Here is a 115,343-nt window from a genome sequence, read left to right as displayed (position 1 = left end):
TTCGTGCAGCATAAACAACCGTTTATTATCAGCGGCGGCGCGGGCGGACAGAAAAATCCGGCTTTAATCCAAACCGCCGATTTGAGCCGCGTTACCCACGACCCTCTACTTTCCAATTTGCGCTATACCTTGCGCAAACGCTACGGCTTCAGCCGCGATACCAAAGAAAAAATGCGCGTGCCTTGCGTTTATTCAATCGAGAATATTACGCCGCCGCAATCCGGCGAAGCGTGTTCGAGCGATGCCGCACCGCAAGGTTTGTCCTGCGCGGGCTACGGCGCGAGTATGCTGGTAACGGCTTCGTTTGGATTGTATTGTGCACAGGCTGCGGTGGAGCATATCGCGGGGCGGAAGTGAGGGGTAGAGGAAGATGGTTAAGAACCGATTTTTTAAAGCCTACTTTATCGCCAGCCTGATTTATGCGGTATGGTTCGGCGTATTGATGTATGCTGTCGATCCGATGTTTCTCGATGTGATGGAATGCAATACGCTGCCGGGCGATTATTTGTGTGTGCAAAGCGGTTATAACCGCCCGTTCACCACTTTTCTTTATCCGTTTCTGTCCGTCGTGATATTCAGCCTTTTACACGCCGGTATCATGAAATGGCGCAAACGCCGTTCGGTTAAAATGATTTGGCTTTTGGTCGGCTGCGAAAGTTTGCTGTTGTTGGCTTTGATGGTGGCGATGCTTGCGAGGGATGGTTTTGTGTTTTCTCGCGATATTGGCTCGGTACTGACGGGTACGGTTTTCGCCAGCCTGCCGCTGTTGGGTATGGCCTTGGCCCAGACCTTTGCCGTCGCCATTGTTTCTTTGCAAATCAATCGTAAAAACCGCTGATTTTTATATTAAAAACGGGTTGTCCTTGTTTCAGACGGCCTTTTGTTGATGAAACTTCTTACTAAACTTAAAAAGAAAAAGACCCTTTAACCATGCCTTCAGAACACCTTATTTCTTCCACTGCCGCAACGCCGTCTGAACATACCGTTGCGTGGGTGTTCGGTCAGCCTGTTACCGATGTGCCGCAGGATTTGTTTATTCCGCCTGATGCGTTGAAGGTGGTATTGAGCAGCTTCCAAGGGCCGTTGGATTTGCTGCTGTACCTTATCCGCAAGCAAAATATCGATGTCCTCGATATTCCGATGGTGAAGATTACTGAGCAGTATCTGCACTATATTGCCCAAATGGAAGCGTATCAGTTTGATTTGGCGGCAGAATACCTGCTGATGGCGGCGATGTTGATTGAAATTAAATCGCGCCTGCTGTTGCCGCGTCCTGAAGAAGTTGAGGATGAAGAGGCGGATCCGCGTGCCGAGCTGGTGCGCCGTCTGTTGGCTTACGAACAAATGAAACTGGCGGCTCAGGGCTTGGACGCATTACCGCGTGCCGGACGTGATTTTGCTTGGGCGTATTTGCCGCTGGAAATTGCGGTCGAAGCGAAGTTGCCGGAAGTATATGTTGCCGATTTGACGCAGGCTTGGTTGGGTATTTTGTCGCGTTCCAAGCATACGCGCAGTCATGAAGTAGTGCGGGAAACCATTTCCGTGCGCGCGCAGATGACGGCGATTTTGCGTCGCTTGAACGAAAGCGGTATCAGCAAGTTCAGCGATTTGTTTAAGCCTGAGCAGGGTGCGACATATGTGGTGGTCAATTTTATTGCATTGCTGGAATTGGCTAAAGAAGGCTTGGTGCGTATCGTACAGCCGGAAAATTATGGTGAAATCGAAATCAGCCTGAAAGACGGTTTGGAAATAAACGAAGCCGAAATGCTTTCAGACGGCCTTGAAGCCGATGAAAACGATAACGAAAATTTGAAAAAAGAGAACTAAAATGAATTCGACGACGAGTCATACCAAAGCTTCTTTATGGGCGGTGGGCTTAATGCTGTTTGCCCTGTTTTTTGGGGCGGGAAACCTGATTTTTCCTGCTTTTTTGGGACAGCAGGCCGGCGAAAACTGGCTTTCGGCAATGTTCGGCTTTTTGTTGACCGGGGCGGGGTTGCCATTACTGGGTGTGATTGCCGTCGGCTATTCCGGCTCGCGCGATGTGGAAGCGCTGGCTTCCCGTGTTGCGCCTTGGTACGGCGTGACTTTTGCCGCCGCGCTTTATCTGGCAATCGGCCCCTTGTTTGCCATGCCGCGTACAGCAACGGTATCTTTTGAAACTGCAATTTCTCCTTTCATTGATGAATCTTGGAAAAATATCGCATTGGCCGTATTCAGCCTGGTGTTTTTCGGCATGACTTATTGGCTGTCGATTTCTCCGGGGAAGCTGGTTGACCGTATCGGTAAAATCCTCACGCCTGTTTTGTTGCTGTCAATTGCGATATTGGTCGGCTATGCCGCCATTAATCCGATGGGTATGCCGCAGGCAGCGCAAGGCGATTTTGCCACTCATCCGTTGGTTAAAGGTATTTTGGAAGGCTACGGCACCATGGACGCGCTGGCTTCGCTGGTGTTTGCCATTATCGTCATCGATGCCGTTCGCGCCATGGGCGTGGACAACCGCGCGGACTTGCTGAAGACAACGACGATTTCCGGTGTGTTGGCGGCTTCTTGTTTGGCAGTGGTTTACCTGTTTATCGGCTATATGGGCGCGACAGGTGTGGCCGGTATCGGCTTGCAGGAAAACGGCGCGTCGGTTTTGTCTAAAACCGCACAGCACTATTTCGGTACGGCCGGTATTGTGTTGCTTGGCGTCATGGTGCTGCTTGCCTGTCTGAGTACGGCGGTTGGCTTGATTACTTCATGCGCCGAATATTTCAACCGTCTTTGCCCGGGTATTTCTTATAAAATCTTTGTGATACTGAATACGGTGGTGTCTATCCTGTTGGCCAACAAAGGCCTGTCAGCGATTTTGCAGTTTTCCATCCCTATGTTGATGCTGTTGTATCCGCTGACCATCGTTATTATTCTGCTGGCCTTGACAGATAAACTGTTTGGCGGCGGCCGTATTGTCTATTTTTGCACCATGATGGCGGCCCTTATGGTCGGTTTGCTCGATGCCTATAAGGCCGCGTTTGGATTGGATGCCGATACCGCTGCCGCCATCGAGCGCGCATTGCCGTTTTACAATATCGGTTTGGGGTGGGTTGTTCCTTCTTTAGCCTGCTTTATACTCGGCTGCATTTTGAATGCGGCGTTGAAGAAAAAAGCATGATGACAAACAGGCCGTCTGAAATGTTCAGACGGCCTGTTTATTTCGCCGACCTCGCAAACGACAGATGATTTTTTTGAAGAAATCCGTTATAATTGAAAAGTTAAGGCTTTGCGAGATACCGTTTCGCAGATGCAACATATTGAGAAGGTTTATTTCCACAAATTCCGTTTTTTCAGTAAACGACTTGAACTGAAGGCGGATTTCGTGGTATAAATCGCGTTTTACTATTTTAGAAGTTTGGAGACTAACCATGGCACGAGTTTGCAAAGTGACCGGTAAGCGCCCGATGTCTGGCAATAACGTATCACACGCCAACAACAAAACCAAACGTCGTTTTTTGCCTAACTTGCAATCACGTCGTTTCTGGGTAGAAAGTGAAAACCGCTGGGTTCGCCTGCGCGTTTCTAACGCTGCATTGCGCACCATCGATAAAGTAGGCATTGATGTCGTATTGGCTGATTTGCGTGCTCGCGGCGAAGCTTAATTTAAACACCATTAATTAAGGATTACTGCAATGCGCGATAAAATCAAACTGGAGTCCAGCGCTGGTACTGGTCACTTCTACACAACTACTAAAAACAAACGTACTATGCCTGGCAAACTGGAAATCAAAAAATTTGACCCAGTAGCCCGTAAACACGTTATTTACAAAGAAACTAAATTGAAATAATCCGGTTTCTTCCAAGAAAAAGCTCCTGTTTTGCAGGAGCTTTTCTTTTTGTTTCATGATTGGTTTTGGAGGGCTTGTTTCAAATGTGTATGCAAGATATTTTTGGATTGCTTTGGAAGAGGCAAAACAAAAGAGCGTGTATCCATAGGGTTCACGCTCTTTTGTTTTTCAGACGGCCTGATGGGGGATAAACAGCCTTGAGTTATGAATAAACATTCAACAAAGACTTAATGATCGACCTTGATGCCTTGATTGTCGGAATGTTGTTTTTTATCCAGCTCTTTTTGCAAAGTATCGCATGGCGTGTCGCAATCGCACATTTTCTTCATGCCGAGAGAGGAAATGCCGCCGCAGCTGCCTTTGATGGTGCGTTTGGAGAAGATATAGCCGACTGCCATGCCGAGGATGACAATGATAAAGATGCCGAAAGTCAGAAGGAGGGTTTTCATGTGTGTATTCCTGAAGGTTAGTTTAATAATTTCTTGAATGCGCTAGACATTTTAGTATGGTAGCCGCCTTGCGGGGTTCGGATGATAAGGAAAACGGCGAGATTTTCTTGCTCGGCAAGTTTAAGCGCTTCGGTTTCTCCGAGAACGAACAATCCGGTGGAAAGGCCGTCTGCAAGTGTGGCGTTTTCTGCTACTACGCTGATGGAAGCAAGGTTGTGGCTGATGGGTTGTTTGGTTTTGGGGTTGATGATATGGGAAAGGCGACGGCCTGACTTATCGACATGGAAAATGCGGTAGTCGCCGGACGTGGCCAGTGATTTATTGTCCAATGGAATGGTAATTTGAGTGGCACCGCCTTGAACGATATTGGGTTGCTCGATGCCGATACGCCAAGGGTTGCCTTGCGCATTGCGGCCTTTGCCATGCAACTCGCCGCCGATTTCTACCAAATAATTGCCGATATTGAGTTTTTCAAGTTCGGCGGCGGTTTTATCCACACCAAAGCCTTTGGCGATGGAGGATAGGTCTAAATAGACTTCGGGATGGGTTTTGGCGAGTGTAGGCTGCTGTCCGTCTTGGGAAAGTTTGAGTTTGTCCGTACCGACCATTTCTGAAGCATGTTGGATTTCTTGTGCAGTCGGTTCGTGCGTGATTTCTTTTTGCGGGCCGAATCCCCAGAGGTTGACCAAAGGGCCGACGGTTACGTCCAGTGCGCCGTGTGTCAGTTTGTTTAAACGCAAGGCTTCTCCGGTCACATAGGCAAAGTCTTGGGAAATGGGCATGGCCTGATTGACGGTGCGCAGCTGGTTGAATTGGCTGATTTCGGAATCGGTCTGGTAGGTAGACATTTGCCGATTGACTTCTTTAAGCGCGTCATCAATGCGTTTTTGTATTTCGGCAGGGGAGGGGAGTTTATCTTGGCCGTCTGAAAGATATTTGACGGTATAGGTCGTGCCCATGGTCTCGCCTTGCAGGGTAATGGTTTGTTGTTTTTCAGGTTGGCAGGCAGAGAGTGTGAGTGAGGAAAGGATGGCAACGGTGCAACCGATTATCGGACGGTAAAACGAATTGGAAAGAAACGGCATAGGGGATTTGCGGATTATTTTTTGAAGCCTTTATTGTATCGTAAAAGAAAGGTTCAGGCCGTCTGAAAGTATGGTTTTCAGACGGCCTGGCAATAAAAAAGGAAGAAACCGAAGTTTCTTCCTTTTTGTCTGTTAACCGCCGAAATCGTCCAAGAGGATGTTTTCGTCTTCCACGCCCAAATCTTTGAGCATTTTGATCACGGACTGGTTCATGATCGGAGGGCCGCACATATAGAATTCGCAGTCTTCCGGTGCTTCATGGTTTTTCAGGTGGTTTTCGTAAACCACGTTGTGAATGAAGCCTGTGTAACCGTCCCAGTTGTCTTCAGGCAATGGGTCGGACAGGGCGACGTGCCATGTGAAGTTCGGGAATTCTGCTGCGAGTTGGTCGAAGTCTTCGACATAGAACATCTCGCGTTTAGAACGGGCACCATACCAGAAGGTAATCTTACGTTTGGAGTTCAAACGTTTCAGTTGGTCGAAAATGTGGGAACGCATCGGTGCCATACCTGCACCGCCGCCGATGAATACCATTTCGGCATCGGTATCTTTGGCGAAGAATTCGCCGAACGGACCGGAAATCGTTACTTTGTCACCGGCTTTGAGCGACCAGATGTAAGACGACATTTGTCCCGGAGGCGCGTCAGGTACGCGCGGAGGAGGCGTAGCGATACGCACGTTCAGCATAATGATGCCTTTTTCTTCAGGGTATGAAGCCATAGAGTAGGCACGCAAAATCGGCTCATCCACTTTGGAAACGTATTGCCACAGATTGTATTTGTCCCAGTCTTCGTGGTATTCCTTAGGAATGTCGAAGTCTTTGTAGGCAACGGTGTGAGGAGGAGCTTCAATTTGGATGTAGCCGCCGGCGCGGAAAGGAACTTCTTCGCCTTCTGGAATGGCAAGCTTGAGTTCTTTAATGAACGTGGCTTTGTTGTCATTGGAGATGACGGTGCATTCCCATTTTTTTACGCCGAATACTTCTTCCGGTACTTCGATGTCCATATCAGTTTTAACGTTGACCTGACAAGACAGACGGCAGCCTTCGCGCGCTTCGCGTTTGCTGATGTGGGATAGCTCGGTCGGCAGAATGTCGCCGCCGCCACTTTTCACGACAACGCGGCACTGACCGCATGAGCCGCCGCCACCGCAGGCGGAAGGAACGAAGATGCCTTGGCTGGCAAGCGCACCCAGCAGTTTGCCGCCGGCAGGCATCGTCAGCTCTTTTTCGTTATTGACTTTGATGGTGATGTCGCCCTCGCTCACCAACTTGGATTTGGCAAACAGAATCATCAGTGCCAAAACCAAGACGATGAGGGTAAACATCACGATACCTAAAATAATCTCCATGCCGATTCCTTTCTTATAACTGGATGCCGGAGAACGACATAAACGCCATTGCCATCAGGCCAGCGGCGATAAAGGTAATGCCCAAGCCTTTGAGACCTTTAGGGACGTCCGAATATTTCATTTTTTCGGTAATGCCCGCCAAAGCGACAATAGCCAAAAGCCAGCCCAAACCTGCACCGAAACCATATACAACGGACTCGCCGAAGTTGTATTCGCGTTGCGCCATAAACGATACGGCACCGAAAATCGCGCAGTTTACGGTAATCAGAGGCAGGTAGATACCCAATGCGTTGTAGAGGGCAGGGACGAATTTGTCCAAGAACATTTCCAAAATCTGCACCAAAGCGGCAATCACACCGATGAAGGTGATGAATTTCAGGAAGGTCAGGTCCACGCCTTCAACCAGCGCGCCGTCTTTCAACAGCGAGTAAACAAGTTGGTTGGCTGGGACGGACAGGCCGAGTACGAAAGTTACAGCCACGCCCAAACCGAATGCAGTGGATACTTTTTTAGATACCGCCAAAAACGTACACATCCCCAAGAAGAAGGAAAGTGCCATGTTTTCCAGAAAGACGGATTTTACAAAGAGGCTTAAGTAATGTTCCATGTGTTATTTCTCCGCCTGTTCAGGTTTCCAAGTGCGCAGACCCCATACCAAGAAGCCGATGATGAAGAACGCGCTAGGGGCGAGCAGGAACAAGCCGTTGGTTTGATACCAGCCGCCATCTTGTACGGTTTGGAAAATGGTGTAGCCAAAGAGCTTGCCAGAGCCGATCAGTTCGCGGATGGTGGCGATGATGATCAACATCATGCCGTAACCTGCGCCGTTGCCGATACCGTCAACCAAGCTCTCCAAAGGAGGCTCTTTCATGGCGAATGCTTCGGCACGGCCCATCACGATACAGTTGGTAATAATCAGGCCGACGAATACGGACAGCTGTTTGGACAGCTCATAAGCAAAGGCTTGAAGCAGTTGGTCAACCAGCGTTACCAAGGAAGCAACAATCGCCATTTGCACGATAATACGGATGCTGTTGGGGATGTAGTTGCGTACTAGCGAGATGAAGAAGCTGGAAAAACCGGTTACCAAAGCTACGGAAATACCCATTACGATGGCCGTCTGAAGTTTGGTGGTAACCGCCAAAGCCGAACAAATACCCAAAACCTGCAAGGCAATCGGGTTGTTGTCGATAAAGGGTGAAAACATCAAATGTTTCAAGCGTTTCATGTCAGCCATTATTGTGCTCCTGCTGATTTCAATTTGTTCAGGTAGGGGATATAGCCGTTTTCGCCGAACCAGTAGTCGAACGAACCTTGCACACCTTTAGACGTCAGCGATGCGCCGGAGAGGGCATCTACGCCGTGTTCTTTGTCTGAGCTTGCGCCTTTGCCGACGTGCAGGGCAAATTTGCCTTGTTCGTCAAACAGTTTTTTGCCGACGAATTTTTGTTGCCACAGAGGGTTGCCGATTTCGCCGCCCAAGCCCGGGGTTTCGCCTTGGTCGTAATAGGTAATGCCGTTGATGGTGTTGCCGTCAGGTTGAATGGCGACAAAACCGTACATGACAGACCACAAACCGTTGCCGTGCATAGGCAGGATGATTTGGCTGACTTTGCCGTCTTCGCCTTTTACCAAGTAAACCTCAGTGTATTTAGCACGGCTTTTGATGCCTGCTAAATCGTCTTCAGGTTTGATTTGGATGCTTTGGGCAGGGTCTTTGCCGGCAACACGTGCGCTGAAGTCTTTAGGCGCATCGGCGACGTATTCGCCGGTTGCCAAGTCCACGACACGTTGCTCGATACGCTCGGCAAAGGTTTTGCTGATGTCGGTATTTTTATCCATCAAACCGGCTACGCTCAAGATATAGCCTTGTTTGTCTTGGAGTTTTTGTTTCTCTTGGATTGGTTTCAAGCCGACGACCGCACCAGCAACGATGATGGAACAAATCAGGCTGACAACCAATACCACAATCAGCGTGCCGCTGAAGCTGTCTTTATCGAATTTCTTAGCCATTGCTGCGCGCCTTTCTGCGTTTGATGTTCGCTTGTGCGACGAAATAGTCGAAAATCGGGGCAAACAGGTTGGCAAACAGAATCGCCAACATCATGCCTTCGGGGTAAGCAGGGTTGACCACGCGGATCAATACGCACATCACACCGATAAGTGCGCCGTACCACCATTTGCCGACATTAGTAAAGGAAGCGGAAACAGGGTCGGTCGCCATAAACAGCATACCGATGGCGAAGCCGCCTACCACCAAGTGCCAGTACCAAGGCATGGAGAACATGGCGTTGGTGTCCGAACCGATGAAGTTAAACAGCGAAGACATGGCAATCATACCGATCATCACGCCGGCAATAATGCGCCATGAGGCAATACGGGTGAACACGATAAACGCGCCGCCGATTAAGAGCGCCAAAGTGGATACTTCGCCGATTGAGCCGGGCACATTACCGATAAACGCATCCATCCAAGAGATGTTTTGACCGGTTACAGCATTTTTCAGGCCGTCTGCACCGTGTGCCGCCCATTGCGCCAAAGCAGTGGCACCGGAATAGCCGTCAACCGCAGTCCAAATGGTATCGCCGGTAATGTTGGCAGGGTAGGCAAAGAACAGGAACGCACGGCCTGCAAGAGCAGGGTTCATGAAGTTTTTACCTGTACCGCCGAATACTTCTTTTGCAACCACAACGCCGAAAGAAATACCCAAAGCCGCTTGCCACAAAGGCAGGGTAGGGGGAACGATCAAAGCAAACAGAATCGAAGTTACGAAGAAACCTTCGTTGATTTCGTGTTTGCGTACAGTGGCGAACAAGACTTCCCAGAAGCCGCCCACAATAAATACAGTCGCGTAAATCGGCAGGAAGAAAATCGCGCCGAACAGCATTTTGCCCAGCACGCCCGCTTCAGACGACATATTGATGCCCAAAGCGTTGGCAAGGGCGTAATGCCAGTCGTTGGCGATATTTTGTTGCAACAAATCGGGCGTTAACGCACCGAATGCCTGCGCGCCGACGTTGTACATACCGTAGAACATGGCGGGGAACAAAGCCAGCCACACCAAAATCATCATGCGCTTGGAGTCGAGCGCATCGCGGACGTGGGCCGCTTTGCGCGTTACCGCGCCGGATGTATAGAAAATCGTCGCCGCAGCTTCGTAGAGGGCATACCATTTTTCATGTTTGCCGCCCGGCAGGAAGTGCGGTTCGATTTTTTCAAGAAAATGTTTCAAGCCCATAATCAGCCTTCCTTCTCAATGGTTTCCAGCACCTTGCGCAACAGCGGGCCGTATTCGTATTTGCCCGGGCAGACGAAGCTGCACAAAGCGAGGTCTTCTTCGTCCAATTCCAAGCAACCCAATGCCTGAGCGCTGTCGGTATCGCCGACGATTAAATCGCGCAAGAGCAGGGTAGGCAGGATGTCCAAGGGCATCACGCGTTCGTAAGTGCCGATCGGTACCATGGCGCGGTCGCCGCCGTTGACGGCTGTGTTGAACTTGAAGAGTTTGTTTTTCAGGAAATGGCCGAGGGTTGTGCGCGTGATGGAGTATTTGTCCGGCTGCGGCGCAACCCAGCCGAACAGCTCTTTGCTGCGGCCTTCTTCGATAACCGAAATCTGATTGTGGTAGCGGCCGAGGTAATCGTGCGCGCCTTGTGCAATCGCGCCGTTCAATACCGAGCCGGAAATCACGCGGTTGTCTGCATCAACTAATTCGCCCGCAGTAATTTGCGATACTTTCGCACCCAAAACGGTACGCAAGAGGCGTGGTTTGTTGACTTGAGAGCCACCCAAGGCAATCACGCGCTCGGTGTTCAGACGGCCTGTTGCAAACAAACGGCCAATGGCAATCACATCTTGATAATTGATGGTCCAAACGGTTTTGTTCGCACCGACTGGCTCGATGAAATGAATGTGCGTGCCACTCAAACCGGCAGGATGCGGACCGCCAAATTCATGTGTTTCGATGTTGGCAGCGTTTTCAGACGGCACGTCTGCGCCTGCTGCTTTACATACATGGATTTTACGTTCGGTCAGGCGGCTCAATACCAGCAGGCCGCGTTTGAAGTCTTCGGCGGCTTCTTTGATGATGACCGTAGGATCGGCAGCCAGCGGATTGGTGTCCATCGCATTGACGAAGATGGCGAACGGTTCGGCATCAACGGCAGGAATTTTGCTGAACGGACGGGTGCGCAGCGCAGTCCACAAACCGGATTGGATCAGGTTGCGGCGTACTTCTTCGCTGCTCAATTTTGCCAGCGCTTCAGGTGCGTAGCGTTCGAACTCGATTTCGTCGTTGCCTTCAACGGCAATCACGACTGACTGAAGTACGCGCTTTTCGCCACGGTGAATAGCGGCGATTTTGCCTGAAGCCGGAGCAGTAAATACTACGCCCGGATTCTTTTTGTCTTCAAACAGCACTTGGCCTTTTTTGACGGCTTCGCCTTCCTTGATTTTCATCGAGGGGCGCATGCCGACATATTCTTCGCCAAGCAACGCGACTTCGGTAATGGCCGGGCCGTCATAAATGACTTGCTCCGGTCTGCCTGCGATAGGCAGGTCTAAGCCTTTTTTTATCTTAATCATAAGGATGCGTTACTTTTTGGTGGGTTGAGATTCGGATGTCGGATTGTTTTTTCAGACGGCATGTAATGCTTTGAAACAAAGGATGGGCCGTCTGGAAAAAGCAGAGGTTTGCTATAAAAACAACGAATAAACGCAAACAACAAGGCTTTAGATTTTATCAGGTATAGGCTGCTTTATGTCAGTTTTACGCTTATTTTTACGGGAAAAGTGGGAAAAAAGTAGGAGTATGTAATCGAGTGTTAAGAGAAATAATTTTTAACTGATTGATATTTAAACGCTATGTTTGATGATATAGCTGAAAATAAAAGGCCATCTGAGTTTCAGACGGCCTCTAAGTTTAAAAGAGCTGCCAAACGAAGAAAATCATCGTATGCAGGGCAAACAGCGGTACCAATACAATCACCGACCATGCCATATAGCCGAAGAAGGAAGGCATCGGTACGCCGCGCTGCTCGGCAATGGCTTTGACCATGAAGTTCGGCGCATTACCGATATAAGTGAGCGCACCCATAAATACGGAACCCATGGATACTGCCAACAGCGAATGGAACAGATGGCCTGTCATCAAAGCTTGGGCATCGCCCCCTGCCATATTGAAGAACACCAAATAAGTCGGCGCGTTATCCAAGAATGCTGACAAAATGCCACTCATCCAGAAATACATCACATTAATCGGATTGCCTGCCGCGTCGTGAACCAAAGAAACAACGGAAGCCAATGCGCCTGTTTCGCCGGCTTTCAAAATCGCTAAAACAGGCGAAATGGTAATGAAAATACCCAAAAACAGTTTGCCCACTTCGGCAATCGGCTCAAAGTTGAACTCATTGCCTGCGCGTACCTGTTTGGGCGTAATAATCCAAGATATGGCGGTCAAAGCCAGCAAAATGCCATCGCGCATCAGGTTTTGCAAGGCATAATGGCTGCCCAAGATTTCAAAGCCCGGATGATTTGGTTTCCACAAACCGGACAGCAAAACCGCGCCGACTACACCGGCCAGTAACAGAAAATTCCATTTGCCGTAAATTTTGACTTTTTCTTCTTTATCGGAAGGAGCAGGAGCAAGGTGCTCGCTTTGTTCACGGTTGAAGTGTCGGCTGTCGATGATGTAGAAAACGGCCAGCAAAACCACAGAACTGATCAATACAGGCATCAGCATGTGTTTGACCGTCCACATGAAATCTACGCCTTTCAGGAAACCCAAAAACAACGGAGGATCGCCTAAAGGAGTCAAACCGCCGCCGATATTCGCTACCAAGAAAATGAAGAAAATCACGATGTGAACGCGGTAGTGGCGTTTATGGTTGGCTTTCAAAAGTGGACGAATCATCAACATCGCCGCGCCTGTCGTGCCCATGATGGAAGACAAAGCCGTGCCGACTGCCAACAGGATTGTGTTCAATTTGGGCGAGCCGTGCAAATCGCCGCTAACAAAAATACCGCCTGAAATGGTATATAGCGCCAAAAGCAGCAGGATAAAGGGAATATATTCTTCAACCAACGCATGGGCAACGGTATGTACGCCGGCACCGAAACCAAAGGTTAGGATAAACGGCGTTAAAAACAGCAGTGTCCAAAACGCTGTAATTTTGCCGAAGTGATGGTGCCAAATACGGGAGAAAAACAGAGGTCCGAGTGCAATGGACAAGAGAATCAGTGCAAACGGCAGACCCCAAAGCAGGCTTGCGGATGAGCCGTCAAAATCGGATGCCGCAGCAGGAAAGGCGGCAAGAAGCAGTAAAAATGAGAGATAGCGCATAGTATTTCCTTTTTATTCTGTGGCGCCGTGATGAACTTCGTTGAGAGAGCACGGCGGTGAAATATTCAGGCCGTCTGAAATATCCAGACGAACTGCGCGGTTGTGTCAGGGGAAAGTATAACGCAAAGCAAGTGTTAAGGGACGGTTTAGAATATTGGAATCAAAAGAAATGTTGATACAAATAAAGAAATAAAAGAGAGGGAAGTAGTCGAAAGTGGTAGAAAAGTGTTTTTGAAACAGGGGTTTGAATTTTTAATAATAATCCTATCAAAAAAACACTTTAGATTAATTTTAGCTAAAATTTACATTTGATTGAATAAATGGAGGCCGTCTGAAAAATGAGGATGAAATAAGGTGTTTTAGTTCTTACTGATTGTTTTCATGGAAAAATTGGATATGAAAATAAAAAACAGGTAAGCGAAAATGCCCACCTGCTTTATTTTATGCCTCCGGCCGTAACCACATCCACACAGCCACGCAGCTACAGAAGACTGATGATACGGCACCAATCCACCAGCGTTCTGGAAATTGCCAAAACATAAACAGGCAAGAAAGGGCCATCATGCCGATAGCGAAAAACTTTGCCTTGCGTGGAACGGATCCGTTATTTTCCCAGTTTTGTATGATCGGGCCGAAATGGCGGTGATGATAGAGCCAATTGTGAAAGCGCGGCGAAGCTTTTGCCCAGCAGGCGGCGGTCAATAAAATGAAAGGCGTAGTCGGCAGTAATGGCAGGAAAATGCCGATAATGCCCAAGACGAGCGACAATGCGCCGCAAAAAATCAACAAATAGCGAACCATATTCCCATCACCAATTATTTGTTTTCAGACAGCTTGTGATGTGGAAATGGACAACGCGGAATATCTAACTTATCCCAGCCCTCGTGCCCCATTTTTTCCAGCAGCGCGATATTGCGGTCGAAAATTGCCGAGGCGTCGGGAAATGCTTCAGCCGCTTTGGCAATACTGTCTTCACGAATCAGATGCAAGGTCGGGTAGGGTGAACGGTTGGTGTAGTTGCTGATGTCGTCGGCTTCTGTGCCTTCAAATTGGAAATCGGGATGGAACGGCGCAATTTGGAGAATACCTTCCAATTCGTTTTCTACAACGGCATCATCCGCAATTTCCAGCATTTGGTTGAAGGTTTCAAAATCAGGGAACAGCGTAGGATGAACCAGTAAAGTGGTTTCCAATTCCGAAGCGGGCGTATTGCCCAGAAGCTGCAATTCACGATCCAAGTCTTCAAGGAAACCGTCCAAATGACGGGCTTCGCTGACAACGATGCGAACCAGGTTTTTAACGTGAGGCGCTTTGGCGAACGGGCAAAGATTCAGCCCGATAACGGCTTTTTCCAGCCATTGTTTGGTATGTTCTGAAACAGTATTGGTATCGAGATGGGTGGTGTCTGTCATAGTAAAAGCTTATGTGAATTATTCTTAAAAAGTATACAAGTGTATGGGCGTGAAAGCAAACCATTGGAATTTAAAAGGCCGTCTGAACAACAGACGGCCTTTATCAGTTTCAAATCATTAATCCTGAACCAAATGAACCAAAGGCAGAGCGGTCGTGTTTTTAATTTCTTTCAACACAAAACTCGATTGCGCATCTTGCACGCCGTGGTGTGAAAGCAGCGTGTCCAAAACAAAATGGGAAAACGCGTTCATATCGGTAAAAAAGGCATGGAGCAGGTAGTCGGTTTCACCCGTTAACGCAAAGCAGCTCAATACTTCAGGCCAAGCGCGGACAGATTCGGAAAAATCCTCACGCGCATCTTTTGCTTTGCTAATCGATACACGGATAAAAGCCTGCAAGCCCAAGCCCAAAGATACGGGAGAAAGCTGGGCCGCGTATTTTTGAATAATGCCCGCATCTTCAAGCTGTTTGAGACGGCGCAGGCAGGGAGAAGGGGAGAGCGCCACTTTTTCAGAAAGCTCAACATTGCTCAACCGCCCGTTTTCCTGCAAAACCTGCAGAATCTTTAAATCCGTTTTATCCAAGTTTAGATGAGGCATGATGGTTCTCCCAATGTAGACAATGTATGTTTTAAAAATGAAAAATGCTTAAAAATAAAGACTTGTATGGTTAAATTATATATTGAGTTCAGATAGGCGACAAATTGTCTTATAAGGAGTGTTGCGAATTTGTTTTATGTAATTGTGAAAAGATAAAGGCCGTCTGCAAATAGATGTTTCAGACGGCCTTTCATTTATTCGCACTATATGGCATTAATCTCAAATATTTGCGCGTTCGACTTCTTTCCATGCGTCTAAAATCAGGCTACCGTCGTTGTCTTTCAGCAAGGTAGCATCTGAGAGCATACGGCGCCAAGTGCGGGCATTTTTTAGGCCGTGCATCAAGCCTAGTGCGTGGCGGACGATATGGCGTAGGATGGTGCCGCGTCCTAAGGCGATTTGTTCGCGGCTGTATGCGTATAGCCAAGCTGCTAAATCTGCGTATTGGATTGGTGCGTGTGTGTCGTTGTAAAACAGTACATCCCAATTGCGCATCAGCATTGGATTATGATAAGCCTCGCGCCCGATCATGACCCCATCGACAAATTTCAGATGTTCGGCGATTTCTTCGTTGGTGGTGATGCCGCCGTTAATCAAAATTTCCAAGTCGGGAAAATTTTGTTTTAAGCGATACACGTATTCATATTTGAGTGGCGGGACTTCGCGGTTTTCTTTCGGGGATAAACCGTCCAGCCAAGCATTGCGCGCATGGACGATAAATGTGCGGCAGGCTGTTTTTTTGTGTAATGTTCCCACAAAATCTGCTACGACTTGATATTCTGTTTGTCTGTCTACACCGATGCGGTGTTTGACCGTCACCGGAATTTCAACTGCATCCTGCATCGCATTCAAACAATCTGCCACTAAATCTACATCATTCATCAGGCAAGCTCCGAAAGCACCTTTTTGAACGCGTGGGCTGGGGCAGCCGCAATTTAGGTTGACTTCATTATAGCCATACGCTTCAGCCGCTTTGGCAGCGATTGCCAAGTCATGCGGATCTGAGCCACCAAGCTGTAAAGCTACCGGTTGCTCGCCTTCGTTGAAACTCAAAAAGCGGTCTTCATCTCCGTAAACCACCGCGCCTGAATTGACCATTTCGCTATAAAGCCAAGCATTGCGTGTAATTTGTCGCGCCATAAAGCGATAGTGTCGGTCTGTCCAATTGAGCATGGGGGCGACAGACAAGCGGCGGTAAGGTAGGGAAGAAGCAGACATTGAGATGACTTTCAAACAAAATAACGCATTATATAGTGTATTAAATTGACTTTCGATATCGGCCGGTAAATCAAAATTATATAAGGTATCACTGGGTGCAACCGTGTTGTACCTGAGGCTAAATCCATTCATGTTGATGGAAATCCAATATTCAGACGGCCAAATAAGTTTTAAAATGTCAAACAACAAACCATTAGAATGATAAGGAAAAAAAACATGGCACAATTTTTCGCCATCCATCCCGATAATCCTCAAGACCGCCTCATCAAACAAGCCGCCGATATTGTCCGCAGTGGCGGCGTTATCGTTTACCCTACGGATTCCTGCTATGCACTGGGTTGCAAACTTGGCGACAAAAACGCGATGGAGCGCATTCTCACGATTCGCAAAATCGATCAAAAACACCATCTGACCCTGATGTGTGCCGATTTGAGCGAATTGGGTACTTACGCCAAAGTGGATAATGCCCAATTCCGCCAGCTCAAAGCAGCTACGCCCGGAAGTTACACCTTTATCCTGCAGGCAACCAAAGAAGTACCCAATCGCACGCTTCATCCCAAACGCAAAACCATCGGCCTGCGTGTTCCCGATAACGCTACTGCCTTGGCACTTTTGCAAGAATTGGGCGAACCTATTTTAAGTTGCACCCTCATGCTGCCCGAAGATGACGAGCCATTAACCGATCCATACGAAATCCGAGATCGTCTTGAGCATGCTGTCGATTTGGTTATTGATGGCGGCTGGTGCGGTACTGAGCCGACGACGGTTATCGATATGACCGATGGCACCGAGCTGATTCGTCAAGGCAAGGGCGATATTGCCGTATTCGGTTTGTAAAACTATCCATATTTGTATAAGTAGGGATATGTATATTCTTTCTATGACGTATTAAAAGCATATTGCCGATTTTATTGATAACTTAAAAAACAAATTATTCAAACAAGTAGTTGTTCAATATCATTTCATTAAAGGCCGTCTGAAATATTTCAGACGGCCTTTCCCTTTCGTTTTTTCAATAAATAATTCATTTTAAATAATATTTCAAATAATTGGCATATGGTTTGCATGGTTACTGTGTTTACTTATGACTTGTCAAAGGAATACAACACACCGCTATTAATAAAAACATGGCTGGAGCCCTTTTAATAATTGGTTTTTCTGGTTGAAGGCTGTAATTTTGTTTAGAAATTAAAGATAATCGGTTGATATTTCAGACTAGCGGATATTTTGTAATTATGAAATACTATTCCTCTTCGAGATAGTAAAATACCTAAATTTCGTCTCAAAGTGACAATAAACGTCAGCTCGAAGCAAGTATTTGCTGGGAAATCTTCCGCAATGATTTTTTTAAGTCGCGTCATGCTCACGCCTACGCTTTTATCCATCATAAAAAGAGAAAGACACACTAATGAATAAGATATTTAAAGTTGTTTGGAACCGTACGATTCAATCTTTCGTCGTAACGTCCGAATTGGCCAAAGGCCGTGTGAAATCGTCTGCAGAACAAAACAGTACAGATGTATCTGCCGAATCCGGTAAAAATGGTATTGCGGCAGTTTTTAGATTGACAGTGATTTCGGCAGCTCTTTTGGGTGCAGGTAATTCGTATGCGGCAACTGCGGGACGTGGGCTAATTGCGGTTGATCCTCCAACCAGTGCTACTGCGGTCAGCGGTGCAACAGCGACCGGTATTGGTGCTCTGTCAGTAGGAGCATCAGCCAATGCCACGGCTAATGGTGCAGTTGCGGTAGGTACGAGTGCAAATGCAACACATAATAACAGTCTTGCTGTTGGTACAAATGCCAAGGCTACTCAAAATCATGCTGTTGCGATGGGTGCAGATACAAGTGCAAGTAGTTCACATGCAACAGCGATAGGTAAAAGTGCCAATGCTGTTTCTGCAGATTCAACAGCATTGGGTGCAGATTCCAAAGCAAATGGTACGCAAGCGACAGCGGTAGGTAAGAATGCTCTTGCCAATAATACGAACACAACAGCATTGGGTAATTCGGCGCAAGCATTTGGTATAGGCTCAATGGCTTTGGGCCAATCCAGCACATCAAGAGGTCAAGACGGCATTGCAATTGGCAGCGGCAGTCAGGCTGCAGCCAATGCGCAAAATGCCATTGCGATCGGTACCAATGCAGTGGGTTATCAAAGTGAGTCTATCGCTATAGGTAATTCAACCCAAGCTCAAACTGGAAATACCATTGCCATCGGTAAAAGTGCAGTGGCAAATTCTCCAAGTTCGGGTAGTGCGCCATCAAGTGCTATTGCACTTGGTACAGACGCGAATGCAACCGGCCTTGGTACGATTGCTATTGGACGTGCATCTGGGGTTCTTTCCCAAAACATTATGCACCCGGGTTTAACTCACAATAATATTGCTATTGGTAATACGGCTCGAGTAGGCGATTCAAGTAGTCCTAAGATAACTCAGGCTATTGCTATTGGTTCAGGTAACCGTGTCGATGCACAGGGCAGACCTGAGGGCGCGTGGGCAAAGGGTGACCAATCTATTGCGGTTGGTGGTAATGTTGTAGCTGAGGGTAATTCATCTATCTCGGTGGGTGGTGATGACCTTGATAGTGTTGGTGGTACCCAATATTCAGGCAGCGCAACGGACAAATTCATCAAATACAATGCCCAAGGTGCGAAAGTTGGTGAATATGCGCTACGTGGTAAAAATCTGCGGGATATCTATAAAGAAATGACCGGAGATACAATGAATAGCGGGGTTTATGGTAATACCATTGCCGGTCAAGGTTCTGTTGCATTAGGTGTGCAGTCTAATTCATCTGCCGATTTGTCTCTGGCTATTGGTACTAAATCTCAAGCCACTGCCTTTGGTGGTGTAGCTTTGGGTACAGGTGCAAAAGCAACTTTGCTGAACTCTGTGGCTTTGGGTACGGCTTCTAAAACCGATAAAGAAGGTCGGGCATACGTTCAACGCGAAATTATGGGTGTAACCTACACTTGGGCAGGCGGTCAAACTACCGATGCCGGTGATGTTGTGTCTGTCGGTTCTCAAGGTTACGAACGCCAAATCATTAATGTATCCCCTGGCGATATTTCTGCTACTTCTACTGATGCCATCAACGGCTCTCAACTTTATGGCGTATTGAATGCGCTTGAACGCGTTCGTTATTTTTCTGTTAAGTCAGAAGAAGGCAAAACTGACGGTACGAAAAACTGGAACAATGACGGCGCAAAAGCAACCAATTCGATTGCCATCGGACCGAATGCGGCAACAAGCACTGGTGCGACGGGCAGTATTTCCTTAGGGCATAATGCTAACGTACTTGGTTCATCTTCTGTTGCCGTTGGCCCAAATGCGACTGTAACTTCAAGAACTGTGGGTGCCGTGGCTTTAGGTTCTAATGCTAATTCCCGCGGTACTGGCTCTATTGCCATAGGTTTGAATACAGAAAATGATCGCAATTACTCTATAGTCGTCGGTGCACACAGTAGAGCCAACTACGAAAATGCAACTGTTGTCGGTGCGAGGGCATCTGCACAAAATAACGGTACGGCAATGGGCTATTTGTCAAATGCAGTCGGTGATGATTCTGTTGCAATTGGTCATCAGGCGCAGACTGCTCAATCTTATTCTATTGCCATTGGTAAACAGGCAAACAGTTCAGGCCTTTATTCCACCGCTATTGGTTCCTCAGCCCAAGCTGCCGGGCAGAATAGTTTTGCCGGCGGTAATAATGCAAAAGCAACTGGAAGCGATTCAGTTGCTTTGGGTAGTGGCGCGACGACTACGATCGGTAGCTCTGTTGCATTGGGTAATGGTGCTGTTGGTACCGCCAATAATTTTGATGCAACAGCTAAAAATGCAACATTCAAAAACGATAGCGGTGCGACGACTAATGTCAGCTATGCGGCTTCTTCATCCGCCAAAACAGGCGCGGTTTCTGTAGGCAGCGCAGGCAATGAACGCCAAATCCACAATGTCGCTGCAGGCCGTATTTCTGCCACTTCGACCGATGCGGTCAACGGTAGCCAACTGTACACAGTTATGAACAATGTTGGTCACAATATCCAACAAAACGGTACAGACAAATCCCGTATCAACAACAATGGTACAGTCAACTACGCCGATGGCAACTTGACGACCGTTGCGGTCACCGATGGCGAAAATGCGTCAAAAGTTCAAATTAATGTCACTCAAGGCACATTGTCTGTCGATAATAATGGCACAGTGTCCGCACCGACTGCCGGTGTGGCGACTGCCGGCGATGTAGCCAATGCCATCAATAATGCCAAAACCACAACCAAGGTGGCGGCAGGCAGCAACACGCATGTCAATAAGACAACTTCAGGCAAAGAAACCACTTATACCGTCAGCGCAGATAAAGCAACGGTACAAGTTTCCAATGCTTTGAATTTGACCTCCAATACTACAACTGTAGCCGATGGTGCAGTAACAACTGATTACAGTATCGATCTCGCTCAAAGTACTAAAGATAATATCCAAAAAGGCGTAGACGCCAAAACCACCGTTGACACCAAAGGCCTGACCTTCAACGGCGACAGCGGCAGCACCAATGTCGAAAAACTCGGTTCCACCGTGACCGTTGCCGGCGACGACAACATCACCACCGAAGCCCAAGACGATAAAGTGACCGTCAAGCTGAACAAAGACCTGGTGGTAGACAGCGTGAAAGCCGGCGACACCACCGTTAACAACGACGGTGTGAAAGTCGCAGGCGGTCCTAGCCTGACCAAGTCAGGCATCGATGCCGCCGGCAACAAAGTGACCAACGTAGCCGACGGCGACCTCAATGCCAACAGCAAAGACGCCGTTAACGGCAGCCAACTGTTTGCGACCAACCAAAACGTCGCCAACAACGCCGCCAACATCGCCAAAGGTCTGAACATTGCCGCCGATAACGGCAGCGACGACAACGTCCAACTGGGCGAAACCGTTGCCTACCGCAGCAGCGACCGCAACATCGTGACCACAGTGTCCGACAACCAGATTGACTTCAAACTGGCCAAAGACATTACTGTTGACAGCGTTACCGCAGGCGACAGCAAACTGAATTCAGACGGCCTCACCATCACAGGCGGCCCGAGTGTGACCAAGTCAGGCATCAATGCCGCCGGCAACAAGATCACCAACGTAGCCGCCGGTAGCGATGACACCGACGCCGTCAACTACAGCCAGCTGAAACAGCAAAGCGCCGCCGCCCGTACCGAAGTACGTGCCGGTACCAACATCAAAGACGTGGTTAAAACCGTCGACACCAACGGCCAAGACGTTTACACCGTCAACGCCAAAGGCACGACTGCGAGCGCCGGTTCGAGCAAATTGACTGTTACTGCCGCTGAAAAGGCCGACAACGTGACCGACTACAGCATCGACTTGGCTGATAACACCAAAGCCGAAATCCAAAAAGGCGTGGATGCCAAAACCACCGTTGACAGCAAAGGCCTGACCTTCAGCGGCGACAGCGGCAGCACCAATATCGAAAAACTCGGCTCCACCGTGACCGTTGCCGGCGACGACAACATCACCACCGAAGCCCAAGACGATAAAGTGACCGTTAAGCTGAAAAAAGACCTGGTAGTGAACAGCGTCGAAGCCGGCGACACCACCGTGAACAACGACGGTGTGAAAGTAGGCGACGATGTCGCATTGACCCAAGACGGTGTTAAAGCGGGTGATGTCAAACTGACCAAAGACGGTTTGAACAACGCCGGCAACAAAGTGACCAACGTAGCCGACGGCGACCTCAACGCCAACAGCAAAGATGCCGTTAACGGCAGCCAACTGTTTGCGACCAACCAAAACGTCGCGACCAACGCCGCCAATATTGCCAAAGGCATCAACTTCGGCGGTACCACCGGCAGCAACAACTACGCATTGGGCGACACCATCAATGTCAAAGGCGACAGCAACATCATCAGCGAAACCGTAGCCGGTGGCGCACAGCTGAAACTGGCCAAAGACATCACCGTTGACAGCGTCACCGCAGGCGACAGCAAACTGAATTCAGACGGCCTCACCATTACCGGTGGCCCGAGTGTGACCAAGTCAGGCATCAATGCCGCCGGCAACAAGATCACCAACGTTGCCGCCGGTACCGATGACAACGACGCCGTCAACTACAGCCAGCTGAAACAGCAAAGCGCCGCCGCCCGTACCGAAGTACGTGCCGGTACCAACATCAAAGACGTGGTTAAAACCGTCGACACCAACGGCCAAGACGTTTACACCGTCAACGCCAAAGGCACGACTGCGAGCGCCGGTTCGAGCAAATTGACTGTTACTGCCGCTGAAAAGGCCGACAACGTGACCGACTACAGCATCGACTTGGCTGATAACACCAAAGCCGAAATCCAAAAAGGCGTGGATGCCAAAACCACCGTTGACAGCAAAGGCCTGACCTTCAGCGGCGACAGCGGCAGCACCAATATCGAAAAACTCGGCTCCACCGTGACCGTTGCCGGCGACGACAACATCACCACCGAAGCCCAAGACGATAAAGTGACCGTTAAGCTGAAAAAAGACCTGGTAGTGAACAGCGTCGAAGCCGGCGACACCACCGTGAACAACGACGGTGTGAAAGTAGGCGACGATGTCGCATTGACCCAAGACGGTGTTAAAGCGGGTGATGTCAAACTGACCAAAGACGGTTTGAACAACGCCGGCAACAAAGTGACCAACGTAGCCGACGGCGACCTCAACGCCAACAGCAAAGATGCCGTTAACGGCAGCCAACTGTTTGCGACCAACCAAAACGTCGCGACCAACGCCGCCAATATTGCCAAAGGCATCAACTTCGGCGGTACCACCGGCAGCAACAACTACGCATTGGGCGACACCATCAATGTCAAAGGCGACAGCAACATCATCAGCGAAACCGTAGCCGGTGGCGCACAGCTGAAACTGGCCAAAGACATCACCGTTGACAGCGTCACCGCAGGCGACAGCAAACTGAATTCAGACGGCCTCACCATTACCGGTGGCCCGAGTGTGACCAAGTCAGGCATCAATGCCGCCGGCAACAAGATCACCAACGTTGCCGCCGGTACCGATGACAACGACGCCGTCAACTACAGCCAGCTGAAACAGCAAAGCGCCGCCGCCCGTACCGAAGTACGTGCCGGTACCAACATCAAAGACGTGGTTAAAACCGTCGACACCAACGGCCAAGACGTTTACACCGTCAACGCCAAAGGCACGACTGCGAGCGCCGGTTCGAGCAAATTGACTGTTACTGCCGCTGAAAAGGCCGACAACGTGACCGACTACAGCATCGACTTGGCTGATAACACCAAAGCCGAAATCCAAAAAGGCGTGGATGCCAAAACCACCGTTGACAGCAAAGGCCTGACCTTCAGCGGCGACAGCGGCAGCACCAATATCGAAAAACTCGGCTCCACCGTGACCGTTGCCGGCGACGACAACATCACCACCGAAGCCCAAGACGATAAAGTGACCGTTAAGCTGAAAAAAGACCTGGTAGTGAACAGCGTCGAAGCCGGCGACACCACCGTGAACAACGACGGTGTGAAAGTAGGCGACGATGTCGCATTGACCCAAGACGGTGTTAAAGCGGGTGATGTCAAACTGACCAAAGACGGTTTGAACAACGCCGGCAACAAAGTGACCAACGTAGCCGACGGCGACCTCAACGCCAACAGCAAAGATGCCGTTAACGGCAGCCAACTGTTTGCGACCAACCAAAACGTCGCGACCAACGCCGCCAATATTGCCAAAGGCATCAACTTCGGCGGTACCACCGGCAGCAACAACTACGCATTGGGCGACACCATCAATGTCAAAGGCGACAGCAACATCATCAGCGAAACCGTAGCCGGTGGCGCACAGCTGAAACTGGCCAAAGACATCACCGTTGACAGCGTCACCGCAGGCGACAGCAAACTGAATTCAGACGGCCTCACCATTACCGGTGGCCCGAGTGTGACCAAGTCAGGCATCGATGCCGCCGGCAACAAGATTACCAACGTTGCCCCGGGTACCGATGACGCCGACGCCGTCAACTACAGCCAGCTGAAACAGCAAAGCGCCGCCGCGCGTACCGAGGTACGTGCCGGTACCAACATCAAAGACGTGGTGAAAACGACCGGTGCCAACGGCCAAGACATCTACACCGTCAACGCCAAAGGCACGACTGCCAGCGCCGGTTCTGACAAAGTGACCGTTACTGCTGCCGCAGCAGACGCGAACAACGTGACCGACTACAGCATCGACTTGGCACAAAACACCAAAGACGACATCCAAAAAGGTGTGGATGCCAAAACCACCGTTGACACTAAAGGCCTGACCTTCAACGGCGACAGCGGCAGCACCAATGTCGAAAAACTGGGTTCCACCGTGACCGTTGCCGGCGACGACAACATCACCACCGAAGCCCAAGACGATAAAGTGACCGTCAAGCTGAACAAAAACCTGGTAGTAGACAGCGTCAAAGCCGGCGACGCCACCGTGAACAACGACGGTGTTAAGATCGCAGGCGGTCCTAGCCTGACCAAGTCCGGTATCGATGCCGCAGGCAACAAAGTGACCAACGTAGCCGATGGTGACCTCAATGCCAACAGCAAAGACGCCGTTAACGGCAGCCAACTGTTTGCGACCAACCAAAACGTAGCCAACAACGCCGCCAATATCGCCAAAGGCATCAACTTCGGCGGTACCACCGGCAGCAACAACTACGCATTGGGCGACACCATCAATGTCAAAGGCGACAGCAACATCATCAGCGAAACCGTAGCCGGTGGTGCACAGCTGAAACTGGCCAAAGACATCACCGTTGACAGCGTGACCGCAGGCGACAGCAAACTGAATACAGACGGCCTCACCATTACCGGTGGCCCAAGTGTGACCAAGTCAGGCATCGATGCCGCCGGCAACAAGATTACCAACGTTGCCCCGGGTACCGATGACGCCGACGCCGTCAACTACAGCCAGCTGAAACAGCAAAGCGCCGCCGCGCGTACCGAGGTACGTGCCGGTACCAACATCAAAGACGTGGTGAAAACGACCGGTGCCAACGGCCAAGACATCTACACCGTCAACGCCAAAGGCACGACTGCCAGCGCCGGTTCTGACAAAGTGACCGTTACTGCTGCCGCAGCAGACGCGAACAACGTGACCGACTACAGCATCGACTTGGCACAAAACACCAAAGACGACATCCAAAAAGGTGTGGATGCCAAAACCACCGTTGACACTAAAGGCCTGACCTTCAACGGCGACAGCGGCAGCACCAATGTCGAAAAACTGGGTTCCACCGTGACCGTTGCCGGCGACGACAACATCACCACCGAAGCCCAAGACGATAAAGTGACTGTTAAGCTGAACAAAGACCTGGTAGTAGACAGCGTCAAAGCCGGTGACACCACCGTGAACAACGACGGTGTGAAAGTAGGCGACGATGTCGCATTGACCCAAGACGGTGTTAAAGCGGGTGATGTCAAACTGACCAAAGACGGTTTGAACAACGCCGGCAACAAAGTGACCAACGTAGCCGACGGCGACCTCAACGCCAACAGCAAAGATGCCGTTAACGGCAGCCAACTGTTTGCGACCAACCAAAACGTCGCGACCAACGCCGCCAATATTGCCAAAGGCATCAACTTCGGCGGTACCACCGGCAGCAACAACTACGCATTGGGCGACACCATCAATGTCAAAGGCGACAGCAACATCATCAGCGAAACCGTAGCCGGTGGCGCACAGCTGAAACTGGCCAAAGACATCACCGTTGACAGCGTCACCGCAGGCGACAGCAAACTGAATTCAGACGGCCTCACCATTACCGGTGGCCCGAGTGTGACCAAGTCAGGCATCAATGCCGCCGGCAACAAGATCACCAACGTTGCCGCCGGTACCGATGACAACGACGCCGTCAACTACAGCCAGCTGAAACAGCAAAGCGCCGCCGCCCGTACCGAAGTACGTGCCGGTACCAACATCAAAGACGTGGTTAAAACCGTCGACACCAACGGCCAAGACGTTTACACCGTCAACGCCAAAGGCACGACTGCGAGCGCCGGTTCGAGCAAATTGACTGTTACTGCCGCTGAAAAGGCCGACAACGTGACCGACTACAGCATCGACTTGGCTGATAACACCAAAGCCGAAATCCAAAAAGGCGTGGATGCCAAAACCACCGTTGACAGCAAAGGCCTGACCTTCAGCGGCGACAGCGGCAGCACCAATATCGAAAAACTCGGCTCCACCGTGACCGTTGCCGGCGACGACAACATCACCACCGAAGCCCAAGACGATAAAGTGACCGTTAAGCTGAAAAAAGACCTGGTAGTGAACAGCGTCGAAGCCGGCGACACCACCGTGAACAACGACGGTGTGAAAGTAGGCGACGATGTCGCATTGACCCAAGACGGTGTTAAAGCGGGTGATGTCAAACTGACCAAAGACGGTTTGAACAACGCCGGCAACAAAGTGACCAACGTAGCCGACGGCGACCTCAACGCCAACAGCAAAGATGCCGTTAACGGCAGCCAACTGTTTGCGACCAACCAAAACGTCGCGACCAACGCCGCCAATATTGCCAAAGGCATCAACTTCGGCGGTACCACCGGCAGCAACAACTACGCATTGGGCGACACCATCAATGTCAAAGGCGACAGCAACATCATCAGCGAAACCGTAGCCGGTGGCGCACAGCTGAAACTGGCCAAAGACATCACCGTTGACAGCGTCACCGCAGGCGACAGCAAACTGAATTCAGACGGCCTCACCATTACCGGTGGCCCGAGTGTGACCAAGTCAGGCATCAATGCCGCCGGCAACAAGATCACCAACGTTGCCGCCGGTACCGATGACAACGACGCCGTCAACTACAGCCAGCTGAAACAGCAAAGCGCCGCCGCCCGTACCGAAGTACGTGCCGGTACCAACATCAAAGACGTGGTTAAAACCGTCGACACCAACGGCCAAGACGTTTACACCGTCAACGCCAAAGGCACGACTGCGAGCGCCGGTTCGAGCAAATTGACTGTTACTGCCGCTGAAAAGGCCGACAACGTGACCGACTACAGCATCGACTTGGCTGATAACACCAAAGCCGAAATCCAAAAAGGCGTGGATGCCAAAACCACCGTTGACAGCAAAGGCCTGACCTTCAGCGGCGACAGCGGCAGCACCAATATCGAAAAACTCGGCTCCACCGTGACCGTTGCCGGCGACGACAACATCACCACCGAAGCCCAAGACGATAAAGTGACCGTTAAGCTGAAAAAAGACCTGGTAGTGAACAGCGTCGAAGCCGGCGACACCACCGTGAACAACGACGGTGTGAAAGTAGGCGACGATGTCGCATTGACCCAAGACGGTGTTAAAGCGGGTGATGTCAAACTGACCAAAGACGGTTTGAACAACGCCGGCAACAAAGTGACCAACGTAGCCGACGGCGACCTCAACGCCAACAGCAAAGATGCCGTTAACGGCAGCCAACTGTTTGCGACCAACCAAAACGTCGCGACCAACGCCGCCAATATTGCCAAAGGCATCAACTTCGGCGGTACCACCGGCAGCAACAACTACGCATTGGGCGACACCATCAATGTCAAAGGCGACAGCAACATCATCAGCGAAACCGTAGCCGGTGGCGCACAGCTGAAACTGGCCAAAGACATCACCGTTGACAGCGTCACCGCAGGCGACAGCAAACTGAATTCAGACGGCCTCACCATTACCGGTGGCCCGAGTGTGACCAAGTCAGGCATCAATGCCGCCGGCAACAAGATCACCAACGTTGCCGCCGGTACCGATGACAACGACGCCGTCAACTACAGCCAGCTGAAACAGCAAAGCGCCGCCGCCCGTACCGAAGTACGTGCCGGTACCAACATCAAAGACGTGGTTAAAACCGTCGACACCAACGGCCAAGACGTTTACACCGTCAACGCCAAAGGCACGACTGCGAGCGCCGGTTCGAGCAAATTGACTGTTACTGCCGCTGAAAAGGCCGACAACGTGACCGACTACAGCATCGACTTGGCTGATAACACCAAAGCCGAAATCCAAAAAGGCGTGGATGCCAAAACCACCGTTGACAGCAAAGGCCTGACCTTCAGCGGCGACAGCGGCAGCACCAATATCGAAAAACTCGGCTCCACCGTGACCGTTGCCGGCGACGACAACATCACCACCGAAGCCCAAGACGATAAAGTGACCGTTAAGCTGAAAAAAGACCTGGTAGTGAACAGCGTCGAAGCCGGCGACACCACCGTGAACAACGACGGTGTGAAAGTAGGCGACGATGTCGCATTGACCCAAGACGGTGTTAAAGCGGGTGATGTCAAACTGACCAAAGACGGTTTGAACAACGCCGGCAACAAAGTGACCAACGTAGCCGACGGCGACCTCAACGCCAACAGCAAAGATGCCGTTAACGGCAGCCAACTGTTTGCGACCAACCAAAACGTCGCGACCAACGCCGCCAATATTGCCAAAGGCATCAACTTCGGCGGTACCACCGGCAGCAACAACTACGCATTGGGCGACACCATCAATGTCAAAGGCGACAGCAACATCATCAGCGAAACCGTAGCCGGTGGCGTACAGCTGAAACTGGCCAAAGACATCACCGTTGACAGCGTCACCGCAGGCGACAGCAAACTGAATTCAGACGGCCTCACCATTACCGGTGGCCCGAGTGTGACCAAGTCAGGCATCAATGCCGCCGGCAACAAGATCACCAACGTTGCCGCCGGTACCGATGACAACGACGCCGTCAACTACAGCCAGCTGAAACAGCAAAGCGCCGCCGCCCGTACCGAAGTACGTGCCGGTACCAACATCAAAGACGTGGTTAAAACCGTCGACACCAACGGCCAAGACGTTTACACCGTCAACGCCAAAGGCACGACTGCGAGCGCCGGTTCGAGCAAATTGACTGTTACTGCCGCTGAAAAGGCCGACAACGTGACCGACTACAGCATCGACTTGGCTGATAACACCAAAGCCGAAATCCAAAAAGGCGTGGATGCCAAAACCACCGTTGACAGCAAAGGCCTGACCTTCAGCGGCGACAGCGGCAGCACCAATATCGAAAAACTCGGCTCCACCGTGACCGTTGCCGGCGACGACAACATCACCACCGAAGCCCAAGACGATAAAGTGACCGTTAAGCTGAAAAAAGACCTGGTAGTGAACAGCGTCGAAGCCGGCGACACCACCGTGAACAACGACGGTGTGAAAGTAGGCGACGATGTCGCATTGACCCAAGACGGTGTTAAAGCGGGTGATGTCAAACTGACCAAAGACGGTTTGAACAACGCCGGCAACAAAGTGACCAACGTAGCCGACGGCGACCTCAACGCCAACAGCAAAGATGCCGTTAACGGCAGCCAACTGTTTGCGACCAACCAAAACGTCGCGACCAACGCCGCCAATATTGCCAAAGGCATCAACTTCGGCGGTACCACCGGCAGCAACAACTACGCATTGGGCGACACCATCAATGTCAAAGGCGACAGCAACATCATCAGCGAAACCGTAGCCGGTGGCGCACAGCTGAAACTGGCCGATGTATTGAATGTTGGTCAAGCGGCTCCGGTGAAAATCGATGGCGACAAAGGCGAAGTCAGCGGCTTGAGCAATACGACTTTGGGCGGCAGTGACTTTGCACAAGGCAAACGTGCAGCGACCGAAGAGCAGCTGAATGCAGCCCAAGATCAGTTGGTGAATGTATTGGGTGGCAATGCGGCCAATAATGGCGGCAACATCAGCATGACCGATATTGGCGGTACTGGTGAGAACAATATCCACGATGCAATCAAAGCCGTTAATGCAACTGCCAATCTGCCTTTGACTTTCGGCGGCGACAGTGGCAAAGACGTTGAACGCAAACCGGGTACGAAGCTGAATATTGTTGGCGGTCAAACCGATGCAGCCAAACTTTCAGACGGCAATATCGGCGTTGTAGCGAATGGCTCTGATAAGTTGGAAGTCAAATTGGCTAAAGACTTGGCAGTTGACAGCGTGAAAGCCGGCGATACCACAGTCAATACTGACGGCGTGAAAGTTGGCGATGTCAATCTGACTAAAGCCGGTTTGAACAATGGCAGCAACAAGATTACCAACGTTGCAGCCGGTACCGATGATACTGATGCGGTGAATGTTGCTCAGTTGAACAAAGCTGCGGCTGCGGCTAAGACTGAAGTTGTTCAAGGCGATAACATTGTTGTTACTCAGGATGTCGGAGCCAATGGCCAAACCATTTACAAAGTGGCTACCGATAAAAACTTGAAAGTAGACAGCGTTACCGCAGGCGATACCGTGATGAATAATGACGGTGTGAAAGTTGGCGATGATGTTGCATTGAACAAAGACGGCTTGAAAGTAGGCGATGTTAACCTGACCAAAGCTGGCTTGAACAACGGCGGCAATAAGATTACCAACATTGCAGACGGTACGGATGACACCGATGCAGTCAATGTTTCTCAACTGAAACAAGCTGCTGCTGCATCTAAGACTGAAGTCGTTCAAGGTAAGAACATCGTTGTCACTCAGAAAACAGGCGACAAGGGTCAAACTGTTTACGAGGTGGCAACTGATAAAGACTTGGATATTGACAGCGTGAAAGCTGGCAATACCGCAGTGAATACTGACGGTGTCAAAGTTGGTGACGATGTTGCATTGAACAAAGACGGCTTGAAAGCAGGCAAGGTAAACCTGACTAAAGACGGCTTGGACAATGCGGGTAACAAAGTAACCAACGTAGCTGATGGCGATCTCAATGCGAACAGCAAGGATGCCGTCAACGGCAGCCAGTTGTACGCAACCAACCAAAACGTAGCCAACAATGCTGCGACTATCGCCAAAGGCATCAACTTCGGCGGTACGACCGGCAGCAACAACTACGCGTTGGGTTCTACCATCAATGTTAAAGGCGACAGCAACATCATCAGCGAAACCGTTGCCGGTGGCGCTCAACTGAAGCTGGCTGACGAGATTAGCGTGAAGACAGTGAATGCCGATACATTCAAAGCAGGCGATACTGTGATGAATAACGACGGTGTGAAAGTCGGCGATAAAGTTGCGTTGAACAAAGACGGTCTGACCGCAGGCAATACCGTGGTCAACAACGATGGCGTAACCATCGCTGCACCGACTGAAAACAATCCGAACAACCAAGTCAAACTGTCTCCTGTCGGTCTGAACAACGGCGGCCAACGCATTACCAATGTGGCTCCGGGTAAAGACGGTACAGACGCGGCAAACGTGAATCAGTTGATTGGTTTGGGCAACGAATTGCAAAACAACATCAACCAAGTAGGTAAGAAAGCCTACGCAGGTGTGGCCGGTGCGATTGCCCAAGGCTCGATTCCGCAAGTAACCCGTCCGGGTGCGACCGGTATTGGTGTCGGTAGCGGCTACTACGGTGGTCAGTCTGCCATGGCCATCGGCGTGTCTGCGATGAGCGACGGTGGCAACTGGATTGTCAAAGGCAACTTCTCGGCCAATACCGACGGTCATGTCGGTGTCGGTGCCGGTGCGCTGTATCAGTGGTAAGTTGGCAATGACAGGCAACTAGATTTACTGCCTAAATAGGGAGGCCGTCTGAAATTTTAGGTTTCAGACGGCCTTTTTTTCTGAAAACACTTGAATTTAGGCTATCTGAAACGATATGCTTCATCTATTTACCGCATGACTCTGAAAGAGAACAAATGAGCAAAACCATCCATTATTTGAAAGACTACGCCGCGCCAGCGTACCGTATTCTGAAAACCGACCTGCATTTCGATATTTTAGAACCGCAAACCATCGTCAAATCCAGTCTGACCGTTCAACCTGAAAGAGCAGGGGAGACATTGGTATTGGATGGTTCGGCAAAACTGCTGTCTGTGAAAGTAAACGGCCGGGCCGTAGATTATGTGTTGGAAGACGAAAAACTGACGATTGCAGGCGCGCCGTCTGAAAACTTCACGTTGGAAGTGGAAACTGAAATTTTGCCTGCTGAGAACAAATCTCTGATGGGTCTGTATGCTTCCGGCGGCAACCTGTTTACCCAATGCGAACCGGAAGGTTTCCGCAAAATTACGTTCTATATTGACCGTCCGGATGTCATGTCTAAATTTACCACCACCATCGTTGCAGACAAAAAACGCTATCCGGTGTTGCTGTCTAACGGTAATAAAATCGATGGCGGCGAGTTTTCAGACGGCCGTCATTGGGTGAAATGGGAAGACCCGTTTGCCAAACCGAGCTATCTTTTTGCTTTGGTGGCAGGCGATTTGGCGGTAACGGAAGATTATTTTACGACCATGAGCGGCCGTAAGGTCAAAATCGAGTTCTACACCACGGAGATAGACAAACCTAAAGTCGGTTTTGCAGTGGAATCGTTGAAAAATGCGATGAAATGGGACGAGACACGCTTTGGCTTGGAATACGACTTGGATATTTTCATGGTCGTTGCCGTGGGCGATTTCAATATGGGCGCGATGGAAAACAAAGGTTTGAATATTTTCAATACCAAGTTCGTGCTGGCCAACAGCCGTACCGCGACCGATACCGACTTTGAAGGCATCGAATCTGTTGTCGGCCACGAATATTTCCACAACTGGACAGGCAACCGCGTGACCTGCCGCGATTGGTTCCAATTGTCGCTGAAAGAAGGTTTGACCGTTTTCCGCGATCAAGAGTTTTCCGGCGACCGGGCCAGCCGCGTGGTACGCCGTATCGACAATGTCCGTATGCTGCGCTTGTTCCAATTCCCTGAAGATGCAGGCCCGACTGCGCATCCTGTCCGCCCAGCCAGTTATGAAGAGATGAACAACTTCTACACCATGACCGTTTATGAAAAAGGTGCGGAAGTAGTGCGCATGTATCACACCTTGCTCGGAGAAGAGGGCTTCCAAAAAGGCATGAAGCTGTATTTCCAACGCCACGACGGACAGGCTGTGACTTGTGATGATTTCCGTGCCGCAATGGCAGACACAAACGGCATCAATCTTGATCAGTTTGCTTTGTGGTACAGCCAAGCCGGTACGCTGGTTTTAGATGCCCAAGGCCGTCTGAAAGATGGTGCGTTTGAATTAACCATCAAACAAACCATTCCGGCTACGCCCGATATGGCAGACAAACAGCCGATGATGATTCCGGTCAAAACCGGTTTGCTGAATGAAAAAGGCGAAGCGGTTGAGTTTGAATATCAAGGTGAACGGGTGAAAGAGGCAGTTTTGGTATTGACCGAAGCCGAGCAGACTTTTGTATTGGGCGGCGTCAATGAGCCGGTTATCCCGTCTCTGCTGCGAGATTTCTCTGCGCCGGTCACCCTGAACTATCCGTACAGCGAGCAAGAATTAGCAACTTTACTGGCGGCAGATGAAAATGAGTTTGCCCGTTGGGAGGCTGCCCAAACCTTGTATCATCGTGCCATTAACGCCAACCGTCAGGCATTGGCGGAAGGCCGTCCTTTGCCGGAACATAAAGCATTGATGGATGCTTTGGCTTTGGTGGTTTCTGGTGACTTTGATCCGGCATTCCGTGCCATTTTGCTGCAAATGCCGTCTGAAACCGATATATGGGCGGAAGAAGAAAATATTGACCCGATTCAGGTTCATCAAGCGCGAGAAGCCTTGCTCAATGCTGTTGCCGTCAAGTTCCTGCCTCAATGGCGCGAGCTGAACCGTCAAGCTGCCAAACAAGAAAACCAAGCCGATGCTGCTGTTCGTTATGAATACAGCCCGGAACTGGCCGGCTGGCGTACTTTGCGTAATGCTTGCAGGGCATTTATCCTTCGTGCTGACGCTGCGCATATCGAACACGTTGCGGAGAATTACGAAGCAATGGCGCAAAACATGACCCACGAATGGGGCATCTTATCTGCAATCAACAGCAATGAAAGCGAAATTCGCGATCGTTTGTTGACGAAATTTGCCGATAAATTCGCCGATGATGCCTTAGTAATGGACAAATACTTTGTCCTGATTGCTTCAAGCCGCCGCAAAGATACTTTACAGCAAGTTCAGACGGCCTTGAATCATCCTAAGTTCAGTATTGAAAATCCAAATAAAGCCCGTTCTTTATTGATGAGCTTCAGCCGCAATATTCCGCACTTCCATGCAGAAGACGGCAGCGGCTACCGCTTTGTAGCCGATAAAGTGATGGAAATCGACCGTTTTAATCCGCAAGTTGCCGCCCGACTGGTGCAGGCTTTTAACATCTGCAACAAATTGGAAGCCAACCGCAAAGCCGTCATGACCAAAGAATTGCAACGCATCAATGCACAAGAAGGTTTGTCCAAAGATGTGGGCGAGATTGTCGGTAAGATTCTGAATGAAAAATAAAGCTTGTCTGTTGACCTTATTGTCATTTGGCAATAGGGGTAGATAGACTAAAGGCCGTCTGAAACCGATTGGTTTCAGACGGCCTTTTTATATATCAACGCTTAAATTAATTTTCGTTGAGGGTAGGGAATATGAATAAAAAAAGAGCCTGCATAAAACAGGCTCTTTTTCATACTAATCCGAAGATTAGAATTTGTGACGCAGGCCAACCAAACCAGAGATAGTTTCAACTTTGTGAGGGCCAGACTCAGCACCACGCAACCAGCCGGCAGAAACCAGAGCAGTAGTGCGTTTAGAGAAGTCGTAGTCAGCACCAACGATAACTTGGTCGTATTGAGTGCCTTTCAGTTTTTCTCCGTCAACTTTAGCTTTGAAGCCGTGAGCGTAAGAAACGCGAGGAGTCACGTTACCAGCGCGGTAAGCGGCAGTAGCAGCAACTTCGATAGTTTCAGCAGGACGGCTGTCCAAGCCAGCAGCAGTACCAAATACTACGTTAGAAGCGTTAGTACCGGCAGCGCGCATAGCAGAAGTTACAACACCGTTAGATTGGGCTTCGGCGTAGTCACCCAAAGTTTCCCAGTTTTTAGCATATTGGCCGGCTACAGATACGAACAGGTTGTTAGCATCGTAACCACCTACCAAACGGTGTACGTGGCCGTCTTTTTCAGAAACGGCATTTTTACGGAAACCACCAGCATATTGGCCGAAGAAACCAGAGTTTTCGTAGTTCAGGCCAGCGTAGTAAGTGTCACGGGTAGCGTCGTTGTGAGTGTATTTGTCAGAAGGGTTAGCGTTGTCACGTGGAGTGTATTGTACGCTTGCGCTGAAGCCGGAGAATACAGGGCTGTCGTAACGTACAGATACTGCACGCTCGTCAACACGTTTGAACACACCCATGTGCAAGGCACCATTGTTGCCTTCCCAAGGATCAACGTTGTCGCTAGAGTCTTTAACAGTAGAGTTCAATTTACCGGCACGGACTTTACCGAAGCCGCCTTCCAAGCCGATGAAAGATTCGCGAGAAGCCCACTCTTTGTCGCCACCGGCGATAGAAGTGTTTTGTTCAACTTGCCAGATGGCATTCAGGTTGTTACCCAAGTGTTCGTGGCCTTTGAAGCCGATGCGTGAACCGAAGTCAGCGATTTCAGTAGCAGTTTTAGAGCTTTTCTCTTTACCCAGTTTAGCAGCAGTTTCTTCACCCAATTTTACTTTGGATACTTCAACGCCGGCTTTGATTTGACCGTACAGAGTCACGTCAGCCATAGCTGCAACAGGCAGAGCCGCCAGAGTCAGGGCAATCAGGGATTTTTTCATTGCTGTTTTCCTTTTTTAAGTGTGAAGAAGCGAGTATTCGTTCTTCTTATTACGATATCGTTCTATTTCAACGATTCCATGACCATAATATAAAGGTTATGGCTTAAGAAAACAAATTTTCCTCTTGTTTTAGGCGTATTCTTGTTGGGAAACGTTGTTTTTTACAGACAGAGTAGGTATGGGAAATAGTCGTTTATTTCGTAATATGTTTTTCTAAAAGGAAATTTTAGGAAAACCATAAAAGACGGCTTATTGAAGTTGGGGATTAAATGTCGTTTATATTGTTTTCAGACGGCCTTGCTGAGTGAGGTTTATAGTGTATTGGGTTTTAAAATTATAAAAAACCTGCCTGAGTGATCAGGCAGGTTTCATTTGCTTGAAAGACAGATTAGTTTTTATCTTGGTCAACCAGTTTGTTTTTAGCGATCCAAGGCATCATGGAACGCAGTTGCGCGCCGACTTTTTCGATTTGGTGGTCGGCAGTCAGGCGACGGCGAGCAGTCATGCTGGCGTAGTTGACGGCACCTTCTTGGATGAACATTTTGGCGTATTCGCCGGTTTGGATGCGTTTGAGGGCATTGCGCATGGCTTCGCGGGATTTGTCGTTGATGACTTCCACACCGGTAACGTATTCGCCGTACTCCGCGTTGTTGGAAATGGAGTAGTTCATGTTGGCAATGCCACCTTCGTAAATCAGGTCAACGATGAGCTTCATTTCATGCAGGCATTCGAAGTAGGCCATTTCGGGCGCATAGCCTGCTTCGGTCAGGGTTTCGAAGCCGGTTTTGATCAGTTCAACCACACCGCCGCACAATACGGCTTGTTCGCCGAACAGGTCGGTTTCGGTTTCTTCGCGGAAGTTGGTTTCGATTACGCCGCCTTTGGTGCCGCCGTTGGCTGCTGCGTAAGACAGGGCGATGTCGCGTGCTTTGCCGCTTTTATCTTGGTAAACGGCGATCAGGGAAGGTACGCCGCCGCCTTTCAGGAATTCGCTGCGTACGGTGTGGCCTGGGCCTTTAGGGGCAACCATGATAACGTCGAGGTCGGCACGGGGTACGATTTGGTTGTAGTGTACGTTGAAGCCGTGGGCAAACGCCAATACTGCGCCTTCTTTCAAGTTAGGCTCGATTTCGTTTTTGTATACGATAGGTTGGTTTTCGTCAGGCAACAGAATCATTACAACGTCGGCTGCTTTGGTTGCTTCGGCAACGGTGCGCACGTCGTGGCCGGCTGCTTCGGCTTTTTTCCAAGAGCCGCCTTGGCGCAGACCGATGACGACATTTACGCCGGAATCTTTCAGGTTTGCTGCGTGTGCGTGACCTTGTGAACCGTAACCGATGATGGCAACAGTTTTGCCTTTGATCAGAGAAAGGTCAGCGTCTTTATCGTAATAAACTTGCATTTTATTTCCTTAGTGTAAGAGGGTTCCGGATAATCCGGGTTGAGTTAAAAGTAATAGGGACTTAAGCGGGGACTTGGTTCATCAAGACGATTTCCAATGCTTCGGTTTTTCCTTCGATGGATTTGACGAAGTTTTGGAAATGTTCGCTGGCATTGTGTTCGTCAATAGCTGCTTGGGATTTCCAGCTTTCTACGAATACGAAACGGTTGGGTTTGCCGATTTCTTGGTGCAGGTCGTAGCTGATGTTGCCTTCTTCTGCACGGCTGGCTTTGACCAATTCTTTAAACTGGGCAGCCAGAGCCTCGGTGTATTCGGGTTTGACGGTAACTAATGCAACGATTTGGATGCTTGACATGTTTGTCTCCTACTGTTTTTCAGACGGCCTTTGTTGAAAGTAAAAGGCCGTCTGAACGATACAGCGTTAAATTTTCAAAATACGCTCGCCACGACCGATACCGGCTGCGCCTGTGCGTACGGTTTCCAAAATTTGGGCACGACCGACTGTTTCGAGGAAAGAGTCGAGTTTTTCGGTGGAGCCTGTGATTTCGATGGTGTAGCTGCGGTCTGTTACGTCAATGACGCTGCCACGGTAGATTTCGGTCAATCGCAGGAATTCGTCGCGGTCTTTGCCGACGGCGCGGACTTTTACCAACATCAGCTCGCGTTCGACAAAACGGCTTTCGTTCAAGTCAACCACTTTGACAACTTCAATCAGTTTGTTGAGTTGTTTGGTGATTTGCTCGATGACGTGCTCATCGCCGTGGGTAACAATGGTCATACGGGACAAGGTTTTGTCTTCGGTTGGGGCTACGGCAAGAGAGTCGATATTGTAATCGCGTGCGGAGAACAAACCTACCACACGGCTCATCGCACCTGATTCGTTTTCCATCAGAATAGATAAGATATGTCGCATTTTTCTCTCCTTACGCTGACAATGTTTCGCGCATATGTGGCGGCAGAACCATCTCGTCCAACCCTTTGCCGTTGCCGACCATAGGCAGTACGTTTTGTTTCTTGTCGGTCAAGAAATCGAGGAATACTAGACGGTCTTTTTGGTTTAATGCTTCCAGCAATGCGCCTTCTACATCGGATTTCTTGTCTACACGGATGCCGATATGGCCGTAGGCTTCAGCCAGTTTGACAAAATCAGGCAATGAGTCGAAATAGGTTTCTGATTCACGGTTGCCGTAATAAAGTTCTTGCCATTGGCGAACCATGCCGAGGTAGCCGTTGTTCAGGGTAACGACGTTAACCGGAACACGGTATTGGAAGCAGGTCGACAACTCTTGGATGTTCATCTGAATCGAGCCTTCGCCGGTGATACAGAATACATCTTGATCAGGAGCGGCCAGTTTCGCACCGATGGCATATGGCAAGCCGACGCCCATTGTGCCTAAACCGCCGGAATTGAGCCATTGGCGAGGACGCTCGAATGGGTAATATTGGGCGGTAAACATTTGGTGTTGACCGACGTCGGAAGTAATGATGGCAGAATTATTGGTGATTTCGGCCAGTTTTTGAATGACGTATTGCGGTTTGATAATTTCGCTTTCATTATCAAACCACAGGCAGTTGCGTGAACGCCATTCTTCAATGCTTTTCCACCATTTATCCAATGAATCGGCTGTAGGTGCAGACTCTTGCTTGCCCCACAATTGAATCATTTCGGACAATACGTTTTTCACGTCGCCGACAATCGGAATATCCACTTTGACGCGTTTGGCAATGCTGGACGGGTCAACGTCGATATGAATAATTTTTTTGGCTTTTTCAAAGAATTTGGACGGTACGGAAATCACGCGGTCATCGAAGCGCGCACCGATTGCCAGTACAACGTCTGCATTCTGCATGGCGAGGTTGGCTTCGTAAGTACCGTGCATACCCAGCATGCCCAAGAATTGGCGGTCGCTGGAAGGGTATGCACCCAAGCCCATCAATGTGCCGGTACAAGGAGCGCCGATCATGCGGACGAATTTGGTCATTTCCTCAGAGGCATTGCCCAAAACCACGCCGCCGCCGAAGTAAACAATAGGGCGTTTGGCGGAAGCCAGCATTTGTACGGCTTTTTTGATTTGACCGATGTGGCCTTGTACAACCGGTTGGTAAGAGCGGATGAAGATGTCTTCTTGAGGATAGCTGAATTTAGCCATTGCTTGGGTGACATCTTTAGGAACATCGACAACAACGGGACCTGGACGGCCGCTTGCGGCGATTTGGAAAGCTTTTTTGATGGTGTCTGCCAGCTCAGCGATATTGGTTACCAAGAAATTGTGTTTGACACAAGGGCGGGTAATGCCGACTGTGTCCACTTCTTGGAATGCGTCTGTCCCGATAAGGGAGTTGCCCACCTGGCCGCTGATGACTACCAACGGAATGGAGTCGCTGTAAGCGGTGGCGATGCCGGTCAGTGCATTGGTTACGCCTGGGCCGGAAGTTACCAAGGCAACGCCGACTTTGCCACTGACACGGGCATAGGCATCTGCCGCATGTACGGCTGCCTGCTCGTGGCGAACCAGGATGTGCTTGAATTTATTGAGTTGGAAAAGGGCATCGTAGATTTCGATAACCGCGCCGCCCGGATAGCCGAATACATACTCGACACCTTCGGCTTTGAGACTTTGCACGATGATTTGTGCGCCAGATAATTGCATATTGACCTCTTTTATATGGTCTCAAACCAATAGGAACAATCCGCCTCACCACAGCACCTGTAATGCAATTCCACCAAGCAGCGATTTAGGGTACGCGCATTGAGGGAATACGGCGACAGTCAGACTGTCCAAACAATTGGAAAGGAACACAGAGTTTGTGAAAAAGAGTAGAAACGATAACGCAATCCGACTGTACAAGCAAGACAAAATCTTTCATCTTTTAACATTTGAAACGGGAAAATAGATTGTCGTTTGATTTTAAAGAAATAAAAAATAGTTTTATTGAGCTTGATGTGGGGAGATTGTTGACAGTTTGAGTAAGGAGAAGGTTTTGCAAATGAAGAATAGCAAAAAACCTCTTGATCGAATCAAGAGGTTTTTTTAATTTGGTGCCCAGGGTCGGACTCGAACCGACACACCTTGCGGCGGGGGATTTTGAGTCCCCTGCGTCTACCAATTTCGCCACCTGGGCTAGCGAAGAAGTCGTCATTATAGCGGGTTCTTGAATCTTGTAAAGCAGTAATTGAAAAAAAATTGGATTATTTTTATATTTGTTTGATTTTTAATGAATTAAACTTTTTACGTTTGATGGCTATCTAAATGGAAGTCAGATTTTTAAAACAAAAAAAGCAGTATTTATATGCAAAAAGGGCTACATTTAATGTGTCAAACGCGTTAATATGAAGATGTTTTGTTTTTATATCGGCCGGGCAGTTATTTGGCCGCACTTATTTGAAACGGTTTTGGAGAAAATTTATGCTTTCCGTTACACGAACTTTCCTACTCAGTGCTTTTGCGTTGGCTGCTCTGGCTGCTTGTCAGCCTAAAGAGGAAGCCAAAGAGGCTTCTTCGGCGCCTGCAGCTTCTGCCGCACCGGCCGCTTCCGGTGAATCTACTGCCAAAGCGCAAGCGCGTGGTACCGATATGCGCAAAGAAGACATTGGCGGCGATTTTACGTTGACCGATGGCGACGGCAAACCTTTCAGCCTGAGCGACTTGAAAGGCAAAGTGGTTATCCTGTCTTTCGGTTATACCCACTGTCCTGACGTGTGCCCGACCGAGTTGCTGACTTACAGCGATACTTTGAAACAATTGGGCGATCAGGCTAAAGATGTGAAAGTAGTATTTGTCAGCATCGACCCGGAGCGCGATACGCCTGAAGTAATCGGCAAATACGCCAAACAGTTCAACCCTGATTTTATCGGCCTGACGGCAACCGGCGATCAAAGCCTGCCTGTCATCAAACAGCAATACCGTGTGGTATCGGCTAAAGTCAACCAAAAAGAAGACAGCGAAAACTATTTGGTCGACCACTCTTCAGGTGCATATTTGATTGATAAAAACGGCGAAGTGGCGATTTTCTCGCCTTATGGCAGCGAGCCGGAAACGATTGCGGCTGATGTGAAAACTTTATTGTAAAACCGTAGTTGGGGCCGTCTGAAATGGGTTGTAGATTTCAGACGGCCTTCTTGCTTTATGATACGGCAAAGGAGAATAAAAAAATGACCGACACACTTTTAACGATTGCTTTATCCAAGGGGCGAATTTTTGAGGAAACCCTGCCGCTGTTGGCCGTCGCCGGTATTGTGCCTGCAGAAGAGCCCGAAAAATCACGCAAGCTGATTATTGGTACCAATCATGACAATATCCGTTTGGTGATTGTGCGCGCGACCGATGTGCCGACTTATGTGCAATATGGTGCGGCGGATTTTGGTATTGCCGGTAAGGACGTGCTGATCGAGCATGGCGGAGATGGCCTGTATCAACCTTTAGATTTACACATCGCCTCATGCCGCATGATGGTTGCGGTTAAAAAAGGTTTTGATTATGCCGCTGCTTCCCAACCTGGCAGCCGCTTGCGGATTGCCACCAAATATCCCGACATCGCCGCCGAACATTTTGCTGGCAAAGGTGTGCATGTGGACATCATCAAACTGTACGGCTCGATGGAGCTTGCGCCTTTGGTTGGTTTGAGCGACGCGATTGTCGATTTGGTTTCCAGCGGCAATACATTGAAGGCCAATGGTTTGGAAGCTGTGGAACATGTGGCTGATATTTCCAGCCGCTTGGTGGTCAACAAAGCTGCTTTGAAAACCAAATATGCGCTGTTGAATCCGATTATTCAGGCATTTGAAAATGCCGCTAAGGCCGTCTGAAAAGTTTTTGGTAAAACCTGTTTGCCAACCCAGTTTGAAAGCCCCGTCATGATGCAAAGCAAATCGACACTCGATACGATTCTTTCCCATCGCTCCATCCGCAGGTTTACTTCCGAACCGATTACCGATGAAATCCTCGATACGCTGGTGCGCGCCGGGCAGCAGGCTTCGACTTCCAACAACCTGCAATGCGTTTCCATCATCCGCGTATCCGACCTTGCGCTGAGACAAGGAATACATGAAGCGGCAGGAAGCGCACCTTATATTGTCCATTGTGCGGAATTTTTATTGTTTTGCATCGATTTTTCCAAACACAAGGCAATGTTTCCCGATGCGCAAATTGATTGGGCGGAAGTAACTCTGATTGGTGCGGTCGATGCGGGCATTATGGCGCAAAATGTATTGCTTGCCGCCGAATCGCTTGGGCTGGGTGGCGTGTATATCGGCGCGTTGCGCAATAATGCGCAAAAAGTATCGGATGTGTTGAACCTGCCGGATTATTGCGTGCCTTTGGTGGGGTTGTGCCTCGGTTATCCCGATCAAGACCCACCGCTCAAACCGCGCCTACCTAAGGAAATGTTATATGCCGAAAACGTCTGTCCGAGCCTGAATGCCGATGCCGTTGAAGCCTATAATCAGGCAGTAGCGGATTATTATGAGTTACGCAAGGGCAGTCCGATACCTTGGAAGGAGTCGCTGGCCAAAACCTTGGGCAATCCTGTGCGGCCGCATATGTTGGCGTTTTTGCAGAAAAAAGGTTTTTTGAAAAAATAATGTTCAGACGGCCTATGTGTGGCTGAGGCCGTCTGAAAACAATAGGAACGAAACAAGGAAGAGAGCAAACCATGAAGAAACTCGACACCCAATCCCCTGATTTTCAAGCCGAACTCAAAGCGTTACTCGCTTTTGAAACCGCACAAAACCCTGAAATCGACCGTATTGTTGCCGACATCTGCGCCGATGTTCAAAAACGCGGCGATGCGGCGCTGGTTGAATATACCAACCGCTTTGACGGCACATCCGCACAAACCATCGACGATTTAATTCTGACGCAAGACGATTTGCAGTCTGCGTTTGAGCGTTTGCCTGAAAACATTCAGACGGCCTTGAAAACGGCCGCGAGACGGGTAGAAAGCTACCATAAACACCAAAAAATGGAGTCGTGGACTTACGAAGACGAAGACGGCACGCTTTTGGGCCAACAGATTACGCCGCTTGACCGTGTCGGTATTTATGTTCCGGGCGGTAAAGCCGCTTATCCGAGTTCCGTCATCATGAACGCCATGCCTGCCCACGTTGCCGGCGTGAAAGAAATCATCATGGTCGTTCCCACTCCGAAAGGCGAGCGCAACGATATCGTGTTGGCGGCTGCTTTTGTAGCCGGTGTAACCAAAGTGTTTACGGTTGGCGGCGCGCAGGCGGTTGCGGCTTTGGCTTATGGTACGGAATCTGTGCCTCAAGTCGATAAGATTACCGGCCCGGGCAATGCCTTTGTCGCTGCGGCTAAACGACGCGTGTTTGGTGTGGTCGGTATCGATATGGTGGCAGGGCCGTCTGAAATTTTGGTGATTGCCGATGGCACGACGCCTGCCGATTGGGTGGCCATGGATTTGTTCAGTCAGGCGGAACACGATGAAATTGCACAAGCGATTTTGATCGGTACTTCTCAAGCGTATTTGGACGAAGTTCAGACGGCCATGAACCGCCTGATTGAAACCATGCCGCGCCGTGCGATTATTGAAGCTTCATTGGGCAATCGCGGTGCAATGATTTTGGCTAAAGATTTGGACGAAGCCTGCGAAATCGCCAACTATATTTCTCCTGAACACTTGGAACTGTCGGTCGAAAATCCGCAAGAGTGGGCGAAAAAAATCCGCCATGCAGGTGCGATTTTCATGGGACGCTATACCAGTGAAAGCCTGGGCGACTATTGCGCTGGCCCCAACCACGTTTTACCGACCAGCCGCACGGCGCGTTTCTCTTCTCCTTTGGGAACATATGATTTCCAAAAACGCTCCAGTCTGATTCAGGTTTCGGAACAAGGTGCGCAGAAGTTGGGTAAAACCGCCAGCGTGTTGGCGCATGGCGAAAGCTTGACCGCGCACGCCAGAGCGGCTGAGTTCCGTTTGAAAGACTGAGTGAAACGTTGAAGTCGTAAGAAATCAAAAAAGGGCATCTAAACAGATGCCCTTTTTATTGTGATGAAGGTTTGGCCGATAAGGCATCAGGCCGTCTGAAAACAGGGTTAACGGTTTTTCAGCCAGTCATTACGCATTTGTGCGGCTTCTTCAAAATAGCGGTAAAGCTCGGTTTTGTTGCCTTCTGAAAGGAGCTTTTCCAATTTGGATAATTGTTCTTTCAAATCTCCGGTCAGTTTGAGCAGGGCAGGGCGGTTGGCCATGCAGATGTCGGTCCAAACGGCAGGATGACTGGAGGCGATGCGGGTAAAGTCGCGAAAGCCGGTGGCGGCATAGGGGAGATAGTCTTTGCCGTGCGGATGGTCAACCAAAGCGTGGACATAGGCAAAGGCGGCCAAGTGCGGCAAGTGGGAAACGGCGGCAAAAATATTGTCGTGTTCTTCGGCGCTCATGGTCGAAATTTGCGAACCAACCGCCTGCCACAGGCTTTTCAGCCGTCTCAGGCCGTCTGAAACCTCTTGGCCGTGTAGCGTAATGATAAGGCGGCTGTTTTGAAACAAACCGCAACGCGCGGATTTTGCCCCGCTTTGATCCGAGCCGGCTATCGGGTGGGCGGCAAAACATTGCGGCAGGCGGTTTGATAGGTGGGTGCGGAAGGCATTGAGTGCTGATTGTTTGGTGCTGCCGACATCGGAAACGCAGGCGGTGTCTTTTAAGAAGGGCTTGATGTTGCGGCATACGTCAGGCAGGACGGAGACAGGCGTGGCAATTAAAACCAAATCGGCATTGCCGATGCTTTCGGCGCAAATATTCGGATAGGCATGGTCGATGATGCCGCATTCGAGTGCGTAATTGAGGTTGTCGGCATTGGTGTCGATGCCGGTAACGGTTTGCACCAGTCCCAAGCGTTTGAGGTCGAGCATGAACGATCCGCCGATTAAACCGACGCCGATAAGGGTAATGTGGGGGAAAAAGGCGGAAGTGTTCATGGTTTGCATCCGGTTTTAAATGGAAAAGCTTATTTTAATCTGTCATCGGGGCCGTCTGAAAGATGAAATCAAGGTTTCAGACGGCCTTTTTTGGGGTCGATTTTTCATGATTTAGGCATAGAAAAATCCGTTTAGTAGGATCATGTAACCGATTATCAGATTTTCATACACTAAAATAATCATCTGAATTAGTATAACGTCTTAAAGTAAGTAATTGGTATCTTAAAGTAAATTATTACATCATATTTTATTCTGATTGGTATCGGATAAAATAATTCACTCAGAAAGAAGGAATTTATGAGTTTTTCACAAACCGAATTAGTCAATGCAATGCATTTGCTTTCCACCCGCCTGCCTCAATTTCCCGAGCAGCAAAACCAAGTATCCCGCATGTTGCGCATTGTAACCGAACGTTTGAGCAGCCATTTGAATGAAAACCTGAAAGCGTTCGGCATCAATGAAAATCTGTGGTTTTCCCTGATGGCGGTTTACGTCAGCCCAAACAGCGAAATCCTGCCTTCGCGCTTGAGCGACTTGATGGACTTGACGCGCACCAGTGCCACACGCCTGTCGGATGACATGGTCGAGCGCGGCTGGGTGGAGCGTTATATCAATCAAAAAGACCGCCGTCAGATTGTGCTAAAATTAACCCCTTCGGGTGAGACCTTTATCCACGAAGTATGGCCGCAAATTGCCCGTCAGAGCGGCCAAGCGTGGGAAGATTTCACGAAAGAGGATTATGATACGCTGCAACACCTGTTGGGTAAACTGTTGAACCGTTTGGGCAATTGACAACAGACGGCCTGATGGTCTGCGGCAGGCACACATAAACGGAGTCTGTATGAAATTAGGTTTGGTCAAATCAAGCGTATGCGTTGCCGCAGTTTCGCTGTTGGCGGCATGTGCGCCCTTCGGTAAACAGTCGCCTTTGGATGAGACAACAGCCTATCCGCTGCCGCAAGGCCAATCTGCCGCTGCTGCCCAAGACGGCTGGTGGATGAAGCTGAAAGATCAAAAATTAAACAATTTGATTGCTTCCGCTATTCAGACATCTACCAATCTGCGTGTTGTCAAAGCAAGGTTTGAGCAGGCTCAGGCGCAGCTGGGCGTTGTAGGGGCCGCAAACAAACCGCAAGTCGGCTTGGGCGTTACAGGTCTGGGTGCTTATGTTTCACCCAAGCCTCAGGCCGGTATGGTCGATACCGACCATACATTGGTTTTGGCGAACGCAGCCTTGCAAGGCAGCTTGGTTTTTGACTTTTGGGGTAAAAACCGAGAGCAGATTCAAGCCGTTTTGGGAAAAAGCCGGGCTGCGGTTTATGAGGCGCAGCACATCCGCACCGAGCTGGCTCATGCCGTAGCCGCACAATATTTTGCGTGGCAGATGGCGACAGAACAACTGGCACTGCTGGATACGCGCATAGAGTTGGCGGATAAAGCATTAAAACTGATGCAACAACGCGTTAAAGCGCAGCTGGCTCCTGCCGATGCGTTGCACGCTCTGGAAATGGCGCAACAACAATTGCAGCTTGAAAAATCGGCATGGACTCAGAAAAACGAGAAAATCCGCAACAGTCTGGCTGTATTAACCGGCCGTGTACCGGGTGCATTAAATGGACAGGTTCCGGAAAAAATGGCCGCTGTGCCGTCATTGCCGGTTAGCCGTATTGAAGCGGATTTGCTGGCGGCTCGTCCCGATATCGCGGCACAAAAAGCCTTGCTTGAAGAGAAATGGCATATCGTCAAATCGACCGAAGCAGAGTTTTACCCGAATATCGAGTTGAAAGTTTTGGCAGGTATGACGCACATTGATGCGTTCAATCTGATTCGCGGACGGACATCCGGTATGTTGGGCATTGTTCCGGCTTTGAATTTGCCATTGTTTACTTCCGGCGCGCTGCAATCCAAATTGGCAGGCAAACGCGCCCAATATAACGAGCAGGTTGCCGTGTACGACCAAACTGTTTTGAACGCCATGCGTGCGGCGGCAGATGCCGTCGTGGACTATCAAAGCCTGAAAAGCCGACAAGATACTTGGAGCAAGATGGTCAATATTGCAGATAAATCTGTGCAAAATGCGAAAGGACGCGTTCGTGCAGGCTTGGATAACGGCTTGACTGCTTTGCAAAAACAAGACGAAGCTGTGCGTACGAAAATGTCGGCAGTCCAATACCATGCAGAATATCTGACAGCTTGGAGTAACCTCAATACCCAGTTGGGCGGAGGCTTTAAATTAAATAAGAAATAAACGTTTTATCAAACGGCAGGCCGTCTGAAAGGGATTTCAGACGGCCTTTTCCTTACCTGATTTACATTTGCTACCGGAAGAAATTATTGTAATGAATAGAGTGTAACTATAGAATATGACCCTTAGCGCGTTTCGTGCGCGTATTGGGTTGAGGGTAGAGCCAGCAGCCCGGCAAGACAATAATATCGTTATCACATGTACAGAATTAAAGTTGGGACTTATGGATACTCAATCAGAAAAAAATAATGTCCAAAATGAAACGGAAGTAGCCACTTCCGGCGCTAAAACGCATCGCAAACGCAATTTGGTTATCGTTACACTCTTATTTCTTATTACGGCAGCCGCAGTTGCTTTGGCGTATTTCCTGTTTTGGCAGCATGAAGAAGAAACGGAAGATGCTTATGTGGCCGGTCATTTGGTGATGATTACGCCGCAGGTAAACGGCACGGTGCGCAAAGTCATGTATGACGATACGGACGTCGTGAAAAAAGGCGATGTGTTGGTGGCTTTGGATGACAGCGATTTTCAGCTGGCATACGATCGCGCGCAAAATGAATTGATTCAGGCCATCCGTCAAAACAAACAGCAAACTGCGGTCAATTCAAAAGCCAAAGCGCAAGTATTGTTGCGCAAAGCCGATCTGGCCCGTGCGCAAGCCGATTTGCGCCGCCGCGAATCTTTGGCGGGTACGGAAGCGGTTTCCGGCGAAGAACTCAGCCATGCCCGTGCCGCTGTGGTTCAGGCTCAGGCTGCATTAAAAGCGGTTGAGGCGGAAGAAGTTTCTGCTCAGGCAGCATTGGGCAGCAATATTCCGCTGCGCCAACAACCGGCGGTTCAGACGGCCATCAGCCACATCAAAGACGCTTGGCTGAATCTGCAACGTACGCAAATCCGTTCGCCAATCAGCGGCCAAATTGCCAAACGCAATGTCCAAGTCGGCCAACGTATCGCGCAAGGTACGCCGATGATGGCCGTTGTGCCTCTGTCTGAATTGTGGGTGGATGCCAACTTTAAAGAATCGCAACTGCGTAAAATGAAAATCGGCCAGCCTGTTGAAATGACAGCCGATTTGTACGGCAGTAAAGTAGTTTACCATGGCAAGGTCATGGGTTTGTCGGCAGGTACGGGCAGTGCGTTCTCATTGCTGCCGGCGCAAAATGCAACGGGCAACTGGATTAAAGTCGTACAACGCGTGCCGGTGCGCATCAGTTTGGATGCCAAAGAATTGCAAAAAAATCCGCTCCGTGTCGGTTTGTCGATGACTGTTAAAGTCGATGTTGCCGAGAAGGGCAGCGGTAAAGCCATGACTGCCGAGGCAGAACGAAATACTGCGCTGGCGGAAACGGAAAGTGTGGATTGGAAGGCCGCCGATGCTTTAGTCGATAAAATCTTCGAGCAATACGCAAAATAATCTTTTCAGACGGCCTGGGTCTTTTATTGAAGGCTCAGGCCGTCTGAAATATTGATTCTCTTCAATCAACCGCTTTGGCGGTTGTCTTATAGTTTAAAAATATGAATTATCCGCCGTTACAAGGGTTTAAGCTGGTGTTGGCAACGTTGGCGCTCAGCTTGGCCGTATTTATGGAAGTCTTGGACAGCACCATCGCCAACGTCGCCGTGCCCGTTATCGCAGGGGATTTGGGTGCGGCGACCACGCAGGGCACTTGGGTGATTACCTCATTTGCCGTAGCCAATGCCATTTCCGTCCCTCTGACCGGCTTTTTGGCCAAGCGGTTTGGCGAGGTTAAAATCTTTATTGCTGCCGTGATCGGGTTTGTCGTAACGTCATGGCTGTGCGGTATGGCGCATAATCTTCAAGCCTTGGTTTTTTTCCGAGTGTTGCAAGGCTTTATCGCCGGGCCTTTGATTCCCTTGTCCCAAAGTCTTCTGATGGCTTCCTATCCGCCTGAAAAACGAACATTGGCACTGGCCTTATGGGCGATGACTGTCGTCGTTGCCCCTGTATTGGGACCGATTTTGGGCGGTTGGATTTCAGACAACTGGCATTGGGGATGGATTTTCTTTATCAATATCCCAATCGGGGTTTTATCCGCCTCCATTGCTTGGAAACAGCTTAGACACAGGGAAACCGAAATCGTCAGGGCGCCGATTGATTACGTCGGGCTGGTGTTGATGATTGTCGGTATCGGCGCATTGCAAATGATGCTTGATAGGGGTAAGGAGTTGGACTGGTTTGCCTCGGGAGAGATTATCGTTTTGGGCGTTACCGCTTTGGTGTTCCTAACATATTTTATTGTTTGGGAGTTGGGCGAGAAATACCCGATTGTCGATTTGTCATTGTTTAAAAACAGAAACTTCACGATAGGCGTTGTTGCTACATCGTTGGGCTTTATGGTCTATATGGGCACATTGACCCTGTTGCCTTTAGTGTTGCAATCAAATCTCGGCTATACCGCTACTTGGGCAGGTTTGGCTGCTGCACCGGTGGGTTTTTTGCCGATTATTTTATCGCCGATTATTGGTAAGTTTGGCAATCGCGTCGATATGCGCCTGTTTGTCAGTGCCAGCTTCTTGGTATTTGCCTATACATTCCATTGGCGCACCGATTTCTATGCCGGTATGGATATGAGCAACGTCGTTTGGCCGCAGTTTTGGCAGGGTTTAGGCGTAGCCATGTTCTTCCTGCCTCTGACCAGTATCACCTTGTCGCATATGAAAGGCAATCAAATTGCTTCGGCCAGTAGCTTGTCTAACTTCTTGCGTGTCTTTATGGGCGGTGTCGGAGTATCTGTTGTCAGCACCATGTGGGAACGACGCGAAGCTCTGCACCATACTCAGCTGACCGAACATATTAATTCATTGTCCTCAATCAGCAACCAATCTATTCAAGGCATGATGGCCAATGGCCTGAGCAAAGAACAAGCCCTGGCTGCGATAAATAGTACCATTTCCCAACAAGGCTTTATTATTGGTTCAAATGAAATCTTTTTGGCAGGCAGCATCATATTTATCAGCATGATTCCCATTATTTGGCTGGCAAAGCCGCCATTTAACGGTTCCAGCGGGGGAGGGCATTAGATAAAAATTGTGTTGACTGAGTTAGAGCTAAAGCAGGTTGCTAACGGGGAAAGAGTAAGAGTGTATCTAGTCATGATTGCCTTGGACTTATCTTTAAAATAAGCCATTTATGAGACCTAGACTATCAATAATTGGAGTCTTGAGAATTTTAGAGGGAAGAGGAGGGGTAGCATTTAAGGTAATGACTTGTTTGATACATTTTTATAAGATTACATACTCTTATCTTTAGTGACTGTTAGATATAAAGAGGCCGTCTGAAAATGAATTTCAGACGGCATTTATTTTCGTAATGTGATTATTCAGGCTCTTAATGACCTTGTTTTGGAGAGTTTTGTTTTTTTGCTTTGATTCGTTTTCCGCGTTTGTATTTGGCTTTGTTTGGGGTGTTTTCTTCGCAATGTATTTTTGTATTTTGGAAAATAAGCTTACAAGCTTTGTTTGCAGGATACGGGAAGGAAGTATGTATCCATGGTGCCGCCGCAAGACCAAACTGTTGTGCCTTTGGTATTACCTGTTTTCGCAAAGCTTGGTATTAGGTGAATTTCGGTATTCTTCACAGGTACAGCGGCTTGATTACCGATGGCGGCAACAATAGTGCCGTTATCTTCAATACGGACAATCTTTACATAGTTGCCGACTTTATTGTCGTCTGAAGCGAGTTGTTTGATATTGAGGTCAAGCGGCAAGCTGCCTTTATCCGCATAGGCTTCTTCGACGTAGCTTTTCATACTTCCTGCCAGCATAATGCCTTCTGCTACTTGTGCTCTGGCAACATAGTTTTGGTATGCAGGAAGAGCCGCTATTGTCAAAATGCCGATGATGCCGATAACAATCATCAACTCAATCAGGCTAAAGCCGGTTTGGGCGTTGCGTAGTTTTTTCATTTTTTGAGTATGTCGTTTTCTTATTTTTATTTTATAAAGCAAATCCCATAATTCTTATGGGATTTGCTTTGAGACGAATATCTTTTATTAGATATTTAAATTGGATTAGCTAACTTATTTTTTTTCCACAGCTGGGCGGCAAGAAGAAGGTAAGAATTTTGTATCTACGCCTGTGGTGCCTTCGGCCTTACCTGGGGCACAAGTCCAAGTAAAGGAGCCATTGTTAGTGGTAGCATGAGGAGTAAGAGATACGGTTTTATTTTTAATTTCGTTATTTACATTTTCGCCTTTCATTTTGGCAGTAATAACACCATTAGCTCCGACATCTACTTGTGCAACATATTTACCTTGAATGCTTGTATTTGTTGCGATACCTGCTTCTTCATTGCTAGTAGGCCATTTACCTTTATCTGCATAGTATTCAACCACAGCAGACTTTTGACCTTCCATCAAAGAGATGGCTTCAGAAACTTGGGCACGTGCAGTGTAGTCTTGGTATGCAGGCAGTGCGATAACTGCCAAGATGCCGATAATCGCGATGACGATCATCAATTCGATCAGGGTGAAACCTTTTTGGATTGCTTTCATTGATTAAAACTCCAGTTTGAAAGTGTGAATAATTATGTTTAAGTAAAAAGTCCGTAATGTGCTTGGCACTATGTATTATGAGTAAACCATAAAGTAAGAAGGAATATACAGCTTCCGTCGGGCTTGCTGCTTTGAGGCTTGGGCCTTATCGGACGTGTTGTTTCAAGCAGTTGGTGTGCCAAGTGCGCAAAATTGATTAAAAAATTTATTTTTTATTTTTTGTTTATTGTTTTTATTGGGTTTATTTTTTAATTTTTAAGTTTTATGAGGTTTTGTTTGAAAGTTTCAGGATTTTAGGGAAATTAGGGGGTTGACGTTTTTTGTCAGTTTTGTGTTTTTTGTGACAGGGAAGGGAGACAAGTTTGGGTGTGTGACGTTTTTTGTCAGAATTTAGTTTAATTTAATAATATGTTAATTGGTTTGGATGGGCGGTATTTTTATGGATTAATCGGTGAGTTTAATATTTTGTGATTTTATTTTTTTGTTTTTATGGGTTTTATTTTGTATGCGTATTTTGTTTGAATATGGATGAGGAAAAGATTTGGAAGGAAGGATTTTTGAAGAGGGTTTGGTGTAATAGGTGAATGAAAATTTGTTATTAGAATTATATTCATATGGGTTATGATTTTTAAATGTAGTTTTATGTCAGAAGGAAGTTTTGGTTTCGAATTTTAAGGCTTTGGATTTCTTGAGTGTTTGAGAAGGGTATATTCAGGATGTTTATATTTTTGGGTGCGATTAGGGTGAGTAAAAAATGCTCACCCTATGTTTTTAAGATGTTCAGACGGCCTTTATGGGGTCAGGACTTCGATCAATGCCTGTTTTAGGGTGTTTTGGGTTTGCGGGTCTTGTAGGGATGGGCTGTAGGTAATGAAGCTGTCCTCAATGCGTTGATCTAAGGTGGTGATTTTGGCGTAGCGCAGGCTGATGTTGTGTGCGAAGAAGGTCTCGGCGATGTCGGCGAGGAGATGGGGGCGGTTGACGGCGGTGATGTCTATGGTGTGCCAGCCGGGATAATCTTCTTCGGGGGTGATGATTACGGTAGGCGGAATAGGGATGTGGCGGATGCGGCGGCTGATGTGTGGACGGCCGCTTTGTTTTTGGACGGTGGTATTGCCGTGGATGAAGCTGTTGAGTTCGGCTTCGAGTGCGCTTTGGCGGTCGGGATATTCTTCGGGCGGGAGATTGTCGGGAAGTTGGAGGATAAAGGTGTCGAGGATGTAGTCGTGCTCGGTGATGAAGGCACGGGCGGCTTGGATGTCGAAGCGGTGGCTGCTGAAGATGCGGCAGAGGCGTGCGAAGAGGCGGTCGCCATTGGGCATGAACACCATGACTTGAAGGCTGTTGCTTTGGGGAAGGATGCGGCTGCGGACGGCCGGACTTTGGGTGTCGTAGGCGAGGTTTGCGGTGTGCCAGAGGATTTCCCGTGTTTGATGGCGGACGTAGTATGCGCTGCCGAGGATGCGGCGGAGTTTTTGTTGGTTTTTGAGGGGAACGGCCGCACGCGTGAGCTGATCGGTCGAGGCTTGTTCGCGTCGGTTGGGGAGGCGTTCGGGATCGTGGTGTTTGCTGTTTAAAACGGCGGCGGTGCTGTGGTAGAGGGTTTGGAGCAGACTGGCGCGCCATGTGTTCCAAAGTTTGGGGTTGGTGCCGCGGATGTCGGCAATGGTAAGCAGGTAGAGTGCGTCGAGGTATTCGCGTGTGGGAATACGGCGGCAGAAGGCTTGGAGGACGTGAGGATCTTGGATGTCTTCTTTTTGGGCAACGGTGGACATGAGCAGGTGGTTTTCAACCAGCCATGCGAGGAGGTGGCTTTCTTCTTCGGTGTAGTAGTGGTTGGCGGAGAATTGTTGTGCGTCTTTGATGCCTTCTTTTGCATGATCGCCGCCACGGCCTTTGGCGATGTCGTGCAGCAGGGCGGCGGTGTAGAGGACATGCGGTCGTGGGTAGGCCTGCATGATGGCGCTGGCCTCGGGCATTTCGTGGCTGTGGGTTTCGATGGCGAGACGGCGCATATTGCGGACGACGGTCAGGATGTGGTCGTCTACGGGGTAAATATGGAAGAGGTCGTGTTGGAGCAGGCCGGTGATTTTTTCCCATGCGGAAAGATAGCGGCCAAGTACGCCGTAGAGGTTGAGAAAACGGAGGGTTTGGGTGAGGCCGGTACCGTGTTTGAAGAATTGGATAAAGCGGCGGCGGTTTTCTGGATTTTGGGTGAAACGGGCGTTGATTTTTCGTGTGGCCGCCCACCATGCACGCAGGGTTTGCGGCTCGATGGTGGTGATGTTTTGCTCCTGCATGGTTTGGATGATGGTGAAGATGTGTTCGGGATTTTGCTCGAACAGGGCAAGGTCGTTGGCGGCGATTTGGTGGCCGATGCGTTTGTAGTGGCTGTCGATGGGATGGATATGCTGGGGACGGCTGGAGGTTTGATGGTTTTTGAGAACCGGAATGAGGATGCCGTTGAGTTGTTTGATGGCTTTGGTGGCGCGGTAGAAGGTGTGCATCAGGGCTTCGCTTCGGCCGCGGATGTCGGGTTGGGTATAGCCTAAGCTTTCGGCAACTTGGGACTGGTAGTCGAAAAGCAGTCTGTCTTCGGGGCGGTCGGCGGTAAGGTGGAGATGAATCCGGATGTTGGCGAGACGGCGGTAGCCATGGGCTAGCATGCCGGCTTCGGTGCGTGTGAGGACGCCGGCGGTAACGAGGGCGGTGGGGTTGCTGTCTATGCCTTGTGCTTTGGCTGTCCAGATAAGGGTGTGGATGTCGCGCAGGCCGCCGGGGCAGGTTTTGATGTTGGGTTCGAGTTGTGCGCCTGTGCCTTGGGATTTGGTATGGCGTTGCTCCATTTCGAGGAGTTTGGCTTCGATGAAGGCGGCTGTGTCGCGGCGTGTGTTGAGTTTGTTTAGAAGTTGGGCGGTAAGGTTGGCATTGCCTTGGAGATGGCGTGCTTCTAGAAAGGCGGTTTCGCCGGTAATGTCGTTTTGGGTGCTTTGGAGGATTTCTTCTATGCTGCCGCTTTTGATGGCGGGATTGAGGCGTGCGTCCCAAAGGGTTTGGATAAATTGGGTGGTTTGTTGTTGCAGGCTGTCTGAAAAAGGAATGGATGAAATAATCGCTAAGTCCCAGTCGGAATGGGGATAGAGTTCGCAACGCCCAAAGCCGCCGATGGCAATCAGACTGATGTCGTTGCTGTCGGGGAAGTGGATTTGCCAGAGGGTTTGCAGCAGGGTTTCGGCAGCGGCGATATGGTCGCGGAAGTAAACAGTGGGACGGTTGTTTTTGCGGTAGGCAGTTTCTGCTGCGGCTTTTTGCTGCTGGTAGGTTTGGATGGCTTGTTGGGTGGCGGTCATGATGGTATCTGGCTGTGAATTAGGCTTGGGTATCGGCAGGCTCGGTCATTTGACGGAGCATTTCTTGCGGCGGAAGGAGAAGTTTGTAAGGGGCGATTTTAAGCGCAGATGCGATTTTTTCGATATTGGAAAGGGCGATGTTCCAGCGTTTGCGCTCGACGGCGGAGACGTAGGTACGGTCAAGTCCGCATTGGCGCGCCAGTTCTTCTTGCGACCAGCCATGATTAACGCGATAGAGGCGCATGTTGTAAGCGATAACGGCGCGGAGGTCTTGCGGATCGGGCAGGCTTGGAGGGGGAGTAAGTTTATTGACCATGGTATTTTGAGTTTGTGGTTTGAACGATAAGGGGATTTTATACTATTTTTGTGAGGGGAAAGGAAAGGCCGTCTGAAAGTTTTCAGACGGCCTTAAAAGGGGTAGGTATAAAAAAAAGGGGGTGGCTTTCGGCCACACCCAAACACACACACATCAAGAGGAAAGAAAAATCATTTAATAAGAGAGCTGGCTCTTATAGGGGAAAACTGGAGGATTCGGGCTTGGCCCTGAAGTATTGAAAGGTATTATAAATGAAAATAGGGTTGGGGTATTGATACAGGTCAATTCGGGCTTGATTTAGAAAATATATTTTTAGGATAGTGGAAATAAATTAAAAATAAGGTTTGATTGTGAATAAAAGCATTAGGCCGTCTGAAAAATGGGTTTCAGACGGCCTGATTGGTTTAAAGGCTACTACTTATACAATTAAGCTAAACCTTTATCTTTGGCTTCTTGCAGGCGGGCTTCAAAGTTGCTGAGATTGACGCCTGCCTGTTCGGCTGCGGCAACTACTTCGGCTACGGATGCGCCGTGTTGCACTTGATGATAACCCCAAAGCAAGGAGCAGCGAGTGCCGGTACGGCAGAAGGCAAGGATAGGAGTCGGAGATTGTTGCAACAGATTTTGGAAGGCTGCAACATCGGCTGCGTTGATTTGAGGCGCAACGACGGGCTGGTGTGAGAATTGGTTGATGCCGGCCTCTTTAAACCAGTTTTGCACTTCGGCAAAAGCCGGCTGGTTTTCTTCTTCGCCGTCCGGGCGGTTGCAGATGATGGTTTGGATGCCGAGACGTACGGCTTCTTGGACATCAGCTTCGGTCAGTTGGGGGGCGATATAGAGGGAGTCGGTCAGTTTACGGATGGGCATAGTTTTTCCTTTCTTTATATTAAGCGGATATGTTGATTTCAGACGGCCTAGGAAGTGTCAGGCCGTTTGAAGTTTTATTTGATGATTGTACAACCAGTTTTCGAGTTTTTGTCGGTCGGTAATGTGCAGCAGGGCGGTATTGGCTTCTGCTGCTTGAACTGTGATGCTGGTTTCGCGCAACAGGCCTTGGCGGAAGAAATGGATGGTGGTGCGTGTGCCGATAGGCAGTTTGCTCCACTGCGCTGCAAGGTCGTTGCAGGCATAGCCGCCTAAGGCGATGATTTTGTCTTGCGGACAGAGTCCGGCATTTTCTGCGCTGCCACCATTAAATACATGAGTCAGGATAGCGTGGTCGCCGTTTTGTTTGAAACGTGCGCCCAAATCGTTGGCGGGGGCAACCGATTGGGGTTCGTTGGCAAATGCTCCGCCGTGCTGGCGTGGCAGGGGGATAAAGTCGAGTTTGACACCTACGCTTTGCAGACATTCTGCGAGCGGAAGGTCTTCGGTACTGTATAAGGCCGTCTGAAAGAAGGTTTCTAAATCTAAACCGGTTATTTCTTGACAACGGGATTGCCAGTGTTTTTCGGGTATGCCTTGATGGGTGTTGCACCAGTCGCGATAGTGTTGCTGCATCACGCTGTCGAGGTTGTATTTGCCTTGGCTTTTTTCACGGATGATGAGGTCGAGGCAAAGTGCGGCCAGTGCGCCTTTTTGATAGTAGCTGACGATGGCGTTGGGGCTGTTTTCGTCTTGTTTGTAGAACTTGTCCCATGCGCTGAAACTGGATTGGGCAAGTGTTTGTTTCAGACGGCCTTGTGTTTGCTGTACGCGTGTGATGCTTTGTGCAAGCAGGGTAAGGTAGGCTTCGGGACTGATGGTTTTGCTTCGGGCTAGAAAGAGGTCGTCGTAGTAGGAAGTAATGCCTTCAAATGCCCAAAGTTGCTCGGTGTAGTTTTCTTGGTCGAGGTTGTAAGGTGCGAATACGGCCGGTTTGATGGATTTGACGTTCCATGCGTGGAAGTATTCATGGGAGAAGAGGCCGAGCAGTTCGGTATAAGCTTTGTCGGCTTCGCCCATATCGTAAGATGGCAGACTGTGGCGGTCGGCGAGTAGGGCGGTGCTGCTGATGTGTTCCAGTCCGCCGTAGAGGTTGTCGCCCAGATGTAGTAGGAAAAGGTATTCGGTAAACGGGGCAGGGGAGGGGAACATCGCCAATTCGGTTTCGCAGATTTTTTGAATATCGGCGAGGAAGCGGGCACGGTCGAAATCAGGATAGATACCGCTTAATGCAATACGGTGGGGGATGCCTTGTGCTTCAAAGTCGAGGAATTCGATGATGCCTGTTTCAACCGGATGGTCGATAAGCTCGGCGTATGAGGCCGTCTGAAAAGTGGTCGCCGAGGTTTGGGGCAGGGTGGTGGCTATCTGCCATGTGTGCGGCAGGGTAGGAAATTCGACTTGGTGTGGTTGTTGTTCTTGTCCGTGTACTTTTAAGAAGAGGCATGCGCCGTCGAAAAAGCCGCGCTCTGTACTGAGGAATGAGCCGCGTACAGACAAGTCGAATGCGTAGACGGTGTAGTAAATTTCCCACGCTCCACTGAGAGCAGGGGTTTGCCAATGGTTTTTGCTGGTTTGTGTCAGCGGCTGGGCTTTGCCGTTGCAGCGCGCGTTGATGTGTGTGATGTGGCGGGCAAAGTCACGGATGAGGTAGCTGCCGGGCACCCAGTTGGGTAAGCTGATTTCTGTTTCTGAATCATTGGTTTGAGTGAATGATAAGGTGATGTGCCATTCATGAGACAGAAAGTTGGGGGTGATTTTGTAATTAATCATGGCTATTGGTTAATTTGCTAAAGTTTATTAAGAGGAAGGGGTTTTAAAGGGTAGGCTTAATCTATATCAATAAAACTGTACGAAAAAGGGGGCTTGAAAAAATACTGTGCCCGATTTATTGGATATGTTTAAATAATTTATTGATTATAAAAGAAATGAGATTATGTCTTACTAAAGGTTTTATGCAATATGGAATGTAATTTTGCTTGGCATGTTGTGGTGTCTATGTTAAATTTAGAAAAATTTGAGCCTTAGCTGTATTGCGCTTTTCATAAACGTAATGGTTGAGGTGAGATAAAAATTTTTTATACCCATAATTTATGGAGACTTCCATGGACACACAAACTTATAACTACAAAGTGGTGCGCCAGTTCGCCATCATGACTGTAGTTTGGGGTATTGTGGGCATGTTGGTTGGCGTTATCGTCGCTGCCCAGCTTTTTGCTCCGGCCCTCGATTTATCCAATATCGGACCTTGGTTCCACTTCGGCCGCCTGCGTCCTCTGCACACCAATGCGGTTATTTTTGCATTCGGCGGTTGCGGTTTGATCGGTACATCATACTACGTTGTTCAACGTACATGTAATACCCGTCTGTTTGGCGGTTGGCTGCCTGCATTTACCTTCTGGGGTTGGCAGGCCGTTATCGTGGCTGCGGCCATCAGCTTGCCTATGGGTTACACCCAAGGTAAAGAATACGCCGAGTTGGAATGGCCTATCGACATTTTGATTACGCTGGTGTGGGTTGCCTACGCTATCGTATTCTTCGGTACGATTGCCAAACGTAAAATCAAACATATTTACGTTGCCAACTGGTTCTACGGCGGCTTTATCTTGGCCGTTGCGCTGTTGCACATCGTCAATAATATCAGCATCCCTGCCGGTTTGATGAAATCTTACCCGGTTTACGCAGGTGCGATTGATGCGATGGTTCAATGGTGGTACGGCCACAATGCGGTGGGCTTTTTCCTGACAGCCGGCTTCTTGGGTATGATGTACTATTTCGTACCTAAACAAGCAGGCCGTCCGATTTACTCTTACCGCTTGTCCGTCGTCCACTTCTGGGCTTTGATTTTCACTTATATGTGGGCAGGTTCTCACCACTTGCACTACACCGCATTGCCTGACTGGACTCAATCTTTGGGTATGGTATTGTCTTTGATCCTGTTCGCACCTTCTTGGGGCGGTATGATCAACGGTATCATGACTCTGTCTGGTGCATGGGACAAACTGCGTACCGACCCGATTTTGAAATTCTTGATCGTATCTCTGTCTTTCTACGGTATGTCTACGTTTGAAGGCCCGATGATGTCTATCAAAACGGTTAACGCTCTGAGCCACTATACTGACTGGACTGTTGCACACGTTCACGCCGGTGCATTGGGCTGGGTGGGCTTTGTAACCATCGGTTCCGTTTACTACATGATTCCCCGCTTGTTCGGCAAAAATGAAATGTACAGCACCAAATTGGTTGAGGCGCATTTCTGGATCGCGACCATCGGCGTGGTTCTGTATATCGCTGCAATGTGGATTGCCGGCGTAATGCAAGGTCTGATGTGGGGTTCTTTGAATGACGACGGCACGCTGACTTATTCCTTCGTTGAATCCGTAAAACGTACCATGCCTTACTACATGATTCGTTTCACCGGCGGTCTTCTGTACCTGAGCGGTATGTGCATCATGGCATATAACGTTTACCGTACTGCTATCAGTGGTAAAGCAGTTGATGCTGAGATTCCTGCGGTTTCTCAAACTCAACACCACTAATGACAAGAAAGATAGGCTACCAAAATGAAATTACAACAATTAGCTGAAGAAAAAGTCGGTGTACTGATTGTATTCACCCTGCTTGTAGTCAGCGTCGGCCTTCTGATTGAGGCTGTTCCGCTGTTCTTCACCAAGGCAGTTACCGAACCTGCACCCGGCGTGAAACCATATAACGCCCTGCAAGTGGCCGGTCGCGATATTTATGTGCGCGAAGGCTGCTACAACTGCCACTCTCAAATGATTCGTCCATTCCGTGCAGAAACTGAACGTTACGGCCACTACTCCGTTGCCGGTGAGTCTGTTTATGACCATCCGTTCCAATGGGGTTCTAAACGTACCGGTCCGGATTTGGCTCGTGTCGGCGGCCGTTATTCCGATGAATGGCACCGCATCCACCTGCTGAACCCGCGCGACGTTGTGCCGGAGTCCAATATGCCTGCATTTCCATGGCTCGCACGCAATAAAGTCGATGCCGAGGCAACTGTGGCGCATATGAAAGCCCTGCGTAAAGTGGGTACACCTTACAGCGATGAAGAAATTGCCAAAGCACCTGAAATGCTGGCCAACAAATCAGAGCTGGACGCTGTTATCGCCTACCTGCAAGGCTTGGGCTTGGCATTGAAAAACGTAAGGTAACATCATGGACGCTAACTGGGCTCGCTCGCTCTTTACTGTTTGGGTATTCATCAGCTTTATTTTAGTCCTCTATATTGTGTTCAATAGACGCAATAAGAAAAACTATGATGATGCAGCCAGCAGTATTTTCGATAATGACGAACAAAGGCCGTCTGAAAAGGACGATCAAGCTCAGTCAGTCCGTGATCACGGAGCAAAATAATGAACACAACATCCCAATTTACCAGTAGTTTCTGGAGTATATATATTGCCGTTATCGTCGTGCTCAGCTTCATCGGCCTGGCTTGGCTTCTGCTTTCGCAAAACGTTGTGAAACGCCCTAAAAAAGGCGAAGAAGTAAAAACCACAGGTCATGAGTGGGACGGCATTTCGGAGTACAATAACCCTCTGCCACGTTGGTGGTTTTGGCTTTATGTCTGCACATGGCTGTTTGGCGTCGGCTACCTGATTATGTATCCAGGTATCGGCGATTACAAAGGCCTGTGGGGCTGGAGCAGCCATGGTCAATATGAAGAAGAAGTTGCCAAAGCCAATCAGCAATACGGTAAAGTGTATGCTAAATTTTCCAATATGCCGATTGAGAAAGTGGCTAAAGACCCTGAAGCCCGTGCTATTGCACAAAACCTTTTCAATACCTACTGTATCCAATGTCACGGCTCAGATGCCAAAGGCTCCAAAGGCTTCCCGAATTTGACCGACGACGATTGGTTGTGGGGTGGCGAACCTGAAAAAATTCAGGAAACCATTGAAAAAGGCCGTACTGCCTCTATGCCGGCATGGGGTCCTGCTTTGGGTGAAGAAGGCGTGAAAAACGTAACACAGTATGTTATGTCTCTTTCTAAACCTAAAGGTCAATACGACGAAGAACGTGCAGAGCGTGGTAAAGCCCTGTTTAGCGGCCCACCTGCCAACTGTTTCACTTGTCACGGCGACAAAGGTCAAGGTATCCAAGGCCTCGGCCCGAATCTGACCGACGATGTATGGTTGTGGGGCGGTACTCAAAAAGCGATTACCGAAACCATTACCAACGGCCGCAGCAGCCAAATGCCTGCTTGGGGTCACTTCCTCGACAAAGACAAGCTGCACATCATGACCGCTTATGTTTGGGGTTTGTCCAACAAAGACGGTAAAAAAGCTCCTGCTAAAAAAGCCGAGCCTGCTCCGGTAGCTCAACCTGCCGATGCTTCTGCTCCGGCGGCCGCTTCGGCTCCTGCTGCCGATAAAGCTGCTTCAGATACCAAAGCTGCTCCGGCTGCTGAAGCCAAACCTGCTGAAAAAGCAGAAGCAGCTCCGGTTAAGGTAGACGGCAAAGCTGTTTTTGAAGCCAACTGTAAAACATGTCATGGCGGTATGATTCCGGGTGCACCTGCTGTCGGTAAAAAAGACGACTGGGCTCCTCGAATTAAGCAAGGTAAAGACACTTTGCACAAACACGCGCTTGAAGGTTTTAATTCAATGCCTGCCAAAGGCGGCAACAGCAGCTTGAGTGACGATGAAGTTAAAGCGGCTGTAGACTTTATGGCAAATGAGTCCGGTGCAAAATTCTAATTTTGAGTCGGATTGAAAAAAGCGTACCTAACAAGGTACGCTTTTTTATATTTGATAAAACCAATAAGAGAAGACATATCAAAGAGGTGAAATATATAAGGCCGTCTGAAACATTCAGACGGCCTTTGTTCTTGGTTCAACCAAAATTAATCAATCCAAAGTGGACGTGCTGCGTTTCAGGAACCATTCGCTGAAAGGCCACTCAACACTGTCGAGTAAGTTTTTGGTAATTAGCCCCAGTTCCGTATCGCCTTCGATTTGCAATTTACGGTTGAAAAATAAGGTATCGGGATCTTCCTCGCGCATCATCATGCGCATGAAGTCTATACCGTTGGCCGCCAGCCTCAGATCGGGGACGCCACTGAAGTTGTCGTCCAGGAATTTTTCCGTATTGGCACTAAACCGCACTTTGATACCGGCATCCAAAACTTCGATTTCGAATTTTCTTCCGGCAAAAAGTTCCATATCGGCAGGCAGTAAACCTTTTTTCAGCATGGTATTCAATACGGAGACCAAAACAAAGCGTGGAGGTTTGCCGGGAAGTTTGGTACCGATTTTTGCCATCCATTTGGGTAATATGATTTCAGGCAGCGCCATAATATGCCTCCTTCACGGTTTCAATACCGGGCTGACCGCGCCAATAGCCGTCAACCAGTGTTCCGGTAGTCAGTCGTTCCAACTCGGGGCGGACATCTTCCCATGTGGCTTTTCCGTCCAATACATCGCGGTGAATTTGGATAATTTCAGCCATGCTGTGCATTTGTGGCGACAGTCTGAGCATATTCACACCGATTTTATTCAAGTCTTCATGGTGGGGCAGTAGGTTTTGGCAGCCGTAAGACATGGTTTGGATGCCGTTGATGGTGAGAAACGGCTGGCCTTCTCGCGTATTCATGGCCATACCGTGCTCGTGGTCGAGGCAGCGGAACTCGCAACTGTCTTTATTCAGATTGTAATGGCGGGCGGTAAAGCAACGTGATGAATAGGCGAGCGGCATTTTACCCCAAGCGAAGAGTTCGGTTTCAATGCTGTCTGAAGCCTTGATGATTTCGGCAATCTTATCGCGGCTCAGCTCGGACGGTGCAATCCAGCGGAATGCCCCTAATTTTCGGAATACGTCCAAAGTAGTTTCGTTGTAGATATTCAGGCTTGCGCCGGCAACAAACGGGATGCCGTGTTCGCGTGCCAATTTGACCGCACCCATGTCGTTGGCTTCAACTTTAAACTTTCCCTGCTCCGTGATTTTGCGCAGGCGTTTCAGATCGGATTCGCTTTCGAGCAGGACTTGTGAAGAAAGAATAATCTCCTTACCGCTTTCCGCCAAGTCTCCAGCCAGTCCGAACCAATCGGCAAAGCGCATTTTCTGACGGCGTGAGCAGACTACCTCGCCCAAATAGACCGTATCCAACGGCGTATCCAGCATTGAAACGTAAAATTCCAGCAGGGCTTCTTTTTGCCAGAAAAATAAAATAGGGCCCAGCGACAATTTCAATGAATTCATTTTCTTCCCCTTATTTCCATGGGCGGTTGTATGCGCCCAAAGTTGTCTGATGACCTTCCGAAACTTTGCTCAAGGCATTGTTCCAGGACGGATTGACTTTGAAATGCGACGGGTTGGCTGCGGCTGCATCCAGTGCTTGGCGCAGGGATTTGGTTACTTGAGCCGTATACATCGGACTGCGTTGGCGTCCCTCGATTTTGATGGCGGATACACCGATTTTGATGAGTTCGGGCAACATTTCCAAAACATTCAGGCTGGTCGGTTCTTCCAAAGCATAGTAGGTTTCATCATTGACTTCAAAGCGGCCTTTGCACAAGGTTGGATAACCTGCCGGTTCATTGGGTTTGTATTGGTCTATCAATACCTGGTTTAGACGTACGTTCATGCGGTCGGGCAGTTGTTCCCAGCGGACGGATTTTGCCGGAGAGCAGACACCTTGCATATTGGGCGATTCGCCTGTTGCATAGCTCGACAAGATGCAACGGCCTTCCACCATCACACACAAACTGCCGAAACCAAAGACTTCAATTTCCACATCAGTATTGTCAATCACATGTTTGACCTGATCGATGGTCAGCACGCGCGGCAAAACGGCACGACGGATGCCGAACAGCTCTTTCATCATATTGATGGCTTCGTAATTGGTGGCCGAACCTTGTACCGACATATGCAGGCGTAAATTCGGATGTTTGTCTGCCGCATACGCCATGATGGCGGGGTCGGCAACAATAATCGCATCGGCACCCAAATCCGCCGCCGTATCCACAGCAGCGTGCCAACGCTCCACTTGGCCGGCTTGTGCGAATGTATTGATGGCCATCAGTACATTGCGTCCGCGCGCATGGGCGTAAGCTACGCCTTCCCGCGCAGATTTCATATCGAAATTCAGTCCCGGAAAGTTTCGTGCATTGGTCGCATCTTTCAAACCCATGTAAACCGTGTCCGCACCGTTGTCCACAGCGGTTTTCAGTGCAGGCAGGTTGCCGGCGGGGCAGACCAATTCTGGAATTTTCTGCATTTTGTGTTCCTCGTCTTGATGATAACCTCTATCGGGTTAATCAATATTTTGTAGAATTCCGAATATTTTATGGATTAATGACACAAGATATGCTGACTTAAATCAAATCGAAAAATTCAGATTGACGTAGGCATATTGTTTACAAAATCTTAACAGACGTTGTTTTTTATATATTTCATGTGCTTAAAAATTTTGATGACGAATTTTGTTTCAAAATCGGCTTATGTTTTTAACTATCGCATTTATTAATTTTTACAATAATGGCGATAGAAAAATGAAAAAAGGCCGTCTGAAAATCTGGTTTCAGACGGCCTTTTGCTTTAAAGGGATATATTTAAGAGAGACCCAAACGCTTATCGGGTCGGGTAAACACAAAAATAAACAGCGAGGTTAACGCGCCCAAAGTATCGGCAAGCATGTCTTTTTGCGCGTCCCAAATATCGCCTTGAGAACCCAAGAATTCCAGTCCGGCCTCTCCGCCGTCGATGACGGCATATTGCCATTCGATGATTTCATAGGCGGCAGCCACGCTCATAATGAAGAACAGGGAGAAAAATAAGGCCAACGGCAGGTTGCACAGCTTGCGGCGCAGCAGCCATTCAGCCATCGGGTAGGCATAAAAGCCGATGATGTAATGGGCAATACGGTCGTAATGATTGCGGTTTTCGCCCAAAATTGGTTCGACAAAGCGGTTGATGGATTTAAACGGTACATCGGCAAAAGTGTAGTATGCACCGATGGAATGCATGATCAGCCAGAAACTCATGAATAAGTAGGCCAGGTTGCTGAAGCGGAAAATGCGGTAGGTGGCAACCAGAAGGAAGAATACGGATGCTACGGGAATGATTTCGGCATACCAGACTGCGCGGTCATGGGGATTAATGCCTGACCAAACAATGAGGGCGAAGATAATCGTAGCAAGAAAAATGGGAAAGATTGGAGAGGGTTTATTCATTTTGTGTGTGTAATAACAATGGTTACGTATTGTATAACGAATTGGTAGGGCTGGAAGTTTTATAGACATTCAAGGCCGTCTGAAAACAGCTTTCAGACGGCCTGAAGTTTAGCCGTTCCAGAAATAACGGGTGATGTGGAAAAACACGGGTGCGGCAAAACAAATCGAATCCACGCGGTCAAGCATACCGCCGTGGCCGCGTATCATATTGCCCCAGTCTTTGACACCGTAATCGCGTTTGATAGCAGACATAACCAGGCCGCCAAAGAAGCCCATCAGGCAGACGATAAAGCCGATAACAGCAGCTTGGCCGTGGGAGAACGGCGTAATCGGCGCCATTAGCGCGGCAATGGCTGTGGCCGACAAAATACCGCCGACAGTGCCGGAAATGGTTTTGGACGGCGAAAGCGAAGGCATGATTTTTGCACCGCCAATCAGTTTGCCCCAAACGTATTGCAACACATCCGATACTTGCACCACGCCAATCAGGAAGATCAGCAACAGGATATTGTTGCCGTTATCGAAGCCGTCCAAGTCTAGAAACATCAGCGCCGGAACATGAGACAGACAGAAGATGCAAATCATCGCCATCCATTGCGTTTTGGCGGCTCGTTCCAAAAAATGCGCGGTTTGGCCGCTGAGGCTGGCAATAATCGGCAGTATCAAAAAGCCATAAACCGGAATAAAAATGCTGAACATGCCATACCAGCCGTCATAGACAAAATAGTATTGCACCGGCAGTAGCAGGTAAAAGCAGACCACCATGCTGTAATAGTCGCTGCGGCGGCGATAGACGAGGGTCATAAACTCGCGCAGTGCGGCAAATGAAATCAGGAAAAACAGTACAACCGTCCCGATTTTGCCGAACCAAAATGCGCCCAGCAACACCAGCGTCATCAGCCACCATGCGTAAATACGGGCATTGAGGTTGGCGATGGTGGCATTATCTGCACCGTTTTTGCGCTTGAGCCATTGTCCGATGATACTGGCAAAACACAATACGGCAAACACGCCGACAAAAATATAGCTGGCTTGCGGAGTCAGATGAGCGGCGGCTTGTTCGACGATGATTTGTTGGGAAGTCGTAGAAAGGCTCATGCTTGTCCTCCTTTGTTTTGCTGAACTTCAGGTTCATTTTGGCGAAGCTCGCTGCGGTCGTTTTCAGACGGCCTGAGTGCCAGCAATGCTTCACGGCTGCGTGTCAAAAAGCTGCCTTTATCTTCGTTTTCCTGCAAGGTAAGCGGTTGTCCGATATGGACTTCACACAAAAGCGGTATAGGCAGGATTTTGCCTTTGGGCAGTACGCGGCTGATGTTGTCTATCCAAATCGGCACAAATTCGGTATTGGGTTTGCTTTTCGCCAGATGATAAATGCCGGACTTGAATGGCAGCAGGATGGTGTTGTCGTCAGTGTTGCGCGTGCCTTCAGGGAAAATAATCAAAGAGTCGCCTGCGTTCAGCGCGTCTTTCATCTGTTCGGTAATCGCTTGCGGATTATCGCTATGGCGCGGAATCAGCAAGGCATTGAAAACGTTTTGAATGATGAAGCGTTTGAGTTTGCTTGTCAGCCAGTAATCCGAACCGGCGACTGGGCGCGTGGACAAGCGCCAGCGGCGGGGCAGGGAAATCCACACCAGCACAAAATCGCCATGGCTGCCGTGATTGGCGTAATAGACTTTTTGGTGCTGATTGAATGTCAGCTCGTGCGGGCTTTTAGGGCGTACGCCCGTAAGAAAAGAGACCGACAGACACAAGGCTTGGTCGGTCAGCCAGGCAAGTTGTTTTTTGATGAAGTTTTTCATTTTTTCTGCCTTTGGGAGTGAGATACCGCTAAGGATTCGATTTTGGTAAATCAGCCAAAATAATCAAATGCTTTGGATAAGCAAAATTAAAAATTGTACGGCGGTCAGGTATAAGCTTTTGCGCCATAGGGAAAGTGCGCCGTTTATCCGTTGGGTCAAAGTACGGCTGCCTGAAGTTTGACGTAAACCGTTTTGCTGTAAGGCGTGGTCGAAGTCTTCAGGAGAGTAGCGGTTGTCGGCAAAGTCTTGGAACACGCGGCGGTCGAAGTGAACGCGGATATGGCAGTACAACAAAACTGCTGCCAAGACAAGTTGCACCGCAAACCATGCGCCGCCATATTTTGCCGACAAGGCGAGCAGCAAAGCATTGCAGGCGGCAACATAATGTGCGGTAGAGAGCAGGTGGGCAGTAATACGGCTGTCGGTTGCGTTGTCCATCATTATCCTTGTTTTAAACGGTTGGCCGCAGCTTCAACTGCTTGGGCGGTGGCCGGCGATAATACCATTTGCGGCCGAGCCTGTTTGAGTTCAGCCTTCGCTTGCGTCAAGTCTTTGCAGCCACCATAGACCAGCAGCCACGTCAGCACCACTGCGGCACTTCTTCCATAACCCAAAGCGCAACATACCAGCACTTTGCCGTGTTTTTGGCGCAAGGTTTCCAATATCAAGGCCGTCTGAACTAAATCGTTTTCAGACGGCGTTACCATATCCAGTAAAGGCAGGGCGCGATATGCTCCCTGATAGCTACGGCAGGGATATTCGGCGCATACATCCAATACGGCAGGCAAATGGTTTGAAATCCTCAAAACGCTGCCAATCAATACATCATTGCGGACTTGTGCCGTTTTCGCCTTACCGCGTAACCAATACGCCATGTTTAGCCGTACGCCCACCAGATAAGGCAACAGCAAAACTGTCGCCGCCGCCGATAATTTACCGTTAGCCTGTTTTTGGAATACGTTTGCATTTCCAGTCAAATAGGCAAAAGCCACCATCAGCAAAGACACGCTCATCCATATTAACCACAGCCACGCGCCACCCAGCAACGCGGGTAACGCCGCCAAACACGCACCAAGCAAATACAACAACGCAATCTTTCTTGAGCGTACATCACTCAAGCCCAGTTTTAACGGCGAAGTCATCTGACACGGGAAAGCCCACAACACTAGCCAGCCGAGCAATGCTCCGGTCGGCACGTCAATAAAATGATGTTGATAAGTCGTCAGTACCGACAAGGTAATCAGGCCTTGCCATAAGAAAAGCGGCAGGCGGATTTTTGGAAAGCGCGTCCAATAAAATGCACCTACGATAATCGCCAGCGCGATATGCAAAGATGGTGCTTGGTTGTACGGCAAATCAAATGCAGCCAATGAATCAAACAGCCAGCCTGACAGCCCATCGGCAGGCGGTTTAGGCCACCCGAAACGCAGCGGAAACAGCACAAAGCAAGCAGTCGCAATCAGTTGGGCAGCTACAAGGTGCGCTACATATCGGTTTTGTTCATGTGTATCACGGCAAAGAAAAAATGCCGCGGCATACATCAGGTTCAGCGACCAATAAGGCACAATCGTCCATGCCCAAAACGGAATATTGCTTTCCCATGCAAAAGCGATTTCAGGCACATAGTCCAGCGATGCCGCGTAATGGTTGGAGAAGCCATAGCTGGTGTAGAACAGTGCGCCAACTAAAATCAGCTTGAGCAGGGAAGTTTTGAGGGAGGGTTTCATGGATAGGTACATGGTTTAAATAAGGCCGCCTGAAAGTTAAAAAATTGTTCAGACGGCCTTTATTTTTATTTCTTCACTGCCAAGCTCACGGTGAAAATACCGTCTTCGTCTATCCATTGATGGATTTTTTCAAAACCGGCTTTTTCAACCAACTGATCCATTTCCTGCTGACTGCGGCGGCGCATTACCCAGTTTGGGCTGCCTGCTTTGTGGCTGGTCAGAGCACGGGCAATCATTTCCAGTTGGGGATGCCACGGCTGGCCGGTGTAGATCAGGTAGCCGCCGGTTTCAATGGCTTCGCCGAAGCCATAGAGCGAGTTCAAAATCAAATCGTTGTCGGCAAACAATTCATGTAGGCCGGAGACGATGCCAAGCGTTGGTCGAGGCTGTAAATCGTGATAATTGGCGCGGTCGTAGGCATTGACTTCATTGAAGGTTACCGTGTTTTGCAAGCCGCGCTCGGCAATCAGCTTGCGACCGGCTTCGACATTAATCGAACTGTAATCGCGCAAGCGTACGGAATCAGGCAATGTGTCGGTAGTCAGAGCATCCAATACATAGCGGCCATGACCGGACGCGATATCCAAAACGTGTACAGGTTTGCCTGCTTCACGTAGTTTGGCTGAGGCCGTCTGAATGGCTTTGCCGATATTGACTTTGCGTTGGCGAATGCCGCGCCAGCCGATGGCGTTGAGATAGTATTTGTCCACCCATACACCGAAAGCATTGCTGCCTTGCGGTTGATTGCGGTAGACATAATCCAGCGTGCTACCCGAATCAAAACCTGTTTCTTGACCGATTCTCAAGCCTTCACTCCAGCGTGAACCCAGCTTGAGCGAGGCGCGATATGTTGCCCAAAATGCGCCGCGAGGCGTACAAACAGGCAAAGGCGTAGCCAGTTCGTCGGCTTCACGACGGCTGTCTCCAAATAAGTGCGCTTGAGTCAGATCGACTTGTTGTAAAGGCTGATTGAAACGCTCGCGGATAAAACGGCGCATTTCGACAAACGCGATTTCACGGTCTTGCTCACCTAAAGTATCGTGGTAGAAACCGGGCAGGATATGGCGCTCTTTAATATGGCTGCCTAAGCGGTTGTAGAAATCGTGTTGCGGTTTGTGATGAACAACCCAATCGCTGCCTGAGATCAACAGTTGTACAGGCGTAGTAATCGCTTGTGCATCGGCCACGACGCGCTCGGCCGCCTCATATAAACCCAGCAGGATGCGCACAGAAATAGCGCGGGCAATCAGCGGATCATTGTCGTAGCTTTTTTGACGTTCGACATTGTGGGTCAGATAGTGGGCTTTGACGTAGCTGTTGACAAAGAAATTGCCACGCCATTTTTGCATGATTTTCAAACCGGTATGGGCAAACGGAACATAGAGTTTGACTTTGAACGCAGGCGAAGCCAATACGGCGCAACGGATTTTCGGCGCGTAATCGTGCAACCAAGTAGAAACCAATACCGCTCCGACACTTTGCGCAATCACGCAGATGTTTTCAGGTTTGATGCCGTATTCGTTTTGGATGTGGCGGATAAAATCATCTACGTCTGAAACCGAAGTGCCGATACTCGGACTATCGCCGCGTTCACCGGGACTATAACCATGACCGCGCGCATCCCAAGCGAAATAGGAAAAATCGTTGAAACCCAGCTCATCCGCCACAAACATCATCCGGCCGGAATGCTCATGTCCGCGATGGAACAGCACAATGGCTTTGTCGGAAGAACCATCGGCAGCAGGGCGATAGCGGTAGAAAAGCGAAGTACTGTCTTGGGTAGAAAAGTATTTTTGCTGTTCGGACATGAGAAACTCCTAATAGTCATATTTTTTGAACAGTATCATGACATATCAAATAAATGCAATGATTATCCGATAGACGGACGAATGAAATGATAGGGAGATATGTTAAGTGCCGATTATGGTTGATACGATGAGTCAGTTAGTGGTTCATTTAAGATTTCTAGCATTTTTTTCTCATGATCTTTTATCTCGCTTTCTGTCCAGTTTTCATAACTCATCATAATAGCTTGTTTTAAGCTATCATAAGTATCCTTTTCTTTGTAATACTGCCGTTTCCAATCTGGAAGTTTATTACTGAAACTGGAATTTTTACTTTGAGATAACAAATATAGATTGCCAAAATTATCTAAGACATTTGTATCTAATTTATCTAGGCCAAAATCTTGAGAGGGATTTTGTGGGTAATGGTGCTCAACCGAGCTTCTAAAACTAAATCTAAAATTTTTCCAGATAGATTGTTTAGATTGGTCAATAGCTGAAAAGACCTCTACCTTGTCTTGATATTTCCATAATTGATAATCCAATCGATTAAATACAAAATTTGGGACGTTTACTCCATCATTCCAAGACTTATGTACTGAAGGGGTGGTGTAATTATCATTTAAGATAATTTTCATAAAATCCCTATTTTCATTGCAGTTGTTTTCAAAATAAAATTTATCACAAAGATTTTCAAGAAACTGAATATATGTCTCTTGAGTAATACTTTTCTTATTCTCGAATAACCAACGCAATGTAGCATATAGCCAGTTTTTATAGATTCGGGATGGATTAGAAACATGAAACATAGAAAGCAACATTATTGCATTCTTGGTTTTATCATTGGTTTCTTGAGTATCAATGGAATTTCCATTGTCGATACCAAAAACATTTCTATAGTAATAATTCTTTGATTCTTCTTTTTTGATTTCCCATAAAGACCAATGCTCATTTTCTGAACGTAGTGAATTTGACTTAATAATATATTTATCAAATAAATATCGACAAGATAGCAATGTATCTATGAAATTTACAATCTTTTCTTTGTTCCAGTCTTCATTGAAAAAATCATGCAAAAGTTCTTTTTCATCCAGAGGAATCTTTTTAAAGGTAATTTTGTTAATGCCGGTAGGAAATTTTTCTAGATAAATTTTCAAGATATGCATTAAGAAGTTAGGGAAATCAATAACGGAATTAAAACGCCCATCTGTCTGCTCGTTTGTTTTTTCTTGAGAAGAGTGAATATCTCCATTATCGGCGGTTATCAATTGAAGAATTGATTGTTCTTCATTTGCGGAGCTGTTATCTGAATGTTGAGTTTTTTCTGTATCAGAAATATTCTCAATAATTTCATTAAATTTTTTTGGAATAGTATTTTCCCAATTCTTGCCAAAAATATTTTCCCTAAGTGGCGGGTTAATTCCTATTACAACATATCGGCTCATGTCAGAACACGCATCCCAAATTTTGGCGAAAATAGAGCGTTCACTATCTGTGTCTAAAACCTCCATTAAAGCAGCCTTGATAATCTCATGTTTTTCTAGTTGCTCTCCCCGCGTATTCATAATTTCAAAGTAATGATTGAGGTCGGTGTCTTTGGGTACTTCGGTTCTAATAATTTTGACGTTTTCTTGTAAGAACTCTGCCAAACTCATTCTCTCTTCTTTTGTCCTATCTGTTTCCCAATATTTTTTTATTGATTTTAAAGCATTTTTAAAAACATCAGGTATAGAGTCGGAGTCAAGATCTCCTAAGGCATCGTCGGAGTCATTTCTATGCTCAAAGTATACATTTCTAACAAAGGTATCTGATTTTAAGTAGTGCATGATTTTTAAGTAGTGCATGATTAAAGTCAGTGTGGTCAATCGTTGTTGTCCGTCTATGACTTCTAAACCTCCATTTCCTCTTTTATAAATGACTAAGCTGCCAATATAATAATTATTCTTATTATTCTTATTTTTCTCATTTTTCTCATTTTTCTCATATGCATTCCATAGGTCTTGAATAAGAAGGCTGATCTCATCATCTCCCCATGCGTAATTACGTTGATAAATAGGAATAATATATTTGTCTTTATTTAAATTTAATAATTCATTTATGGTTAATGTTTTTACGTAATCATTATTTGTTTTCATCTTTAATTTCCAAAATCTCTTTTATTTTAGGGTCTACATGTTTTGAAAAATTGACTTTTCCGGTTTGTTGAATAAAACGCATTATTTGTTCGGGAGTAATGGATCTTTCAATATAAGAAATTAATCCGGCTGGAGCACTAGCCTTTTTCTCAATGGTCGTGAAGGTAATGCGCTGATATTCTACCCGAGTACGGTAAGCCCATAGAAAAGCTTTGGTTATAAATTCTTCAAAATGGCTTTCTCCAAATTTATCAAAGTAGAACAATACGGTACATTCAAATAAATTTCTAATGAATTTATCACCAGTTCGATAGCTGTATTTATGATTGTTTAAAAAAGCCATTACTCCTTTTTCTAAATCAATTCCATTAATAGAATGAATTTTATCTAACAATCCATCCTTTTCTTTGAATAGTTTTTCATAGATGGCTGTATAATGTTCAATATAATCAAAGAAATATTTTCCATTGATTAACACTTGTGTGGCCTGAAATGCTGATATTGATCGATATAAAAATGGATTTTCATGTAATAATTTTTGTATGGTATGAGTAGCTAATATTCCGTGTAAATAAGGATAATCAACTTTTTCATGAACGCCTTTAAATGTATCTAATTCATCTGATGTAAATATTTCTGCATTCTCTTTGTAATGCCAGCGGCGAAGTCTAAATAAGATATAATTGATAATTTTATCTAAATTATTTATATCATTAGACATTGCAGATTTTTCCCAGCGTTCGACACATTGGTGAATGACCTTCTCGTCTTTATCCCTCATGTCTCTTAAATGATAGGCTTTTAAGAGGTCATAAGATTCTAAAGGTTTGCCTCTGGCATTTTGTGAATCAAAAAATTGAAAAGCCTCATCTAAGTCATTTAATTCAATACAAACCATTTCACACCTGTTAAGGAGGTAATCCTTAAATTCATTTGTGAAATTATAGTTTTTAAGAAAATTATAGTTCGTTGTAATATTATTTTTGCTGATGCTATGATTCGGTTTTTCCTTTAAAAGAGACACATCCTTCCCCAGTTTATGAAGCAATAACGAGAGTGTAATAAGCCGCTGTTGGCCATCTACTATTTCAGAACAGTCGTTATTTTTATTTAAAACAATTGTTCCGATGCGGTATATTTTTTTCCCCTCCCTAAAATTTTGGAGCAGGTCATCGATTAATTGTTGTACATTTTTGATTGTCCATTTGTATGGTCTTTGATAATTAGGGATACTCAAATTTAATTTAAATATGTCATCAATCTTGAGTATTTCTGCTTTTTCTATGCTCATATAGATACCCCTTAGTATGAAAAATAGGTAAAAATTATAGACTACAATCGGCAAACTACTACCGACATATCATCATAAACTCTTTGTTTCGCAATTAATTTACGAAATACAGTCAGACGGGACTTATCGTTATCATATTGTTGCCAAATTTTTTCTCTTATTTCTTCTGAAAGAGCGTCGCTTAGGCCGTCTGAACAAAGCAGCAGGCTTTCTCCTGCTTTAAGCGTAAGTTCGATATGGCACATTTTGTCTTGGAATTCGGAATAATCTGCTGCTAGATAAGAAGAAACGCCGCCATATATGGTGGCGAACTCTTCTTCTTTTTTATCCGACAAATCATCCAGCAATTCGGAGAGTATCGAGTGATCTTGGGTCAGTTGTTTCCATTTTCCTTGTGTATCAATCAAATAGGCGCGGCTGTCGCCTACGCTGATGATTTTGGTTTTGCCGGTGGTTTGGTCGATTTCGGCGGCAACAAAAGTGGTTGAGGAACCAAAATAATCCTCTGCCAACTCTTTAGATAAAGCGGCTTGTACATGATTGATGGTTTGACGGCTGAGTTTGGCTGTACGGCTTAATAGGTGCATGGCTGCTTTATTGGCTTTTTCGGGACGGTTGCTATTGGAAATACCGTCGGCTATCCCGATGATAAAGCGTGGACGGGTTTCAAGGCGTGTTTCAGCGGTCTTGAGTTTATATTGAAACACTTGTTCGCCGTTAAAAAGGGCATCTTGGTTGTGTTGTTTATTGCTGCCGATTTGTTGGCAAAAGGTGATTTCGCAAAATTTGTTCATGATTTGTCTGTTTGTTGGGTGAATATTCATTGCAGGCTTTTCATTTTTTCTAACCCTCCGGATTTACACTTGGGTAATACGTTTAAAATTTGATGATTAAGGTTAAAGGACGTCTGAAAAATAGTTTTCAGACGTCCTTTACTGCGCTTAACCAAGCACTAATTAACTGCTAATTTTACTGTGTTTTAATACATCCATCGAAACCCGAATACACATTTGAAAAGGAAATCAAACATGAAAAAATTCTTATTGACCGCCATCGTTGCTTTGTCTGCTGCTACTGCCGGTGCCAGCGATTACATCGAACAAAAAATCTACAGCGACAAAAACTTCGAGCAAAACCGTGCTAAAGCCGTAAAAATGTTGGAACAACGCGGCTATCAAGTTCACGATGTTGAAGCCGATAGTCATCGAGGCCAGCCTGTGTTGGATATCGAGGCTTTTAAAGATGGCCGTGAGTACGACATTGTTTTGTCTTATCCTGATTTGAAAATTATTAAAGAACGCATCGACTATTAATATTTTGATGCAAAGCGGATTGTCGCAGGACTTTGGGGTTCTGCGGCAGTTTGCTATTTAGGTATTTAAAGAATGTAAGCGGCATGTAAATTACCTAAAATAAATGAACTAAATATGGTTTTTATTTTCCATTTAATTCAAAGTGTTTGATGTTGGGAGTCATGATATGGATTTGAATGATTGGAAGGAAGACGGCCGGCCGAAGCAGATGGGCGACCAAGGCAAACCTTTAAACGACGGCGTATCTGCCGATTCCCAACAGGACGTTGATTTTTGGGATCGCAATCGAAACAATACTGTTGAAAACGAAGTTAAGGTTGCGGCTGAAATGGTAGAAATTCAGGAGGCGGTAGAAGGTCAGGAAGCAGTTGAACATTCTGAGATGCCGTCTGAAAAAAGTGAAAAGAAAGCCAAACGCAAAAAAGACAAGGCGAAAAAGAAAAAAATAAAGCCGAGGATTTGAATGCGCCTGATTTGTTAGGTACGAATAAGGGCGTGGAAACCATGTTCCGCAATGCCGTACGCTCGGAGATGGAATTGTTGGCGCTGGCGGCAACCAAAGCGAATATTATGATTTCGCTGAATGGTTTTATCGTGTCTGCACTGATGATTTCGGGCGCGTTTATTTTTTCATCGTCACCCGAGTTTTTGATTCCGGCCAGTACGTTTATGATTACTGCCGCCGCGTCTATCGTGTTTGCGTTGCTTTCTGCTTCGCCGGAACGTATCGGCAAAATGCAGGCGGCGCGGACATGGTTTAAGGATTTTATCCGCGGCCGTTCTAAGCTGAAGGATTTGAAAACCCGCCTCAGCAGCACCGAAACGCGCTTTTTTGGCGGCAGCCAACCCAATATTTTGATTTATGAAGACCGTGTGAAACTGCAAAAAGATCAATATTGGGAAATGATGCAGAAGATTATGGGCGACCGTAAACAAATCTATGAAAAGATGAGCGACCATCTTTATTGGCTCGGTTTGTTGGCGGATAAACAGTTCAAATACATTAACTTATCTTACGCGGTATTCCGCTGGGGCTTGCTGGCTTCGCTGGCGGCATTTATCGGCGTAAAAACATTGCCGTCATTACTGACGCCTCCGGCCAACAACGCGGCAGAGTTGCGTTCGCTGGGTATCAATATGTTTAACGGCGTATTTGAGCCTTCTGCCGTACAACAGCTTCCGGATGGTAAGTTGCTGATTGCGGAAGACGAACCCAACCATGCGTTCAGTATCATCAGCATTGATAAAACCGGCAGGTTTGTGGAAGACGAGGCATTGGATACGCGCGTGATTACCGGTTTCAAACGCCGTCTCAGCGACTTGGAGGCTTTGGCGCGTGACGATGAAGGCTTTATCTACGCGATGACTTCACACTCGCGCACCCGTAAAGGCAACCGCTCGCCTGACCGCGAACACTTGATGCGCTTTAAAATCCAAGACGGCAATGTGTTGGGGCTAACCAGCTACGACAATCTGACGCAAGTTTTGGAAACCGATCATAAGCTGCATGATTTGATTCGCGAGCGAACCAAGGCAGAGGTTTCTTTTGAAGAAATCAATATTGAGGGCATGGCGTTTGATCCAGTGAAAAAACGTCTTGTTTTGGGCTTCCGTGATCCTGAGTTCAACAACATGGCTTTGGTCGCGTTTATCAGCAATCCGAAAGATGTATTTGAGCGCAATGCCAAGCCTGAGTTTGATGAAGTGGCGGTGATTGATATTGATGGCGGCGGTATCCGTTCCCTCAACTATGATCCTGTGTTGAAAACCTACGTGATTGCCAATGAAGTGAAGGATGAGAATGGACAGAAATTCTCACAACTGTGGACTTGGAGCGGTAATCCGACCGATGAACCGCAAAAAATCTCTCTGCCTAATCTTCAACACATCACCAACGTTGAAGCCGTTGATTCAATTATCATTAACGGCAAGCCTCAAATGATTCTGATGGGGGATGAAGGTAATGCTTCACAGAAAATTACAGCCAAGTATATGTTGGTAGATTACAGTCAGCTAGGTAAACAGTAAGTTATCTTGGCTGCTGAATAAAGGGCCGTCTGAAACCGATAGTTTATGGTTTCAGACGGCCTTTTTGTTTTCAGTAAAACAGGTTGATGGTTTTAAATAATCTGATCAATGATGATTAACCCAAGAACGTGGACAAGTTTCAGACGGCCTTCAAGCCATTGATGACACGTTTGTAGCAGGTATAAACCAATGCCGCGCAGGCCAGCCACATAAGGATATAGAAAGTCGAATGGAAGCTGCCGTCGATTGCATACCATACGGCCAATGCGCCGATAAAGAATGCACGGTCACTTTTGCCAAATGGCCCGTCATAACGTCGGCCGTTGCCATGAACTTGTCCCAAAACTCCGCAAAACTCAGTCATTGCCGCCAGCCAAATAAACAGGGCAATTTGTACGCCGCCGAAGGGCGCGATAAAGGCAAAAGGCAGATACAAAGCAGCATCGGCGACAATATCGGTGATTTCATTCAAATAACCGCCTAATGCCGATTGCTGGCCGAACTCCCGTGCCAGCATACCGTCCATTGCATTCAGTGCCATACGGACAAACAACCAGATCGGCAAAAGCCAGAATAATGTGGATACACCTGCAAACAATGCTAAAAGCAAACCGATCAAAATGGAAATGGCGCAGGCAAACAGAGTGACCTGATTAGCAGTAATGCCTTTTTGATACAGTCGCTTAACAATAGGGCGCAACAGGTTTTGAAATTTTGGTTTCAGGGCGTAGATGCTCATAATTATGCTATATAAAAGAAAATGAAGTGCCGTGATTATAGACGAAATCCGTTATAATCCGTCAATCTTCGAATCACGCGGTTCGCAAACCTCTCGCGTTAACAAAACTAGGAATTTACTATGGAAAAACAGCAGGCACTCGTTATTTTTTCGGGCGGGCAGGATTCAACAACCTGCCTGATTCAGGCAATTCAAACATATGGCCGTGAAAATGTGCAGGCCATCACTTTTCAATATGGGCAACGCCACGCCATCGAATTGGAGCGAGCGCGTTGGATTGCCCAAGATTTGGGCGTGAAGCAGACGGTACTCGATTTGAGCCTGATGCAACAGATTACGCATAACGCCTTGATGGATGATACGGTATCCATTGAAACAGCTTCAGACGGCCTGCCCAATACATTTGTAGATGGACGCAATGCTTTGTTTTTGCTTTATGCCGCTATTTACGCCAAAGGGCAGGGGATACGCCATATCATTGCCGGCGTGTGCGAAACCGATTTTTCCGGTTATCCCGACTGTCGCGATGTGTTTGTCAAGTCGATGAATGTTACATTGAATCTGGCCATGGATTTCGCTTTTCAAATCCACACGCCCTTGATGTATTTAACCAAGGCGCAAACTTGGGCATTGGCGGATGAAATGGGTGCATTGGATTATATTCGCGAGCATACGCATACCTGTTATCATGGCGTGGTTGGCGGTTGTCATGAATGTCCGAGCTGTATTTTGCGCGAGCGCGGTTTGTCGGAATATTTGGAAAGTAAAAAGGCCGTCTGAATTAAGAGGGGCATATATTTCCAATATTCAGTTGTACGAAAAGGCCGAAACCTTTGCAAAATTCCCCAAAATCCCTAAATTCCCACAAAGACATTTAGGGGATTTCCATGAGCACCTTCTTCCAGCAAACCGCCCAAGCCATGATTGCCAAACACATCGACCGCTTCCCACTATTGAAGTTGGATCAGGTGATTGATTGGCAACCGATCGAACAATACCTGAATCGTCAAAAAACCCGTTACCTCCGAGACCACCGCGGCCGTCCCGCCTATCCCCTGTTGTCCATGTTCAAAGCCGTCCTGCTTGGGCAATGGCACAGCCTTTCCGATCCCGAACTCGAACACAGCCTCATCACCCGCATCGATTTCAACCTGTTTTGCCGTTTTGACGAACTGAGCATCCCCGATTACAGCACCTTATGCCGCTACCGTAACTGGCTGGCGCAAGACAATACCCTGTCCGAACTGCTGGAACTGATTAACTGCCAACTGGCCGAGAAAAACCTAAAAGTAGAGAAAGCATCCGCCGCCGTCGTTGACGCCACCATTATTCAGACCGCCGGTAGCAAACAGCGCCAGGCCATAGAAGTCGATGACGAAGGACAAGTCAGCGGCCAAACCACACCAAGCAAAGACAAAGATGCCCGTTGGACAAAGAAAAACGGTTTATACAGACTCGGTTACAAACAACATACCCGCACCGATGAGGAAGGCTATATCGGGAAACTGCACATTACCCCCGCCAACGCCCATGAGTGCAAACAGCTGTCGCCTTTATTGGAAGGTCTGCCCGAAGGTACGACCGTCTATGCCGACAAAGGCTATGACAGTGAAGAAAACCGGCAACATCTGGAAGAGCATCGGCTGCTGGACGGCATTATGCGCAAAGCACACCGTAACCATCCGCTGACGGAAGCGCAAACCAAACGCAACCGGTATTTGTCGAAGACCCGTTATGTGGTCGAACAAAGCTTCGGTACGCTGCACCGTAAATTCCGCTATGCCCGGGCAGCCTATTTCGGGCTGGTTAAAGTAAGTGCACAAAGCCATCTGAAGGCGATGTGTTTGAACCTTTTGAAAGCCGCCAACAGGCTAAGTGCGCCTGTTGCCGCCTAAAAGGTGGCCGGATGCCTGATTATCAGGTATCCAAGAGGGATTAAGGGGATATTTGGGTAGAGTCAGCGGATATTTGAAACAAAAACAGCCGAAAACCTGTGTTTGGGTTTCGGCTGTTGGGGAAAGGACTTTTTTGCAAAGGTCTCAGGCCGTCTGAGAACCATAACGTACATGGTTTCAGACGGCCTTTTTCATTAAACCTTGTTTTAATGGTCTTCACGCGCGTGGTTGATGGTGTATTTGGGGATTTCCACCACCAAATCTTCATCGGCAACGACTGCCTGACAGCTCAAGCGTGAATCGGCTTCCAAGCCCCATGCTTGGTCGAGCAGGTCTTCTTCCAATTCGGTCGGTTCTTCCAGGCTGTCAAAACCTTTGCGGATAATCACGTGGCAAGTTGTGCAGGCGCAGGATTTTTCGCAGGCGTGATCGACTTCGATATCGTGGTCAAGCAGTACGTCAAGGACGGTTTGGCCTTCCGGCGCGTCTTCGATAACCGCGCCTTCAGGGCATAATGTCGCGTGTGGGAGTACGGTAATTTTTGGCATTTTTATTGTCTCAGTTGTTTAAGAGTGGTTGTGGTTAAAGCGGTTTCAGACAGCCTTGGATATTCAATATTCAGGCCGTCTGAAAAATGGGTTTATAACATGATGCCTTTACTTCGTAAATTTTCCAAACACTCATCCAGATAGGCATCGTTATGTTCGGCATAAATCGGCAAAGTGGACGCTTCAGCTGCGTGTGCGTGATATGGGGCAACGGCTTTACCGCGATATAGCGGGTCTTTCCATAAAGCATTGGGTTTGTAACCGCGCCTTTCCATCTCTTCCATAATCAACGCGTGATATAGATAGAGTTTGTGGGGAGAATGGGTAAAAACGTAATTAACCGTCGCATGCGGTCTACCCCAGCCTGCTCCGCGTAAAGCGGCGCATTCACGGTGTTGCCCCAAAAGCTGGGCGCGGGGGAGTAGGGGGATAAGGGTTTGGTGCCAGAGTCTCATTGTGATTCAAATAATTTTGAATATTCTGTGTAAGCTTTCTCTAAATTTTCTTTTGAATAGGTAGTATAAATATGAAGACCTTCTTCAATTTCAGTAGTTAGCTTTGAACCGCTTGTCCCAAAGTATTCGTCTTTATATAAACGGACTTTGGAATTTTTGGGTTTATATGCATTTTCTGAAGAGATGAGATTTCGTAATATGGAAGGATTTTGTTGGTGCTTTTCCTTGATAAAGGAGACAAATGCACTTCTGGTTACTTCAAAAATTTTTTCTTGATGATGTTCTTCGACGGTTTTTTCAAAACCTAACTCTGCTGTTTCATTTTTAGGAAATACAATTTCGCCTCTTAACGAGAGAAAAAGCCTTTTTACAAGATTTTCATCAATTGCAAAAAGCTCAGTTTCTCCTATTTGGCTTTTGCCGAAAATTTCATGAAGTAAGGTTTCTTTTTCTTTATAGTTGTCGGTTTTAATGGCTAGAATGCGCTCTAACCCGCCAACATTTGCGTAGCCGTTGTTTTCCAAATGGCGCATTCTAATTTCAAAATTATTTTCGTCAGTAATACCAATTTTATATACACCTTTGATGACGGTTTTCATTAGGTAGACAATGCCTGCTTTTTCCATTGTTGTCCTTTATTTTTATTTCATTTCTGTGAGATGACATCTTTTCAGACGGCCTTTTTATCAAAGGCCGTCTGAAACCATCCGCCATCAAATATTATTAACACTTTGGCCAGTAAGCGCACGTTGGATGTTGCGGTTCATGCGCTTGGCGGCGAAGTTGTCTGTGCTGTGGCTGAGTTTGGCGACGGCGGCACGGATGTCTTCGGCTTTACCGTCTTTCAGACGGCCTTGCAAAGCGGCGATGTCTTGTTGAATCTGTTGCAATTCTTCGGCTTCCAATAAATCGCCATCCAGCTCAAGGGCGACGTTGACGGCGTTGGTCAGGCTTTCGGCTTCGACCACGGCTTCGGCGCGTGCGCGGGCTGCCATGTCTTCGGCTGCGTTGCTCATGCTGTCTTTGAGCATTTGGGTGATGGTGCTGTCGTCCAAGCCGTAGGAAGGTTTGACTTCGATTTGCGCCTGTACGCCAGTGCTTTGTTCTTGTGCGGAAACAGACAGCAAACCGTCGGCGTCAACTTGGAAGGTCACGCGGATACGCGCTGCGCCTGCTGCCATGGGCGGAATGCCGCGCAGGGTAAATTTGGCAAGGCTGCGGCAGTCAGAAACGAGTTCGCGCTCGCCTTGTACGACGTGTATTGTCATGGCAGTTTGACCGTCTTTGAAAGTGGTAAAGTCCTGCGCGCGCGCAGTAGGAATGGTAGAGTTGCGAGGAATGATTTTTTCGGCAAGACCGCCGTAGGTTTCCAAACCGAGCGACAAAGGTGTAACGTCAAGCAGCAGCCATTCGCCGTCGGTTTTGTTGCCGGCAAGGACGTTTGCCTGTATGGCGGCACCTAGTGCGACCACTTCGTCTGGGTTGAGGTTGTTCAGCGGGGTTTGGCCAAAGAATGTGGCAACTGCTTGTTGAACGTGCAACATGCGGGTAGAGCCGCCAACCATAATCACGCCTTTGACATCTGCCTTGGTTACGCCTGCGTCTTTCAAAGCCTGTTTGACGGGCTCGATGGTTTTTTGTACCAGATTTTGGGTCAGATTGTGAAACTCTTGGCGGGTAATGACGGTATGAACTTTATGGACGTCTGAAAGTGTGGTTTCGATGACGGCTTCGGTTTGAGTGGTCAGTTTTTCTTTGGCGGTACGGACAAGGGAAAGCAGAAGTTGGCTGTCTTGTTCGTTGAGTTTGGAAAGGTCGTTTTGTTCGAGCAGGTAGCAGAACAAACGATGGTCGAAGTCATCGCCGCCCAATGCGCTGTTACCTCCGGTGGCTTTGACTTCAAACAGGCCTTTGGTCAGTTGCAATACGGATACGTCGAATGTGCCGCCGCCCAAGTCATAAACGACAAACGTGCCTTCTGATGCGTTGTCCAGTCCGTAGGCGATTGCGGCGGCGGTCGGCTCGTTGAGGAGGCGCAATACATTCAAGCCTGCCAAACGCGCAGCATCTTTGGTGGCTTGACGTTGGGCATCGTCAAAATAAGCGGGTACGGTAATGACGGCACCGACCAAATCTCCGCCCAATGATTCTTCAGCACGCGATTTGAGGGCTTTGAGGATTTCTGCCGATACTTCGATAGGCGTTTTGGCACCTTGACGGGTGTTTAACTCGACCACGCGCTCATTGGGTGTAAATCGATAGGGCAGGTATTGCGCCTCTTGTGCGAGGTCGGTAAGGGTACGGCCGATCAGGCGTTTGGCGGAGCTGACTGTATTTAGCGGATCGGTTTTTTGGGCAAAAAGGGCGTTTTTGCCGACTTCAACTTCGCCATCCAAATAACGGACAACTGAAGGTAGGGTGGTGCGGCCGTCTGAATCGGGCAGGCAGACTGCGCTGCCGCTGCGTACGGTAGCCACCAAGCTGTTGGTTGTGCCTAAATCAATGCCTACGGCGAGGCGGTGTTGATGGGGGCGGCGGACATGCCGGGTTCGGAAATCTGCAAAAGAGCCATGATTGTGTGCCTTCTGATGCTGTATTTATTAGGATGGGGCAGATTTTAGCAGATTTTTGGCAGATAGTTGAGTGGATTGCTAGGAAATAACCATAAGGCCTAATGTTGTTTTTTGATTGAAAAGAAAGTGGATTTTGAATCCGGACTTGTATTTTTTAAGAAATGCGGATAAAATTCAGCCTCTTTGCCTTGCCTTTTACTTCGCATGGTGAAAGGCTGTTTTTAATCATCCATAAGGAGATAACATGCGTCATTACGAGATCGTGTTTATCGTTCATCCTGATCAAAGCGAGCAAGTGCCTGCTATGGTTGAGCGTTACAAAACCATGATTACTGAAGCCAACGGTAAAATTCACCGTTTGGAAGACTGGGGCCGTCGTCAATTGGCTTACCCAATCAACAAAATCCACAAAGCACACTATGTTTTGATGAATATCGAAACTACTCCTGAAGTGGTTGAAGAGTTGGAAACTGCTTTCCGCTTCAATGATGCCGTACTGCGTCACCTGACCATCAAAACAAAACATGCTGTAACTGAAGCTTCCCCAATGCTGGGCGGCGAAAAAGCAAAAAACTTGCTGAACGGTGCGGCTGAAGAAGTTGCAGCAGCCGAATAAGATTGAACAATCTGATTAAGCTTACCGCCCGTATCTTGCAGATTCAGCCTTTGAGATATACGCCGGCAGGGATTCCTGTTTTAGATGTTGTGTTGCAACATGAGTCTTGGCAGGAAGAAAACGGACAGAAATGTCTGGTCAAGTTTGAGATTCCCGCGCGGATTTTAGGTAAGCAGGCTGAGGAATGGCAGTATCGGCAAGATGCTATCATCGAGTCGGAAGGTTTTTTGGCGCAACACAGCCAACGCTTCCCCAAGCCGGTACTACGCATACAGAACATTAAAGAATATAAAGGTTAAACGACAATGGCTCGTCAATCATTCAAACGTAGAAAATTCTGCCGCTTTACGGCTGAAAAAATCCAAGAAGTTGATTACAAACAAGTTGATTTGTTGAAAGACTTCATCTCTGAAAACGGCAAAATCATCCCTGCCCGCATTACTGGTACTAAAGCACACTACCAACGTCAGTTGGCTACTGCTGTGAAACGTGCCCGTTTCCTGGCTCTGTTGCCTTACACCGATCAACACAAATAATTTTGGAGTTTAAATCATGCAAATTATTCTGTTAGAAAAAATCGGCGGTCTGGGTAACTTGGGTGACATCGTTACCGTTAAAAACGGTTACGCACGCAACTTCCTGATCCCTGCCGGTAAAGCAAAACGTGCAACCGAAGCCAACATGAAAGAATTCGAAGCACGCCGCGCTGAATTGGAAGCCAAACAAGCTGAAATCTTGGCTGATGCTAAAGCACGGCAAGAAAAACTGGAAGGCCAAACCATTACTGTTGCTCAAAAAGCCGGTGTTGATGGTCGTCTGTTCGGTTCTGTTACCAATGCCGACATCGCTGAAGCGATTGTTGCTGCCGGTATCCAAGCTGCTAAAGCAAACGTACGTCTGCCTAACGGTCCTTTGAAAGCTGTTGGCGAATACGAAGTTGAAGTGGCTCTGCACACTGACGCTGTTGCTAAAATTACCGTTGCTGTTGTTGCAGCCGCTGAGTAATTGATTCATTCAAGGCCGTCTGAAAATCAAGGGTTTCCTTGGATTTCAGACGGCCTTGTTTATGTGCTTGAGCCAAAGCAAATCAGTGCCGAGTTTCTATATTTTTTGGCTGATTAAAAAGTATGGCCGTTGGCATAGAGAGATAGTGTGTTGGACGAATATTCTTTCGTATTCGGATTTGTCATAGTATATTAATAAAGAGATTATTTATGAATAAAATCAAAATCTTTGGGATGGGTCTGGCTGCTTTGGCTCTGGCTTCATGTAGTACCCCGCAAAAGCCTGCTGTTGATACGGCAAAACCGGTTGAGCCTGTTTCCTCTGTAAAACGCCCTGTATTTGATGCTGCGGCTGAATCTGTTGCCAGCAGCGGTTTTAATGAAAACGTCAATGTTCAGCAGTTTATCCAATATGAAGTGAAAAACCGTCGTTTCAGTGCGGAAGAATTGCGCAATTTCTTTAATGGCGTGGTGTATAAAGGCAACATTATTACCATTATGTACCGTCCAAGCACTTCGCGTCCTTGGTATGAATTCCGCACCGGTAACTCTGGTGCAGCCAAATTTAATGGCGGCAGACAATTCTATGCGGCAAACCGTGCCATAATCGATGATGTGGCACGCAAATACGGCGTATCTGCCGAATTGATTGTGGCGATTCTCGGTATCGAAACCAATTACGGCAAAAATACGGGCAGCTTCCGCGTTGCCGATGCTTTGAGTACATTGGCCTTTGATTATCCTCGCCGTGCCGAGTTTTTCCAAAATGAATTGAGTGAACTTTTGCAGATGGCAAAAGAAGAAAAAGAAAATATCTTTGACTTCAAAGGCAGCTATGCCGGCGCGATGGGCATGCCGCAATTTATGCCTTCAAGCTACCGTAAATGGGCGGTGGACTATGATGGTGATGGTCATCGCGATATTTGGAATAATGTTGGCGATGTGGCGGCTTCTGTTGCCAATTATATGAAACAGCATGGCTGGCAGACCGGCGGTAGGATGGTTGTGCCGGTAAGTCTGACGATTACTCCGCACTTGCAGGCGATTATCGATGAGAAAACTGCTTTGACACGTACTGTTGCGGATTTCAAAGCCTTGGGTGTCGTGCCTCAAGCTGCTGTTGCGGATAATGAAAAGGCTGTATTGTATGCTTTGGAAACCAGCCCGGGCGTATTTGAATACTATTTGGGCCTGAATAACTTCTACACTGTATGGCAATACAACCACAGCCGCATGTATGTAACAGCGGTACGCGATATTGCGAATGCAATCAATAACAATGGCCTGTAAGCCATAAGAAAACCACCCATTTGGGTGGTTTTTAAGTATTTGGGGCTTTTACAGAACATTTTAAGCCATCAGTTTGATTTTCATGGCGTAACGTTTTTTGCTGTGCCCTGAAACAAACTGTCCGCCTTTTGCAGGGGATAAAAACGCATTGCCTTCTGCGGTTGGTTCTGCACAAGTATATTGGCCGTTTCGATCGCTCCAGAGGGCATACACAGGCAGATTGTGGGTGCGGATATCCAGTTTCAAGCCGTCAAATGCAACGTGTGCATCCTGGTCGGAGGAAACAAATTCGGTATGGGAGATATAGTCGGCATCGTATGGCGCGCCATTGAAATCAAATTGTGTGCCGGCAGCGGTAAAGTAGGGGTGGAATCCTGGGGATGTGCGGACGGGCGATTCGCCGTAATTGCAGACGGTTAGGATGGCGATGGCTTCATTTTCGTTAGGCAGACTGTAATCAAGCAACCATTCGACGTGTTCATAGCCTTTTTCTGTGCTGATTAATTTCAAGCCGATATCCGATTCATTTTGATGGCGGATTTCCCAGTCTGAAGTTCTACCGAAGCCATGTTGGGCCAGATGATTTTTGCTGTCTGGTCCGAATTGGGGTAAGCAAACGTGCATGCCACCGCGTAATTTTGTATCATCGCCCACTTGAACGCTGGTTTTCGGAAATAAGACTTCCCATCCTTTTAGAATCAGGGAATCAATATATCCGCCCATTGTATTTACTTGCATAGTGGCTGATTGGTTGCGTAGTATGATTTCGGACATGATGTTTCAAACTTCAAATTACTTATCATTTATGTAGCATTCTAACATTGCAATGACATGCTGTCGCTGTCGGTTTGATAGAAAATCCTTAATAAAAATCAAAAAAATGCTAGAATATATGCCATTTTCTGAGGCCGTCTGAAAAGCGGAGAATTCTTTTCAGACGGCCTTCCGATTTATTTCCCGTAGAGAAACAACATGGCTTATCAAGTTCTTGCACGAAAATGGCGTCCGAAAACCTTTGCCGATTTGGTCGGTCAGGAACACGTCGTCAAAGCCCTGCGTAACGCGCTGGACGAAGGCCGTCTGCACCATGCCTATCTGCTGACAGGGACACGCGGTGTGGGTAAGACCACGATTGCCAGGATTTTGGCCAAGAGCCTGAACTGCGAAAATGCCGTGCATGGTGAGCCGTGCGGTCAGTGTGAAAGCTGTACGCAAATCGACAGCGGCCGTTATGTGGATCTATTGGAAATCGACGCGGCATCGAATACCGGTATCGACAATATCCGCGAAGTGTTGGAAAACGCGCAATACGCGCCGACTGCGGGTAAATACAAAGTCTATATCATCGACGAAGTGCATATGCTTTCCAAAAGCGCGTTCAATGCCATGCTGAAGACTTTGGAAGAACCGCCTGAACACGTTAAATTTATTTTGGCGACCACCGATCCGCATAAAGTCCCCATTACTGTATTGAGCCGCTGTTTGCAATTTGTGTTGCGCAACATGACAACCCAGCAGGTTGCCGAGCATTTGGCGCATGTCTTGGATCGTGAAAACGTTCCTTATCAGCCACAGGCTTTGCAACTTTTAGGCCGTGCCGCCGCCGGCTCGATGCGCGATGCGTTGAGCCTTTTAGATCAGGCGATTGCCATGGGTTCGGGTAAAGTGGCCGAACAAGATGTCCGCCAGATGATCGGAGCGGTCGATAAACAATACTTGTTTGAATTGCTTGAAGGAATCATCAATCAAAACGGGGAAGCCTTGCTGGAAAAGGCTCAGGAAATGTCCGCCAGAGCGATTGGTTTTGACAGCGCGTTGGCAGAATTGGCCATGTTGTTGCAACGTTTGGCTTTGATTCAAACCATTCCTTCCGCCTTGGCAAATGACGATCCTGAACGTGAAACTTTGCAGCGATTAAGTCAGGCTTTGAGTGGCGAGCAGATTCAGCTTTATTATCAATGCGCTATTCATGGTAAACAGGATTTACCGCTGGCTCCAGACGAGTATGCCGGTTTTGTCATGACGCTTTTGCGCATGCTTGCATTTGCGCCGTTGGCCGCTTCGGGTTGCGATACGCAAAGTCAGATTGAACACACGGATTTGCATTCCGACCATCAGAAAGCTGAGGCCGAAAAAAAGCCTTTTCAGCTGCCGAAATCTGAGCCGATAGCAGCACCGGCGGTTGAGAAAGAGGCTGTTCCGACTAAACAGGATATCGTTGAAAGGCCGTCTGAAGAAACTATTCAGTCTGCTCAACAACAGGGGGATGTCCCGCCTTGGGAAGACATGCCGAGCCAAGTATCGGCTGAGCCGCCTCAAACACAAACGGCGCAGATGCAAGAAACTGCGGAGCCATTGCCTGTTGCAAAAGTTCAGACGGCCCCTGAACCGGAAGAATATCCGCACATAGATGAGGAAATTCCACCTCCGTATTTTGATGAAGCATATGCATATGAAGATTCACACCGTGCTGATGTGATGGAAGTACTGCAGCCGGTTGTGTCTGAAGAAGAGGAGGGAGATGAAGAAGAGCTTCAGTTCGCTCCTTTGCCTGAGTTTAAAACTGAGAATTGGCACAGCATTATCGAACGATTTGCCCGTAAATTAGGCGCGGCGCAGATGTTGGCACAAAATGCGGCATGGACGAGTTATGATACGGAAGCAGGATTAATCATGCTGTCGTTGACGGATGAGGCCAAAGCTACTGCCAATAAAGAGCGCTTGGACAAAATCTGCCAGACGTTGAGCGAGGCTTACCATCTTGGCAATTTAAGGCTGCAAACCGAGCCTTGGCAGGATGATAAAGGCTGGGAAACGCCGGTGATGCGCCGCAAACGTATTCAAGAAGAAGGACGGCAGCAGGCGCAAGATTTGCTGGAAGCGGATACAACGGCGCAGAAAATTTTGCAAATCTTTGAAGCGCAATGGCTGCCGGATTCTTTAGAGTTAGTAGGGCATTCTTAAAATACTGACATACAAGGCCGTCTGAAAGGCAATAGCGTTTTTCAGACGGCATGAGTGAAACCCATTTATTCAAACCCATAGGAGTAAAACATGTTCGGAAAAGCCGGATTAGGCGGCCTGATGAAACAGGCTCAACAAATGCAAGAAAACATGAAAAAGGCACAAGCCAAGCTGGCTGAAACCGAAGTTGAAGGTGAAGCAGGCAATGGTTTGGTGAAAGTTGTGATGACGTGTTCGCACGTTGTTCGCAAACTTGAAATCAGCCCTGATTTGATTCAAGAAGCCGCAGACGACAAAGAAATGCTGGAAGATTTGGTATTGGCCGCTATCAATGCCGCTTCTGAAAAAGCCGAAGAAACGACCAACAAAACCATGGGTGCATTTACCCAAGGCCTGCCGGCAGGCATGGGCGACTTCTTCCGTTGATTTAAAAATAAATAAAAGGCCGTCTGAAGCCAGATTTGGGTTTCAGACGGCCTTTTTTATTATGAGGATTCATGGGCTTTCTTTGGGAAAGAACAAGCGTTCCTTATTGATGTAAAAAAGCCTGAACAGAAGTTCAGGCTTTTAAATTTGGCTCCCCGACCTGGGCTCGAACCAGGGACCTGCGGATTAACAGTCCGTCGCTCTACCGACTGAGCTATCGGGGAATGGGGCGTATTATAATGGCTGGAAAAAATGTGTCAATCAATATTTTTAAGGAAATGGTGCAAAATATTTCAAATGTTTGAATGTTAAAAATATTTTGTAATCAAGTTTCACATGCTCCCCAGCCGTTTCAGACGGCCTTTAGTATTTGGCGTTAACCAATTTGCCGTTTTGGAATACTTGTTGCTGCATCACTGTGCCGTTGTAGGCGTAAGTGGTTAACGAGCCATTGCTTGGCGTGGCGCGGAACTGCATCAGTTGGTTACGGCTGAGAACGTAGGGGTCCGTGCGTTTTTGACTGTTGTCGCTGTAAAAGTCTTGGACGACGTATTCGTTGTTACGTTTGCTGATCAGTTGGCGATGGAAGCCACCTTTGACTGCGCTGTTGCTGGGTGTGCCGTGTGCATCAAAATAGGTCACGATTTGTTCTTCTGAGATACGGATGCCGTCTGAATCCGTGCCTTTGGTGGTTTTGGTTTTGTCCAAGCCGACAGGGATGTTGATGGATGTACCCAGGCCGACATGGCGGCCGATGCTGGTGCCGACGCCTAAGCCGACGGAAACACCGGGCGTGCCGACTGTACATGCGCTGAGTGAAGCGGCCAAAAGGGCAGGTAAGAGAACTTTTTTCATAATGTGTATCCTTGTAATAAGAAATGTTTGTAATGTTGGAAGTATAGTATTTTTGCGGGGTGGCTGGTGTTAGTATTGGTAAAAGGGCGCAAGGCCGCCTGAAAAACAAGATAGAAACGAATATATCATTCTGGTGTAGAATGTGCCGGAATAATGATTTAATAAGAATGTGAATGAATAATGAAAACTTTAAAATTTACGAAGATGCACGGCTTGGGCAATGATTTTATGGTGGTCAATGCCATCAATCAGGACTTTGATCCGTTGACTGCGCCGCTTGCCCAATGGGCAGACCGCTATCGCGGCGTGGGTTTTGATCAGTTTTTGGTAGTGGAGAAGCCTTCTTCTGATGCGGTCGATTTTCGGTACCGCATTTTCAATGCCGATGGTCGGGAAGTAGAGCAGTGCGGCAATGGAGCGCGTTGTTTTGCGCGTTTTGTCGCGGATAAGGGTTTGACGGATAAAACGGAAATTTTGGTCGAAACGGCCAAAGGGATTATTGTACCGAAGCTGTTGGATAACGGTTTGGTTACCGTTAATATGGGTAAACCGCGTTTCATGCCGTCTGAAATTCCGTTTGTGCCTGCACATGGTGAAAATGAAGATGCGCTGACACATATTGTCTTAGTCGGTTTGGAGTCTGTACCGGTAAGCTGTGTGAATATGGGTAATCCGCATGCGGTGATTTTGGTTGATAATGTTGAAACCGCACCGGTGGAGCATTGGGGCGGCGCTATTGAATCGCACGAGCAGTTTCCTGAACGGGTCAATGTCGGCTTTTTGCAGATTGAAGATGAATTGTCAGTCCGCCTGCGCGTGTTTGAGCGCGGGGTGGGGGAAACTCAGGCTTGCGGCACTGGAGCGTGTGCGGCGGTGGTGGCAGGCGTGCGCAATGGTTTGCTGAAAGCGGGTACGCCTGTGCGTGTTACTTTGCCTGGCGGCGAATTGTTTATCAGTTGGGAAGAAGGCGGCGATGTGCAAATGACCGGCCCTGCTGAAACCGTTTTTGAAGGCGAGTTGCAGTATTCATGATGGTTTCTTTGGATTTTTGGTTTGCCGTCGCGTATGCTGCGGTATCGTTGGCATTTATTTTTCGCGCACAGCGGTTTCAATGGCTTTGGGCTACGGTGTTGTTGTGGCTGGGGATTTCGGCACTGGGCGCACGCTTGTTGCCCGGAATGTGGGGTTTTACGCATACAGGCCCTTTGTTCATCCCTCATTTTTATCTGACAATCGCCAGTATTTTCTTCTTTATCGATGACTGCAGTAAAACGGAAGACAAAAAGTTTTGGTCGGCAGGCGAATATGCCGGTTTGACCTTATTTGCGGTTTCCAATGTCGTCATGACTTTTGCTTTTGTTTTCTTGGCAGGCGTAGTTTATTTCATCTTGCCGCTGGCTGGCGCGGTTTTTGCATGGGCGGCCTTACTGAAAATTTATGCTTTGAAACCCATTTATTGGTTTGCATTGCAGGGCGTGTTGATGCTGGTGTTTTATCTGCACCGTGTGGTTGTTTGCAAGCAGCCTGCCTCTCTTTTCAGTATGCGGCAGATGTGGGCAGGCTGGATGGTTGCCGCCGTGATGCAGGCTGTGGTTGCTGTTGCATTGATTTTTGAGCGAAGTGGATATTGACCGCGCTTGAACCAAAAGTTATAAAGAAAGAAATTTTCGATATTGGTTTTTCAGACGGCCTGAGTTTAATATGCAGGCTGTATTACATCTAAATCAGGAGCAGGAAATGAAAATTGCAAATAATATTACCGAGCTGATCGGCAACACACCTCTGGTGAAACTGAACCGCCTGACCGAAGGTTTAAAAGCGCAAATCGCCGTTAAACTTGAATTTTTCAATCCGGGCAGCAGCGTAAAAGACCGTATTGCCGAAGCCATGATTGAAGCGGCCGAGCAAGCCGGTAAAATCAATAAAGATACCGTTATCGTTGAGGCGACCAGCGGCAATACCGGTATCGGTTTGGCAATGGTGTGTGCGGCCCGCGGTTATAAATTGGCCATCACCATGCCTGAAAGCATGAGTAAAGAACGCAAAATGCTGCTGCGTGCGTTTGGTGCAGAATTGATTTTGACTCCTGCTGCCGAAGGTATGGCAGGCGCTATTGCCAAAGCCCAATCTTTAGTGGACGAACATCCAGATACTTATTTCATGCCGCGCCAATTTGATAACGAGGCTAATCCTGAAGTTCACCGTAAAACCACTGCCGAAGAGATTTGGCGTGATACAGACGGTAAAGTGGATATTTTCGTGGCCGGTGTGGGTACGGGCGGTACAATTACCGGCGTGGGCGAAGTGTTGAAAAAATACAAACCCGAAGTTCAAATCGTGGCTGTCGAGCCTGAAGCTTCCCCAGTATTGAGCGGTGGCGAGAAAGGTCCGCATCCGATTCAAGGTTTGGGTGCAGGCTTTATCCCCAGCGTTTTGAATACGACTGTTTACGATAGCATTTCCAAAGTACCTAACGAGGCAGCGTTTGAAACTGCGCGCGCTATGGCCGAAAAAGAAGGCATTTTGGTGGGTATTTCTTCAGGTGCCGCAGTATGGAGCGCATTGCAACTGGCTAAAAAACCTGAAAACGAAGGTAAGCTGATCGTTGTCTTGTTGCCATCATATGGCGAACGCTATCTTTCTACACCTCTGTTTGCCGATTTGGCATAATATAGGATTGTCGTTAAAAGGCCGTTTTTAGACGGCCTTTTTTGCGTATGGGCTTGAGATATCGTATGAAATCTGTTGTAATTCAGTTAATGAGCTTTGAATACCGTTATTCAAAAGTTGGTTTCTTCAACGAATCATGCTTATAATGCGCATTATGAAAAAATACATTCTTCCTATCCTTGCTGTAGCGGCACTTGCCGGTTGTGAATCGATTTATGTTCCAACATTGAAAGAAGTGCCAGTTCGACCAACCAACGTTAAGAAACCTAAGGCTGATTCACAAGTTTCAGCTACCGGTTATCATTTGGCTCCTTCGCATTGGGCAGATGTTTCCAAGATTCATGATGAAGCACGTCGCTTGAGTACCCAAGTGAGCCAAGGTAGTCTGACCAAAGTTCAGGCTGCACAATATTTGAACCGCTTCCGTATCCAACAAGTGGGACGCAACTCTGTCGATGACAGTATGTATGAAGTTTATCTGCGTTCCGCCGTTGACAGCCAACGTGGTGAAATTACTACCGAGCAATCCAAACAGTACATCCAAGGTGCTTTGCGCGGTTGGCAGCAACGTTGGAAAAACATGGATACCAAGCCAAGCAATCCTGCGTTTACCAACTTCCTGATGGAAGTGATGGGTATGCAGCCTTTGAAATAAAAAGTCATAAACCGAGAAGGCTGTCTGAATATTCAGGCAGCCTTCTTTTTATATGTATGTGTATCGTTGAATTCTATTTAATATTATGTTTTTAAAATTTCAAAACAAACAACAGCGTTTTTTCTATTTATTGACTACGGCTGTGTTTATTTCGGTCGTTATGGTTATATGGTCTTATGCATGGTCGAAATATTTTGATTTAGGAGCGAATGAGTCAAGAGAGGCTGTAGAGATTGCAGGATTGAGTCTGTTATTGCAGTTTTTTTTATGCCTACCCTATTTTTGTTTCAAGAGATATATTTTTACTTCTCTTGCGATTACATCGATTATTAATGGAGTATATCTGTATTCGTATTGGACGTTTTCTACACCCCCTTGTTGCGGAGATATGGGGCAGGGTTTGATTACTATGCTGTATATGTTTATTTCAGGTGTATATTTCGTTGTTTCATGTGGGATTATTATTGACTATTTGTATTCTAAGAAGGTTCAAAAAAATAGGAAGTCATCATAAGTTGAGATATGATGGAGAAAAGGCCGTCTGAAACCTAGATTTTAGGTTTCAGACGGCCTGAGACCTTTGCAAAATTCCCCAAAATCCCCTAAATTCCCACCAAGACATTTAGGGAATTTTCCATGAGCACCTTCTTCCAGCAAACCGCCCAAGCCATGATTGCCAAACACATCGACCGTTTCCCACTATTGAAGTTGGATCAGGTGATTGATTGGCAACCGATCGAACAATACCTGAATCGTCAAAGAACCCGTTACCTCCGAGACCACCGCGGCCGTCCCGCCTATCCCCTGTTGTCCATGTTCAAAGCCGTCCTGCTCGGACAATGGCACAGCCTCTCCGATCCCGAACTCGAACACAGCCTTATTACCCGCATCGATTTCAACCTGTTTTGCCGTTTTGACGAACTGAGCATCCCCGATTACAGCACCTTATGCCGCTACCGTAACTGGCTGGCGCAAGACAATACCCTGTCCGAACTGCTGGAACTGATTAACTGCCAACTGGCCGAGAAAAACCTAAAAGTAGAGAAAGCATCCGCCGCCGTCGTTGACGCCACCATTATTCAGACCGCCGGTAGCAAACAGCGCCAGGCCATAGAAGTCGATGACGAAGGACAAGTCAGCGGCCAAACCACACCGAGCAAAGACAAAGATGCCCGTTGGATAAAGAAAAACGGCCTCTACAAACTCGGTTACAAACAACATACCCGTACCGATGCGGAAGGCTATATCGAGAAACTGCACATTACCCCCGCCAATGCCCATGAGTGCAAACACCTGTTGCCTTTGCTGGAAGGTATGACCGTCTATGCCGATAAAGGCTACGTCAGTAAGGAAAACCGGCAACATCTGGAAGAGCATCGGCTGCAGGACGGCATTATGCGCAAAGCCCACCGCAACCGTCCGCTGTCGGAAGTGCAAACCAAACGTAACCAGTATTTGTCGAAGACCCGTTATATAGTCGAACAAAGCTTCGGTACGTTACACCGTAAATTCCGCTATGCGCGGGCTGCCTATTTCGGGCTGATTAAAGTGAGTGCACAAAGCCATCTGAAGGCGATGTGTTTGAACCTTTTGAAAGCCGCCAACAGGCTAAGTGCGCCTGTTGCCGCCTAAAAGGTGACCGGATGCCTGATTATCAGGTATTCAAGGAGGATTAAGAGGGTATTTGAGTAGAGTCAGCGGATATTTGAAACAAAAACAGCCGAAAACCTGTGTTTGGATTTCGGCTGTTGGGGAAGGGCTTTTTTGCAAAGGTCTCGGCCTTTTATTTTGCTGTATTGTAAACGTTGTTTGCCGATGCAACACGAGACTGTCTGTTCTAGTGGTGCACGATATCGCCAGTAATAAGCCTATAAGGTTTTTCGAAGTGAAATTCTTACACTGCGAGAGCTAAGGTCAGGGATTCACCCTGGCTGTTGTTAAGGTAGGCAGAAAGTGCAGAGTGGTTTTTCATAGGCGATTTAGGTGTATTTGAAGAAAAAGTGTGTCCGACTTGTGGTCGGTGCATGTTGTTAAGAACCAAACAGCTTGTCAGCCGCTTGACGGGCCTTTTCTTGAATATCTTCGGTCAGATAGTTTTTCATCTGAGAATAAACCAACGCAATGACGGCAATGTCATCGCTGAAGCCAAATGGAATCAGAAGGTCGGGAATGCTGTCGATAGGGCTGAGGAAATAAACCAGTGCGCCGACAATAATCATTTTGGCCCGTTTGGGTGTGTGTTCGGATTTCCAAAGGTAATAAAGTGCATAAAGCTGTCGGACGACAGGTTTGCCCAGGCGGCCGGCAAAGCGTCCGAGTTTTTTCATAAAGCCGGATGCGTCCAAGTTTCGACGGCGGAAGGAGGGGATGTAGTCTTCCGGATTGGGTGTGTTTTGATGAGGAGAGTGTGTCATGATGCAGCTTCCTTATAAGGTATGGAAACATTGTTGGTATTGCACTGTATTTTAGTCCATCTAGGGATAGATGAAATGTCTTTGAATGTATAACTATGTAAGAGTAATGATGATAATGCAATGGTAATAAGTTAAGAATGGCTTATGCCTTTGTAAAGATTAGGTATCAAGAGTGAGAATTTATCTCACAATAGATACAATTCTCAAACAATAATGATGTTATCGTAAGTGCTTTGATGGGGAGATGGCTTAATTGCAGGAAAGTAACAAAAAAGGCTAGCCACGCAAAAAAAAATCTAAGAATGATTGTTTGATTTTATTAGTCTTTTGGTAAAAATCATTAGAGCATTCATAAATTGCACTGTTCAAAATGAGATAAAACAGGTAAATTATGGTTTATGTAGCTTATTGTAGTGCTGAGCTATAGGTTTTGAGCTGATAATAAATCTAGAGGAACTGACCATGTCCGCCAAATCACGCCCGGTATTTTTGGAAATTCCGAATATCCGATTGCCCATACCGGGGATTGTATCTATTCTTCACCGTATCAGCGGCGTCGGCTTGTTTGTGATGCTGCCTGTTCTCTTGTATTTCTTCTCTGGAACGCTGGATCGCGAAGCGTCGTTTGAAGCATATCGTTCTGCTATCTCCAATCCGTTTGTGAAGCTGATCCTTATCGGTCTGTTGTGGGCATATCTGCACCACTTTTTCGCCGGTATCCGCTTTCTGTTTTTGGATGTACATAAAGGCTTGGAATTAAATACTGCCCGTGCTACTGCTAAAGTTGTATTTGCTTCTGCTTTGATTCTGACCGTCGTTTTGGGAGCTTTGTTATGGTAGAACGTAAATTGACAGGTGCGCATTACGGTTTGCGCGATTGGGCAATGCAACGTGCAACTGCGGTCATCATGTTGGTGTACACCGTAGTTCTTTTGGTTGTTTTGTTCACATTGCCTAAAGAATATTCGGCATGGCAGGCATTTTTTGATCAAACTTGGGTGAAGGTATTTACCCAAGTGAGCTTCTTGGCCGTATTCCTGCATGCATGGGTAGGTATCCGCGATTTGTGGATGGACTACATTAAGCCTTTCGGCGTGCGTTTGTTTTTACAAGTTGCCACCATCGTTTGGTTGGTAGGCTGCTTGGTGTATTCAGTTAAAGTAATTTGGGGGTAAATATGGGTTTTCCTGTTCGCAAGTTTGATGCCGTGATTGTTGGCGGTGGTGGTGCAGGTTTACGCGCAGCCCTCCAATTGTCTAAATCCGGCCTGAATTGTGCTGTTTTGTCTAAAGTCTTCCCAACCCGTTCTCATACTGTAGCGGCTCAAGGTGGTATTTCTGCTTCATTGGGTAATGTGCAGGAAGACCGTTGGGATTGGCACATGTACGATACCGTAAAAGGTTCCGACTGGTTGGGTGACCAAGATGCGATTGAGTTTATGTGTCGCGCCGCGCCTGAAGCCGTAATTGAGTTGGAACACATGGGTATGCCTTTTGACCGTGTGGAAAGTGGCAAAATATACCAACGTCCTTTCGGTGGCCATACTGCCGAACATGGTAAACGTGCGGTAGAACGTGCATGTGCGGTTGCCGACCGTACCGGTCATGCGATGTTGCATACTTTGTACCAACAAAACGTCCGTGCCAATACACAATTCTTTGTGGAATGGACAGCGCAAGATTTGATTCGTGATGAAAATGGCGACGTAGTCGGTGTAACTGCCATGGAAATGGAAACCGGCGAGGTTTATATTTTCCACGCTAAAGCTGTGATGTTTGCTACCGGTGGTGGCGGTCGTATTTATGCTTCTTCTACCAATGCTTATATGAATACCGGTGACGGTTTGGGTATTTGTGCCCGTGCAGGTATTCCGTTGGAAGACATGGAATTCTGGCAATTCCACCCGACTGGTGTAGCCGGTGCTGGTGTATTGATTACCGAGGGTGTGCGCGGTGAGGGTGGTATTCTGTTGAATGCCGATGGCGAACGCTTTATGGAACGTTATGCTCCAACCGTAAAAGACTTGGCTTCCCGTGACGTGGTTTCCCGCGCAATGGCAATGGAAATCTACGAAGGTCGCGGTTGCGGTAAAAACAAAGACCACGTATTGCTGAAAATCGACCATATCGGTGCAGAAAAAATTATGGAAAAACTGCCGGGCATCCGCGAGATTTCCATTCAGTTTGCTGGTATTGACCCAATTAAAGACCCGATTCCTGTTGTGCCGACTACTCACTACATGATGGGCGGTATTCCGACCAACTACCATGGCGAAGTTGTTGTTCCGCAAGGTGAAGATTACGAAGTGCCTGTAAAAGGTCTGTATGCAGCAGGTGAGTGTGCATGTGCTTCCGTACACGGTGCGAACCGCTTGGGTACCAACTCCCTGTTGGACTTGGTGGTATTCGGTAAAGCTGCCGGCGACAGCATGATTAAATTCATCCAAGAGCAAAGCGACTGGAAACCTCTGCCTGCTAATGCCGGTGAATTGACCCGCCAACGTATCGAGCGTTTGGATAACCAAACCGGTGGCGAAAACGTTGATGCATTGCGTCGCGAACTGCAACGCTCTGTACAACTGCATGCCGGCGTGTTCCGTACCGATGAGATTCTGAGCAAAGGCGTTCGAGAAATCATGGCGATTGCCGAGCGCGTGAAACGTACTGAAATCAAAGATAAGAGCAAAGTGTGGAATACCGCGCGTATCGAAGCTTTGGAATTGGATAATCTGATTGAAGTAGCGAAAGCGACTTTGGTGTCCGCCGAAGCGCGTAAAGAATCGCGTGGTGCACACGCTTCAGACGACCATCCTGAGCGCGATGACGAAAACTGGATGAAACATACCCTGTATCATTCAGATACCAATACTTTGTCTTACAAACCGGTACATACCAAGCCTTTGAGCGTGGAATACATCAAACCGGCCAAACGCGTTTATTGATGAGTTTTCAGACGGCCTTTATCTTAAAGGCCGTCTGAAACCTAACCATACCCACATTGAACTGCTTGAATTCATAATACAAAATCATTGGGCAGTTTATGAGAAAAGGAACACTTCTCATGGAAAAAATGAGTTTTGAAATTTACCGTTATAACCCGGACGTTGATGCCAAACCTTATATGCAACGTTACGAGTTGGAATTGGAACCAACGGACGTTAAACTTTTGGACGCTTTGGTGCGTCTGAAAGCACGAGATGATACATTGTCTTTCCGCCGTTCTTGCCGCGAAGGTATTTGCGGTTCTGACGGTATGAACATCAACGGCAAAAACGGCTTGGCATGTCTGACCGATCTGCGTGGTTTGAAACAGCCGGTTAAAATCCGCCCTCTGCCAGGTCTGCCTGTTATCCGCGACCTGATTGTGGATATGACCCAATTCTTCAAACAATATCACTCCATCAAACCTTACGTTGTCAACGATAACCCTATCGATGCGGACAAAGAGCGTCTGCAAACTCAGGAAGAGCGTAAAGAGTTGGACGGTTTGTACGAATGTATTTTGTGTGCTTGCTGCTCGACTGCCTGCCCGTCATTCTGGTGGAACCCTGATAAATTCGTTGGTCCGTCTGGTTTGCTGAATGCTTACCGTTTCATTGCGGATAGCCGTGATACCATTACTAACGAGCGTTTGGATAATCTGAACGACCCATACCGTTTGTTCCGTTGCCACACCATTATGAACTGCGTAGACGTATGTCCTAAACACTTGAATCCGACCCGAGCCATCGGTAAGATTAAAGAGATTATGTTGAAACGAGCCGTTTAAGAAATGATGGTTTTTGACGATATTGCCAAACGGAAAATCCGTTTTCAAACCCGCCGGGGATTATTGGAATTAGATTTAATCTTCGGCAGGTTCATGGAAAAAGAATTCGAGCACCTGAGTGATCAGGAGTTGTCCGAATTTTCCGAAATCCTCGAATTTCAAGACCAAGAGTTGCTTGCCTTGATTAACGGACATTCGGCGACGGACAAGAAACACCTGATTCCCATGCTTGAAAAAATCAGACAGGCATGACGTGTTATAGAGCTTGTTTGCGATGCCAATCCGAACAAGCTCTTTCCATACGGAGGCCGTCTGAAAAAAAGGACCGTGCCGCTTGGGCGGCAACGAAAGCCCCAACTTACAAAGGAGTTTAAGAATGTCTAAATCAGTCAAGCTCACCACCCCAAATCAAGAGACCTTGGAACTGCCAGTATTGGAAGCAAGTATCGGCCATGATGTGGTTGATATTCGTGCTTTGACAAAAAATACAGGTCTGTTTTCCTTCGACCCCGGATTCGTGTCAACTGCAAGTTGCGAATCCAAAATCACTTATATTGATGGCGATGAAGGTCTGTTGTATTACCGTGGTTATCCTATCGAGCAGTTGGCCGAAAAATCCGATTACTTGGAAGTTTGCTACCTGTTGATTTACGGCGAACTGCCTACCCCTGAACAGAAAAAAGAATTTGATGCTACAGTCAGCCACCATACTATGGTGCATGAACAGTTGACTTGGTTCTTCCGCGGTTTCCGTCGCGATGCGCACCCGATGGCGATGATGGTGGGTGTGGTTGGCGCTTTGTCTGCTTTCTATCAAGACAGCTTGGATATTACCAATCCTGAACACCGCAAAATCGCGATTTACCGCTTAATCTCCAAAATTCCGACCATTGCGGCAATGTGTTACCGTTATTCCAACGGTTTGCCGTTCAATTATCCAAAAAATAACCTTTCCTATGCTGAAAACTTCTTGCACATGATGTTTGCGACACCATGTGAAGAATACAAACCTAATCCAGTATTGGCTCGCGCGCTCGACCGCATCTTTATTTTGCATGCCGACCACGAGCAAAACGCTTCTACTTCGACTGTACGTTTGGCCGGCTCTTCTGGTGCAAATCCATTTGCCTGTATCGCTGCCGGTATCGCCTGTCTGTGGGGTGCTTCACACGGCGGTGCAAACGAAGCTGTGTTGAAGATGCTGGACGAAATCGGCGATGTATCTAATGTTGCCGCATACATGGAAGGTGTGAAACAACGCAAATACCGTCTGATGGGCTTCGGTCACCGCGTATACCGCAATATGGATCCACGAGCCAACATCATGCGCGAAACCTGTTATGAAGTCTTGAAAGAATTGGGCTTGGAAGACAGTCCTAAATTCAAGCTGGCGATGGAATTGGAACAAATTGCACTGAAAGACCCATTCTTTGTTGAGCGCAAGCTGTATCCAAACGTCGATTTCTACTCCGGTATCGTCTTGTCCGCATTGGGCATTCCAACTGAAATGTTTACCGTTATCTTCGCATTGTCGCGCAGTGTAGGTTGGATTTCTCATTGGCATGAAATGATTAGCGATCCGGCACTGAAAATCGGTCGCCCACGTCAACTGTATACCGGTGCAGAACGTCGTGATTACGTTCCGGTAGATAAACGCTAATAGACAATACATTAATATATTGTTGAAAAGTCGTTTGAAAAAATCGAATTGCCGTTTTCAATGAGGTTGGTCGTAATTAATTAAGTTGATAGCAGGTAATTTGATTTGAAATAGGGTAGAATAAAGTGTCATTTCAGACGGCCTGAATTCCGTTCGGAGAACACGGGATTCTACCCTTTATTTATATTTTAAAGAAAAGAGCTCACGCCATGATGGACGAAAAACTCAATTTCTCTTATCTGTTTGGTTCTAATGCGCCATACATCGAGGAGTTGTATGAAAAGTTTCTGGATAATCCGGAATCTGTCGATGAAAAATGGAAACAGTACTTTACCGATTTGAGTAAACAGCCGGGCGCAGTCGCTGTCGATGTTGCCCATACACCGATTCGTGAATCATTTGCCACTTTGGCTAAAAAGAAAATTGCCGCAGCCGTCGCAGGCGGTGTGGATGAGGCAATGATGAAAAAGCAAGTCAGCGTTTTGCGACTGATTTCTGCTTATCGTATCCAAGGCGTGGGTGCAGCCCAACTTGATCCGCTCAAACGTATTCCTCCTCAAAATATCGAAGCTCTCGATCCTAAATTCCATGGTCTGTCAGATGCCGATATGGCGCTTCAGTTCAATATGGGTGAGGGCGATTTTTCCGGTCAGAGCAAACTGCCTCTGTCCCAAATCATCAGCAACCTCAAACAAACCTACTGCGGCCATATCGCGGTAGAGTACATCTACATTCCAAATACCGAAGAGCGCCGCTGGGTTCGCAATTATTTTGAAAGCGTACTGTCTACGCCAAGCTACAACGTTGAACAGAAACGCCGTATCTTGAAAGAAATGACTGCTGCCGAAACTCTGGAACGCTACCTGCATACCAAATATGTCGGTCAAAAACGCTTTGGTGTAGAAGGCGGCGAAAGCGCTATTGCCGGTTTGAATTACCTGATTCAAAACGCTGGTAAAGACGGCGTGGAAGAAGTCATCATCGGTATGGCACACCGTGGCCGTCTGAATGTTTTGGTTAACATTTTGGGCAAAAAACCGGCTGATCTGTTTGCTGAATTTGAAGGCCGTGCCGAAATCAAATTGCCTAGTGGCGACGTGAAATACCATATGGGCTTCAGCTCCGACATCGCTACGCCACACGGCCCAATGCACGTTTCTTTGGCATTCAACCCGTCACACTTGGAAATTGTTAACCCAGTAGTGGAAGGTTCTGCGCGCGCCAAACAAAAACGTTTGGGCGAAAACGGCCGCGATAAAGTCTTGCCGGTATTGATTCACGGTGACTCCGCATTTATCGGTTTGGGTGTTAACCAAGCAACATTCAACCTGTCTAAAACACGCGGTTATACCACCGGCGGTACTGTTCACATCGTGATCAACAACCAAATCGGCTTTACGACTTCCGATACCCGCGATACTCGTTCAACCGTACACTGTACCGATATTGCGAAAATGGTTTCCGCTCCGGTTATCCATGTGAATGGCGATGATCCTGAACGCGTTTGCTTTGCCATCCAAGCCGCTTTGGATTACCGCAAAAAATTCCATAAAGACATCGTGGTCGACGTTGTCTGCTACCGTAAATGGGGCCACAACGAGGGCGATGATCCGACCCTGACCCAACCGATGATGTACAAAAAAGTATCGCAACACCCGGGTGCGCGTGCTTTGTACACCGAACAACTGATTGCCGAAGGCGTGGTAACCCAAGCTGAGGCTGACGGCTACATCCAAGCCTACCGTGATGCTTTGGACAAAGGCGAACATGTTGAACAAACAACTTTGAGCAACTTCCAACGCACACAAATCGACTGGAGCAAATACCAAGGCAAAGATTGGCGCGAAAAAATCGAAACCGGTTTGCCTGCCGCCGACATCGAGCGCCTTACCGAGAAATTTACCGCCGTACCGGAAGGCTTTGCTCTGCATCCGACTGCAAAACGTGTGATCGAAGCGCGTAAAGCCATGGCATCCGGCAAACAAGCCATCGACTGGGGTATGGCCGAAACCCTCGCATACGCAAGCCTGCTGACCAAAGGTCATGGCGTGCGTATCTCCGGTGAGGACTCCGGCCGCGGTACATTCTCACACCGTCATGCAGTATTGCACGATCAAAACCGTGAAAAATGGGACGACGGTACTTATGTTCCTTTGCGCCATATGGGCGAAGGCATGGGCGAATTCCTGGTTATCGACTCCATTTTGAACGAAGAAGCCGTGATGGCGTTCGAGTACGGCTTTGCCTGCTCAGCTCCTGACAAGCTGACCATTTGGGAAGCTCAATTCGGTGACTTCGCCAACGGCGCGCAAGTGACTATTGACCAATTCCTGTCTTCAGGCGAAACCAAATGGGGTCGCTTGTGCGGTCTGACCACCATCCTGCCGCACGGCTACGATGGTCAAGGCCCTGAGCACTCTTCTGCACGCGTAGAACGTTGGTTGCAACTGTGTTCTGAGAACAATATGCAAGTCATCATGCCGTCTGAAGCGTCGCAAATGTTCCACCTCTTGCAACGTCAAGTCTTGGGTTCATACCGCAAACCGCTGGTGATTTTCATGTCCAAACGCCTGTTGCGCTTCAAAGGTGCAATGAGCCCGCTGGAAAACTTTACCGAAGGTTCGACCTTCCGTCCGGTTATCGGCGATACTGCCGAACGCGCAAGCAACGACAGCGTGAAACGCGTGGTATTGTGTGCCGGTCAGGTTTACTATGACTTGGAAGCCGGCCGTGCCGAGCGTAAACTGGAAGATGATGTTGCTATCGTCCGCGTTGAGCAGCTGTATCCGTTCCCATACGACGAGGTTAAAGCTGAACTGGCGAAATATCCGAACGCAAAATCTGTGGTTTGGGCACAAGAAGAGCCGAAAAACCAAGGCGCGTTCTACCAAATCCGCCACCGCATCGAAGACGTTATCAGCGAAGAGCAAAAACTGTCTTATGCCGGTCGTCCAAGCAGCGCATCGCCTGCAGTGGGCTACTCAAGCAAACACATTGCTCAATTGAAACAATTGGTTGAAGACGCTTTGGCGTTGTAAACCAAGTGGCATTCCGTCTGAGGCTGCTCAGGCGGAATGCCCATATGCAGAATTAAAAACACACAACAGGCCGTCTGAAAGGGCCATTGGAGACACAAAATGATTATTGATGTAAAAGTACCTATGCTGTCTGAAAGCGTATCTGAAGGCACGCTCTTGGAATGGAAGAAAAAAGTTGGCGAAGCAGTTGCCCGTGACGAAATCCTGATCGATATCGAAACTGACAAAGTGGTTTTGGAAGTACCTTCTCCACAAGCCGGCGTATTGGTTGAAATCGTAGCGCAAGACGGTGAAACCGTTGTTGCCGACCAAGTTTTGGCACGTATCGATACAGCTGCTACTGCCGCCACCGAAGCTCCAGCCGCTGCGCCTGCCGAAGCAGCCCCCGCCGCCACAGCTCCAGCCGCCGCTCCTGCTGCTGCACAAAACAACGCCGCTATGCCTGCCGCCGCCAAACTAGCTGCCGAGACCGGTGTTGACGTGAACGCATTGCAAGGTTCCGGCCGTGACGGTCGCGTATTGAAAGAAGACGTACAAAATGCCGCTGCCAAACCTGCCGCAGCCGCTGCTCCTGCTGTTGCACTTCCTGCAGGCGCACGTCCTGAAGAACGCGTACCAATGAGCCGTCTGCGTGCTCGTGTTGCAGAACGCCTCCTGGCTTCTCAACAAGAAAACGCCATTTTGACTACATTCAACGAAGTCAACATGAAACCAATCATGGACTTGCGTGCGAAGTACAAAGATAAATTCGAGAAAGAACACGGCGTAAAACTGGGCTTTATGTCCTTCTTCGTTAAAGCCGCTGTTGCCGCCCTGAAAAAATACCCGGTTGTGAATGCTTCTGTTGACGGCAAAGACATCGTGTACCACGGCTACTTCGACATCGGTATCGCGATTGGCAGCCCACGCGGTTTGGTTGTACCAATCCTGCGTGATGCCGACCAAATGAGCATTGCCGACATCGAGCAAGCAATTGTTGATTACGCGAAAAAAGCCAAAGACGGCAAAATCGCTATCGAAGATCTGACCGGCGGTACATTCAGTATTACCAACGGCGGTACTTTCGGTTCTATGATGTCTACCCCGATCATCAACCCGCCTCAATCTGCGATTTTGGGTATGCACGCCACTAAAGAGCGCGCTGTGGTTGAAAACGGTCAAGTTGTTGTCCGTCCAATGATGTATCTGGCTCTGTCCTACGACCACCGTATTATTGACGGCCGAGAAGCTGTATTGACCTTGGTAGCCATTAAAGACGCGTTGGAAGACCCAGCTCGCCTGTTGTTGGATCTTTAATCGTTTCAGACGGCCTTTTATTTATTAATGAAAAGGCCGTCTGAATTTTTATTTAGATGTAGCGTAATGTAGTATCGTGCTACAATAGGCTCAACAAACGATTGAGGCCGTCTGAAACATTTGATTCGAATGAATCGGCAGATATGGACTTTCAGACGGCCTTTTCTTAAAACCATCAAAAGCAGTCATTCAAAATAAAAAAGAAACAAAAAGTATCGTTTTTATTTTGAGATACTGCAAAAGCAAAGGATGACACGATGTCTCAATATGATGTAGTAGTGATTGGTGCAGGCCCGGGTGGATACGTTGCCGCCATCCGTGCCGCGCAACTCGGTTTCAAAACCGCTTGCGTTGACGCAGGCGTTAACAAAGCAGGCAATGCCCCTGCATTGGGCGGTACTTGCTTGAACGTAGGTTGTATCCCTTCCAAAGCCCTGTTGCAATCCAGCGAACATTTCCACGCTGCGCAACACGATTTTGCCGAACACGGTATCACTGTCGGCGACGTAAAATTCGACGCGGCCAAAATGATTGAGCGTAAAGATGCCATCGTGACCAAACTGACCGGCGGCGTGAAATTCCTGTTCCAAAAAAACAAAGTAACCAGCCTGTTTGGTACTGCTTCTTTTGCCGGTAAAAATGGCGATGCTTACCAAATCGAAGTCGATAACAAAGGCGAGAAAACCGTTATCGAAGCCAAACACGTCATCGTAGCGACCGGTTCCGTACCGCGTCCGCTGCCACAAGTCGCTATCGACAACGTGAACGTATTGGACAACGAAGGCGCATTGAACCTGACCGAAGTACCTGCCAAACTCGGCGTGATCGGTTCCGGCGTGATTGGTTTGGAAATGGGTTCCGTATGGAACCGCGTGGGTGCAGAAGTTACCATTCTTGAAGCTGCGCCGACCTTCCTGGCTGCTGCCGACCAACAAATCGCCAAAGAAGCCTTCAAATACTTCACCAAAGAGCAAGGTCTGAGCATTGAATTGGGCGTGAAAATCGGTGACATCAAGTCTGAAGGCAAAGGCGTTTCCGTTGCTTACGAAACTGCTGCCGGCGAAGCCAAAACCGAAGTATTCGACAAACTGATCGTTGCCATCGGTCGTATTCCAAACACCAAAGGCCTGAACGCGGAAGCCGTAGGCTTGGAAAAAGACGAACGCGGCTTTATCAAAGTAGATGGCGAATGCCGTACCAATCTGCCTAACGTATGGGCAATCGGCGACGTGGTTCGCGGCCCGATGTTGGCACACAAAGCCAGCGACGAAGGCGTTGCCGTTGCCGAGCGCATTGCTGGTCAAAAACCGCATATCGACTTCAACAACGTGCCGTTCGTGATTTACACCGACCCTGAAATCGCTTGGGTGGGTAAAACCGAAGAGCAGCTCAAAGCCGAAGGCGTGGAGTACAAAAAAGGTACTTCAGGTTTCGGTGCAAACGGTCGCGCATTGGCAATGGGCAAAGCCAAAGGTACGGTTAAAGTATTGGCAGATGCCAAAACCGATCGCATCTTGGGTGTACACATGATTGGCCCGGTTGTCAGCGAATTGGTTACCGAAGGCGTGACTGCGCTCGAATTCTTCGCCAGCAGCGAAGACATCGCCCGCATTATCCATGCCCACCCAACCTTGTCCGAAGTGGTTCACGAAGCTGCATTGGCGGCTGACAAACGCGCTTTGCACGGTTGATAGACATTAAGGCCGTCTGAAACTTTTCAGACGGCCTTAAGGCCTCCGACAAATTGAATGTTTCGAGAGCTTCGTTTTCTGATTTATAATTCCATCAGACAAACAAACAGCATTTACATTCGTTATGAACAAAGAAATAGTCGGTATTTTCTTTATACCGATGGGCATCATCAGCATGTGTATGGCCGCATTGTGGCAGATGTATGTGATGATGACCGAAACTTATACGCTCAACCGTTTCAAAGATAAAGAATTGGTTTGGCGCGTGGCATTGTTGTTTATCAGTTTCAGCCTTGCCGTTTATCTGCTCTGCCCGAATTCGCGTAAAAAAGGCATCGTCTTTTTTATTCTCGGGGGAGGCGGCGCAACCATGTATCTGCTGGCGCGGATGTGGTTGCCCTTCAGTAAATAGTAGGGCCGTCTGAAAATATGGGATTGGCCGCAGGGCGATTCCTAAAACCCACTCACCTTAAGGAGAAATCCATGAATTTACACGAGTATCAGGCTAAAGAACTGCTGGCTAGCTACGGTTTGCCCGTACAAGGCGGTATTTTGGCACACAACGGCGAAGAAGCCGCTGCAGCTTACGACAAATTGGGCGGCAAATTCGCTGTTGTCAAAGCACAAGTACACGCCGGCGGCCGCGGTAAAGCGGGCGGCGTAAAAGTCGTTAAAAGCCGCGAAGAAGCTAAAGAAGTGGCTGAAAGCCTGATTGGCACCAACTTGGTAACTTACCAAACCGATGCTAACGGCCAACCTGTCAACAGCGTTTTGGTTTGTGAAGACATGTATCCTGTTCAAACCGAGCTGTACTTGGGCGCAGTGGTTGACCGTTCTACCCGCCGCGTTACATTCATGGCTTCTACCGAAGGTGGCGTGGAAATTGAAAAAGTTGCTGCCGAAACTCCAGAAAAAATCTTCAAAGTAACCGTTGATCCGCTGGTCGGCCTGCAACCTTGCCAAGCTCGCGAAGTTGCCTTCCAACTGGGCTTGAAAGACAAACAAATCAACGAGTTCGTCAAACTGATGACCGGCGCGTACAAAGCGTTTATCGAAAACGACTTCGCCCTGTTTGAAGTAAACCCATTGGCAGTTCGCGAAAACGGTGCGCTGGCTTGCGTGGACGGCAAAATCGGTATCGACAGCAACGCGCTTTACCGCCTGCCAAAAATCGCTGAATTGCGCGACAAATCTCAAGAAAACGAACGTGAGCTGAAAGCTTCTGAATTCGACCTGAACTATGTTGCTCTGGAAGGCAACATCGGCTGTATGGTTAACGGTGCCGGTTTGGCGATGGCCACTATGGACATCATCAAACTCAAAGGCGGCCAACCTGCCAACTTTTTGGACGTTGGTGGCGGCGCAACCAAAGACCGCGTGGTTGAAGCGTTCAAACTGATTTTGGAAGACAAATCCGTTAAAGGCGTATTGATCAACATCTTCGGCGGTATCGTACGTTGCGACATGATTGCGGAAGCCATCGTGGCAGCCGTTAAAGAAATCAACGTCAACGTTCCTGTCGTTGTTCGTTTGGAAGGTAACAACGCCGAACTCGGCGCGAAAATCCTGAACGAATCAGGTCTGAAACTGACTTCTGCAGACGGCCTGAATGACGCAGCCGAAAAAATTGTTGCAGCCGTAAACGCCTAAGGAGAAAAGAATGAGCGTATTGATTAATAAAGACACCAAAGTATTGGTTCAAGGTTTCACCGGTAAAAACGGTACTTTCCACTCCGAACAAGCTCTGGCTTACGGCACTAAAGTTGTCGGCGGCGTTACCCCAGGCAAAGGCGGTCAAACCCATTTGGATCTGCCTGTATTCAACACCATGAAAGAAGCCGTTAAAGAAACCGGCGCTGACGCATCTGTAATTTACGTTCCAGCTCCGTTTGTTTTGGATTCTATCGTTGAAGCCGTTGATTCAGGCGTAGGCTTGGTCGTTGTGATTACCGAAGGCGTGCCTACTCTGGACATGCTCAAAGCTAAACGTTACTTGGAAACCAACGGCAACGGTACTCGCTTGGTCGGCCCTAACTGCCCGGGCGTGATTACTCCGGGTGAGTGCAAAATCGGTATTATGCCGGGCCACATCCACCAACCTGGCCGCATCGGTATTATTTCCCGTTCCGGTACGTTGACTTACGAAGCCGTGGCACAAACAACCAAACTGGGCTTGGGTCAATCAACCTGTATCGGTATCGGCGGCGACCCGATTCCTGGTATGAACCAAATCGACGCACTGAAACTCTTTCAAGAAGACCCAGATACCGATGCCATCATCATGATCGGTGAAATCGGCGGTACTGCGGAAGAAGAAGCAGCCGAATACATCCAATCCAACGTAACCAAACCTGTTGTCGGTTACATCGCTGGTGTTACCGCTCCTAAAGGCAAACGTATGGGCCACGCCGGTGCGATTATTTCCGGTGGTAAAGGTACTGCCGAAGAAAAATTCGCCGCTTTCGAAAAAGCCGGTATCGCTTACACCCGCAGCCCTGCCGAGTTGGGCACTACCATGCTGGAAGTGTTGAAAGCAAAAGGTTTGGCATAAGACTTAAGTCTTTAAGCTGAATGGAAAAGGCCGTCTGAAGTTTTCAGACGGCCTTTTTTAAATTTCATTCGTTTTTTTTCAGAATAAGGACTTAATTTTATTTAAATTAACGTTTATTTGGAAATAAATGGTTATAATGTTATTAACAGATGAATAATCTGTAACCATATCAATCTATAGGAGAGTATGTATTATGAAAAAACATAATTTTGAAAAACGTCGTGATGCTTTGTTGGAAGATATCCGAGAAGTAATGGATGATGTGGACGAACTGTACCGCAATGGTGTTGAAGCCGGTTCGGAAGAAGGTAGTAAAATTCGCGCTAAATTGGAAGCAAAATTGGCAGAAGCCAAAGAGCGTTTTAGCAGCTTCGAAGAAGAGATTAGCGAACGATTTAAAGATGGTAAAGAGCTTTTTTCCGATTTAGAATCAGATGCTGGGGCGTGCTTGAAACGCGGTGCCAAACAAGCTGATGAAGTGGTGCATGAAAAACCATATTATGCGATGGGTTTTGCCGCATTGGCCGGTTTGGTTGTCGGTGTGTTGTTGAACCGCCGTTAATGTGAATATGTTAAGGCCGTCTGAACAGGCGTGTACATGAAATCATGGATTTCATTGCGCTGTGCAGACGGCCTTAGCCTTATTTTTCCTGGAAAAAAGGATAATCGAGATGGGAATTCGCCAGCGTTTTGAACATGGCAAGGCTTTGTTGAATCAGGGCGCGGATTTGCTGCTGCTGCGTTTGCAGATATTGAGCTTGGATTTGACGCGTCAGGCGGAGAATGTGTTCCGGTTGGCGATCTGGCTGGTGTTGTCCGGCGCGCTGTTGATGGTGGGCTTGGTTGGTTTGCTGTTCGGCTTGAACCGCGTGCTGTCGGATGTGGCCGCTTTGTGGGTGTTTTTCGGCATTTTCTTTGTAAGCCTGCTGATTATTGCCGTATTGTTCCGCAAAGTATCGGCAGATTATCGGGAGCAGGGCAGTCGTGTGGCTGAAACCTTGCAGGATATTCGATCGGATATTGCGTATTTGCGCGGTGAGATAGACAAGGATACGGACGATGAAGCGACAGGAGTATGAAGAAGAGCGTGAGCTGCTGCTTTTAGAGGCTAAGCTGGTGCGGCTGCGGATTGAAGCGGAAAATTTGAAACTGCGTAAAGCGGAAGAAAGCAAAACACGACAGGGCAATCAGTTGATTAAGCTCGCAGATGTGGCGTATCAGTTGAGCCAAACGCGTTTGCTGTCTCAACGCTCTTTGTTCTCTACATCACGCCGTCGGCATTGGATTTGGCTGGTATTGGCGGTCATACTGGGCTTGTCGAGATAATCGAGGGCGGAGGTTTGGTCTAAATGATATTTGCAGCGTATTGTTGGCTCGTGTGAGCCGCTGGTTGAGGACGCTGCGTCATTGTGTTGCCGAAACTGAAACTTTATCTATATTGAGTATTTTTTACAAAAGACACCGGCCGTCTGAACATTTCAGACGGCCTCAATATTTGGAGTTTCAGATATAATGGTGGCAATTTTGAAATTATTAAATGAAGGATAAGTGATGAACCGTTTGTATCCCCACCCGATTATCGCCCGTGAGGGCTGGCCGATTATCGGCGGCGGTTTGGCTTTGAGCCTGCTGGTGTCGATGTGCTGCGGCTGGTGGTCTTTGCCGTTTTGGGTGTTTACCGTATTTGCCCTGCAGTTTTTCCGCGACCCTGCGCGTGAGATTCCGCTAAATCCTGAAGCGGTGTTGAGCCCAGTTGACGGCCGTATCGTGGTGGTCGAGCGCGCACGCGATCCGTATCGTGATGTCGATGCTTTGAAAATCAGTATTTTTATGAACGTGTTCAACGTGCATTCGCAAAAATCGCCTGCCGATTGTACGGTAACGAAAGTGGTCTATAACAAAGGCAAATTCGTGAATGCGGATTTGGATAAGGCCAGCACGGAAAATGAACGTAATGCGGTTTTGGCGACTACGGCTTCAGGTCGTGAAATTACTTTTGTTCAAGTGGCCGGTTTGGTGGCGCGCCGTATTTTGTGCTACACCCAAGCAGGTGCGAAACTGTCTCGCGGCGAACGCTATGGCTTTATCCGTTTTGGCTCGCGCGTGGATATGTATCTGCCTGTCGATGCTCAGGCGCAAGTGGCGATTGGTGATAAAGTTACCGGCGTCAGCACTGTATTGGCGCGTTTGCCGCTGACTGCGCCGCAAACTGAATCTGAGCCTAAAGCCGCAGCTCCACAAGCTGCACCAGCTTCACAAGCGGCTCCGGCTGAAACAGTGGCAAACCTATCTACCGAACAACAGCAAATCGAAGCAGCGGCGGCTAAGATTCAAGCGGCTGTGCAAGATGTGTTGAAAGATTAATTGCCGGTTTTGAATGATTGGTTAAAACAAGAAAAAGGTTTTCAGACGGCCGTCTGAAAACCTTTTTTGTTTGCCTGTCCGATTTTAAAACTTCACGTTTACACCGCCGGTAAAGCTGCGACCCATTTGCGGCGTATCAGAGAGGAAGCTGCTGTGGGCGTAAACGGATTGGTTGAGCAGGTTGTCGGCTTTGACGTACCAATTCCACTCGCCATAGCGCGTATTGCGGCGGTAGTTTGCACCGAGGTTGAGCATATGGTGTCCGGGCGTGCGCGTTTCGTAGCGGGCGAGTTTGTTTTGGGCGAACACGCGGTAGTAGTCCAAGTTGGCATCGATGCGGTCGGTCAGCGAGGCTTTCAGGTGGACGCCAAAGCGCGCAGCCGGAACACGAGGGGCGTTTTGGTCGTCCTGTGCGATGAAAGGACGGTTGCCGTAGGCATCTTCCCTGCCGGGCAGGGACGGTAGGTTTTTCAGACGGCCTCGTACATAGTCGCCGGAAATGCCGATGCGGTAGCGCGGTGTCGGTTTGAAGTAGATTTCGCCTTCTGCGCCGTAGAAGTCGGCGCCGGATTGGTTGTAGCGCACGAGCTTTATTTCGCTGTCGTCTTCGATGGATTTGGGGCCGCGTCCGTCGTTGAGGGTTTGGGCGTAGATGTAGTTGCCGAAGCGGTTGCGGTAGAGTGCCAGATTGTATTGCCAGCGGTCGCCTTCATAGCCCAACGCGAGTTCGATGTTGTTGGAACGCTCTTTGTTGAGGTGTTTGTTGCCGACTTCAAAGGTGTTGGTGGCGACGTGTTTGCCGTGTGCGTACAGCTCTTGCGTTGACGGCAGGCGTTCCTGATGGGAGGCGGTCAGGCTGAGTTTGTGTTGGGGCGAGAAATACCAGTTGCCGGAAAGCGCGAACGAGCGGGCGGTTTGGTGGTGCGCGCCGAGGTCGGGCAAGGGTTGGTTGTAGTAGTTTTCCCGATCAATCAATGCTTTGTCGTACTGGATGGAGGCTTTTTGTTTTTCCACGCGTACGCCGCCTTCAAGTGTGAAGTTGTCCCAGTTTGCCTGTTCTACGCCGAAAAAGCTGTAATGGCGCACATTGTTGTCAATCAACATCGGTTGTTGGACGGTTTCGGGAATGGCGGAAAGCGCGCTGGATTTTTGTCCCAAATATTGCACGCCCCAGCTGCCTTTCAGACGGCCTATGGGTTGGTGGCGCAACTCGATACGGGCGTTGTGTGTTTTGTTGTTGAAGAAGTTTTCTACTGCATCGCCTGCTTTTTCGTCGTGGTGGTAGTCATTGCGGTTCAGATGTACGCGCAGGGCTTCAAAACCAGGAAGCGGCTGCTTCCATTCGGCGCGGAGTTCGTAGCGTTTGTTGCGCAGGTCTATCCACGGTTTGCCGTTGTGGGCATGGGCGTGTGCATCATCGTCGTCGTGAAAGCCGCAGCTCAAACCCGGATTGTCGTAATCGACGTCTTCTTCTGTCAAGAGGTGCGGATAAAGCTGCAAATAGCGTTTGTTAATCAAACTTTTCTGCCAGATGATGTCGGCGTGGCAGTCGTCGTAGAGATGGCTGTGGGCAGGCAGGCCGTAGCGGTCGCGACGGTCGCTGTACGCCACGCCGAGGAAACCTTTATCCCCAACCCAAGACAGGCCGATGCTGCCTGTTTTTGAATCGGCATGGCTGTCGGGCAGTCGTTTCAGACGGCCTTCTTCTTTTTGATAGCGCGGTACGGCGTAATCGCCTGATTTGCGGTACAAGCCTTCAGTATGCAGCACGAAGTTGTTGCCCAAGCCGATATTGATGCCTGCGGATGTCAGTTTTTCCAAATTGCCGCTGCTCAAACGTAATCCGGCTTCGCCCGATACGCCGTTTTCAGGCATTTTTTCGGGGATTTTGCCATCGGCAACATCGACCAAACCGGCCACATTGCCCGAGCTGTACAAGAGCGTAACCGGGCCGCGCAGGATTTCAACCTGTTGCGACAAGGCGCTGTCCACCATCAAGGCATGGTCGGGCGAG

Annotated in this window: 97 protein-coding genes, 2 tRNA genes and 2 pseudogenes (2 of these 101 running past the window's edge); 53 read left to right on the top strand and 48 right to left on the bottom strand. The window is 48.2% G+C overall.

Annotated features, from left to right (window positions below):
• The 6 genes from KCG54_RS09070 to rpmG all read left to right on the top strand — a co-directional run.
• Positions 1-357, top strand: the 3' end of a protein-coding gene (locus tag KCG54_RS09070) for a tRNA threonylcarbamoyladenosine dehydratase (protein WP_107867785.1). Its footprint begins 420 nt before the window's first position; the window shows 357 of its 777 coding nt (coding positions 421-777); its start codon lies off the left edge, out of view; the stop codon is at positions 355-357.
• 13 nt (positions 358-370) lie between these two features.
• Positions 371-838, top strand: coding sequence for a hypothetical protein (locus KCG54_RS09065; RefSeq protein ID WP_070460336.1), 468 nt, complete (start codon positions 371-373; stop codon positions 836-838).
• Positions 839-930: 92 nt separating this feature from the next.
• Positions 931-1,827 carry a segregation and condensation protein A gene (locus KCG54_RS09060; protein ID WP_063069106.1) on the top strand — a complete coding sequence of 299 codons (897 nt, stop codon included), beginning with the start codon at positions 931-933 and terminating at the stop codon, positions 1,825-1,827.
• A 1-nt stretch (position 1,828) separates the two neighbouring features.
• On the top strand, positions 1,829-3,157 hold the full coding sequence (brnQ, locus tag KCG54_RS09055; RefSeq protein WP_254323985.1) for a branched-chain amino acid transport system II carrier protein: 1,329 nt from the start codon (positions 1,829-1,831) through the stop codon (positions 3,155-3,157).
• A gap of 250 nt (positions 3,158-3,407) precedes the next feature.
• Entirely contained in the window at positions 3,408-3,641 is a 234-nt protein-coding gene (gene rpmB, locus KCG54_RS09050) for a 50S ribosomal protein L28 (protein WP_002216391.1), read from the top strand.
• Between the two features lie 30 nt (positions 3,642-3,671).
• Positions 3,672-3,827, top strand: coding sequence for a 50S ribosomal protein L33 (rpmG, locus tag KCG54_RS09045; protein ID WP_003684373.1), 156 nt, complete (start codon positions 3,672-3,674; stop codon positions 3,825-3,827).
• A gap of 227 nt (positions 3,828-4,054) precedes the next feature.
• Here the strand turns inward: rpmG and nqrM are convergent, their stop codons facing one another.
• The 13 genes from nqrM to dusA all read right to left on the bottom strand — a co-directional run bounded on the left by nqrM (position 4,055) and on the right by dusA (position 16,281).
• Entirely contained in the window at positions 4,055-4,276 is a 222-nt protein-coding gene (gene nqrM / locus KCG54_RS09040; RefSeq protein WP_003680888.1) for a (Na+)-NQR maturation NqrM, read from the bottom strand.
• Between the two features lie 17 nt (positions 4,277-4,293).
• The gene (locus KCG54_RS09035; protein ID WP_254323984.1) at positions 4,294-5,361 is read right to left on the bottom strand and encodes an FAD:protein FMN transferase; all 1,068 of its coding nucleotides are present in this window, start codon (positions 5,359-5,361) and stop codon (positions 4,294-4,296) included.
• A 132-nt stretch (positions 5,362-5,493) separates the two neighbouring features.
• The gene (gene nqrF / locus KCG54_RS09030; RefSeq protein ID WP_049333900.1) at positions 5,494-6,711 is read right to left on the bottom strand and encodes an NADH:ubiquinone reductase (Na(+)-transporting) subunit F; all 1,218 of its coding nucleotides are present in this window, start codon (positions 6,709-6,711) and stop codon (positions 5,494-5,496) included.
• A 13-nt stretch (positions 6,712-6,724) separates the two neighbouring features.
• The gene (gene nqrE, locus KCG54_RS09025) at positions 6,725-7,318 is read right to left on the bottom strand and encodes an NADH:ubiquinone reductase (Na(+)-transporting) subunit E (RefSeq protein WP_003684365.1); all 594 of its coding nucleotides are present in this window, start codon (positions 7,316-7,318) and stop codon (positions 6,725-6,727) included.
• A gap of 3 nt (positions 7,319-7,321) precedes the next feature.
• A complete protein-coding gene (locus tag KCG54_RS09020; RefSeq protein WP_049329022.1) occupies positions 7,322-7,948 on the bottom strand; it encodes an NADH:ubiquinone reductase (Na(+)-transporting) subunit D in 627 nt (208 codons plus the stop codon).
• The gene (locus KCG54_RS09015; protein WP_254323983.1) at positions 7,948-8,724 is read right to left on the bottom strand and encodes a Na(+)-translocating NADH-quinone reductase subunit C; all 777 of its coding nucleotides are present in this window, start codon (positions 8,722-8,724) and stop codon (positions 7,948-7,950) included. Before KCG54_RS09015 ends, KCG54_RS09020 begins: the two co-directional genes overlap by 1 nt.
• Complete coding sequence (locus tag KCG54_RS09010; protein WP_254323982.1) at positions 8,717-9,949, bottom strand: NADH:ubiquinone reductase (Na(+)-transporting) subunit B; 1,233 nt, start codon at positions 9,947-9,949, stop codon at positions 8,717-8,719. Before KCG54_RS09010 ends, KCG54_RS09015 begins: the two co-directional genes overlap by 8 nt.
• A 2-nt stretch (positions 9,950-9,951) precedes the next feature.
• Positions 9,952-11,295: a Na(+)-translocating NADH-quinone reductase subunit A gene (locus tag KCG54_RS09005; RefSeq protein WP_070615826.1), complete on the bottom strand. Its 1,344-nt coding sequence runs from the start codon at positions 11,293-11,295 to the stop codon at positions 9,952-9,954.
• A 337-nt stretch (positions 11,296-11,632) separates the two neighbouring features.
• Positions 11,633-13,051 (bottom strand): sodium:proton antiporter, encoded by a 1,419-nt coding sequence (locus KCG54_RS09000; protein ID WP_107831950.1) that lies wholly within the window; start codon positions 13,049-13,051, stop codon positions 11,633-11,635.
• A gap of 441 nt (positions 13,052-13,492) precedes the next feature.
• On the bottom strand, positions 13,493-13,852 hold the full coding sequence (locus KCG54_RS08995) for a YbaN family protein (protein ID WP_107831951.1): 360 nt from the start codon (positions 13,850-13,852) through the stop codon (positions 13,493-13,495).
• Between the two features lie 14 nt (positions 13,853-13,866).
• Complete coding sequence (locus KCG54_RS08990) at positions 13,867-14,463, bottom strand: DUF1415 domain-containing protein (protein ID WP_254323981.1); 597 nt, start codon at positions 14,461-14,463, stop codon at positions 13,867-13,869.
• 117 nt (positions 14,464-14,580) lie between these two features.
• Positions 14,581-15,063: an Lrp/AsnC family transcriptional regulator gene (locus tag KCG54_RS08985; RefSeq protein ID WP_003684427.1), complete on the bottom strand. Its 483-nt coding sequence runs from the start codon at positions 15,061-15,063 to the stop codon at positions 14,581-14,583.
• Positions 15,064-15,282: 219 nt separating this feature from the next.
• Positions 15,283-16,281 (bottom strand): tRNA dihydrouridine(20/20a) synthase DusA, encoded by a 999-nt coding sequence (dusA, locus tag KCG54_RS08980; RefSeq protein WP_432761006.1) that lies wholly within the window; start codon positions 16,279-16,281, stop codon positions 15,283-15,285.
• Between the two features lie 216 nt (positions 16,282-16,497).
• On the opposite strand from dusA, the gene KCG54_RS08975 reads away from it, so the two are divergent.
• The 3 genes from KCG54_RS08975 (at position 16,498) to pepN (ending at position 34,581) form a co-directional block, all read left to right on the top strand.
• On the top strand, positions 16,498-17,118 hold the full coding sequence (locus tag KCG54_RS08975; protein WP_003680049.1) for an L-threonylcarbamoyladenylate synthase: 621 nt from the start codon (positions 16,498-16,500) through the stop codon (positions 17,116-17,118).
• Between the two features lie 571 nt (positions 17,119-17,689).
• Entirely contained in the window at positions 17,690-31,804 is a 14,115-nt protein-coding gene (locus tag KCG54_RS08970; RefSeq protein WP_254323980.1) for a YadA-like family protein, read from the top strand.
• 155 nt (positions 31,805-31,959) lie between these two features.
• On the top strand, positions 31,960-34,581 hold the full coding sequence (gene pepN, locus KCG54_RS08965; protein ID WP_254323979.1) for an aminopeptidase N: 2,622 nt from the start codon (positions 31,960-31,962) through the stop codon (positions 34,579-34,581).
• Positions 34,582-34,767: 186 nt separating this feature from the next.
• Here the strand turns inward: pepN and porB are convergent, their stop codons facing one another.
• The 6 genes from porB to KCG54_RS08935 all read right to left on the bottom strand — a co-directional run bounded on the left by porB (position 34,768) and on the right by KCG54_RS08935 (position 40,420).
• A complete protein-coding gene (gene porB / locus KCG54_RS08960; protein WP_254323978.1) occupies positions 34,768-35,895 on the bottom strand; it encodes a trimeric porin PorB in 1,128 nt (375 codons plus the stop codon).
• A 388-nt stretch (positions 35,896-36,283) separates the two neighbouring features.
• A complete protein-coding gene (ilvC, locus tag KCG54_RS08955) occupies positions 36,284-37,297 on the bottom strand; it encodes a ketol-acid reductoisomerase (protein ID WP_004521030.1) in 1,014 nt (337 codons plus the stop codon).
• Between the two features lie 61 nt (positions 37,298-37,358).
• Positions 37,359-37,652 carry a putative quinol monooxygenase gene (locus KCG54_RS08950; protein WP_070583491.1) on the bottom strand — a complete coding sequence of 98 codons (294 nt, stop codon included), beginning with the start codon at positions 37,650-37,652 and terminating at the stop codon, positions 37,359-37,361.
• Positions 37,653-37,718: 66 nt separating this feature from the next.
• Complete coding sequence (ilvN, locus tag KCG54_RS08945) at positions 37,719-38,210, bottom strand: acetolactate synthase small subunit (RefSeq protein WP_003748480.1); 492 nt, start codon at positions 38,208-38,210, stop codon at positions 37,719-37,721.
• A 10-nt stretch (positions 38,211-38,220) separates the two neighbouring features.
• On the bottom strand, positions 38,221-39,948 hold the full coding sequence (gene ilvB, locus KCG54_RS08940) for a biosynthetic-type acetolactate synthase large subunit (RefSeq protein WP_254323977.1): 1,728 nt from the start codon (positions 39,946-39,948) through the stop codon (positions 38,221-38,223).
• A 387-nt stretch (positions 39,949-40,335) separates the two neighbouring features.
• Positions 40,336-40,420 (bottom strand) — tRNA-Leu (locus tag KCG54_RS08935).
• Between the two features lie 284 nt (positions 40,421-40,704).
• Here KCG54_RS08935 and KCG54_RS08930 point away from each other — a divergent pair.
• The 4 genes from KCG54_RS08930 (at position 40,705) to hisD (ending at position 44,242) form a co-directional block, all read left to right on the top strand.
• Complete coding sequence (locus tag KCG54_RS08930; protein WP_254323976.1) at positions 40,705-41,367, top strand: SCO family protein; 663 nt, start codon at positions 40,705-40,707, stop codon at positions 41,365-41,367.
• 83 nt (positions 41,368-41,450) lie between these two features.
• Positions 41,451-42,104 (top strand): ATP phosphoribosyltransferase, encoded by a 654-nt coding sequence (gene hisG / locus KCG54_RS08925; RefSeq protein WP_254323975.1) that lies wholly within the window; start codon positions 41,451-41,453, stop codon positions 42,102-42,104.
• A gap of 48 nt (positions 42,105-42,152) precedes the next feature.
• The gene (gene nfsA, locus KCG54_RS08920) at positions 42,153-42,878 is read left to right on the top strand and encodes an oxygen-insensitive NADPH nitroreductase (RefSeq protein WP_254323974.1); all 726 of its coding nucleotides are present in this window, start codon (positions 42,153-42,155) and stop codon (positions 42,876-42,878) included.
• A 71-nt stretch (positions 42,879-42,949) separates the two neighbouring features.
• Positions 42,950-44,242 carry a histidinol dehydrogenase gene (hisD, locus tag KCG54_RS08915; RefSeq protein WP_254323973.1) on the top strand — a complete coding sequence of 431 codons (1,293 nt, stop codon included), beginning with the start codon at positions 42,950-42,952 and terminating at the stop codon, positions 44,240-44,242.
• A 107-nt stretch (positions 44,243-44,349) separates the two neighbouring features.
• On the opposite strand, the gene KCG54_RS08910 is transcribed toward hisD, so the two are convergent.
• On the bottom strand, positions 44,350-45,231 hold the full coding sequence (locus KCG54_RS08910) for a prephenate dehydrogenase (protein WP_254323972.1): 882 nt from the start codon (positions 45,229-45,231) through the stop codon (positions 44,350-44,352).
• Between the two features lie 297 nt (positions 45,232-45,528).
• Here KCG54_RS08910 and KCG54_RS08905 point away from each other — a divergent pair, with 297 nt between their 5' ends.
• From KCG54_RS08905 to KCG54_RS08890, 4 genes are all read left to right on the top strand, one after another.
• Entirely contained in the window at positions 45,529-46,023 is a 495-nt protein-coding gene (locus KCG54_RS08905; RefSeq protein WP_003748495.1) for a MarR family transcriptional regulator, read from the top strand.
• A gap of 49 nt (positions 46,024-46,072) precedes the next feature.
• Positions 46,073-47,479: an efflux transporter outer membrane subunit gene (locus tag KCG54_RS08900; RefSeq protein WP_070823421.1), complete on the top strand. Its 1,407-nt coding sequence runs from the start codon at positions 46,073-46,075 to the stop codon at positions 47,477-47,479.
• A gap of 220 nt (positions 47,480-47,699) precedes the next feature.
• Entirely contained in the window at positions 47,700-48,890 is a 1,191-nt protein-coding gene (locus KCG54_RS08895) for an efflux RND transporter periplasmic adaptor subunit (protein ID WP_070823422.1), read from the top strand.
• 101 nt (positions 48,891-48,991) lie between these two features.
• Positions 48,992-50,518, top strand: a complete 1,527-nt coding sequence (locus tag KCG54_RS08890; protein WP_254323971.1) for a DHA2 family efflux MFS transporter permease subunit — start codon at positions 48,992-48,994, stop codon at positions 50,516-50,518.
• 425 nt (positions 50,519-50,943) lie between these two features.
• Here the strand turns inward: KCG54_RS08890 and KCG54_RS08885 are convergent, their stop codons facing one another.
• The 6 genes from KCG54_RS08885 to KCG54_RS08860 all read right to left on the bottom strand — a co-directional run bounded on the left by KCG54_RS08885 (position 50,944) and on the right by KCG54_RS08860 (position 58,353).
• The gene (locus KCG54_RS08885; RefSeq protein ID WP_254323970.1) at positions 50,944-51,402 is read right to left on the bottom strand and encodes a pilin; all 459 of its coding nucleotides are present in this window, start codon (positions 51,400-51,402) and stop codon (positions 50,944-50,946) included.
• A 114-nt stretch (positions 51,403-51,516) separates the two neighbouring features.
• Complete coding sequence (locus tag KCG54_RS08880; protein WP_254323969.1) at positions 51,517-51,990, bottom strand: pilin; 474 nt, start codon at positions 51,988-51,990, stop codon at positions 51,517-51,519.
• A 791-nt stretch (positions 51,991-52,781) separates the two neighbouring features.
• Entirely contained in the window at positions 52,782-55,340 is a 2,559-nt protein-coding gene (gene glnD, locus KCG54_RS08875; RefSeq protein ID WP_254323968.1) for a [protein-PII] uridylyltransferase, read from the bottom strand.
• A 19-nt stretch (positions 55,341-55,359) separates the two neighbouring features.
• Positions 55,360-55,656 carry a helix-turn-helix domain-containing protein gene (locus KCG54_RS08870; protein ID WP_003680870.1) on the bottom strand — a complete coding sequence of 99 codons (297 nt, stop codon included), beginning with the start codon at positions 55,654-55,656 and terminating at the stop codon, positions 55,360-55,362.
• Between the two features lie 426 nt (positions 55,657-56,082).
• Positions 56,083-56,523 carry a TIGR01244 family sulfur transferase gene (locus KCG54_RS08865; RefSeq protein ID WP_254323967.1) on the bottom strand — a complete coding sequence of 147 codons (441 nt, stop codon included), beginning with the start codon at positions 56,521-56,523 and terminating at the stop codon, positions 56,083-56,085.
• A 57-nt stretch (positions 56,524-56,580) separates the two neighbouring features.
• A complete protein-coding gene (locus tag KCG54_RS08860; protein ID WP_254323966.1) occupies positions 56,581-58,353 on the bottom strand; it encodes a M61 family metallopeptidase in 1,773 nt (590 codons plus the stop codon).
• A gap of 332 nt (positions 58,354-58,685) precedes the next feature.
• Here KCG54_RS08860 and ccoN point away from each other — a divergent pair, with 332 nt between their 5' ends.
• Genes ccoN through ccoP form a run of 4 tightly spaced genes read left to right on the top strand, consistent with a single transcriptional unit; the run spans position 58,686 to position 62,303 of the window.
• Entirely contained in the window at positions 58,686-60,119 is a 1,434-nt protein-coding gene (ccoN, locus tag KCG54_RS08855; protein WP_003748780.1) for a cytochrome-c oxidase, cbb3-type subunit I, read from the top strand.
• Positions 60,120-60,143: 24 nt separating this feature from the next.
• Positions 60,144-60,755: a cytochrome-c oxidase, cbb3-type subunit II gene (ccoO, locus tag KCG54_RS08850; RefSeq protein WP_003748778.1), complete on the top strand. Its 612-nt coding sequence runs from the start codon at positions 60,144-60,146 to the stop codon at positions 60,753-60,755.
• A gap of 4 nt (positions 60,756-60,759) precedes the next feature.
• Positions 60,760-60,957, top strand: coding sequence for a cbb3-type cytochrome oxidase subunit 3 (locus KCG54_RS08845; protein WP_003748776.1), 198 nt, complete (start codon positions 60,760-60,762; stop codon positions 60,955-60,957).
• Entirely contained in the window at positions 60,957-62,303 is a 1,347-nt protein-coding gene (gene ccoP / locus KCG54_RS08840) for a cytochrome-c oxidase, cbb3-type subunit III (RefSeq protein ID WP_254323965.1), read from the top strand. Before KCG54_RS08845 ends, ccoP begins: the two co-directional genes overlap by 1 nt.
• Before the next feature lie 150 nt (positions 62,304-62,453).
• Here the strand turns inward: ccoP and ubiT are convergent, their stop codons facing one another.
• The 12 genes from ubiT to KCG54_RS08780 all read right to left on the bottom strand — a co-directional run bounded on the left by ubiT (position 62,454) and on the right by KCG54_RS08780 (position 75,310).
• Complete coding sequence (gene ubiT / locus KCG54_RS08835; RefSeq protein ID WP_254323964.1) at positions 62,454-62,900, bottom strand: ubiquinone anaerobic biosynthesis accessory factor UbiT; 447 nt, start codon at positions 62,898-62,900, stop codon at positions 62,454-62,456.
• Positions 62,887-63,804, bottom strand: a complete 918-nt coding sequence (locus KCG54_RS08830; RefSeq protein ID WP_254323963.1) for a U32 family peptidase — start codon at positions 63,802-63,804, stop codon at positions 62,887-62,889. Before KCG54_RS08830 ends, ubiT begins: the two co-directional genes overlap by 14 nt.
• Positions 63,805-63,814: 10 nt before the next feature.
• Positions 63,815-64,822: a ubiquinone anaerobic biosynthesis protein UbiU gene (gene ubiU, locus KCG54_RS08825; protein ID WP_070814894.1), complete on the bottom strand. Its 1,008-nt coding sequence runs from the start codon at positions 64,820-64,822 to the stop codon at positions 63,815-63,817.
• Positions 64,823-65,156: 334 nt separating this feature from the next.
• Positions 65,157-65,777 carry a DUF2238 domain-containing protein gene (locus KCG54_RS08820; RefSeq protein WP_254323962.1) on the bottom strand — a complete coding sequence of 207 codons (621 nt, stop codon included), beginning with the start codon at positions 65,775-65,777 and terminating at the stop codon, positions 65,157-65,159.
• A gap of 108 nt (positions 65,778-65,885) precedes the next feature.
• Complete coding sequence (locus KCG54_RS08815) at positions 65,886-66,875, bottom strand: phosphatidate cytidylyltransferase (RefSeq protein ID WP_070836845.1); 990 nt, start codon at positions 66,873-66,875, stop codon at positions 65,886-65,888.
• Positions 66,872-67,579: a lysophospholipid acyltransferase family protein gene (locus tag KCG54_RS08810; RefSeq protein WP_254323961.1), complete on the bottom strand. Its 708-nt coding sequence runs from the start codon at positions 67,577-67,579 to the stop codon at positions 66,872-66,874. The genes KCG54_RS08815 and KCG54_RS08810 overlap by 4 nt, the downstream gene beginning before the upstream one ends.
• A gap of 63 nt (positions 67,580-67,642) precedes the next feature.
• Complete coding sequence (locus tag KCG54_RS08805) at positions 67,643-68,017, bottom strand: hypothetical protein (RefSeq protein ID WP_254325015.1); 375 nt, start codon at positions 68,015-68,017, stop codon at positions 67,643-67,645.
• A 2-nt stretch (positions 68,018-68,019) separates the two neighbouring features.
• Positions 68,020-69,306 carry a phosphatase PAP2/dual specificity phosphatase family protein gene (locus KCG54_RS08800; RefSeq protein WP_254323960.1) on the bottom strand — a complete coding sequence of 429 codons (1,287 nt, stop codon included), beginning with the start codon at positions 69,304-69,306 and terminating at the stop codon, positions 68,020-68,022.
• A gap of 65 nt (positions 69,307-69,371) precedes the next feature.
• Entirely contained in the window at positions 69,372-71,114 is a 1,743-nt protein-coding gene (locus KCG54_RS08795) for a bifunctional alpha/beta hydrolase/class I SAM-dependent methyltransferase (RefSeq protein WP_254323959.1), read from the bottom strand.
• A gap of 113 nt (positions 71,115-71,227) precedes the next feature.
• A complete protein-coding gene (locus tag KCG54_RS08790; protein ID WP_254323958.1) occupies positions 71,228-73,225 on the bottom strand; it encodes a DUF262 domain-containing protein in 1,998 nt (665 codons plus the stop codon).
• Positions 73,212-74,516: a DUF262 domain-containing protein gene (locus KCG54_RS08785; RefSeq protein ID WP_254323957.1), complete on the bottom strand. Its 1,305-nt coding sequence runs from the start codon at positions 74,514-74,516 to the stop codon at positions 73,212-73,214. The genes KCG54_RS08790 and KCG54_RS08785 overlap by 14 nt, the downstream gene beginning before the upstream one ends.
• A 41-nt stretch (positions 74,517-74,557) precedes the next feature.
• A complete protein-coding gene (locus KCG54_RS08780; protein WP_254323956.1) occupies positions 74,558-75,310 on the bottom strand; it encodes a PP2C family protein-serine/threonine phosphatase in 753 nt (250 codons plus the stop codon).
• Between the two features lie 234 nt (positions 75,311-75,544).
• Between KCG54_RS08780 and KCG54_RS08775 the strand changes: the two genes are divergently transcribed.
• Together KCG54_RS08775 and KCG54_RS08765 are read left to right on the top strand one after the other, a co-directional pair.
• Positions 75,545-75,829, top strand: a complete 285-nt coding sequence (locus KCG54_RS08775) for a PepSY domain-containing protein (protein WP_254323955.1) — start codon at positions 75,545-75,547, stop codon at positions 75,827-75,829.
• A gap of 328 nt (positions 75,830-76,157) precedes the next feature.
• A pseudogene (locus KCG54_RS08765) lies at positions 76,158-77,857 on the top strand (Pycsar system effector family protein).
• Positions 77,858-77,996: 139 nt separating this feature from the next.
• Here the strand turns inward: KCG54_RS08765 and KCG54_RS08760 are convergent.
• The gene (locus KCG54_RS08760) at positions 77,997-78,596 is read right to left on the bottom strand and encodes a CDP-alcohol phosphatidyltransferase family protein (protein WP_150537264.1); all 600 of its coding nucleotides are present in this window, start codon (positions 78,594-78,596) and stop codon (positions 77,997-77,999) included.
• A 120-nt stretch (positions 78,597-78,716) separates the two neighbouring features.
• Between KCG54_RS08760 and queC the strand changes: the two genes are divergently transcribed.
• Together queC and KCG54_RS08750 are read left to right on the top strand one after the other, a co-directional pair.
• Positions 78,717-79,376 carry a 7-cyano-7-deazaguanine synthase QueC gene (queC, locus tag KCG54_RS08755; protein WP_254323952.1) on the top strand — a complete coding sequence of 220 codons (660 nt, stop codon included), beginning with the start codon at positions 78,717-78,719 and terminating at the stop codon, positions 79,374-79,376.
• 107 nt (positions 79,377-79,483) lie between these two features.
• Entirely contained in the window at positions 79,484-80,491 is a 1,008-nt protein-coding gene (locus KCG54_RS08750; RefSeq protein WP_254323951.1) for an IS5 family transposase, read from the top strand.
• A gap of 206 nt (positions 80,492-80,697) precedes the next feature.
• Here KCG54_RS08750 and fdx read toward each other — a convergent pair whose 3' ends face one another.
• The 4 genes and pseudogenes from fdx to hscA all read right to left on the bottom strand — a co-directional run bounded on the left by fdx (position 80,698) and on the right by hscA (position 84,066).
• Positions 80,698-81,039 carry an ISC system 2Fe-2S type ferredoxin gene (gene fdx / locus KCG54_RS08745; protein WP_003686005.1) on the bottom strand — a complete coding sequence of 114 codons (342 nt, stop codon included), beginning with the start codon at positions 81,037-81,039 and terminating at the stop codon, positions 80,698-80,700.
• Between the two features lie 92 nt (positions 81,040-81,131).
• Positions 81,132-81,494: a TIGR02328 family protein gene (locus KCG54_RS08740; protein ID WP_254323950.1), complete on the bottom strand. Its 363-nt coding sequence runs from the start codon at positions 81,492-81,494 to the stop codon at positions 81,132-81,134.
• The gene (locus KCG54_RS08735; protein ID WP_254323949.1) at positions 81,491-82,120 is read right to left on the bottom strand and encodes a GIY-YIG nuclease family protein; all 630 of its coding nucleotides are present in this window, start codon (positions 82,118-82,120) and stop codon (positions 81,491-81,493) included. The genes KCG54_RS08740 and KCG54_RS08735 overlap by 4 nt, the downstream gene beginning before the upstream one ends.
• 87 nt (positions 82,121-82,207) lie before the next feature.
• Positions 82,208-84,066, bottom strand: a pseudogene (gene hscA / locus KCG54_RS08730) (Fe-S protein assembly chaperone HscA).
• A gap of 245 nt (positions 84,067-84,311) precedes the next feature.
• Between hscA and rpsF the strand changes: the two are divergent.
• The 5 genes from rpsF (at position 84,312) to mltB (ending at position 86,977) form a co-directional block, all read left to right on the top strand.
• Positions 84,312-84,683, top strand: a complete 372-nt coding sequence (rpsF, locus tag KCG54_RS08725) for a 30S ribosomal protein S6 (RefSeq protein ID WP_004519252.1) — start codon at positions 84,312-84,314, stop codon at positions 84,681-84,683.
• Positions 84,680-84,982, top strand: a complete 303-nt coding sequence (gene priB, locus KCG54_RS08720; RefSeq protein ID WP_254325014.1) for a primosomal replication protein N — start codon at positions 84,680-84,682, stop codon at positions 84,980-84,982. The genes rpsF and priB overlap by 4 nt, the downstream gene beginning before the upstream one ends.
• 6 nt (positions 84,983-84,988) lie before the next feature.
• Complete coding sequence (gene rpsR, locus KCG54_RS08715; RefSeq protein WP_003678863.1) at positions 84,989-85,219, top strand: 30S ribosomal protein S18; 231 nt, start codon at positions 84,989-84,991, stop codon at positions 85,217-85,219.
• A gap of 16 nt (positions 85,220-85,235) precedes the next feature.
• A complete protein-coding gene (gene rplI, locus KCG54_RS08710; protein ID WP_003678862.1) occupies positions 85,236-85,688 on the top strand; it encodes a 50S ribosomal protein L9 in 453 nt (150 codons plus the stop codon).
• A gap of 209 nt (positions 85,689-85,897) precedes the next feature.
• Entirely contained in the window at positions 85,898-86,977 is a 1,080-nt protein-coding gene (gene mltB / locus KCG54_RS08705) for a lytic murein transglycosylase B (protein ID WP_254323948.1), read from the top strand.
• A 60-nt stretch (positions 86,978-87,037) separates the two neighbouring features.
• Here mltB and KCG54_RS08700 read toward each other — a convergent pair whose 3' ends face one another.
• Positions 87,038-87,751: an aldose epimerase gene (locus tag KCG54_RS08700; protein WP_254323947.1), complete on the bottom strand. Its 714-nt coding sequence runs from the start codon at positions 87,749-87,751 to the stop codon at positions 87,038-87,040.
• 198 nt (positions 87,752-87,949) lie between these two features.
• On the opposite strand from KCG54_RS08700, the gene dnaX reads away from it, so the two are divergent.
• Together dnaX and KCG54_RS08690 are read left to right on the top strand one after the other, a co-directional pair.
• Positions 87,950-89,941 carry a DNA polymerase III subunit gamma/tau gene (gene dnaX / locus KCG54_RS08695; RefSeq protein ID WP_049337069.1) on the top strand — a complete coding sequence of 664 codons (1,992 nt, stop codon included), beginning with the start codon at positions 87,950-87,952 and terminating at the stop codon, positions 89,939-89,941.
• Between the two features lie 90 nt (positions 89,942-90,031).
• Positions 90,032-90,367, top strand: a complete 336-nt coding sequence (locus KCG54_RS08690; protein WP_003678854.1) for a YbaB/EbfC family nucleoid-associated protein — start codon at positions 90,032-90,034, stop codon at positions 90,365-90,367.
• A 148-nt stretch (positions 90,368-90,515) separates the two neighbouring features.
• Here KCG54_RS08690 and KCG54_RS08685 read toward each other — a convergent pair.
• Positions 90,516-90,591, bottom strand: a tRNA-Asn gene (locus KCG54_RS08685).
• A gap of 139 nt (positions 90,592-90,730) precedes the next feature.
• Complete coding sequence (locus tag KCG54_RS08680; protein ID WP_003678851.1) at positions 90,731-91,222, bottom strand: hypothetical protein; 492 nt, start codon at positions 91,220-91,222, stop codon at positions 90,731-90,733.
• 180 nt (positions 91,223-91,402) lie between these two features.
• Between KCG54_RS08680 and dapF the strand changes: the two genes are divergently transcribed.
• The 5 genes from dapF (at position 91,403) to KCG54_RS08655 (ending at position 96,179) form a co-directional block, all read left to right on the top strand.
• Positions 91,403-92,254, top strand: a complete 852-nt coding sequence (dapF, locus tag KCG54_RS08675) for a diaminopimelate epimerase (RefSeq protein ID WP_254323946.1) — start codon at positions 91,403-91,405, stop codon at positions 92,252-92,254.
• On the top strand, positions 92,251-92,853 hold the full coding sequence (locus KCG54_RS08670; RefSeq protein ID WP_254323945.1) for a hypothetical protein: 603 nt from the start codon (positions 92,251-92,253) through the stop codon (positions 92,851-92,853). The genes dapF and KCG54_RS08670 overlap by 4 nt, the downstream gene beginning before the upstream one ends.
• Before the next feature lie 106 nt (positions 92,854-92,959).
• On the top strand, positions 92,960-93,892 hold the full coding sequence (cysK, locus tag KCG54_RS08665; RefSeq protein WP_254323944.1) for a cysteine synthase A: 933 nt from the start codon (positions 92,960-92,962) through the stop codon (positions 93,890-93,892).
• Positions 93,893-94,046: 154 nt separating this feature from the next.
• On the top strand, positions 94,047-94,547 hold the full coding sequence (locus KCG54_RS08660) for a membrane lipoprotein lipid attachment site-containing protein (RefSeq protein WP_371444493.1): 501 nt from the start codon (positions 94,047-94,049) through the stop codon (positions 94,545-94,547).
• Positions 94,548-95,183: 636 nt separating this feature from the next.
• Positions 95,184-96,179, top strand: a complete 996-nt coding sequence (locus tag KCG54_RS08655; RefSeq protein WP_254323943.1) for an IS5 family transposase — start codon at positions 95,184-95,186, stop codon at positions 96,177-96,179.
• A gap of 398 nt (positions 96,180-96,577) precedes the next feature.
• Here the strand turns inward: KCG54_RS08655 and KCG54_RS08650 are convergent, their stop codons facing one another.
• Positions 96,578-96,961: a YkvA family protein gene (locus KCG54_RS08650; RefSeq protein WP_254323942.1), complete on the bottom strand. Its 384-nt coding sequence runs from the start codon at positions 96,959-96,961 to the stop codon at positions 96,578-96,580.
• Positions 96,962-97,423: 462 nt separating this feature from the next.
• Here KCG54_RS08650 and sdhC point away from each other — a divergent pair, with 462 nt between their 5' ends.
• From sdhC to KCG54_RS08570, 16 genes are all read left to right on the top strand, one after another.
• Positions 97,424-97,801: a succinate dehydrogenase, cytochrome b556 subunit gene (sdhC, locus tag KCG54_RS08645; RefSeq protein WP_003686156.1), complete on the top strand. Its 378-nt coding sequence runs from the start codon at positions 97,424-97,426 to the stop codon at positions 97,799-97,801.
• Positions 97,795-98,136, top strand: a complete 342-nt coding sequence (gene sdhD, locus KCG54_RS08640) for a succinate dehydrogenase, hydrophobic membrane anchor protein (protein WP_004519264.1) — start codon at positions 97,795-97,797, stop codon at positions 98,134-98,136. The genes sdhC and sdhD overlap by 7 nt, the downstream gene beginning before the upstream one ends.
• A 2-nt stretch (positions 98,137-98,138) precedes the next feature.
• On the top strand, positions 98,139-99,902 hold the full coding sequence (gene sdhA, locus KCG54_RS08635; protein ID WP_254323941.1) for a succinate dehydrogenase flavoprotein subunit: 1,764 nt from the start codon (positions 98,139-98,141) through the stop codon (positions 99,900-99,902).
• A 119-nt stretch (positions 99,903-100,021) separates the two neighbouring features.
• Positions 100,022-100,729 carry a succinate dehydrogenase iron-sulfur subunit gene (locus tag KCG54_RS08630; protein ID WP_254323940.1) on the top strand — a complete coding sequence of 236 codons (708 nt, stop codon included), beginning with the start codon at positions 100,022-100,024 and terminating at the stop codon, positions 100,727-100,729.
• Between the two features lie 3 nt (positions 100,730-100,732).
• Complete coding sequence (locus KCG54_RS08625) at positions 100,733-100,981, top strand: succinate dehydrogenase assembly factor 2 (RefSeq protein WP_003678830.1); 249 nt, start codon at positions 100,733-100,735, stop codon at positions 100,979-100,981.
• 124 nt (positions 100,982-101,105) lie between these two features.
• The gene (gltA, locus tag KCG54_RS08620) at positions 101,106-102,389 is read left to right on the top strand and encodes a citrate synthase (protein WP_254323939.1); all 1,284 of its coding nucleotides are present in this window, start codon (positions 101,106-101,108) and stop codon (positions 102,387-102,389) included.
• Between the two features lie 209 nt (positions 102,390-102,598).
• On the top strand, positions 102,599-105,427 hold the full coding sequence (locus KCG54_RS08615) for a 2-oxoglutarate dehydrogenase E1 component (RefSeq protein WP_254323938.1): 2,829 nt from the start codon (positions 102,599-102,601) through the stop codon (positions 105,425-105,427).
• A 99-nt stretch (positions 105,428-105,526) separates the two neighbouring features.
• Positions 105,527-106,723 carry a 2-oxoglutarate dehydrogenase complex dihydrolipoyllysine-residue succinyltransferase gene (odhB, locus tag KCG54_RS08610; protein WP_254323937.1) on the top strand — a complete coding sequence of 399 codons (1,197 nt, stop codon included), beginning with the start codon at positions 105,527-105,529 and terminating at the stop codon, positions 106,721-106,723.
• Between the two features lie 257 nt (positions 106,724-106,980).
• On the top strand, positions 106,981-108,414 hold the full coding sequence (gene lpdA, locus KCG54_RS08605; protein ID WP_002217382.1) for a dihydrolipoyl dehydrogenase: 1,434 nt from the start codon (positions 106,981-106,983) through the stop codon (positions 108,412-108,414).
• Positions 108,415-108,538: 124 nt separating this feature from the next.
• Complete coding sequence (locus tag KCG54_RS08600) at positions 108,539-108,826, top strand: hypothetical protein (RefSeq protein ID WP_004519272.1); 288 nt, start codon at positions 108,539-108,541, stop codon at positions 108,824-108,826.
• Between the two features lie 71 nt (positions 108,827-108,897).
• Positions 108,898-110,064 (top strand): ADP-forming succinate--CoA ligase subunit beta, encoded by a 1,167-nt coding sequence (gene sucC / locus KCG54_RS08595; RefSeq protein ID WP_003675098.1) that lies wholly within the window; start codon positions 108,898-108,900, stop codon positions 110,062-110,064.
• A gap of 10 nt (positions 110,065-110,074) precedes the next feature.
• The gene (gene sucD / locus KCG54_RS08590) at positions 110,075-110,965 is read left to right on the top strand and encodes a succinate--CoA ligase subunit alpha (protein WP_070734676.1); all 891 of its coding nucleotides are present in this window, start codon (positions 110,075-110,077) and stop codon (positions 110,963-110,965) included.
• Between the two features lie 193 nt (positions 110,966-111,158).
• Positions 111,159-111,527 (top strand): DUF883 family protein, encoded by a 369-nt coding sequence (locus KCG54_RS08585; protein WP_063068023.1) that lies wholly within the window; start codon positions 111,159-111,161, stop codon positions 111,525-111,527.
• A 109-nt stretch (positions 111,528-111,636) separates the two neighbouring features.
• The gene (locus KCG54_RS08580) at positions 111,637-112,044 is read left to right on the top strand and encodes a phage holin family protein (protein ID WP_254323936.1); all 408 of its coding nucleotides are present in this window, start codon (positions 111,637-111,639) and stop codon (positions 112,042-112,044) included.
• Entirely contained in the window at positions 112,025-112,291 is a 267-nt protein-coding gene (locus tag KCG54_RS08575) for a hypothetical protein (protein ID WP_070608048.1), read from the top strand. The genes KCG54_RS08580 and KCG54_RS08575 overlap by 20 nt, the downstream gene beginning before the upstream one ends.
• 225 nt (positions 112,292-112,516) lie before the next feature.
• Positions 112,517-113,329 carry a phosphatidylserine decarboxylase gene (locus KCG54_RS08570; RefSeq protein ID WP_049352724.1) on the top strand — a complete coding sequence of 271 codons (813 nt, stop codon included), beginning with the start codon at positions 112,517-112,519 and terminating at the stop codon, positions 113,327-113,329.
• An 84-nt stretch (positions 113,330-113,413) separates the two neighbouring features.
• Here KCG54_RS08570 and znuD read toward each other — a convergent pair whose 3' ends face one another.
• Positions 113,414-115,343, bottom strand: partial view of a TonB-dependent zinc receptor ZnuD gene (znuD, locus tag KCG54_RS08565; RefSeq protein WP_254323935.1) — the 3' portion only. It continues 359 nt past the right edge of the window; 1,930 of the gene's 2,289 nt are visible here — the last part of the coding sequence; its start codon lies beyond the right edge, outside the window; the stop codon is at positions 113,414-113,416.

Source organism: Neisseria subflava (assembly GCF_024205705.1).
GTDB lineage: Bacteria > Pseudomonadota > Gammaproteobacteria > Burkholderiales > Neisseriaceae > Neisseria > Neisseria subflava_D.
Note: the sequence above shows the minus strand (reverse complement) of the source record. Positions and strands in the feature narration are given on the sequence as shown.

Excerpts from the sequence above, each read along its gene's own strand:
- KCG54_RS09065 (WP_070460336.1), top strand. The coding sequence starts at position 371 with ATGGTTAAGAACCGATTTTTTAAAGCCTACTTTATCGCCAGCCTGATT.
- KCG54_RS09060 (WP_063069106.1), top strand. The coding sequence starts at position 931 with ATGCCTTCAGAACACCTTATTTCTTCCACTGCCGCAACGCCGTCTGAA.
- brnQ (WP_254323985.1), top strand. The coding sequence starts at position 1,829 with ATGAATTCGACGACGAGTCATACCAAAGCTTCTTTATGGGCGGTGGGC.
- rpmB (WP_002216391.1), top strand. The coding sequence starts at position 3,408 with ATGGCACGAGTTTGCAAAGTGACCGGTAAGCGCCCGATGTCTGGCAAT.
- rpmG (WP_003684373.1), top strand. The coding sequence starts at position 3,672 with ATGCGCGATAAAATCAAACTGGAGTCCAGCGCTGGTACTGGTCACTTC.
- nqrM (WP_003680888.1), bottom strand. The coding sequence starts at position 4,276 with ATGAAAACCCTCCTTCTGACTTTCGGCATCTTTATCATTGTCATCCTC.
- KCG54_RS09035 (WP_254323984.1), bottom strand. The coding sequence starts at position 5,361 with ATGCCGTTTCTTTCCAATTCGTTTTACCGTCCGATAATCGGTTGCACC.
- nqrF (WP_049333900.1), bottom strand. The coding sequence starts at position 6,711 with ATGGAGATTATTTTAGGTATCGTGATGTTTACCCTCATCGTCTTGGTT.
- nqrE (WP_003684365.1), bottom strand. The coding sequence starts at position 7,318 with ATGGAACATTACTTAAGCCTCTTTGTAAAATCCGTCTTTCTGGAAAAC.
- KCG54_RS09020 (WP_049329022.1), bottom strand. The coding sequence starts at position 7,948 with ATGGCTGACATGAAACGCTTGAAACATTTGATGTTTTCACCCTTTATC.
- KCG54_RS09015 (WP_254323983.1), bottom strand. The coding sequence starts at position 8,724 with ATGGCTAAGAAATTCGATAAAGACAGCTTCAGCGGCACGCTGATTGTG.
- KCG54_RS09010 (WP_254323982.1), bottom strand. The coding sequence starts at position 9,949 with ATGGGCTTGAAACATTTTCTTGAAAAAATCGAACCGCACTTCCTGCCG.
- KCG54_RS09005 (WP_070615826.1), bottom strand. The coding sequence starts at position 11,295 with ATGATTAAGATAAAAAAAGGCTTAGACCTGCCTATCGCAGGCAGACCG.
- KCG54_RS09000 (WP_107831950.1), bottom strand. The coding sequence starts at position 13,051 with ATGCGCTATCTCTCATTTTTACTGCTTCTTGCCGCCTTTCCTGCTGCG.
- KCG54_RS08995 (WP_107831951.1), bottom strand. The coding sequence starts at position 13,852 with ATGGTTCGCTATTTGTTGATTTTTTGCGGCGCATTGTCGCTCGTCTTG.
- KCG54_RS08990 (WP_254323981.1), bottom strand. The coding sequence starts at position 14,463 with ATGACAGACACCACCCATCTCGATACCAATACTGTTTCAGAACATACC.
- KCG54_RS08985 (WP_003684427.1), bottom strand. The coding sequence starts at position 15,063 with ATGCCTCATCTAAACTTGGATAAAACGGATTTAAAGATTCTGCAGGTT.
- dusA (WP_432761006.1), bottom strand. The coding sequence starts at position 16,281 with ATGTCTGCTTCTTCCCTACCTTACCGCCGCTTGTCTGTCGCCCCCATG.
- KCG54_RS08975 (WP_003680049.1), top strand. The coding sequence starts at position 16,498 with ATGGCACAATTTTTCGCCATCCATCCCGATAATCCTCAAGACCGCCTC.
- KCG54_RS08970 (WP_254323980.1), top strand. The coding sequence starts at position 17,690 with ATGAATAAGATATTTAAAGTTGTTTGGAACCGTACGATTCAATCTTTC.
- pepN (WP_254323979.1), top strand. The coding sequence starts at position 31,960 with ATGAGCAAAACCATCCATTATTTGAAAGACTACGCCGCGCCAGCGTAC.
- porB (WP_254323978.1), bottom strand. The coding sequence starts at position 35,895 with ATGAAAAAATCCCTGATTGCCCTGACTCTGGCGGCTCTGCCTGTTGCA.
- ilvC (WP_004521030.1), bottom strand. The coding sequence starts at position 37,297 with ATGCAAGTTTATTACGATAAAGACGCTGACCTTTCTCTGATCAAAGGC.
- KCG54_RS08950 (WP_070583491.1), bottom strand. The coding sequence starts at position 37,652 with ATGTCAAGCATCCAAATCGTTGCATTAGTTACCGTCAAACCCGAATAC.
- ilvN (WP_003748480.1), bottom strand. The coding sequence starts at position 38,210 with ATGCGACATATCTTATCTATTCTGATGGAAAACGAATCAGGTGCGATG.
- ilvB (WP_254323977.1), bottom strand. The coding sequence starts at position 39,948 with ATGCAATTATCTGGCGCACAAATCATCGTGCAAAGTCTCAAAGCCGAA.
- KCG54_RS08930 (WP_254323976.1), top strand. The coding sequence starts at position 40,705 with ATGCTTTCCGTTACACGAACTTTCCTACTCAGTGCTTTTGCGTTGGCT.
- hisG (WP_254323975.1), top strand. The coding sequence starts at position 41,451 with ATGACCGACACACTTTTAACGATTGCTTTATCCAAGGGGCGAATTTTT.
- nfsA (WP_254323974.1), top strand. The coding sequence starts at position 42,153 with ATGATGCAAAGCAAATCGACACTCGATACGATTCTTTCCCATCGCTCC.
- hisD (WP_254323973.1), top strand. The coding sequence starts at position 42,950 with ATGAAGAAACTCGACACCCAATCCCCTGATTTTCAAGCCGAACTCAAA.
- KCG54_RS08910 (WP_254323972.1), bottom strand. The coding sequence starts at position 45,231 with ATGAACACTTCCGCCTTTTTCCCCCACATTACCCTTATCGGCGTCGGT.
- KCG54_RS08905 (WP_003748495.1), top strand. The coding sequence starts at position 45,529 with ATGAGTTTTTCACAAACCGAATTAGTCAATGCAATGCATTTGCTTTCC.
- KCG54_RS08900 (WP_070823421.1), top strand. The coding sequence starts at position 46,073 with ATGAAATTAGGTTTGGTCAAATCAAGCGTATGCGTTGCCGCAGTTTCG.
- KCG54_RS08895 (WP_070823422.1), top strand. The coding sequence starts at position 47,700 with ATGGATACTCAATCAGAAAAAAATAATGTCCAAAATGAAACGGAAGTA.
- KCG54_RS08890 (WP_254323971.1), top strand. The coding sequence starts at position 48,992 with ATGAATTATCCGCCGTTACAAGGGTTTAAGCTGGTGTTGGCAACGTTG.
- KCG54_RS08885 (WP_254323970.1), bottom strand. The coding sequence starts at position 51,402 with ATGAAAAAACTACGCAACGCCCAAACCGGCTTTAGCCTGATTGAGTTG.
- KCG54_RS08880 (WP_254323969.1), bottom strand. The coding sequence starts at position 51,990 with ATGAAAGCAATCCAAAAAGGTTTCACCCTGATCGAATTGATGATCGTC.
- glnD (WP_254323968.1), bottom strand. The coding sequence starts at position 55,340 with ATGACCGCCACCCAACAAGCCATCCAAACCTACCAGCAGCAAAAAGCC.
- KCG54_RS08870 (WP_003680870.1), bottom strand. The coding sequence starts at position 55,656 with ATGGTCAATAAACTTACTCCCCCTCCAAGCCTGCCCGATCCGCAAGAC.
- KCG54_RS08865 (WP_254323967.1), bottom strand. The coding sequence starts at position 56,523 with ATGCCCATCCGTAAACTGACCGACTCCCTCTATATCGCCCCCCAACTG.
- KCG54_RS08860 (WP_254323966.1), bottom strand. The coding sequence starts at position 58,353 with ATGATTAATTACAAAATCACCCCCAACTTTCTGTCTCATGAATGGCAC.
- ccoN (WP_003748780.1), top strand. The coding sequence starts at position 58,686 with ATGGACACACAAACTTATAACTACAAAGTGGTGCGCCAGTTCGCCATC.
- ccoO (WP_003748778.1), top strand. The coding sequence starts at position 60,144 with ATGAAATTACAACAATTAGCTGAAGAAAAAGTCGGTGTACTGATTGTA.
- KCG54_RS08845 (WP_003748776.1), top strand. The coding sequence starts at position 60,760 with ATGGACGCTAACTGGGCTCGCTCGCTCTTTACTGTTTGGGTATTCATC.
- ccoP (WP_254323965.1), top strand. The coding sequence starts at position 60,957 with ATGAACACAACATCCCAATTTACCAGTAGTTTCTGGAGTATATATATT.
- ubiT (WP_254323964.1), bottom strand. The coding sequence starts at position 62,900 with ATGGCGCTGCCTGAAATCATATTACCCAAATGGATGGCAAAAATCGGT.
- KCG54_RS08830 (WP_254323963.1), bottom strand. The coding sequence starts at position 63,804 with ATGAATTCATTGAAATTGTCGCTGGGCCCTATTTTATTTTTCTGGCAA.
- ubiU (WP_070814894.1), bottom strand. The coding sequence starts at position 64,822 with ATGCAGAAAATTCCAGAATTGGTCTGCCCCGCCGGCAACCTGCCTGCA.
- KCG54_RS08820 (WP_254323962.1), bottom strand. The coding sequence starts at position 65,777 with ATGAATAAACCCTCTCCAATCTTTCCCATTTTTCTTGCTACGATTATC.
- KCG54_RS08815 (WP_070836845.1), bottom strand. The coding sequence starts at position 66,875 with ATGAGCCTTTCTACGACTTCCCAACAAATCATCGTCGAACAAGCCGCC.
- KCG54_RS08810 (WP_254323961.1), bottom strand. The coding sequence starts at position 67,579 with ATGAAAAACTTCATCAAAAAACAACTTGCCTGGCTGACCGACCAAGCC.
- KCG54_RS08805 (WP_254325015.1), bottom strand. The coding sequence starts at position 68,017 with ATGGACAACGCAACCGACAGCCGTATTACTGCCCACCTGCTCTCTACC.
- KCG54_RS08800 (WP_254323960.1), bottom strand. The coding sequence starts at position 69,306 with ATGAAACCCTCCCTCAAAACTTCCCTGCTCAAGCTGATTTTAGTTGGC.
- KCG54_RS08795 (WP_254323959.1), bottom strand. The coding sequence starts at position 71,114 with ATGTCCGAACAGCAAAAATACTTTTCTACCCAAGACAGTACTTCGCTT.
- KCG54_RS08790 (WP_254323958.1), bottom strand. The coding sequence starts at position 73,225 with ATGAAAACAAATAATGATTACGTAAAAACATTAACCATAAATGAATTA.
- KCG54_RS08785 (WP_254323957.1), bottom strand. The coding sequence starts at position 74,516 with ATGAGCATAGAAAAAGCAGAAATACTCAAGATTGATGACATATTTAAA.
- KCG54_RS08780 (WP_254323956.1), bottom strand. The coding sequence starts at position 75,310 with ATGAACAAATTTTGCGAAATCACCTTTTGCCAACAAATCGGCAGCAAT.
- KCG54_RS08775 (WP_254323955.1), top strand. The coding sequence starts at position 75,545 with ATGAAAAAATTCTTATTGACCGCCATCGTTGCTTTGTCTGCTGCTACT.
- KCG54_RS08760 (WP_150537264.1), bottom strand. The coding sequence starts at position 78,596 with ATGAGCATCTACGCCCTGAAACCAAAATTTCAAAACCTGTTGCGCCCT.
- queC (WP_254323952.1), top strand. The coding sequence starts at position 78,717 with ATGGAAAAACAGCAGGCACTCGTTATTTTTTCGGGCGGGCAGGATTCA.
- KCG54_RS08750 (WP_254323951.1), top strand. The coding sequence starts at position 79,484 with ATGAGCACCTTCTTCCAGCAAACCGCCCAAGCCATGATTGCCAAACAC.
- fdx (WP_003686005.1), bottom strand. The coding sequence starts at position 81,039 with ATGCCAAAAATTACCGTACTCCCACACGCGACATTATGCCCTGAAGGC.
- KCG54_RS08740 (WP_254323950.1), bottom strand. The coding sequence starts at position 81,494 with ATGAGACTCTGGCACCAAACCCTTATCCCCCTACTCCCCCGCGCCCAG.
- KCG54_RS08735 (WP_254323949.1), bottom strand. The coding sequence starts at position 82,120 with ATGGAAAAAGCAGGCATTGTCTACCTAATGAAAACCGTCATCAAAGGT.
- rpsF (WP_004519252.1), top strand. The coding sequence starts at position 84,312 with ATGCGTCATTACGAGATCGTGTTTATCGTTCATCCTGATCAAAGCGAG.
- rpsR (WP_003678863.1), top strand. The coding sequence starts at position 84,989 with ATGGCTCGTCAATCATTCAAACGTAGAAAATTCTGCCGCTTTACGGCT.
- rplI (WP_003678862.1), top strand. The coding sequence starts at position 85,236 with ATGCAAATTATTCTGTTAGAAAAAATCGGCGGTCTGGGTAACTTGGGT.
- mltB (WP_254323948.1), top strand. The coding sequence starts at position 85,898 with ATGAATAAAATCAAAATCTTTGGGATGGGTCTGGCTGCTTTGGCTCTG.
- KCG54_RS08700 (WP_254323947.1), bottom strand. The coding sequence starts at position 87,751 with ATGTCCGAAATCATACTACGCAACCAATCAGCCACTATGCAAGTAAAT.
- dnaX (WP_049337069.1), top strand. The coding sequence starts at position 87,950 with ATGGCTTATCAAGTTCTTGCACGAAAATGGCGTCCGAAAACCTTTGCC.
- KCG54_RS08690 (WP_003678854.1), top strand. The coding sequence starts at position 90,032 with ATGTTCGGAAAAGCCGGATTAGGCGGCCTGATGAAACAGGCTCAACAA.
- KCG54_RS08680 (WP_003678851.1), bottom strand. The coding sequence starts at position 91,222 with ATGAAAAAAGTTCTCTTACCTGCCCTTTTGGCCGCTTCACTCAGCGCA.
- dapF (WP_254323946.1), top strand. The coding sequence starts at position 91,403 with ATGAAAACTTTAAAATTTACGAAGATGCACGGCTTGGGCAATGATTTT.
- KCG54_RS08670 (WP_254323945.1), top strand. The coding sequence starts at position 92,251 with ATGATGGTTTCTTTGGATTTTTGGTTTGCCGTCGCGTATGCTGCGGTA.
- cysK (WP_254323944.1), top strand. The coding sequence starts at position 92,960 with ATGAAAATTGCAAATAATATTACCGAGCTGATCGGCAACACACCTCTG.
- KCG54_RS08660 (WP_371444493.1), top strand. The coding sequence starts at position 94,047 with ATGAAAAAATACATTCTTCCTATCCTTGCTGTAGCGGCACTTGCCGGT.
- KCG54_RS08655 (WP_254323943.1), top strand. The coding sequence starts at position 95,184 with ATGAGCACCTTCTTCCAGCAAACCGCCCAAGCCATGATTGCCAAACAC.
- KCG54_RS08650 (WP_254323942.1), bottom strand. The coding sequence starts at position 96,961 with ATGACACACTCTCCTCATCAAAACACACCCAATCCGGAAGACTACATC.
- sdhC (WP_003686156.1), top strand. The coding sequence starts at position 97,424 with ATGTCCGCCAAATCACGCCCGGTATTTTTGGAAATTCCGAATATCCGA.
- sdhD (WP_004519264.1), top strand. The coding sequence starts at position 97,795 with ATGGTAGAACGTAAATTGACAGGTGCGCATTACGGTTTGCGCGATTGG.
- sdhA (WP_254323941.1), top strand. The coding sequence starts at position 98,139 with ATGGGTTTTCCTGTTCGCAAGTTTGATGCCGTGATTGTTGGCGGTGGT.
- KCG54_RS08630 (WP_254323940.1), top strand. The coding sequence starts at position 100,022 with ATGGAAAAAATGAGTTTTGAAATTTACCGTTATAACCCGGACGTTGAT.
- KCG54_RS08625 (WP_003678830.1), top strand. The coding sequence starts at position 100,733 with ATGATGGTTTTTGACGATATTGCCAAACGGAAAATCCGTTTTCAAACC.
- gltA (WP_254323939.1), top strand. The coding sequence starts at position 101,106 with ATGTCTAAATCAGTCAAGCTCACCACCCCAAATCAAGAGACCTTGGAA.
- KCG54_RS08615 (WP_254323938.1), top strand. The coding sequence starts at position 102,599 with ATGATGGACGAAAAACTCAATTTCTCTTATCTGTTTGGTTCTAATGCG.
- odhB (WP_254323937.1), top strand. The coding sequence starts at position 105,527 with ATGATTATTGATGTAAAAGTACCTATGCTGTCTGAAAGCGTATCTGAA.
- lpdA (WP_002217382.1), top strand. The coding sequence starts at position 106,981 with ATGTCTCAATATGATGTAGTAGTGATTGGTGCAGGCCCGGGTGGATAC.
- KCG54_RS08600 (WP_004519272.1), top strand. The coding sequence starts at position 108,539 with ATGAACAAAGAAATAGTCGGTATTTTCTTTATACCGATGGGCATCATC.
- sucC (WP_003675098.1), top strand. The coding sequence starts at position 108,898 with ATGAATTTACACGAGTATCAGGCTAAAGAACTGCTGGCTAGCTACGGT.
- sucD (WP_070734676.1), top strand. The coding sequence starts at position 110,075 with ATGAGCGTATTGATTAATAAAGACACCAAAGTATTGGTTCAAGGTTTC.
- KCG54_RS08585 (WP_063068023.1), top strand. The coding sequence starts at position 111,159 with ATGAAAAAACATAATTTTGAAAAACGTCGTGATGCTTTGTTGGAAGAT.
- KCG54_RS08580 (WP_254323936.1), top strand. The coding sequence starts at position 111,637 with ATGGGAATTCGCCAGCGTTTTGAACATGGCAAGGCTTTGTTGAATCAG.
- KCG54_RS08575 (WP_070608048.1), top strand. The coding sequence starts at position 112,025 with ATGAAGCGACAGGAGTATGAAGAAGAGCGTGAGCTGCTGCTTTTAGAG.
- KCG54_RS08570 (WP_049352724.1), top strand. The coding sequence starts at position 112,517 with ATGAACCGTTTGTATCCCCACCCGATTATCGCCCGTGAGGGCTGGCCG.